This is a genomic window from Shumkonia mesophila, from assembly GCF_026163695.1.
GTDB classification, from domain to species: Bacteria; Pseudomonadota; Alphaproteobacteria; order Rhodospirillales; family Shumkoniaceae; genus Shumkonia; species Shumkonia mesophila.
This window is the reverse complement of sequence record NZ_JAOTID010000002.1, coordinates 423,116-538,458: the sequence shown is the minus strand read 5'-3', so window position 1 is coordinate 538,458 and position 115,343 is coordinate 423,116. Positions and strand designations below refer to the sequence as shown.

The window sequence follows — 115,343 nt, the reverse complement described above, 5'->3', positions numbered from 1 at the left end:
CTCTATACCCACTACGTCTACCTATTCCAGGCGGCCGGCCTGATCCTCCTGGTGGCGATGATCGGCGCCATCGTGCTGACCCACCGCAGCCGCGGGGGGGTGCGCCGCCAGAAGGTTTCCGACCAGATCCGGCGGCGCGCCGAGGAAACGGTCGAGCTTCGCAAGGTTCCGACGGGGAAGGGCATCTAATGTTGCAAATCGGTCTTTCCCACTATCTGACGGTGGCCGCGATCCTGTTCGCGCTGGGCATCTGCGGCGTCTTCCTCAATCGCAAGAGCGTCATCGTCATCCTGATGTCGGTGGAGCTGATGCTGCTGGCCGTCAACCTCAACCTGGTCGCCTTTTCGGCCGCCCTCAACGATCTGGTGGGCCAGGTGTTTGCCATGTTCATCTTGACCGTGGCGGCGGCCGAGGTGGCCATCGGACTGGCCATCGTCGTCGTCTATTTCCGCAACCGCGGCAGCATCGCGGTCGATGACATCAACCTGATGAAGGGATAAGGGGCGCCCCATGCAAATCGCAGCAGTCTTCCTGCCGCTTCTGGGCGCCGCGATCGCGGGCATTCTGGCCTTCGTCACGCCCGCGGCCAAGGAAAGCCGCCGGCGCATCGACCGCCTGGCCCAGACAGCCTCGTGCGCCTCCCTTCTTCTGGCCGCCGTCGCCGCCGCCTTCGTCTTCGTCGATGTGGTCGTCAACAAGAACGCCGGTACCGTCCACCTGCTGACCTGGATCACGTCGGGCACCTTCGAGGTGTCGTGGGCGCTCAAGTGGGACACGCTTTCCGCCGTCATGGTGCTGATGGTCACCTTCGTGTCGGCGATGATCCACGTCTATTCGGTGGGCTACATGGCTCACGACGGCGGCGTGCCGCGCTTCATGGCCTATATCAGCCTGTTCACCTTCTTCATGCTGATGCTGGTCACCTCGGACAACCTGGTGCAGCTGTTCTTCGGCTGGGAAGGGGTGGGGCTCACCTCCTACCTGCTGATCGGCTTCTGGTACACGCGCCCCTCGGCCAACGCCGCCGCCATCAAGGCCTTCCTGGTCAATCGGGTCGGCGACTTCGGTTTTATCCTTGGCATCTTCGCCACCTACGTACTGTTCGATTCGGTCCAGTTGGACACCATCTTCGCCGCCGCCGCCGGCCAGGCCGGCACCACCATGGCGGCCTTCGGCGGCGATTTCCACGCGCTGACCGTCATCTGCCTGCTGCTGTTCATGGGCGCCATGGGCAAGTCGGCACAGATCGGGCTGCACACCTGGCTGCCGGACGCCATGGAAGGCCCGACCCCGGTGTCGGCCCTGATCCACGCCGCGACCATGGTGACGGCCGGCGTATTCATGGTGGCCCGCCTGTCGCCGCTGTTCGAATATTCTGAGGTGGCGCTCACCGCCGTCACCCTGGTCGGCGCCACCACCGCCATCTTCGCCGCCACCATCGCCTGCGTGCAGACCGACATCAAGCGGGTGATCGCCTATTCGACCTGCTCGCAGTTGGGCTACATGTTCTTCGCCTGCGGGGTTTCGGCCTTCTCGGCCGGCATCTTCCACCTGGTCACCCACGCCTTCTTCAAGTCCCTGCTGTTCCTGGGGGCCGGCTCGGTGATCCACGCCATGTCCGACGAACAGGACATGCGCAACATGGGCGGCCTGTGGAAGATGATCCCGGTCACCTACGCCGTCATGTGGGTGGGATCGCTGGCGCTGGCCGGCATCTGGCCGTTCGCCGGCTTCTATTCGAAGGACATCATCCTCGAGGCCGCCTACGCGGCGCACACCGGTGTCGGTGCCTACGCCTTCTGGATGGGCATCGCGGCCGCCTTCCTGACCGCGTTCTATTCCTGGCGGCTTCTGATCCTCACCTTCCACGGCGCCCCCAGGGGCGACGAGCGGGTCGTCGCCCACGTCCACGAATCACCCAAGGTGATGCTCCTCCCGCTGATCGTGCTGGCGGCCGGCGCCCTCTTTACCGGCTATCTCGGCGCACCCTGGTTCGTCGGCGAGGGGGCTCCCGGCTTCTGGGAGAACGCCATCCTGGTGCTGCCGGCGCATCCGGCGCTCGAGAACGCCCACCACGTGCCGCTGTGGGTCAAGTACCTGCCGCTCGGCGTCGGTGCGGCCGGCATCGGGCTGGCCTACATCATGTACCTGCTGGCCCCCGGGCTGCCCGGCATGGTGATGGCGCGATTCCGCGGTATCCACAACTTCCTGGTCCACAAGTGGTATTTCGACGAGCTTTACGACGCCCTCTTCGTGCGCCCGGCCTTCTACCTGGGCCGGCAGTTCTGGAAGGTCGGCGACGGCGCCCTCATCGACGGCCTGGGACCGGACGGCTTGGCCGCCGCCACCGTCGATATCGCCAGACGCGGCGGGCGGCTGCAAAGCGGCCTCGTCTATCACTACGCCTTCGCCATGCTGATCGGCGTCGTGCTTCTTATTTCGTGGTATCTCCTGGTACAGGCGGGCTGAGGCGGCGATGACCGATTTCCCCATTCTTTCGCTCATCACCTTCCTGCCGCTGGTCGGCGCCGCGCAGGTGCTGGCAGTGCGCGGCGACGCGGCGCTGGTTGCCCGCAATGCCCGCGCCGTCGCCCTGTGGACGTCGCTCATCACCTTCGGGATGTCGATTTTCCTGTGGGTCGGCTTCGATACCACCACCGCCGACTTCCAGTTCCAGGACCGCATGGAATGGATGCCGGCGTTCGGGATTTCGTATCACTTGGGCGTCGACGGCATTTCCATGCTGTTCGTCCTGCTTTCCACCCTGTTGACGCCGATCTGCATCCTGGCCAGCTGGGAATCGATCAAGGTCCGCGTCAAGGAATACATGGTCGCCTTCCTGGTCATGGAAACCATGATGGTCGGCATGTTCTCGGCCCTCGACGTCATCCTGTTCTACGTGTTCTTCGAGGGCGTGCTGATCCCGATGTTCCTGATCATCGGGGTGTGGGGCGGGCCGCGGCGGGTCTATGCCGCCTTCAAGTTCTTCCTGTTCACCCTGGTCGGCTCGGTGCTGATGCTGCTGGCCATCCTCGCCATGTATTTCGTGGCGGGCACCGCCAGCATTCCCGAACTCCTGCGCTTCGGCTTCCCGACCGGCATGCAGAACTGGCTGTGGCTGGCCTTCCTGGCCTCGTTTGCCGTGAAGTTGCCGATGTGGCCGGTCCACACCTGGCTGCCCGACGCCCACGTCGAGGCGCCGACCGCCGGATCGGTCATCCTGGCCGGTGTTTTGCTGAAGTTCGGCGCCTACGGTTTCCTGCGCTTCTCGCTGCCGATGTTCCCGGACGCCAGCGTCACCTTCACGCCGCTGATCTACGCGCTCAGCATCATCGCGGTCATCTATACCTCGCTGGTCGCCCTGGCCCAGGAGGACATGAAAAAGCTGATCGCCTATTCCTCGGTCGCCCACATGGGGTTCGTCACCGTCGGCACCTTCACGCTGACGGTGCAGGGCATCGAGGGAGCAATCTTCCAGTCGCTCAGCCACGGCATCGTCTCGGGCGCGCTGTTCCTGGTCGTCGGCGTGGTGTACGACCGCGTGCATTCGCGCGAGATCGCCACCTACGAAGGCCTGGTCCACCGCATGCCGGCGTATGGCGCGGTGTTCATGCTGTTCATGCTGGCCGCCGTCGGCCTGCCCGGCACCAGCGGCTTCATCGGCGAGGTCCTGGTCCTGGTCGGCGCCTTCCAGGCCAACACCTGGGTGGCGGCCTTGACCGCCACCGGCCTCATCCTCGGCGCCATCTACATGCTCTATCTGTATCGCCGGGTGATCTTCGGCAAGCTGACCAAGGAAGACTTGAAGAAGCTGCTCGATCTGAGCCCGCGCGAGATGGCGGTCTTTGCGCCCCTGATCGTGCTGGTCTTCGTGATGGGGATCTATCCGGGCCCCTTCCTCGACGTCATGCATGTGTCGGTGGACAACCTGATCAATTCCCTCGAGGCGGCGCGCGCCGGGTCGGGAAACGTCGCCCTGATGGGCCGGTAGTGGAACGAGAGGAGAGTGCGGCGAATGCCGAGCGCTAGTTTGCCCAATCTGATCCCCGCCCTGCCGGAGCTGTTCCTGGCCGGGGTCGCCATGGCCCTGCTGTTGCTGGGCGTCTTCCAGAAGACCGGCGGCAAGGGCGACGATGAAAGGTCCTCGCGGCTGATCTCGGTGCTCGGCGTCATCACGCTCGTCCTCACGCTGCTGCTGGTGTTGACGGTGGCCCGCGGCGGCCCGGTTTCCACCTTCGGCGGCATGTTCGTGACCGACGCCTTCGCCGTCTATCTCAAGGTCTTCGTGCTGATCGCCTCGGCCCTCTCGCTGGTCATCGCCGAGGACTATCTGGAACGCCAGCACGCGGCCCACTTCGAATACGCCATCCTCATCCTGCTGGCGACGCTGGGCATGATGCTGATGGTGTCGGCCAGCAACCTCATCTCGCTCTATGTCGGTCTCGAACTGCAGAGCCTGGCGCTCTACGTGGTCGCCGCCTTCCAGCGCCATGACCTGCGCTCGACCGAGGCCGGCCTGAAATACTTCGTGCTGGGGTCGCTCGCCTCGGGAATGCTGCTTTACGGGGCGTCGCTGGTCTACGGCTTCGCCGGCACCACCGATTTTGCCACGTTGGCCACGCTGTTCGCGGGAAGCAAGGCCGGCGCCCCGGCGCTCGGCCTGGTGGTCGGCATCGTTTTCATCCTGGTCGGGCTGGCCTTCAAGGTGTCGGCGGTGCCGTTCCACATGTGGACGCCCGACGTCTACGAAGGGGCGCCGACGCCGGTGACCGCCTTCTTCTCGGTCGCCCCCAAGCTGGCGGCGGTCGGCCTGCTGGTCCGCGTCATGATCGGCCCGTTCGGCGAACTGGTCGGCCAGTGGCAACAGATCGTCGTCTTCATCTCCATCGCCTCGATGGCGCTGGGCGGCTTCGTCGCCATCAACCAGCGCAACATCAAGCGGATGATGGCCTACAGCTCGATCGGCCACGTCGGCTACGCCCTGATCGGGCTGGCCGTCGGCAACCAGGTGGGGGTGCGCGGCATCCTCATCTACATGGCCATCTACATCTTCATGAACCTCGGCGTCTTCACCTGCATCCTGTGCATGCGCCGGGGCGGCGGCATGGTCGAGAACATCGACGATCTGGCCGGCCTCTCGAAGACGCATCCGATGCTGGCCCTGGCGCTTGCCATCTTCATGTTCTCGATGGCGGGCATCCCGCCGCTGGCCGGCTTTTTCAGCAAGCTGTACATCTTCCTGGCCGCCATCGAGGCCGGGCTTTACACCCTTGCCGTGATCGGCGTGCTGACCAGCGTGGTGGCCGCCTATTACTACCTGCGGATCATCAAGGTCATGTATTTCGACGATGTCGCCGACGCCCTCGACAGGCCGGTACGGCGCGAGATCGGCCTTGTCATCTTCGGGACCAGCGCCGTCATCCTGCTGTTCTTCCTGCTGCCGGGGCCGCTGCTTGACGGGGCCGGAGCCGCAGCAGCGGCGCTCTTTACCGGCTGATGGACGCCGCTGGACTCCTGCACGGCTTTCGCCTGATCGCGCTCGATACCGTCGGCAGTACCAACGACGAGGCCGGGCGCTTGGCCGGCGAGGGGGCGTCGGAAGGCACGTTGGTGCGGGCGCGCCGCCAGACGGCGGGACGGGGACGCCTGGGGCGGACCTGGATTTCCGAGGCCGGCAATCTATACTTCTCGATGGTCCTCAGGCCCGGCTGCCGGCTGGGCCAGGCCGGGCAGATCGGCTTCGTGGCGGCCAACGCCGTCGCCGACGCGGTGGCGGAGGCTCTGCCCGGTACCGTGGCGGTCGGTTGCAAGTGGCCGAACGACGTGCTGGCGGCGGGGCGCAAGGTGTCCGGGATGCTGCTGGAATCGGAGGTTGACGGGGCCGGCGATCTGCAATGGCTGATCCTCGGCATCGGCATCAATGTCGAGAACCACCCGGAAAACGCGCGCTTTCCCGCCACCTCGCTTCGGGCCTGCGGGGCCGGGTGCGACATCTCGGCGGATACCGTCCTGGAGACCTTCTGCCGGCGCTTCAGGGCCGGCTACGCCGAATGGTTGCGGGACGGTTTCGAGCCGGTTCGCAAAGCCTGGCTGGCCCGCGCGGTGGGCCGGGGGAAAGACATCCGGGCGCGCCTGGCAAGCGCGACCGTCGAAGGCGTTTTCGAGGATGTGGATGCCGGTGGCGCCCTCGTCGTGCGGGGTGCCGACGGCACCCTGACGACGGTGAACGCCGGCGACGTCTTCTTCCCGGAAACGCCGCCATCAGCAGGAGAATGACATGCTGCTCGCCATCGATTCAGGCAACACCAACATCGTCTTTGCCGTCTTCGACGACAAGGGCGAGATGCGCGGCGAGTGGCGCTCCGCCACCAACGTCAACCGCACCGCCGACGAGCTGTGGGTCTGGCTGACCCACCTGCTGCAACTGGCGGAGATCAAGCGGACCGACATCGACGCGGCGATCATCGCCACCGTCGTGCCGGCCACGCTTTTCAACCTGAAATCCCTGTGCCGCAAGTACTTCCACGTCGATCCCCTGGTCGTCGGCGAGCCCGACGTCGATCTCGGCATCGGCGTCCTCATGGACAATCCCGACGAGGTCGGCGCCGACCGCCTGGTCAACGCCGTGGCCGCCAACGAACGCTATGGCGGGCCCGTCATCGTCATCGACTTCGGCACCGCCACCACCTTCGACGTGATCGACGGCAAGGGCAACTATTGCGGTGGCATCATCGCGCCGGGCATCAACCTGTCGCTGGAGGCGCTGCACCAGGCCGCCGCCAAGCTGCCCCGGGTGGCCATAACCAAGCCCAAGAGGGTGATCGGCAAGTCGACCGTACCGGCCATGCAGGCGGGCATTTTCTGGGGCTACGTCGGCCTCATCGAGGGCCTCGTCGTGCGCATCCGCAAGGAATACGCCGAGGATCATGGCGGCGAGGGGGCCGATATGCATGTCATCGCCACCGGCGGGTTGGCACCTTTGTTCGTCGATTCGTCATCCTACATCAATGTCTCCGACGTCGAGCTGACCCTGAACGGCCTTCGTTCCATCTATCGCCGCAACCGGCCGCAGTAATGGGCGCGACCGACAAGGACCTGCTGTTCGTGCCGCTGGGCGGGGCCGGCGAGATCGGCATGAATCTCAACCTCTACGGCTACGGCGCGGGTGACGACCGCCAGTGGCTGATGGTCGACCTCGGCATCACTTTCGGCGACGACCGCACGCCCGGCATCGACGTCCTGATGCCGGACACCGCCTTCATCGAGGAGCGGCGCGACCGCCTGGCCGGCATTGTGCTGACCCACGCCCACGAGGACCACATCGGCGCCGTGCCCTATCTGTGGGACCGCCTGCAATGCCCGGTCTACGGCACGCCGTTCACGCTTTCGGTGCTGCGCCGCAAGCTGGCCGAGGAGGGGATGGACGACCTCATCCCGCTTCACCAGGTGCCGTTGAGCGGCCATTTCCAGGTCGGGCCCTTCGACCTTGAGATGGTCACGCTCACCCATTCGATCCCCGAACCCAACGCCATCGTCATTCGCACCGACGCCGGCCTGGTGTTCCACACCGGCGACTGGAAGCTCGATCCGCGCCCGGTCATCGGGCCCCACGCCGAGGAGGACACCCTGCGCGCCCTGGGCGAGGAGGGGGTCCACGCCATCGTCTGCGATTCCACCAACGTCTTCGAGGAAGGCTCGTCGGGGTCCGAATCCGACCTGCTGGCCGGGTTGACCGAGGCCATCGCCAGCTGCAGGAAGCGGGTGGCGGTGGGCTGTTTCGCCAGCAATATCGGCCGGCTGGAGACCATCGCGGCGGCGGCCGCCGCCAACGACCGCAGCGTCGTGCTGGCCGGCCGTTCGCTGTGGCGGATGTACGACGCGGCGCTGGAAAACGGCTATCTGACCGAGGTTCCCGCCTTCCTCGACGAAAGCACGGCCGAGGATATCCCCGACGAGAACCTGCTGGTCATCTGCACCGGCAGCCAGGGCGAGCCGCGCGCCGCGCTGGCGCGCATCGCCGAGGGCGAGCATCCGCGCATCCGGCTCGATCCGGGCGACGCCGTGATCTTCTCGTCCCGGGTCATCCCGGGCAACGAACTGGCCATCGCGCGCATTCATAACCTGCTGGTCCGGCGTGGCGTGCGCATCATCACCCAGGACGATTCCTTCGTCCACGTGTCGGGCCACCCGGCGCGCGACGAAATGGCCACCATGTACCGGCTGGTCCGGCCGCGCATCTGCGTGCCGGTGCACGGCGAGTCCCGCCATCTGGCCGAGCACGCCCGTCTGGCCAAGTCTTGCGGAGTGACGCAGACGGTCCTGGTCGAGAACGGCTCGGTGGTCCGCCTGGGCCCGGGGGACGCGGAAATCGTCGGCACGGCGCCGGTTGGCCGCCTGGCGGTCGAGGGCAACCGCCTGGTTCCGCTGGGCGGCACGGTCTCGCAAAGCCGCGGCAAGGCCCTTTTCGGCGGATCGGCCATGGTGACCGTGGTCATCGACGCCGCCGGTCGCCTGCTGGCCGAGCCGCAGGTGTCGGTGGTCGGCCTGCTGGAGGAGCACGAGGAGGAGCCGCTGGCCGTCGTGCGGGCCGAGGTGCGCGCCGCGCTTGCCGCCCTGAGGGCGGACACCGCCGCCGACGACGAGGCGGTCCGCGAGCTGGTCCGGGTTGCCGTGCGCCGCGGTTTTCGCAAGAGTATCGGCAAGAAGCCGGTGACCCAGATCCATCTGGTTCGCCTGTAGGCAAAGGAGGGGGGCCGATGATCGGCCGTCTCAATCACGTCGCCATCGCAGTGGCCGACCTCGCCGCCGCCGCCGAGCTTTACCGTGGCACGCTGGGTGCCCGGGTCTCCGAGCCCAAGGCGCTGCCCGAGCACGGCGTCACCACCGTCTTCGTCGATCTGCCCAACACCCGCATCGAACTGCTGGAACCGCTGGGCGAGCGGTCCCCCATCGCCGGCTTCCTGGCCCGCAACCCGGACGGCGGCATCCATCATCTGTGCTACGAAGTCCCCGACATCGAGGCCGCCTGCCGTCAATTGGCGGCGGCCGGCGCCAGGATTCTGGGCGACGGGCGGCCGAAGACCGGGGCCCACGGCAAGCCGGTGGTCTTCCTGCATCCGAAGGACTTCGCCGGCACCCTGGTCGAACTCGAACAGGCGTGAGAGGCCCCGCCATGGGATGGATCAGCGGCATCGCGGTTTATCTGGTCATCTGGTGGCTGGTGATCTTCATGGTTCTGCCGTGGGGTAACCAGCCGCTCGACGCCGTGGACGTCGCCCGCGGCCACGCGCCGAGCGCGCCCCGCAAACCGCACTTGGCCATCAAGGTGGCAGCGACGACGGCCATTGCCGGCATCCTGTGGGCCATCGTCTACGTCATCATGGATCAGGGTTGGATTTCGTTGAGGAGCTGACGGACATGTCCGGGTATTGCGACGCGGCGCCGGGCCATCCCCTGCACGGGCCCTATCACGACGAGGAATACGGCTTTCCGCTTACCGACGAGAGTGCGCTTTTCGAACGACTGTCGCTGGAAATCTTCCAGGCCGGTCTGTCGTGGTTGCTGGTGCTGCGCAAGCGCGAGGGCATGCGGGCGGCCTTCGACGGCTTCGACGTCGACACGGTGGCCGTCTATGGCGAGGCCGATGTCGCCCGCCTGCTGGCCGATCCGGGGATCGTGCGCAACCGCCTGAAGGTCGCCGCCATCATCGAAAACGCCCGCCGCATCCGCGCGCTCCGCGATACCGACGGCGGGTTCGCCGCCTGGATCGCGGAGCGCCATCCGCTGACCCTGGAAGAATGGGTCAAGGTCTTCCGCAAGACCTTCAAGTTCACGGGCGGCGAGGTGGTGAATGAGTTCCTGATGAGCATCGGTTATCTGCCGGGGGCCCATCGCGAGGACTGCCCGGCCTTCACGCGCATCGCCGCGCTCGATCCGCCGTGGCGGAGAGGCCGATAGAAGCCGCCCCGGAAAAAGGAAATCGGCAAGACCAAGAAGGGTCTTGCCGATCCAATGTCGTCTCCGGCCACCGACGGCGAGGCCTGGAAGCCTCTTTGAACCTCCCAAAACCCGGTAGTCAGCCATTCCGGGCAATCCTCGGCCGATCAGGATCGACCAATAATAGATAAACCCTGTCTGTTTATCAACCGCGTTGCGGAGAGGAGATTCCCGCAACGACCTTGCGTTTTGCGCAAGTACGCCCGGTGACAGCCGGCCCAAGGCGCTCTATATGAAGAAACATGTGTCGGCGCCCGGAGCCGGCTACCCGAAGGAAAACAGAAACCATGTCCCGCTATTCGGCCCCACTGTCGATGGGCTTTTCCTGCGTCGCCCACAGCTATTCGCACCTGTTCGCGCCGATCTTCTATATCGCGGTGCTGGCGCTGGAGCCGGAACTGGGCCTCAGCCACGGCGAGGCCGTGTCCCTCATCCTGGTCAGCAACATCTTGTTCGGCGTGATGGCGCCGCTCGCCGGCTGGCTGGGCGACCGCTGGAGCGCGGTCGGCATGATGACGTTGTTCTTCCTCGGCACCGGGGGCGGGATGGTGCTGACGGGACTGGCCGACACGCCGTTCGCCATCGCCTTCTGGCTGGCGACGACGGGGCTGTTCGGCTCCATCTATCATCCGGTCGGCATGGCCTGGCTGGTGCGCAACGCGTTCAACCGCGGCATGGCGCTGGGCGTCAACGGGATGTTCGGCGGCTTCGGCCCGGCCGCCGCCGCCCTGATGTCTGGCGCCCTGATCGACCTCTTCGGCTGGCGGGCCGCCTTCATCCTGCCGGGTGCCCTGATCATCGTCACGGGCGTCGTCTTTTGCGCCCTGGTGCTTAGGGGCGACATCGTGGAAAGCAAGACGGACCGCCGCGTCGAGCCGCCGGTCTCGCGCCAGGACACCATCCGCGTCATCCTGGTGCTTCTCGTCACCATGATCTGCAACGGCATGATCTATCAGGCGACGCAGGCGGGGCTGCCCAAGGTGTTCTCGCTGCGCGTCGCCGACTTCGCGGCGGGCGGCGCCTTCGGCATCTCGGTCATGGTGGCCATCGTCTATGGCACCGCCGGCGTGCTGCAGATCATTTCGGGGCGGCTGGCCGACCGCTATTCGCTGAAGACCGTCTACCAGTTGGCCTTCCTCTGCCAGGTGCCGCTTCTCGTGCTGGCCTCCCAGATCGGCGGCCCGCTGCTGGTGGTGATCGCCGTCCTCATGGTGACGGCCAATGTCGGCTCGCTGCCGGCCGAGAACTGCCTGGTGGCCCGCTACGCACCCAGCCACCGGAGGGGCCTGTTCTACGGCCTCAAGTTCGTATTCGCCATCGGCGTCGCCAGCGGCCTGGGCGTCAAGCTGGAGGGGGCGCTGTTCGACGCCAGCGGCGACTTCTTCTGGCTGTTCGTCATCCTGGCCAGTTTGGCCGCCGCCGCCTCGGCCATCGGCTTCCTGCTGCCCGGCGAACCCTCCCGGCAGCCGGCGCGGCCGCTGCAGGTGGGCGCGGCGGAGTAGGCGGGGCGGGCGACTGAGGCGCGGTATTATAATACCGTTCTCGTAACCCCCGAATTTTCAACGCTTTTTCCGTTGACTTCCGGTTTTCCTATGGCATACTCCGCGCCCCACGAGCCGGCGAGACCGGCTCGGACTTTGTGTTTTCCAGCTCTGCAAGGGAACGATGAAAACCTATTCGGCGAAACCGTCGGACGTAGAGCGCAAATGGTTCGTGATCGATGCGGAAGGCCTCGTCCTCGGACGGCTGGCCAGCATCATCGCCATGCGCCTGCGCGGCAAGCATAAAACCATGTTCACGCCGCACATCGATTGCGGCGACAACATCATCGTCATCAACGCCGAGAAGGTGCACCTGACCGGCCGGAAGATGTTCAAGAAGGAATACTTCTGGCATACCGGGCACCCGGGCGGCATCAAGTCGCGCACCGCCGACGAGGCGCTGGCCGGCAAGCGGCCCGAGTTCGTCATCAAGAAGGCGGTCGAGCGCATGCTTTCGCGCAACCCGATGGGCCGCCAGCAGATGAAGAAGCTGTTCGTTTACGGGGGTCCCGAGCATCCCCATGCCGCCCAGCAGCCGGAAGCCCTGGACATCGCGGCGATGAATCCGAAGAACAAGAGGAGTGCGTAAGGCATGGCCGAGGATGTGAAGACCCTCGAGGACCTGAAAGAGGCCATCGAAGGCCGGACGGCCGCCGTTGCGCCGAGGAAGGCCGAGCCGCAGCCGCAAGCCGCACTGCCCGAACCCAAGATCGACGCCCAGGGGCGCGCCTATGCCACGGGCCGGCGCAAGAACGCCATCGCCCGCGTGTGGATCAAGCCGGGTGCGGGCCGCATCACGGTCAACGGGCGCGACGTCCAGGTGTACTTCGCCCGGCCGGTACTGCGCATGATCATCAACCAGCCGTTCGACACCGCCCAGCGGAGCAGCCAGTACGACGTGTTCTGCACGGTGACGGGAGGCGGGCTGTCCGGACAGGCCGGCGCCGTCCGCCTCGGCATCAGCCGGGCGCTCACCTATTTCGAGCCCAACCTGCGCGGCGTGCTGAAGAAGGGCGGTTTCCTGACCCGCGATTCGCGCGCCGTCGAGCGCAAGAAGTACGGCCGCGCCAAGGCCCGCCGCAGCTTCCAGTTCTCGAAGCGCTAGACCGCCAGCGGTCATCGCACGAAAAAGGGGCCCGCCGATCGGCGGGCCCTTTGCTTTTCGGCGGGCGTCCTGCCGGGTTACTATGACCGGTGCGGCGTCTTCCCGAACAGGATGTGCGAGAGGCCTATGGCAAAGATTTCCCTCGTTCCCGTCATGGCCCTGCGGGGTTTCGTCCTCTCCCTGGCCACGGCCTCGATGGCCGCGGCCGCCGAGCCCGCCATCTGGCAACCGACCCCCGGGGAAACGGCGCGCGTGGCCCAACGCCTCGACGCCAACTGGGCGCGGCTGTTTCCCGACGGCAACCTGCGGCCGCGGGCCATTTGGCTGGGATCTGCTCAATGTCATCCTCGACGGCCTCGCCGTCGGCACCGCGCCCGAGCGCATCGAACGGGCCGTGGCGGCGCTGGCCGACCTTCAGGATACCGATTCCGCCAGCAAGTCCTATGGCAACGTCCGCTGGTATCATGGCGATGCGACGGTGGTCGACTACAACGGCGTGGAGTTCACCACCCGTATGGCCATGGTCGCCTGGATTCTTTTCCGCGAGCGCATGGCCGAGCAGCCGCGCCAACGTCTCGAAAGCCTGCTCCGCTTGGCCCGCACGGGGATCGTCAACCACAAGGTCTCGGTCGCCTACACCAACATCTACCTGATGAAGGCCTGGAACCTGATTGCGCTGGGCGAACAGTTCGACGATCCCAAGCTGGCCGAGGAAGGCCGTTCGCACCTGCGCCAGTGGCTGGCCTTCACCGCCCGCGTCGGCATTACCGAGTACCTGAGCCCCGACTACTACTACGTCGATCTCGAAAACCTGGCCCTCATCGCCAACCTGGCCCGGAGCGAGGAGGCGCGAGCGCTGGCCCGCCGCGGCCTCGACATCGTGTGGACGGACGTCGCCCTCAACTGGTACCGGCCGGCGGAGCGCCTGGGCGGCCCGCACAGCCGCAGCTACAACCGGCTATTCAACAGCGGCCGTCTCGATGATTTCGCCGCGCGCGCCGGCTGGACCGCCGGCGGCCAGAGACGCCGTTTCGGGCCGTTCGCCGACGCCGCCTGGGTTCCGCCCTCGGCCATGGCGCGGCATTGGTGGGACGCGCCGCGCCCGCGCTTCGTCACCGCCCGCTTCGGCGAGGCGCCTCACCGGCGCTATTCGCATTATCTCGGCAACGGCTTTTCCATCGCCTCGGCGGAATCGCATTCCACGCATCACGACAACGCGCTCCTGATGATCAATCTCGGCGGCGGACGCGACGTGCCGGTCATCAACGCCTTCATGGACGGCCGCCGCGACCACTACGGTCTCAACCGCACGCTCGAGGCGGGCTCGGGCCATATGAAGGCAATGCACCTGGCACCTTTCATCGCCAGCGTCCAGAACGGACCGGAGGTGCTGTTCGTCGCCGCCGTCCAGGATGGCCGCGGCGAGCTGACCGCCCAGGAAACGGTCATCACCCTGCCGGCCGACGCCGACTACTGGCTCGACGGCCGTCCGCTCGACGTGTTCCGGAAGATGAGTGCCTGGCGCCCCGAGCCCGCTCCGGACGGCGGCCGCACCACCATCGCCATCGGGCGGCGCGACGGGCGGATCGAAGTGGCCGTCGGCGACGGCGACGAGACCGCGGGCGTCGGCCTGGCCCACTACGCCGCCGCCGAACCGGGGGCCACCTACCGCCTGCGCGCCACGCTGCAAGGGGGCCCCTTTTCGCTTTACCTCAACTTCCTCGACGCCGACCGCCGCCTGATCGGCCGCGAGACCATCAAGGCGGTGCCGGGCGGGCCGGGATTCTCGGTTTATGACCATAGCGCCGTAGCGCCGGTCGGAACCGCCTGGTGCAAGGCGTGGCTCTATTCGCCCATCACCGCACGGACGGAGGCGAGGGTGAGCGACCTCCAGTTCGAGCGGTTGGCAAAGGATGCCGGCAAGACGCCCGAGACCCTTGCCCGCTTCGATTTCCAGCCCTACGTCGCCCAGGAGATCCCGATTCCCGGGGGCTCGACGCTGGTGATTCGCCGCCAGGACGCGGCGGCGGCGTTGCGGCCACTGGGGGCCTGGGACATTGAGCGCCGGCTGGTGCCCTTCGTCCTCGTCAACGACGGGCTGGCGCATCGCGCGCTCCGGCTCACCGCCACCCATTCCCCTGTGCGCACCGAGGGAAGAGGCGTCGCGACGCTGTGGGCCCACGCCGCCGAGGGGTTGGCCGACGAGGCCGCCTTCACCGCGTTCATGGGCACGGTCCAGGCCATCCGCAGCCGGGTGGCGCGCGACGGCGATAAGATCGACGTCAGCGTGGACGGCGTTTCCGGCCCCTTAAGGGTCGTCGCCGACATCGCCGGCGAGCGCCGGCTCGTCCGCCAGGGGATGCCCGCCGTCGACCCCGATGCGGCGCTCGTCGTGGACGGAAAGCGAATCGAGCGTCTTCCTACCCCCTGAAACTCAAGGTTCACGTGCAAGAAGCGGATGGACCGGCCCACCGCCGGAAGGCAGACTGCCCGACCGACCGACTGGAGAAGCCGCCCGATGCCGTTGAACGCCTGGATCATGCTGGTGACGCTCTCGATCGTCTGGGGCGGTTCGTTTTTCTTCAACGCCGTCCTGCTGGCCGAGCTCAGCCCCTTCGGCGTCGTCTTCGGGCGGGTGCTGATCGGCTGCCTGGTCCTCTACGCGGTCCTCAGGATGCAGGGGCTTACGCTGGCCCTGGCGCGCCACTGGCGGGCCTTCCTGGCGATGGGCTTCCTCAACAACTTCATTCCCTTCACGCTGATCGCTTCCGGCCAGACCTTCATCGACAGCGGGCTGGCCTCGATCTTCAACGCGACGACGCCGCTGTTCGGCGCCATCCTGGCCTTCTTCCTGGTCCGCGACGAGAACGTGACGGGCAAAAAGCTGGTCGGTGTGGTCCTGGGCGTCGCCGGAGTCGCCGTCCTGTTCGGCATCGGCTCCGCCAATCCGGCCGGTCCGGACACGCTGACCGGCGGCGCGATGGTGATGCTGGCCTCGCTGTCCTACGCCATCGCCGGCCTTTTCTGGCGGCGCTTCCCGACCATCCCGCCGCCGGTGGCCGCCTGCGGCATGCAACTGGCGTCTTCGCTGATGTGCCTGCCGCTCGCCGCCTATCACGACGGAGCGCGGTTTCTTCATCTGTCGGCCGGCGGAGTGGCGAGCCTGCTCGGCATCGGCGTGCTTTGCAGCGCTTTCGGTTTCATCCTCTATTTCCAGGTCCTGCGGACGGCCGGCGCGGTGAACGTGCTGCTCGTCACCCTGCTCATCCCGGTCAGCGCCTCGCTCCTCGGCGCCCTGTTCCTGGGAGAGGCCATCACCGCAGTGGAGATCGCCGGCATGGCCGTCATCGGCCTCGGGCTGCTGGTGGTCGACGGCCGCCTGCCGGCCTTGTTGCACCGCCGTCTGACGGGGGGCGGCAATTGAACGGTTGATTTTTGGCTGGTTTTCGTGGATGTCCTTGCGCATCTCTTTGGTCCCCGAAAGGGGCAGTGACGGAACGGAGGCGACGAACCATGACGCCCAAGGTGTTCATCGACGGAGAGGTCGGCACCACCGGCCTGCAGATCCGTGCCCGGCTGGCGGGGCGGAAAGACGTCGCCCTTGTCAGCCTGCCCGAGGCCGAGCGCAAGGACACGGCCCGGCGCCGCGACGCCATGAACGCCGCCGATCTCGTCATCCTCTGCCTGCCCGATGACGCCTCGCGCGAGGCGGTGACCCTGATCGATAATCCGGCCACCCGGGTGGTCGACGCCAGCAGCGCCCATCGGGTCGCCGACGGCTGGGTCTATGGCATGCCCGAATACGACGCGGGCCAACGCGCCGCCATCGCGCAAGCCAAGCGGGTGACCAATCCGGGGTGCTACGCCATCACTGCCGTCTCGATGCTGCATCCCCTGGTGGCGGCCGGTCTTGTGCCCGCCGACTTCCCGGTCACCATCAACGCCATCTCGGGTTATTCGGGAGGCGGCAAGAAGATGATCGCCAGCTTCGAGAACAAGGCGGCGCCGGATTACACCGAGGTGCCATTCCGCGTCTACGCGCTGGGGCTTGAGCACAAGCACACCGAGGAGATCCGCAAGTGGGGCGGCCTCGATCACCGGCCGCTGTTCGTGCCCAGCGTCGGGCGCTTCCGCCAGGGCATGATTGTGCAGGTTCCGTTGCAGCTGTGGGCGCTGCCGGGCGCGGTCACCTCCGAGGCGGTGCACGCGGCGCTGGCCGCCCATTACGCCGGGCAGCGCTTCGTCAGGGTGGCGGCGCTCGAAGAGACGGCGGCGATGAGCGGACTGGAGCCGGAAGCCGTGAACGGCACCAACGAGCTTCGTCTTCACGTCTTCGGCAACGCCAGGCGCGAACAGGCCGTGGTCGTGGGACTGATCGACAACCTGGGCAAGGGCGCCTCGGGTCAGGCGGTGCAGAACGTCAACCTGATGCTCGGCCTCACGGAAGAGGCGGGCTTGGACGGCGTCGTCAACCCGGCCTATTGAGCCTCAGCAGCCGGGCCCGAAGCAGTCGTCGTTGCTGCTGCTCAGTGGATCGCGCGTCGGGATCAGTTCCCACATGGCGCTGGCGATCATGTGGCGGAAGCGGGGATCGTTGGGCGAGGACACCGCCGGGATGCTGATGTCGACGTCGGAATAAAGGTCCGACTCCACGCAGAAGGCGACCTCGGCGCGCAGCTTGCCGGCCTCCGCGGCGGCGGTCGGGATGGCGGTGGGATTTCCGCACAGAGACCTTGGGTGCATGGCCGTCGGCGTATTGAAGGCGACGACGACGCGCTGGTTGTGGTCGGCTTTCGGCCCCGGATTGGTCGAGAATTGCGTCATCGGCCCATTGTGATTGCCCAGCATGGCGTCCGTCACCACGCGATCCAACACGTCCTTGGAAACGGGGAAGGGGTTGCCGACGACGACGGCCAGCATCTCGCCGCGACCGGCGCTATAGCGAAAAAAGCTGTCGGAATTGGGGCGATGCAGCTCGCTCGTCATGATCTCGCCGGTACAGGCGGTAGCAACGACCGCCACCGCGGCAAGGGCCGCCATGGGACGAAGCGCCATCATCTCACGTCTCCTGAATGCCCGAACTCAGCTCGGTCCGATCCACGCTCAGATAGGCGGCGGCGCCCCGAAACGGAAGTGCGGCCGACGATCATGACGCAAATTTAATGCTCACACATCGAGGTTGTCGACGAACTGGGCGTGCTCCTGGATGTAGGCGAAGCGCAATTCCGGCTTGCGGCCCATCAGGCACTCCACCAACTCCGCCGTCGCCTCGACGGCGGCGGCGTCATCGCCGGCCTTGAGGTCGGGCACCGTGACCCTGAGAAGAATGCGCCTGTCGGGGTTCATGGTGGTCTCACGCAACTGCGCCGCCGGCATCTCGCCCAAGCCCTTGAAGCGGCTGATCTCGACCTTGGCGTTGTCGCGGAACGTCCGCATGATCTCGTCCTTGTGCGCGTCGTCGCGCGCATACACGGTCTTGCCGCCTTGGGTAATCCGGTACAGGGGAGGCATCGCCACGAAAAGATGACCGTTTTCAATAAGTTTTGGAAGTTTCCTAAAGAAAAACGTCATTAAAAGAGTGGCGATGTGGGCGCCGTCCACGTCAGCATCGGTCATGATGATGACGCGCTCGTAGCGCAACGCCTCCTCGCGGTAGGCATCGCCGACGCCGCAGCCCAGGGCCTCGACAAGGTCGCTCAGTTCCTGGTTCTCGCGGATCTTGTCGACCGAGGCGGAAGCCACGTTAAGGATCTTGCCGCGCAACGGCAGCACGGCCTGGGTTTGGCGGTTGCGGCCCTGCTTGGCCGAGCCGCCGGCCGAATCGCCCTCCACCAGGAAGATCTCGGTGCCGGCCGCCGAATTGTGGGTGCAGTCGGCCAGCTTGCCGGGAAGACGCAGCCGCCGGGTCGCCGACTGGCGCTTGAGCTGCTTGTCCTGGCGCTTTTTCAGGCGGACGTCGGCCCGCTCGATGATGCTGGCCAGCAGCGCCTCCGCCATCGCCGGGGCAGCCGACAGCCAATGGTCGAAGTGGTCGCGCACCGACGCCTCGACCAGACGCGAAGCCTCGGGCGAGGACAGCCGCTCCTTGGTCTGGCCCTGGAACTGGGGATCGCGGATGAACACCGACAGCATGACGCAGGCGGTGCCCATAACGTCCTCGGGCGTCACCTTGGCCGCCTGCTTGTTGTTGACCAGATCGGCATAGGCCTTGAGGCCCTTGATCAGGGCCGAGCGCAGCCCCTGCTCGTGGGTACCGCCCTGCGGCGTCGGCACCGTGTTGCAGTAGGAATTGGCGAAGCCGTCCTCGTCGTCGGCCGGCCAGGCGATGGCCCATTCGACGCGCCCGGATTCGCCGTTGAGCTTGGCCTGCCCGGCGAAGGGAGTTTCCGTCACCGTGCGGCGGCCTTCCAGGGCGCCGGCCAAGTAGTCGCCCAGCCCGCCGGGGAAATGGAAGGTTTCCTGCGCCGGAATCGGATCGTTGGCCTTGAGCAGGGCGGGATCGCAGGACCAGCGGATTTCGACGCCACGGAAGAGAAAGGCCTTGGAGCGGGCCAGGCGGTAGAGCTGGGCCGGCCGGAAATGCACGGCATCCCCGAAGATCTGGGGATCGGGATGGAAGGTGATGGTGGTGCCGCGCCGGTTCTGGACCGCGCCCAGGTCCTTGAGCTGCGTCTTCGGCTGGCCGCGCTGGTAGAGCTGCTGCCACAGCCGACGGTCGCGGGCGACCTCGACGGTAAGCTCGTCGGACAGCGCGTTGACCACCGACAGGCCGACGCCATGCAATCCGCCCGACGTCTCGTAGGCCTTGCCGCCGAACTTGCCGCCCGAATGGAGCGTGGTGAGGATGACCTCGAGCGCCGACTTGTTCTTGTACTTGGGATGGGGATCGACCGGGATGCCGCGGCCGTTGTCGCGCACCGTCACCACGTCGCCGGCCTGCATTTCAATGTCGATGCGGTTGGCGAACCCGGCCACCGCCTCGTCCATGGAATTATCCAGGATCTCCGCCACCAAGTGGTGCAGCGCCGTCTCGTCGGTACCGCCGATGTACATGCCGGGGCGCCGGCGGACCGGCTCCAGCCCCTCCAGGACCTCGATGTCCTTGGCCGAATAGTTGGCGTCCTGCGGCGTCGCGAATTGAAAAAGATCGTTCATTCACCGTTTCCCGGAAAGTCCATGGCAGTCGCCTCGCCAGATTGGGGCTTGGCGGCTTTCGCAAGCGTGATACAGTACCGGCTTGACGGCAAACTCACAAGATATTGTGGCGAAGGAGCCCGTTTCCGCCATGCGCGACGACCCCTCGACCCCCCACGGCGAACTGACCACCCGCACGGTGGCGATGCCGCGCGACACCAATCCCAGCGGCGACATTTTCGGCGGCTGGCTGATGTCGCAGATGGACATCGCCGGCGGCGCCTGCGCGACCAGCCGGGCCCGCGGCCGGGTCGCCACCGTCGCGGTGGAGGGCATGGTTTTTCACGCGCCGGTCCATGTCGGAAACGTGCTGTGCTGCTATGCCGAAATCAAGAAGGTGGGCACCACCTCGATCACCATCCGCCTCGAAGCCTGGGCCCTGCGCCAGGATACCGGCAAGCGCGTCAAGGTCACCGAGGGGATCTTCACCTACGTGGCGCTGGACGCCGCCGGCAAAAAGCGCCCGGTCCCGCCGGAAGCGTGAGGCCGGGGCGGGCAGGGGAATGGCTCAGCCCACCAGCAGCCATACGTAGGCGGCCGCAAAGCAGAGCGTCAGCGACGAGAATTCCGAAACCCTAAGCCGCAAGGCCATCGCACCGTCCTCCTGGGTGGCTGGAAAGAGAACAAAGCATATAATAAACAAGAACAAAATAGCAACATATTTCTTGCATGGCCGAAAACCGCCGGCTCTCACGCCAACGTGTGTGGCCGGACATGCGAAAGGTTCCCATACCGGAAAGGGATAAACCGGGAGGACGTGCCAGATGAAAATCCTGCCGACCGCCACCCTTGGCGGAACCCTGTTAGCCACCGCGACCTGGGCCGGACAGGCCGACGTGGTGGAAGCCATGGCGTATCGGGAAGGGGGTGGAACCTATCGGTTCGAGGTCGCCGTCCGCCATGACGACACGGGCTGGCAGCATTATGCCGATCGCTGGGACATCCTGACCGCCGATGGCACCATCCTGGCCAGCCGGGAACTGCTGCATCCCCACGAGGACGAGCAGCCTTTCACCCGATCCCTCGGCGGCGTGCGGGTCCCCGCCGCCGTTCGCCAGGTGCAGATCCGCGCCCACGACAAGGTGCACGGCAACGGCGGCAAAACGCTGACCATCGACCTTCCGTGAAGCCGGACGTTCGTCGACGGGGCGGGCGAAGCTTTTCCGCGAGGCGTCGGGGTGCTAGGTTGGCCCGACCTTCCGCTCCCACCGATGCGAGGCTCCATGGCCGATCCCGAGCCCTCGTCGGCTGTCCACGATCAGCCTTCCCCGAGGGCCCTCTTCGAGCGCTTCCCCAGGATGGCAGCCGGTCCCCTGTTCATGCTGGCGGCGGCACTGGGATCGGGATGCCTGGCCGGTGTCGTGCGCCATCTTTCGGCCGACCTCCATCCCTTCGAGATTGTCTTTTTCCGCAACCTGTTCGCCTTCGTCGTGCTGGCCCCCTGGCTGCTGCGCGTCGGCTGGGAGCCCTTGAGGACCCACCAGATCGGCGGACACGCGCTGCGCGCCTTCCTCAACCTCGTCGCCATGCTCACCCATTTCTACGCGCTGGCAATCACGCCGCTCGCCAAGGTGGCCTCGCTCGGCTTCGTATCGCCGCTGTTCGCCACGCTTTTCGCCGTGCTGTTCCTGCACGAGAGACTACGGACACGGCGGCTGGCCGCCCTGCTCGCCGGCCTCTTCGGGGCGCTGATCATCATCCGGCCGGGCACCGAGGCGATGAGCCTTGGCGCCCTGTTGGTGCTCGTCTCTGCTGCCGTCTGGGGCCTGGCTCTGATCGTCATCAAGCGGCTGTCGCGCACCGATTCGTCCTTCACCATCGCCGCCTATGCCGGGCTGCTGATCACGCCGTTCTCGCTCATTCCGGCGCTGTTCGTCTGGCAATGGCCGGAGCCGGCCACCTGGGGATGGCTGATCGGCGTCGGCGCCATCGGCGCTGCGATGCACATGGCGGGTGCCCAGGCCTTTCGGCTGGCCGACGCCACTGCCGTCCTGCCGGTCGATTTCACCAAGTTGGGGTGGGCAGCCATCATCGGCTACGTCTTCTTCGGCGAGGTGCCGGAACTTTGGGTCTGGATCGGCGGCGCGGTCATCTTTGCCAGCACCGTCTACATCGCCTATCGCGAAAGCCACAGCGCCGCGCCAGAGGGCCCCGCCGGCCCTTCGATACCCACCTGACCGGCGGCCGTTACAGCCGAGGGTGTGAAGGGCGCACACCGAGGGCGGCCAGACGATCGCCGAGACGGGCCAACTGGGACAGCTTCTCGCGCGCTTCCGCCTGCGCCCTGGCGACCAGGGTTTCGTCGCCGGCCTTTTCCGCCACAGCCATCATGAAATCGTAGGATGCCTCGACCCGGCGGGCCTCGTCTTGCACCAGGCCGCGCAGATCCCCATGCGGCGTGGCGACGGCGGCTTCCTCCGCCGGCGCGCCCCCTGGCAGGCGCGCCGCCTCTTCACCGATCAGCGTGAGGAACAGTTCGGCCGTAACGGCGTCGCCTGCCGCTTCCGCCGCCCGCGCCGCGTTCCGCCACCGGCCCACGGTGTCCAAGGCCGCGTCGCGGCAGCGGCGCTCGAAGGCGCCGAGGCTGGCCGGAATCTCCTCGACCGGACTTTCGGCCGCCGGTTCGGGGTGCTCCCGGCGCCACGCCCGCCGGCGTTCCAGGCGCAACAGGGCGACATGATCCAGTTCCTCGCGGGCCATCGCCTCGGCATAGGTTCGTACATCCGGATCCGACGTCTTGGCGGCGATGTTGGCGTAGAAGGCAAACGCGCGTTCCTCGTTGCCGGCCGCCACGACCAGAATCCGCCACGGCGTCGCCAAAAAATCGCCGCCGGCTTCGGCGAACTGCTGTTCCGTCAGGGTTTCCGGCATGTCCCAGCTGAAATGGAAAGGCGCCGACGGCACGATGCCACGGCGGCCGGCCCACGCGCCGAGGCCATCCTCGTGTCCGCTTTCCTCCTTTTCGAGCCTTCGGAAAAGGGTGGCGAGGGAACCGTTGCCCTGGCGCTCCATGCGGCCGGCGAGGTCGGCGTAGCGGGTGGCCGCCTCGTGCTCCATCGCGGTGGCGATGGCGAAGAGATCCTCGATCGTCTTGACCTCGGGAACCGTCGAAAACGTTACCGTCCGCTGGCCGGCCATCGGTCCTCCATCGACTTCACCCCGTCCGACCATAGCTACCCCCGGTTGACGGTGTCGTTGACCTTGATCAAGGCGGTGAACCTTGTACCATGGCAAATATTATCCTACTTGTTCGCTCTACAATAGGGACGGGGCAATGCGCGGCCGGCCAAAACTACCGAAAGCCCTGTTCGTCATATGGTTGACGATTTTAGTCGGTATTTCAGCGGGAAGCGCCGACGCCGCCGAGATCGGGCGCTTCCTCGAAAAGGCCGCGCCGGCCGAACTGGTTCCCGGCGCCGACCGGCTCGGGCCGGCCAAGGCCGATCCGCCGGTCATCCCGGCCTATCGGGGCGACGAGCTGGTGGGTTACGTCTTCCTCAATTCCGACATCGCCAATTCGGTCGGCTATTCCGGCCGGCCCATCCAGATCCTGGTCGGATTGACGGTCGAGGGAAAAATTTCCGGCGCCAAGCTGGTCGCCCACCACGAGCCCATCGTCCTCGTCGGCATCCCCGAAGCCAAGATCGTCGCCTTTCTTGCCGGCCTGGTCGGGTATGACGCCGTTTCGATGACGGTGCCCGCCGGAAGCCGCGGACCCGACATCATCAGCGGCGCCACCGTGACGGTCCTGGTCATCCAGGACAGCGTCACCCGCGCCGCCGCGCAGGTGGCGCGCAAGCTCGGCCTCGGTGGCCAGTCGATGGCGCAGAAAGAGGCGGGACCGCAGCGGTCCATCGATACCGGCAAAAGCGGGACCGAAGACTGGCAGACCCTGCTGGGCGACGGCAGCGTCAGGCGCCTGCACCTGACGGTGGGCGACGTCAACGCGGCGTTCGAGAAATCCGGCGATGCCGAGGCGACCCGCCGTCCCGCCGCCGGCGCCGCCGAGGACCCCTTCGTCGATCTGTACGTCGCCCAGGTCAGCGTGCCGACCATCGGCCGTTCGCTGTTGGGCGAGGCCGAGTACGCCAACCTGAAGCAACGCCTTAAGGAAGGACAGCAAGCGATTCTGGTGGCTGGCGTCGGGGCCTATTCCTTCAAGGGATCGGGCTATGTGCGGGGCGGCATTTTCGACCGCATCCAGATCAACCAGGACACCATCACCGTCCGCTTCCGCGACCGCGACCATCACCGTCTGCGGGCGCTGGGCGCGGCCGGAGCGCCCGCATTTCCCGAGATCGGCGTCTTCACGGTGCCGACCGATGCCGGGTTCCAGGCGGCGCTGCCGTGGCGGCTGGGGCTTCTGGTGCAGCGGGCGACCGGGGCGCTGTCGAAAGTCTTCGTCACCTTCGAAGTCAGCTATGCGGTGCCGGAACCCTACCTGACGCCGCTGCCCCCGCCGCAGCCGGCGCCCAGCAGCCCGAAGACGGCAGCCGCGCCCCAGGACGGCGGGCGCACGGCGCTGTGGAAAAGCATCTGGGAGAACAACCTGCCCAGCATCGCCGCCGGCCTTTTCGGCATTCTGACGCTGACGGCGATCTTCTTCTTCCAGTCCCAGTTGGTGAAGCGGCCCAAGCTGCTCGACATCGTGCGCCTGAGCTTCCTCACCTACACCCTCGTCTGGCTCGGCTGGTGGATGAACGCCCAGCTTTCGGTCGTCAACGTGCTGGCCTTCAGCAACGCGCTGGCCACGGATTTCAGCTGGGAATACTTCCTGATGGATCCGCTGGTGTTCATCCTGTGGTTCGCCACGGCCGCCGCCCTGCTGTTCTGGGGGCGCGGCCCGTTCTGCGGCTGGCTGTGTCCGTTCGGCGCCCTGCAGGAACTAACCAACCGCATCGCCCGCACGCTGGGCGTCAAGCAGTGGCGGGTACCGTGGGGCCTTCACGAGCGGCTGTGGCCGATCAAGTACATGATCTTCCTGGGGCTGTTCGGGTTGTCGCTCTACGACCTGGCGCTGGCCGAGCGGCTGTCGGAGGTCGAGCCCTTCAAGACGGCGATCGTGCTCAAGTTCGTGCGCGACTGGCCTTACGTTATTTACGCCGGGTTGCTGCTGGCGATCGGGCTGTTCGTCGAGCGCTTCTTCTGTCGCTACCTGTGCCCGCTCGGCGCCGCGCTGGCCATCCCCGGGCGCGTGCGCATGTTCGAATGGCTGAAGCGCTGGCCCGAATGCGGCAGCCAGTGCCATCGCTGCGCGCACGAATGTCCGGTCCAGTCGATCCATCCCGAAGGGCACATCAACCCCAACGAATGCATCTACTGCCTGCATTGCCAGGAACTCTACTTCGACGATCACCGTTGTCCGCACAACATCACGGTGCGTCTGAAGCGGGAGCGCCGCACGGCCCTCTCGCGCCGTCCCGGCGACGGCGAAACGCCTGCCGACGGTCTTGCGGCGAAACCGCTCGCCGCCCGGCAAGACTAGGGATTACCGCCATGAAACGGAGGACGAAATGACGATATCCAACAATAAGAATTCCGGCGTCTCGCGCCGGGCCTTGCTGGGCACCACCGCCAAGACCGCAACCCTGGCCGGGCTGGCGGGCGCCGCCGGCATCGGCGGACTGGGCGCGCTGACGGCAGGCAGCCGTCCGGCCCTGGCGCAGGAACGCCCTTCCATCGAGGTCAAGCCCGGCCAGCTCGACGAATATTACGGCTTCTGGTCGAGCGGCCAGTCTGGAGAGGTACGGATTTTCGGCGTCCCCTCGATGCGCGAACTGATGCGCATCCCGGTGTTCAACATCGACAGCGCCACCGGCTGGGGCACCACCAACGAAAGCCGCAAGATCCTGACCGAGGGGCTGCTGCCGGAAACCCGCCAGTTCCTGGCCGACAAGGGCGGCATCTGGAAGAACGGCGACGCCCATCATCCGCATATGTCGTTCACCGAGGGCCGCTACGACGGCCGTTACATCTTCATCAACGACAAGGCCAACACCCGTGTCGCCCGCATCCGTTGCGACGTCATGAAGACCGACAAGATCATCGAGATCCCGAACGCCTCGGACATCCATGGCTTGCGGCCGCAAAAGTTCCCACGCACCGGGTATATCTTCGCCAACGGCGAACACCGCGTGCCGATCCCCAACGACGGCCGCGACCTCAACGATCCGACCAAGTACCACGCCATCTTCACGGCGGTGGACGGCGACGCCATGAAGGTTGCCTGGCAGGTCATGGTCGACGGCAACCTCGATAACGTCGATGCCGACTACCAGGGCAAATACGCCTTCTCGACCTGCTACAACTCGGAAGAGGCGGTCGATATCGCCGGCATGACCGCCAACGAGCAGGACTGGGTGGTCGTCTTCAACATCAAGCGCATCGAAGAGGGCCTCAAGAAGGGCGACTTCAAGGAGATGGGCGGGGTGCCGGTGTTCGACGGCCGCCACGGATCGCCCTATACCGCCTACATCCCGATCTCGACCAGCCCGCACGGTATCAATACGGCGCCGGACCAGATCCATGTCTGTATCAACGGCAAGCTGTCGCCCACCGTCTCGGTGATGGACGTGCGCAAGCTGGACGACCTGTTCGACGGCAAGATCCAGCCACGCGACGTCATCGTCGCCGAACCCGAACTCGGCCTCGGCCCGCTTCACACCGCCTTCGACAACCGCGGCAACGCATACACCACGCTGTTCCTCGACAGCCAGATCGCGAGGTGGAACATCGACAAGGCGAGGCGCGCCTTCGCCGGTGAAAAAGTCGACCCGATCATGCAGAAGCTCGACGTCCACTACCAGCCGGGCCACAACCACTCCTCGATGGGCGAGACCCTGGACACCGACGGCAAATGGCTGGTTTCGCTCAACAAGTTCTCGAAGGATCGCTTCCTCAACGTCGGCCCCCTGAAGCCCGAGAACGACCAGTTGATCGACATCAGCGACGACAAGGAAATGCGCCTTGTCCACGACGGCCCCACCTTCGCCGAGCCGCACGACTGCATCATCGTCAAGGCCGATCTCCTCAACCCCAAGTCGGTGTGGGACCGCGACGACCCCATGTTCGCCGATACGGTGGCGATGATGAAGGCCGACGGCGTCGATCCGGAGGCGGCCGAACACGTCTTCCGCGACGGTAACAAGGTCAGGGTCTACATGCACTCGACCGCGCCGCAATTCAGCCTCAGCGAATTCACGGTGCAGGAAGGCGACGAGGTGACGCTGGTGGTCACCAACATCGACGAGGTCGATGACCTGACCCACGGGCTGACCATCGCCAACTACGGCATCGCCTTCGAAATCGCCCCCATGCAGACGGCATCGGTCACCTTCAAGGCCGACCGGCCGGGAGTGCACTGGTACTACTGCATGTGGTTCTGCCATGCGCTGCACATGGAAATGCGCGGTCGCATGCTGGTGGAACCGAAGAAGCGGGCATGACCCGTAAGCCTCCCCTCGCGCTGATGCTGGTGGCCCTCGCGGCCGCCGGCATCGGCCTTGCTCCGGCCCGGGCGCAAACGGTGGTGCCGCTAGCCGACCGCGCGGACTTGGCGGCCGCCGTCGCGGCGGCGGCCGCCGGCTCGACGCTGCGTCTGGCCGCCGGCGTCTACCGGGGACCGGTAATGGTCGATCGGCCCCTGACGCTGGAAGGCGAACCGGGGGCCATTGTCGAGGGGGTGGGACGGGACAGCGTCATCGTCGTCAAGGCGCCCGGCACCGTCATCCGCGGCCTGACCATCCGCGGGTCCGGCACCAGCCTGGCCGGCGAGGATGCCGGCATCTTCGTAGAAAAGACGGCGACGGGGACGCTGATCGAAGGCAATGTCATCGAAGGCAACCTGTTCGGCGTCTTCCTCAAGGGATCGGCGGCCACCGTCGTGCGGAACAACCGCATCGCCGGCCGCCAGGACCTGCGGATGAGCGAACGGGGCAACGGCGTGCACCTGTGGAACGCCCCGGGCGCCAAGGTCATCGCCAACGACATCCAATGGGGCCGCGACGGCATTTTCGTCACCACGTCGGAGCGCAACGAGTTCGCAGAAAACCGCTTCTCCGACCTGCGTTTCGCCATCCACTACATGTACACCAACCGATCGACCGTGCGCGACAACGTGTCCATCGGCAACCACGTCGGCTACGCCCTGATGTTCTCCAAGGACATCGAGGTCCTGCGCAACCTCTCGCAGGGGGACCGCGACCACGGGCTTCTGTTCAATTACGCCAACGACAGCACCGTGGCGGGCAATGCCGTCATCGACGGCGGCGAGAAGTGCGTCTTCATCTACAACGCCAACAAAAACGTCTTCCGTGGCAACCACTTCCAGGGCTGCGGCATCGGCATCCACTTCACCGCCGGCTCCGAGCGCAACACGGTCAGCGGCAACGCTTTCATCGGCAACCGCTTCCAGGTGAAATACGTCGGCAGCCGCGACCTGGTGTGGACGGAGGGCGGTGCCGGCAATTATTGGAGCGACCAGCCGTCCTTCGATCTCAACGGCGACGGCATCGCCGACCAGCCTTACCGCCCCAACGGCCTGATCGACCACATCCTGTGGCGGGTGCCGCGCGCCAAGCTGCTGCTGACCAGCCCGGCGCTGCAGGTCCTCAAACAGGCGCAGGCGGCCTTTCCGGCCATCCTGCCCGGCGGCGTCGTCGACACCGCGCCGCTGATGCGACCGCCTTCCGTCGCCGCCGTGCCATCCAAGCCGAGGGACCCGTCATGACCTCCGTCATCCGCACCCTAGACCTCGCCAAGCGCTACGGCGCGGCGACGGCATTGGACGGCCTGACCCTCGATGTGCCGGAAGGGGAACTGCTGGCGTTGCTGGGCCACAACGGCGCCGGCAAGACCACGGCGATGAAGCTGTTGCTCGGCCTGACCCGGCCAAGCGCCGGCGAGGCCTGGGTGCTGGGCGCCCGGGCAGGCACGCCGGCGGCGGTGGCGCTTCGCCGCGCCATCGGCTTTTTGCCCGAGAACGTCACCTTCGGCGACGCCATGACCGGCATCGAGGCGCTCACCTTCTACGCCCGGCTGAAGGGCGAGAGCCGCACCGCCGCCCTCGACCTGCTCGAACGGGTCGGCCTGGCCGAGGCGGGCGGCAATCGCATCCGCACCTATTCCAAGGGCATGCGCCAGCGCTTAGGCCTCGCCCAGGCCCTGCTCGGGCGGCCGCGCCTGCTGCTGCTCGACGAGCCGACGACCGGGCTCGACCCCGTCCTCAGGCGCACCTTCTTCGGCTTCATCGAGGACCTGAAGAAGGCCGGCACCACCGTCATCCTGTCCTCGCACGTGCTGACCGAACTGGAGATGCGTACCGACCGCATCGCCATCCTCAGACACGGGCGCCTCGTCGCCTGCGACACCTTGGACGGCCTGCGCCGGCAGGCCGGGCTGCCGGTGCGCATCCGCGTCAAGGCGCCACCCGAGTACGCCGATTCCCTGGCCCGCGCCGCCGGGCCAGGCAGCCGGATCACCTTCGTCAACGGCCGCACCGTCGAACTGGCGGTAGAGGCGGGGGACAAGATGGCGGCGGTGCGCAGCCTGGCGGACGGCATCCATGGCGTCGAGGATATCGATATCCTGCCGCCCAGCCTGGAGGAGATCTACGCCGTGTTCGGCAGCCGGGAGGCCCAGTCATGAGGATCGCGCTCATCATCGCCGACAAGGAAATCCGCGAGGGGCTGCGCAACCGCTGGGTCGCCGCCGCCACGCTGCTGCTGGCGGCCCTGGCCCTGGCGCTGGCCTTCGTCGGCAGTACCCCCACCGGCGAGGTGGCGGCCGGGCGCCTGACGGTGACGGTGGTGTCGCTGTCCTCGCTCTCCATCTATCTGCTGCCGTTGATCGCGCTCCTGCTGGCCTTCGACACCATCGTCGGCGAAGCCGAACGGGGCACCCTGCTGCTGACGCTTGCCTATCCGGTGTCGCGCGGGCGGGTCATTGTCGGCAAGTTCCTCGGCCATGCCGCCATCGTGACGTTCGCCACCGTCTTCGGGTTCGGCGCCGCAGCGGTGGCGATTGCCGCAGTGGCGGCGCCGTCGGCCGCTGAATGGCGGGCCTTCGCGGGCCTCGTCGGGTCCTCGGTGCTGCTGGGATGGGTGTTCCTGGCCATCGCCTATGTCATCAGTGCGGCGGTCCGCGAGCGCTCGACGGCGGCCGGCATCGCCATCGTGGTGTGGCTGTTCATGGTGCTGCTCTACGACATGGGGTTGCTGGGCCTTCTGGTGGCGACCGGCGGGCAGGGAGTGGTAGGCGACATCACGCCTTTCCTGTTGCTGGCCAACCCGTGCGACGCCTACCGCCTGCTGACGCTGGCCGGGTTCGACACCGCCGGCAGCCTGACCGGGTTGGCGGTGGCGACCGAGGGAATGTCCCCGGCCTCGCCGTTGGCCGCGCTCGTCGTTTGGACGCTGGCGCCCCTGGCGGCGGCCTGGGGCCTGTTCAAGAGGAAGGAACTATGAAGCGGCTCGCCTTCGCCCTGACCGCCCTGCTGTTGCTGGCCGGGTGCGATGATGGCAACCAAACGGCGGCCAAGCCGCCGCCGGTCGTCCCCGACCGCGAGGCGGTCACCCACTTCGGCCAGATGATCCTCCTCGACCACCAGGGACCGAAGGTGCAGATCTTGTTGAAAAGCGCCGCCGAAAAAGGCGGCGGGCCGCTATGGTTCCCGTCGGTGCGCGACGCCGTGGCCTTCACCAAGCTGCCCGACGAGCCCAAGGACATCGTCGCCATCTACGTCACCGACATGGCGCGCGCCGAAAGCTGGGACGATCCCAAGGTGTGGATGGACCCGGCGGAGGCCTTCTTCGCCATCGGCAGCGACGTGCGCGGCGGCATGGGAGCGCCGGAGGCCGTGCCCTTCTCGGTCCGCGACGCCGCCGAGGATTTCGTCCGCCGTCGGGGCGGACATATCGTCCGCTGGAAGGATATTCCCGAGGATTACGTGCTGTCGGACGCCGCCGAAACGATGGGAGCGGGCGGGGGGATGCCTTCCCATGGTCATGGCGCGGCCCACGCCGATCTTTCGGATCTGACCCAGCCCGGCGCCCTGTGCACCACCGGAGGGAGCCCCGCGAAATGACCACCCTGTCGCGCCGTCGCTTCATCCGCATCGCCGTCGGCGGCGCCGCCGTCGCCGCCCTGGCGGGACTGCCGGCGGCCCGGGCCTCCGTCCCCTTAAGCCGCTGGAAGGGCGTGGTGCTGGGTGCCGAAGCCGAGATGGTGCTGCCGGCCGCCGAGGCCGGCCGCCTGATCGCCCTGACCCTGGCCGAGGTCGGCCGCCTGGAAAGGATCTTCAGCCTCTATCGCGGCGATTCGGCGCTGATCCGCCTGAACCGCCAGGGGGTCCTGGAATCGCCGCCCATCGAGCTGGTCGAACTGCTGGCCCGCGCGCAGGCCGTTTCCGCGGCCAGCGGCGGCGCCTTCGATGTGACGGTCCAGCCCCTGTGGGAAGCCTACGCCGCCCACTTCTCGCGCGCGGCCGCCGATCCGGCGGGGCCGCCGCGCGCCGTCATCGAGGCGGCGCTGGCCCGGGTCAACTGGCGGGCCGTCGAGGTCGATCCGGCGCGCATCCGTTTCGCCAAGCCGGGCATGGCCGTCACGCTGAACGGCATCGCCCAAGGCTACATCACCGACCGGGTGGCCGAGCGCTTCCGGGCGGAGGGCTTCGACAACATCCTGCTCGGCCTCGGCGAAACCCGCGCCCTCGGCGCCCATCCCGACGGCCGCCCGTGGCAGGTCGCGGCTGGCGACGGGGAGGGGGCCATCCCGCTGGTCGAAGGCGCAATCGCCGTCTCCGCCGCCGACGGCACGCCCTTCGCGCCCGACGCCGCCGCCAACCACCTTTTCGACCCGCGCAGCGGCAACCCCGCCGGCACCTATGCCTGGATCGGTGTCGAGGCGCCGACGGCGACCGAGGCGGACGCCTGGTCGACGGCCTTCTCGCTGATGCCGCTGGACAGCATCCGCGCCGCACTGCCGGGAACCGCCATCCGCCGGGTGCGGCTGCGCGCGCAGGGCAGAGCCGCGACCATCACATTTTAGCCATCATCGCCTTATAGATGGAAACCCTCCGCCGACCGCATCGGCGACTTCACCTTGACATGGCGGGAACACTCCCCGACCATTGCAACCACGCATCAGGACCCGTGGACGAACCGATCGGGTGCCGGACCTTCAAGCCCATTTTGCAGGAGCGTCACCGTGATCGAAGCCCTCGTCCGCACATCGACCCGCCGTGTCAGCATCGCCATCCGGCGGCGCGTCAAACCCTGGTTGTTCGCACACGAGCTTTTCCGCGGGCCGGCATCGGTGGGAGCCGTCTGCCCGAGTTCCGCCCGTCTGGCGCAACGCATGGCTTCCCACGTTTCACCAGACGGAGAAGGGCTGGTCGTCGAACTGGGAGCCGGTACCGGGGTGGTGACGCAAGCCCTGCTCGACCGGGGAATTGCCCCCGAACGGCTGGCGGTGATCGAACGCTCGCCGGCCTTCGTGCGCCATTTGCGGGCCCGCTTTCCCGACCTTGCGGTGATCCTCGGCAGCGCCACCGAACTGGCCGATCTGCTGGAGCACGCCGGCCCGATCGACGCCATCGTTTCCAGCCTGCCGCTACGCAGCCTGCCGGCCGACGACGTGACGGCCATCGTCGGCCAGTGGCGCCACCTGCTGGCAACGGACGGCGTGGCGGTCCAATACACCTATGATCTGCGCGACTGCGGCCGGCTGGCCACCCACGGCTTCGCGGTGCGCGCCAACGAGATCGTCTGGGGCAACCTGCCGCCCGCGCGGGTGTTTGCCTTTGAACGCCGCCCGAGAACCGACGGCGCGGCCGGTCAGCGCACGGCGCGGCGGAAACGGACGGTCGATACCGCCATCGCCACCGCCGCCTGCACCGGATCGACCACTGGAATCCCCAGCGCCTCTTCCAGGGGCCGGCGGTGACGGGACAGACCCGCGCAGCCGAGAAGCAGAACGTCGGCACCGTCCCGGTCACGCAAAGCGGTTCCCACCTCGACCAGACGCCCGAAAGTATGTTCTCCCTCGGCGCTCTCGGCGACCGACAGGTCGAGCGGCCGCTCGCCGGCCAACCGTTCAACCAGACCCAACTGGCACAAATAGCGGAGATGCCGTTTGATGGACGCCGTCTTCAGCGCCAAAACGCCGTAGCGCTCCCCCAGGCTCAGGGCCAGCGAGATACCGCAGGACTGGATGCCGAAGACGGGTTTCGGTGTCGCCTCGCGGCAGACGTAAAGCCCGGGATCGGAATAGCAGGCGATGACGAAGGCGTCGGCGTCGTCTCGCTCGAGGATCAGCTTGCGCAACGGCGGGGCGACCATCGCGACATGGAGTTCCGACTCGATCCCGAGCGGCCCCTCGGCAAGGGTTTCGCACACGATTTCCGGACCGTCGGCAAAGCGCAGGGGCTCCAGCTCGGCCGAGAACAGCTCGGTCACCGCCTTGTTGGAATTGGGGTTGATAACGACAACCCGGCCCCGTTCGCTCTTCATGATCGTTCCTCCTCAGGTCTTTGTTCGCTGCCGCTCATACCGAGCGGATCATGCCGCCGTCGCAGCGGATCAGGCTGCCCGTCACATAGCTCGCCGGTCCGCTGACCAGGAAGGCGGCGACGGCGGCGAACTCCTCGACCGTTCCGTATCGGCCGAGCGGGATCGTCGCGTGCGAGGCGGCGGCGATTTCGGCCACCGGCTTGCCCTGGCGCTTGGACGCCGCCGCGTCGATCTCGTCGACCCGTTCGGTGTGGATGCGGCCCGGCAACAGGACGTTGACGGTCACGCCGTCGCGGCCGACCTCGCTCGAAAGGGTTTTGCTCCAGCCGACGAGAGCGGAACGCAGTGTGTTGGATAGACCGAGGTTCGGAATCGGCTGCACCACGCCCGAGGAGGCGACGGTCAAAATCCGCCCCCATCCGGCCTGGCGCATGGCCGGCAGGGCGAGGCAACTTAGCTCGACGACCCGCATGACCATGGCATCGAACTGGTCGCGCAGAACGGTCAGGGGTGTCTCGGCCATGGCCGCCAGCGGCGGCCCGCCCGTGTTGTTGACCACGATGTCGATGCCACCCAGGGCCGTCGTGGCGGCGGCATGGATCGTCCGGGCCGCATCCGCTTGCGCAAGGTCGGCGACGACAAAATGCGCCCGGCCGTTTCCGCGTGCGGTAATTTCCGCCGCCGCCTTCGCCAGGCGATCTCCGGACCGTCCAGTGAGGAGGACGTCCGCCCCCTCGCGGGCCAGTGCCCCGGCGATGCCCAGGCCAAGCCCACGGCTCGATGCCGTCACTACCGCGCGTTTACCACTCAGTTCCAGATCCATCGTCGATCTCTTTCGTCGGTTCTCGGCCCGGCCGCCTCGGGTACGCCGGATTGTCAGTGCAAAACTTCGCGGAAACGCCCGCCTAGCCGAGCAGAAGGTTCGGCAGCCAGAGGGAAATCTGAGGGAACGCGATCAGCACGATCAACACGCAAACTTCCACCAGGATAAACGGGAAACAGCCCCGGTAAATATCTTCCACCGAGATCTTCATCTCCGGCGGTATGACCCCCTTCATGGCAAACACGTTCAATCCCACCGGCGGGGTGATGGAACCGATCTCGGTCATCTTCAGCGCCAGGACGCCGAACCAGACAGGGTCATAGCCGAGGCTGACCAGCAGCGGGAAGACGATCGGCAGCGTCAATGCATAGATGCCGACCGGCACCATGATCATGCCCAGGAAGAACATGATGGCCAGCACGCCCAGCAGAATGACGATGGGCGGGACATCCAGAGTCTGCAGCATCATCGTCAGTTCCGTGGGCAGCCGCGTGACCGCCAGAACCCGGCTGTAGAAGAGGGCGCCGATGTTGATCAGGAACAGCATGGCGGTGACGCTGGCCGATTCGCGCATGGAGCCGGTGACTTGGCCCAGGCTGGTGAAGTTCCGGGATAGCCAGCCGTATCCCAGGGTGCAGACGGCGCCGACGGCCGCCGCCTCGGTCGGCGTGAACCAGCCGGAATACATGCCCCCCAGCACCAGGGTGGCGATGACGGCCACCGGCCACAGCCGCAGAGCTTCCCGCGTGCGGCTGATCGCAATGGCCCCCTCTTCCTCGGCCTTGCGGTTGGGTGCCAAATGGGGCCTGCGCTTGACCATGACGATGATGAGGATGGCGTAGGCGCCGGCGGTCAAGATTCCGGGAACGACGCCGGCGGCGAACAGCTTGCCGATCGACTGCTGAGTGAACAGCGCATAGATGATCATCATCATGCTGGGCGGAATCATCGAGGCGAAGGTGCCGGCCGAGGCGATGCAGCCCGCAGAGAGCCGCTTGTCGTAGCCGAGCCGGTTCATTTCGGGCAGCGCCATCTTCCCGAAGATGGCGGTGGTGGCAATGGACGAGCCGGAAACGGCGCCGAACACGCCGCAACTGAGGCTGGTGGCAATCAGCAGCGAGCCGGGCAGGCGCCGGCTCAGCGCATAGACCCCGTCATAGGCGCACCGGGCGAGGCCGCCGTTGGAGGCGAAAGCGCCCATCAGGATGAAGAGCGGAATGGAAGCCCAGGTCGGCGAGGCGATCGAGTGATAGGACGCTTGGCCCAACAGCGTGATCGAACTGTCAAAGCCCAGAAGAATGACACTGACGATGATGCCGCCCAAAAGGAAGGTCAGGCCGATCTGCACCCCGATCGCCATCAGGATCAACAGCAGGCCGATACACAGAACGCCACCCGTCAAAAAATCCATCTTTTAGTATCTCAGCAAGAAATCTCGTTAAGGAAAATCGCGGGCATGCCCTTACATGAAGTCGGCGCCATGGGCCTGCGGCGAGGCATCGTTTTGCCTGAAACGACGGATCGCATTGCCCATATTGACGATTCCCTGGAGCACGAAGAAAACCATGCCGATGACCATGATGAACTTGGTCGGCCACAGCGGGATTTCGAAAGTGCCTTCGATTGCGGTCCCGGTCAGGAACGATGACCACGCATCGGTGACGACGGCATAGAACAACAGACCGATCGTGATGACCGCGATCAGTTGGCTTGCCGCCATCATCAAGAGTCGCGCCCGGAGCGGCATCGCGTTGAGGGCAAATTCCAGGGACACATGCTCCCCTTTCTCTTCGCAGCGCGCGAAGCCGAGGTAGACGACGATCATCATCACGAAGACCGACATCTCCGCCATGCCCTGAAGAGGCTTGCCTACGCCGCGCGAAACGACGTCGGCGATCAGCAACAGCATCATCACCACCATCAGCCAGCCGGTGAAGCCGGCCAAGTGGCGGTTGGCCCAATGAACAAATTTCGTCATGCCTGCAATCCGATGCCATTCCCCTGCCGCGGATGAACCGCCCCGCGGCAGGGGATGGCTGTTTCCATGGTTGCGTCTAGCGGTTCATCGCCTGCTGATGCAAGGCGCGGACTTTCTCCATCGCCTGGGCAGCGTTCTTCATGCCGGCCTTTTCCGACTCGGCAACCCAGTCGGCCTGGAGCTTCGCCAGCTTTTCGGCGTTCTCCCAACGGACGACGTCGTCCGTCGACATTTCGGTCACCTTGTAGCCGGCAGCCAACTCCTTCGCCTTGATAGCGTCGAAGGCGGCATCATAGACGGCGGCGAACTTCTGCTCGGCAACCTCGGAGGCCTTCAGGATGGTCTGCTGCACATCCTTGGGAAGACTTTCGAACTTTTTGATGTTCATCAGGTGGACGAACGGCGTGGCGTACCACAGTTGCTTGGAGATCATGACGTTTTTGCCCACCTCGTCGAACTTCATGAGGTTCAGGCCGTCATAGTTGGTGAAGCAGCCGACGATGGTGCCGGTCTGCAACGCCATGTACACGTCGTCCCACGGCACGGAGACCGGGACGGCCCCGGCGTTCTCGAGGAAGCGCAACTGCCACTTGCCGCCGGCGCGCCACTTGTCGCCCTTGATGTCGGCCAGGGTCTTGAGCGGCTTGGTGGCGACGAAGGCGCCCGGCAGGCCGGCCGTGATCATCATCGGCATGACGCCGACCTTGGTCAGTTCCGCCTTGATTTCCGGAACTTCCTCGTAGGCCTTGCGATAGAGCCAGATCATGTCGGCGAACTTGTTCGGACCGCGCGGGAACAGGTTGAAGATGGAATGCCCCGGCAGTTCCCCCGGATAGTGCCCGGGGAAAATGAAGCCCATGTCGGAGACGCCACCACCGACGCCTTTCATGGCCTCCTTCGAACTCATCAGGGCGCCGCCCCAGAAGTCCTGGATCTTCACCTTGCCGCCGCTCTGTTTCTCGATTTCGGCCAGCCACACGTTCTTGACGAAATTGGTCCGCATGCCGCCGAGCGGATCGTGGTCGGAATACTTGAGCGTGATGTCCGCGGCACTGGCGCCGCCCACGTTCCAGGCGAACAGGGCCGCAGCGCCCGTTGCCAGGACCATGGTCCGGCGTGAAAGTTTCATGCAGGTCTTGAAGCTAGGCATGGGTCTTACCTCCGCTTGGTTGTTCCTTCCCCGAAATCGACGTACCGCCGCCCAAAGTGTCGCCTCGTGGCGAACCGGTCAGGTCGGCGGATGAGAGGCCTGCGTGCCGTCGCCACCGGACGGCAAGGACCGCCGCAGCAAGGGCGGGATCGCGCAAAGCATGGATGGCATGAACGGTGGGGCGACGGTGGTCGGGATCGCTGGCGCGATCGCCCGACGAAACCAGCCGGTCCATCGTCGCGATTGGACTGCCAGCGGGTGTTGTCGCCTCCATGCGGACGCTCCGGATTCTTGTGACGCACACCCCTCCGATCCCCCGAAATCCGGTCCTCCCCCCGGATCGCTTGGGATGCGTGCGCATCATGCGGCGTTGCTGGAGCCATCATAAAAGGTCCGGCCGAACGATGTCTTATAAAATGGGGGGTGGAGGACTATAATCAAAACATATAGAGTGCGGGGCATGAATCTACGTCAGCTCGAAATCTTCCGCGCCGTCATGCAGACCGGCACGACCAGCGGTGCCGCCCACATCCTCGGCATCTCCCAGCCCGCCGTCAGCAACATGATCCGGCACATGGAGGCGCAGTCGGGCATCAAGCTGTTCAACCGCTATAAGGGGCGTTTGTGGCCGACGGAGGAGGCGGGCATCCTCAACCACGACGTCGAGTCGATCTTCGTCATGTTCCGCTCCGTCACCCAGAAGGTCCAGGATCTCCGCGAATCCCGGGTCGGTTCGATCAAGATCGTGTCGGTGCCGAGTCTCGCCCAATCGGTCCTTCTCAGCGCCATGCGGTCGTTTCTGGCGGATCGCCCCAATGTCAGCGTTTCGCTGGACCTGGAGCGGATGGAAGGGGTGATCAACCGGGTCGATCACAACCTCGCCGACTTCGGCATGACGCTCGCCTTTTCCGGTTACCCGTCGGTCGAAGCCAAGCCGATGCATCTGGGATGCATGGTCTGCATCATGCCGGCCGATCATCCGCTGACCGCTTGCGAAACCGTGCGCGCCGCGGACATCCGCCGGCATTCCTTCATCACCATGGAACGCGGCACGCCGCTCGGCAACATCATCGCCAATGCCTTCACCTCGGCCGGTGAGGACTTCTCCTGGGTGGTCGAGACCCGCTACAGCAACATGGCCTATTCGCTGGTCGAAACCGGGCTCGGCGTCGCCCTGATCGACGAATACTACGCGCGTTCGCACGCCAGCGAGCGCGTCGTCATCCGGCCTTTCGTGCCCACCATCCCGCTGACCGTCTACGTGCTGTTTTCCCGCCTGCGGCCGCTGCCCAGCCTGGCCAAGGCGATGATCCACGAAATCGAGAACGCCTTTCTCGACCTGTCCACCCTGGCTCCCGACAAGCCCCGACCGACAAAGGAAGCGGCTATCGTCCTGGGGTAATAACCTTAGATTATTTATAGCCGGCGAATTTATATAGGAATGTGCGGTAACGACCGGCTAACATTCCGCAGGTCCGATGCCGCTATCGCCCCCGGAATCACACGGTCCGGAACGGCATCGCGGCGCATCTCGGTTGGCAATCGCAAGGAAAGGCGAGGGGTGGAAGATGGCCGGTTTCGATTTGGTCGTTAAGGGAAAGCTTGTTCTTCCGGATCGCGTGATCGACGATGGCTATCTGGCCGTCAGCAATGGGCGCATCGCCAAGATCGGGACCGGCACGCCGCCCAATGCGAAGGAAACCGTCGACGCGTCGGGCAAGTTCGTGCTGCCGGGCGCCATCGACGGGCAGGTCCACGCCGGCAGCCAGAAGCCGCCGGAAGGCATCCTACGCTCGACCCGGGCCGCCGCCGCCGGCGGCGTCACCACCATCATCGACATGCCCTATGACGGGGCCGGACCGGTGGTCGATGCCGAGAGTTTTCGCGCCAAGGTCGCGGTCGTCGAAAAGGAGGCGATGGTCGACGTCGGCCTGTTCGGCACCATCCGCAAGGAGAACGGCGTGAAGGACATCCCGGGCATGATCGAGGCCGGGGCCTGCGCCTTCAAGTTCTCGACCTACGAATCCGATCCGAACCGCTTTCCACGCATCAAGCCGATCGACATGCTGGCCGCCTTCCAGGCGCTGGCGCCGACCGGCATCGGCGGCGGCGTGCACAACGAGAACCAGGAAATGGTCGATTTCCTGATCCAGAAGTTGCAGGCCGAGGGCAAAACCGGCCCCGAGGCGCACGGCATGAGCCGTCCGCCCATCGCCGAGGCGCTTGCCATGGCCGAGATCTACGAACTCGGCGCCGAGGCGGGCTCGCGCGTCCATGTGGTGCACTGCTCGATCCCGCGCGGCATCGAGATCACAGAGTCCTACAAGAAGCGCGGTGTCAAAGCGACCGTCGAGGTCTGCGTCCACTACCTGATGCTGGACGAGGATGACGTGAAGCGGGTCGGGGCCTTCGGCAAGATCAATCCGCCGATCCGCTCGCGCGAGATGGTCGAGGCTATGTGGGGCCACGTCGCGGCCGGTCACATCGACTTCGTGTCGACCGACCATTCGCCGTGGCCGGTCGAGGTCAAGAGCAACCCCAACATCTTCAAGAACGCCTCCGGCGCTCCCGGGCTGGAAACCCTGATCCCGGCCCTCTTCACCGGCTGCGAGCAGCACGGCCTGCCGGTCACAACGGTGGCCAAGTTGATCGCCGAGGGGCCAGCCAAGTACTTCCTGCTCTATCCGAAGAAGGGTGTGCTGCGCGAGGGATCGGACGCCGACTTCGCCATCGTCGAGCCCGGACGCTTCAAGTTCGACGCCAGGAACACGGTGACCATCGTCGACTGGAGCCCGTTCGACGGCAAGGAGTTCACCTGCCGCGTCGCCGCCACCTATCTGCGCGGCCGCAAGGTGTGGGACGGCAAGGCCGTGCTGTCGGAGCCGGGTTACGGCAAGTTCCTCCGGCCGCTACGGGGAGCCGATGCCGCCTAGGATCAACGCCGAGCGCCTCTGGCAACGGCTGGAGGCGCTGGCCGGCATCACCGATCCGGCCATTCCGTTCACCCGCCGCTCGTTCTCGGCGCTGCATGCCGACGGCCGGGCCCAGTTGCGAAACTGGTTCGAGGAGGCCGGTCTGGCGGTCGGCCTCGATACCGCGGCCAACCTGATCGGCCGACGGGCGGGACGGGAGGCCGGCTTGCGCCCGCTGATGATGGGATCGCATTCCGACACCGTGCCCAATGGCGGACGTTTCGACGGCATCGCCGGCGTTCTGACGGCGCTGGAAGCCGCCCACTGCCTGACCGATGCCGGCCACGCCCTGCGCCACCCCCTGGAAGTCGTCGACTTCCTTGCCGAGGAGCCCAGCACATACGGCATGTCGTGCGTCGGCAGCCGCATCCTGGGCGGCCGCCTGGGCCGTGACGGACTGACCCTGACCAACTCCGAGGGCGAGACCTTGGCCGACGGCATTCGCCGGATGGGTGGCGATCCCGACCGGCTGGAGGACGCGGTGCGCGCGGCCGGCAGCGTCGCCGCCTACGTGGAACTGCACATCGAGCAGGGACCGGTTCTGGAAAACGGCGGTATCGCCGTCGGTGTCGTCACCGGCATCGTCGGCATCACCCGCTATGCCGTCACCGTCGAGGGGCGCGCCGATCACGCCGGCAACACGCCGATGGACATGCGTCAGGACGCGCTCACCGCCGCCGCCCGGCTGGTTCTCAAGGCGGAGGAGGAGGCGTGGGCCCTGAACCACTCGACGGGTTTCTTCGTCGGCACTGTCGGCCAACTGGCGGTGGAACCCAACGCCGCCAACGTGGTGCCGGGGCGGGTGCGCCTGACCGTCGAATTCCGCAGCGGCTCCGACGCCGCCCGCCAATCCTTCGTCGCCTCCCTGAAACGCTTTGCCGATGAGGTGGCCGCCAAGACCGGCGTGCGGATCGCCTTCGAGCGCCTCAGCGACGCCGCCCCGGCCGTCTGTTCGGATATCGTGCGCGACGCCATCCGCGACGCCTGCGCGACAACCGGGGTTGCCTGCATCGACATGGCCAGCGGCGCCGGGCACGACGCCATGCACGTGGCCAACGCCGGGCCGATGGGCATGATCTTCATCCCCTGCCGCGGCGGCCGCAGCCATTGCCCGGAGGAGTGGGTGGAACCCAAGGACCTGGCGGCCGGGGCCGCCGTTCTGCTGGAAACCGTTCTAGCCCTCGATTCCCGTCTCGACTGAACGCCGCCGTCCCTGGCGCCCTCAGGCGCTGCGGGCGATCGGCGAGCAGCGGTTGCCGAGGCCGGGCTGGGCGGCGATGTAGCAGTCGGCGCAGGCGATGTTGGGGTCGGCCAGCGGCGGTTCGCCCTTTTCGCGGATGGCCGAGACCAGCCGCCAGGCGGCGTCGACCGCCGCGTCGGCGCCATCCACCACCAGCATGATGGCGCCTGCCCCCGAGCCGATGCCCCCCGTCGCCACCGGCGTCGCCTCGGCGCCGGTCAACTGGCGGATGGCCTCGACCTCGGTGATCACGGTTCCCGGCATCGGCATCATGCCGCAGCGCAGGCCGTGACAGCGCTGGGGATCGATCTTCGACATGCCGAGCGCGTCGATCATGCGCTCCAGCGGCACCGCCACCGTCTTGTTCAGCGTCATCGGTACCAGGAAGCGGATGCCCTTGACCAGGATCGGCGGCAGATAGGCGCCGATCTCGCCGCCGGTGGGGCTGGCGACCAGGCAGCCGACCCGGCCCTCGGGGTCGATGACGTTGCCGCTCTTGACGATGATGTCGTCCTTGTCCATGCGCTCGATGAACTGGGCGACGTTGCCCTGCTCGTAGGTAAGCCAACGCTCCTCGCCGTGATCGAGGACCAGCAGCTTTTCCTGGAAGCGGCCCTGGAGCGCGCAGGCGCCGCGCGCCGTGAAGAAACCGCTGCAATAGGCGCCGCGATCGGCCAGCGGCCGGCCGATCAGCTCCTCGGCGACGAAGGCGTTGGTGGTGCAGCGGGCCAGGCCGATGATGCCATGCTCGAGCGCGTGGCGAACCTCCGGCATGGCGGCCATGGCCTTGGCGATCAGGCGCTTCGATTCCTCGGGCGACAGGGTGACGACGGCTTTCATGGGTCCTCCGGTTTTCGCGCGAGCGCCTCAGCCGCGCCAGGTCGAGGCGGGCATCGAGAGCATGTGCACCAGCACGGAGAGCGCCTGGTCGAAGTCGGCCATGTCCATGGCCTCGTCCGGATTGTGGCTGCCGTTCTGGTTGCGGATGAAGATCATCGCCGTGGGAATGCCTTCGAGCGCGAAGGTGGCGGCGTCGTGGCCGGCGCCGCTCGCCATGACCTTGAATGGAACGCCGGCCTGGTTGGCCGCCGCCGCCATCATGTCCTGAAGCGGCCGTGACATCACGGCCGGCGTGCTGCCGGTCAGTTCGCCCCACTCGAAGCGGACTTGGCGGCGCGCTGTGATATCGTCGGCAATGGCGTGCAGCCTTCCGCGCACGGTTTCGAGCGTTTGTTTGTCCTGGCTGCGCACGTCGAGGCAGATGTGGGTCTCGCCGGCCACCTTGGAAAAACCATGCTGCAGCGGGTTGGTCATGACCTCACCGAAGGTGACCGTGAGATCACGACCCGCCGTCAGCAGATCGGCCCACAACTCGTCCATGCGCAGGATCAGCTCGCCGGTCGCCGCCGCCGCGTCCTTGCGGTACTCGCGGGGCATGGCGCCGGAATGGGCATAGGCGCCGATGCACTTGGCGGTGCGATAGCGGAAGCTGCCGCGGATACCGGTGACGATGCCGACCGGCAGCTTCTCGATCTCCAGCACCGGCGCCTGCTCGATGTGCGGCTCGATGTAAGCGACGGCCCGCTTGCGCTCGATTAGCGATTCGCCGCGGCGCACCGCCTCGGGATCGAAGCCGCCCTCGTGCATGTGGTCGGCCAGCGTCCGGCCGGTATCGCTGCGCTTGAGCACGTCGAGCAGTTTGCCGTCGAAGATGCCCAGCGCCGTCTTGCTGCCGATATAGCTGTGCGGGAACCAGCAGCTTTCCTCGGCCCGCAGTGCCAACACGGTGATGTCGAAAGGCGGCTTGACGCCGGCCGCCTGGAAAATGGCCTGGGCGGCAAGGCCGGCGATGACGCCGGCCGCCCCGTCGTAGTTGCCGCCGTGCGGCACGGTATCGACGTGCGAGCCGATGTAGATGGTCCCCGACCGATCCTGGCCGGGTTGGGTGAGGAACAGGTTGCCGGCGGCGTCGTGCGCCGCCTCGAAACCCAGCGCCGCAGCCTCCTTGACCAGCTGCTCGTGGGCAAAGCGCTCGCCCTCGCCGAAGCCGACCCGGGTGACGCCCGGCGGATCGGCGGTCTCGCGGGCCAGGGTGTCGAACAGCCGGCGGGCCAGCGCCTCGCCGGGGACCAACTCTTCCTTGCGCCACGCCCGCATGGCCTAGAACTCCCTGAGCAGGCGGCCGAAACCTTCCAGGCGGTCATTCAGGCCGGCGGTACGCAGCGCGTGCCAGAAGGTCGCTTGGTTGCTGGTGATCACCGGCTTGCCGAGGGCGGCTTCCAGCTCATCGATCATCTCGATGGTGGCCAAGTTGGTGCAGCTCAGGAAGATGACCTCGGCATCCGGGCGGTCGATGTGATGGGCCAGCCGGAACAGGGATTCGGGGGGCACGCGGCCGATGCCGCGGCGCTCCTCCTGCGTCTCGCCGAGGCGCAGGCCGTACCATGCCGACACCTTGAACCCGGACTCCTCCAGCAATCGCACTTCCTCTTCGTTGACGAAGTCGACGTAGGGCGTGCCCAGCGAAATCCGCTTGGCCCCGAATGCCTTGAGCGCGGCCAGGACCGAGCCGAAGGTGGTGACGGCGGGAACGCCGGCCGCCTTGACGATGCTGGCCTCCAGCTTTTGGCGCGGGATGATCACCGAGCCCGAGGTGCAGCCCCAGGCAATGACGTCGACCTCGGCGGTGCCCAGCTCGCTGGCCGCGCGCTCGGTCTCGGCGCCCATCGCCAGGTAGGATTCGGTGGTCGCCTTGCCAAGCAGCTTGATGCGCGCCGTGTGGATCGACACCCCGCGCGGCGCCATGTAGTAGAATTCCGGCTCGTTCACCGTGTTGGTGGAAGGCACGATCAAGCCGATCTTGGCACGATAGCCGTAGGGGCTGTACATCTGCACCGCCTTCATGGTGGTGCCGGCGACCTGTTCGGGCGAAATGCCCAGCGGTTGCGACTTGGCGGTCTTCTTCCTTGGGGCCATCAGGCGCGCCCTCCGATCTTCATCAGTTGCGGCACGATGCCGGTGGCGGCATTGAACACCATGGCGGCATCGTTGGAGTAGGGCAGCCACGTGCAGCCCCGGGCCACCAGCTTTTCCGCCATCTCGGCGTTATGACAGCTCATGCCGTAGGCGACGCCGTTGGCCTTGCAGGTGGCGAAGATGCGATCTACCGCCTCGGCCACCTTGGGATGGGTCAATTGGCCTGGCACGCCCAGGTCCTGCGACAGGTCGTCGGGGCCGACCATGACGGCGTCGACGCCCTCAACCTTGCAGATGGCATCCAGGTTGTCGATGCCGATCTGGCTTTCGATCATGACGACGGAGAGCGTCTGGGAATTGAGGTGGGCGATGATGGCCTCGGGCTTGGCGACCGTGTAGTCGGTATGCGGGCCGCGCAGGTTCATCGGCCGGTTGCCGAGCGGGTAGTACTTGGTCGCCTGGATGATGGCGTCGATCTGCTCGGGGGTGTCGATGGCGGGCAGCAGCAGGCCCTGGGCGCCGGCGTCCAGTGGACGGGTCAGGTCGTGCGGCTTGATGGTCCCCGGCGTGCGCACGATCGGCACCAGCCCGGCCTCGCGGGCCAGCATGACGAGCGAGGCCACCGTCTGCATGTTGAAGTCGGTATGCTCCATCTCGATGATCACGAAATCGAAGCCGGCGGCCGCGAAGATCTTGACCACCCGGGGATGCGGGCACAGCGTGATCCAGGTGCCGAACGCCGGCTTGCCGGCTTTCAGCAGGGCTTTGACGGGGTTGCTTTTGATCATCGATTTCTCCCGGAGTTTTTCATGTCAAGCGACGTCCGGCCGGACCGCGGCCCGGCGGGCGGATTTCCAATAGACGAAGACGGTCAATACGCAAAAGGCGCCGATCCCGATCCAACTGCTCAGCACGCCCGGCATGGCAAGGGACAAGATCATGACGCCGAGGAACAGCACCCGCTCGATCCGGCCGACGGGTCCGAAGAAATATCCCTCGGTGCCCACGATATAGGCGGCGATCCCGACGATCGAAAACAGCAGCGTGCGAACCAGGGTCCAGAGCGACCAGTCGACGAACAGAAGGTCGGGATAGTGAACCAGTACGAAGGCAATGAGAAAGGCGGGCAGGGCCATGCGCATGGCATTCCACGCGATGGACCCCGGGCTGGCCCCGGCGATGCCGGCCGCCGTGAAGCAGGCAATGGCCACCGGTGGCGTAATATTGGACAGCACCCCGAACCAGAAGACGAAGAAGTGGGCGGCCAGGGGCGCGGCGCCCATCTGGATAAGGGCTGGCGCGACGGTAACGGCGACGACGATATAGACGGCGGTGGCGGGAAGGGCGCAGCTCAGCAGCATGGCGGCGATGGCGGTAAGGAAGAGCGCGACGACCAGGCTGCCATTCGACCACTGCTCGATGTAGCTGGTGAAGACCTCGGCGACGCCGGTGATCGAAATGACGCCAACGATGATGCCGGCCACCAGGCAGGCGACGCTGACCGAAACCGTCGCCGCACCGCCCTGCATCAGGGCCAACAGGAATCGACGGGGGGTCAGTCGGGACGATTTCCGCAGATAGCTGAGGGCAACCGTCGCCGCGATGCTATACATCGCGGCGAAGGTTGGCGTGTATCCGTCCATCAACAGATAGACAAGAAGCACGATCGGGATCAGAAGATGGCCGTTGGCGCGCAGAACGCCCGCGAACGGCGGAATCTCCTCGCGCGCCAGTCCCCGGATTCCGCGCTTGACCGCGCGGCAATGGATGACGGCCATCAGCGACCCGTAATAGAGGAGGGCCGGAATGATGGCGCCGATCATGACCTCGGCGTACGGAATGCCGACGAATTCCGCGATCAGGAATGCGGCGGCGCCCATGATCGGCGGCATGATCAGCCCGCCGGTCGATGCAATGGCTTCCACCGCGCCCGCAAATTCCGGCCGGAAGCCCGCCTTCTTCATCATCGGAATGGTAAGGGTTCCCGTGGTCGCCACGTTGGCCGCCGCGGTGCCCGAGATCATGCCGGTCAAGCCGCTGGCGACGACGGCGACCTTGGCCGGGCCCCCGGCGAAACGGCCGGAAACCGAAAGGCCGACCTGGGTCAGGATTTCCGTCGTTCCGGTGGCGACCAGAAAGGCGCCGAACAACACGAACAGCCCGATATAGGTCTGGGCGATCTGGAAGATGCTGCCGAACATGCCTTCGCTGACCAGATACATCCGCATGACCAGCCGTTCCGGCCGCACGCCGAAGTGGCCGAGCGGCGCCGGAAGCCATTGGCCATAGATGGCGTAAAGCAGGAACAGCAGGGCCAGCGCCGGCAGCCAGATGCCCAGGCACCGCCGACCGCCTTCGAGGACGAGGAACAGGGCCGTAACACCGAACGCCACATCGGCCGTCGTCATCTGAAGATTGCGGGCGACGAAGGCGTCGTACGTCACGAAAATATAGAGCCCGCACGCCATGCTGGCCACCGCCAACAGGTAATCGAGGGCGTTCGGCTGCTTGGTTTTCCCTCCTTTGCCATAAGGAAAAAGCAGAAAGGTGAGCGCCAGAACCAGGCCCATGAAGACGGCACTGCGCCGCATCAGGTCCATCAGAAGGAAACTGTTGATCAGAAGGATGAAAACCGCCGTCGCAACAGCAAGACCGCCGGCGATCCACGCGTGATGGCCCCGCACGCCGCGGCCGCATCCCTCGAAGCGCAGGAGACCCGCCTCTTCGGCCTTGGGGGTCTTTGATGACGAGTCCATGATTGTTCTCTTCCGGATTCCGACGCCACGGGGGTCGGCGGGGAGAGGCAGCGCGGATGCCCGCGGCCGCCCCCCCGTCGCGTTACGACCGTCACATGGTCTCGTAGAAGCGCTTCGCTCCCGGATGAACGGGCAGCTTCAGCGCGTTCACCTGTTCGGATGCGGTCGACAGGTCGAACGTCGAGAACCCGCCATGGGATTTGCGAAGTTCGGCGGTCTTGGCATGCAGGAGCTTCAGGATGTCATAGGCGAGCTGCTCGGGCAGGTCGCTCGGTACTATGATCAACGCGAGATGCGACACCGTCAGGACCGGGTTCGGCTGGTCGCGATAGGTGTTGGCGGGAATCGTGACCGGCGCTTTCCAGCCGCTGTTCTCGACGGTCTCCTTCTGCTCCTCGGGGGTCATCGAATAGAGGGCGAGACGGCCGCCGGAAGACATGCGGGCCTGATCGAATTGGCTGTAGGGAACGCCCGAAATGACGTCGGCGCCGTCGATGATGCCGTTCTGCAAGGCGGCGAGCGCCTCGGTCTGGCCGATATACTCCGCCTGGACGTCCTTGATGGTCAGATTGGCCCCCGACAGGACCGCCTCGTTCGATAGGATCGTGCCGCTCCCCGGTGCGCCAACGGCCCATCTCTTGCCCTTGATGTCCTTGAGCGCCTTGATGTCGGAACCGACGCGGATGACGATGTGGTCGGTATTGGTGAACAGCGGGCACAGCACGGCCATGTCCTTGTAGGCCTTGCCCTCGAAGGTTCCCTTTCCATCCATCGCATCGCGGACCACGTTGTTCTGGATGATCGCCATGTTCGCTTCCCGGTTTTGCAGAAGCGAGACGTTCTCGACCGACCCGGCCGAAGATTGGGCCGAGGCGCGGATTTTCAGGTTGTCGTTGATCAGCTTCGAGATGGCGAGACCGGCCGGATAATACGATCCGGACGTGCTTGCCGTCGCGATATTGATGAACTTCACTTCGGCGGCATTTGCCGAGGAGGCGAGGGAAAGCGCTAGAACGGCGGCGGCGACTGAAAGGCGGCTCGTTTTCATCGTTTCTGTCCTCTCTTCCTGAAATGGCCGGCGGATCACCGCCGGCGGCTCTCCCAAACCGCGGGATTGACCAAATGGGCGGGGCGTTTGTCTTGCAGAACCTCGATGACCTGGGCGGCCGTCTGCACGGCGGTGCGCTCCAGGCATTCGCGGGTGGCACCGGCGATGTGCGGCGACAACAGGATGCGTTCGACCTTGAAGAAGGGATGGTCGGCCGGCGGCGGTTCCTTGTCGAAGACGTCCATGGCGGCGCCCGCCAGCCGTTCGCTGGTGACGGCCTCGACCAGCGCATCGGCGTCGACTAGGCCGCCGCGGCTGGTGTTGACCAGCATGGCGCCCCGCTTCATTTGGGCCAGCCGCTGGCGATTCATCAGGCCCCGGGTTTCCGGCGTCAGTTGCAAGTGCAGCGAGACGACGTCGGCTTCGCCGAGCAGGGCATCCAAATCGGAGGCACGTTCGACACCTTCCTCGGCAAGAACGACATCCTCGACGTAGGGATCGTAGGCGATCACCCGCATCGAGAACCCGTGCTTGGCGATCCTCGCGGTATAGCGGCCGGTGCGGCCGAAGCCGATGAGCGCCAGCGTCTTGCCGGACAGCTCGTGGAACTCGCCGGTATAGCGCATGTCGTAGTGGCCGGCCCGCACGGCGGCGTCGGCCTCACGCACACGCTTGGAAATCGCCAGCATCTGCAGAATGGTGTGCTCGGCCACCGACTGCACGTTGGCGTAGGGCGTGAAAATGATCGGCAGGCCGATCTCGGTGGCATAGCCGACGTCGACCGGATCGACCCCAATACCGTGATTGCCCAACACCTTCAGCCTGGCCGCCGCCTTCATGGCCGCGGCGTTGAGCCCGGCGTTGCGGCAGATGGCGGCATCGGCGTCCACGATCTCGGCGGCCACCGTGTCCATGTCGAAGGCGGAGGCCCGGCGGACCTCAAGGCCCGCTTGGCGCAGGAGCGCGACGCCCGCCTCGTGGATGGGTTGGATCAAAAGGCAAATGGCCATGTCTGGGCCTCCTTGCGGGAGAACGGGCATCAGAATAAGAGAACGATTGTTTGTGTTCAATTATATAGAAATGTTATACTAGATGGACGCACTGCATGATTTTTAAGCGCCCCGGGGACGAGAAATCATGGCCAAACCCATCAATATGCGACAAATTGAGGCATTCCGCGCGGTTATCCTGACCGGCAGCATGACCGGCGCCGGCGAGATGCTGAACATTTCGCAACCCGCCGTCAGCCGGCTGATTCGCGACCTCGAACGCGACCTCGACCTCACCCTGTTCAAGCGTGCCGGCGCCCGCATCACGCCGAACGAGGAGGCGCTTCTGCTCAACATCGAGGTGGAGCGCATGTTCATCGGCAACGAGAAGATCCGCGAAACCGCCGCCGCCATCCGCGGCGTCAGTACGGGAATGCTTCGGGTGGCCGCCATGCCCAACCTGGCCGTCGGCTACCTGTCGCCCCTGGTCAGCCGTTTCCTCGACGAACACCCCAACGCCTCGGTGACCCTTCACGAGGACAGTTCGGTCAACATCATCGATCTGGTGTCCCGCCACCAATACGACATCGGTCTCGCCTACGCGCCGATGCCGCATCCTGGGGTGGAGGTGCGGCCGCTGCCGCCGACCGAAGCCGTCTGCGTGGTGCCGAAAGGCCATCCGCTGGCCCGCCAGGACGAGGTTCACGTCCGCGATCTGGAAGGCAACGACTTCATCCGTCTGGGATCGAGCAGCCTGTTGCGCCACCAAATCCACAAGGTCATGGAAGCCGCCAACGTCCACTGCAACGACCGCATCGAGGTGCGCTACGCGGCGACCGCCTGCATCTTCGTGTCGCGCGGCCTCGGCATTTCGGTGGTCGATCCTTTCGCGGTGCGCGAGGCAGGGGAGGCGGGGTTGGTGGTGCGTCCGTTCCGGCCCCGCATCCCCTATGAATTCTCCGTCGTCCTCGCCGCCTGGCGGCCGCGCTCGCGGCTGGTCGACGACTTCGTGACCATCGTCCGCGATCATCTGATCCGCGACTTCGGCTAGGCCGCCGCGCCCCGCCAAATGGCTCGCGTCACCCCTCTGACCTGACCCATTGCATATCTTACCTTCTTGCTTTCATGTCTGACAAACACTAGGCTGCGATCAGACCTGAAAAGAATCAAGGCAATGGCTTCCGGGACGCTTCCCACCTCAAACGTGCCACACGATCTTGGCTACAAGGTCGCCACGCGACTGGCCAGCGACCTGTTTTCCGGGGCCTACCGGCCCGGCGATCTGCTTCCCAAGGAAGTCGATCTGGTCGAAGCCTTTCGCGTCAGCCGCGCCTCGGTGCGCAGCGGCCTTCAGACCCTGGTCTCGTTGGGCATCGTGCGCCGGCAGAGCGGGCAGGGCACCGTCGTCACCGAATACCGCGACTGGAACGTGCTCGACCCCATGGTCACCGGGTGGATGAGCCAGTACGCCAACCCGCATCCCGAATTCCTGCGCGAGATCTATCAGTTCCGGCGATCGACCGAGCCGTTCATCGCCGCCCTGGCAGCGCGGCGCGCCACCGCCCGCGACCTGGCCGGCATCGAAGAGGCGTTCCTGGCGATGGAACAGGCGCTGGAGGGGACGGACGGCGCCAAAAGCGCGCTGGACCTGCCGGAGTTCAGCATTTCCGATGTCGAGTTTCACGCCGCCATCTATCGCGCCACGCACAACCTGGTGTGGGCGCAGCTGGCCCACATCCTGCGGCCGTCGATCCTGCTGGTCATCCGCAAGAGCAACGACACCGCCGAAGAACTGCGCGACAGTCTGGAGCGCCACCGCAAACTGATGGAATGCATTCGTCTCCGCCAGCCGGAAGCCGCCTTCGACGCCGCGGTCAGTGTCATGGAGCGCACCGGCCTCGACCTTGGCCTTCGGAGCGGCGACGACACCGACCTTCTTCCACGATCACTGGAGAAGACCTGAGCCCGGCGCCCCCAGGGTAACAACGCCGGCTTCGGTACACCAAAAACCCCGCAACAGGAGGAATTCTATGACCGGTTCCCGTCTTCTTCGTTCTATCGGCGCGGCAGCCGCCGTTTTCGGCCTGATGGCCGGCAGCGCGGCGGCCGCCGAATTCGAGTGGTCGTTCCAGACCTCGGAAACCGCTGGCGAGCCGCAGTTCAAGATCAAGCAGGGCTGGGCCGCCGAAGTGGGCAAGATGTCGAACGGCCGCATCAAGATCGACATTCTGCCGACCGGCGCCGTCGTTCCCCACAACCAGACCCTCGATGCGGTCAGTTCGGGCATCCTGCAGGGCCACCTGACCGATCCCAGCTACTTCTCGGGCCGCAACCCGGCCTTTTCGATGCTGGGCAACCTGGTCGGCGCCTGGGGCGACCCGCTGGAGTTCCTGGAATTCATGAAGTACGGCGGCGGCGAGGCGCTTTACAACCAGTTGGTCGAACCCTATGGCGTGCACCTGATCGGCGCCGCGGCCACCGGACTTGAGGCCTTCGTCACCAAGAAGCCGATCCGCACCGTGGCCGACCTCAAGGGCCTGAAGGTTCGCGCCCCCGAGGGCATGGTCTACGACATCTTCCGGAAGGCCGGCGCCGCGCCGGTGAATCTGCCCGGCTCCGAGGTCTACACCGGCCTCGAGAAAGGCGTGATCGACGCCGCCGATTACACGGTGTTCGCCACCAACCACGCCCAGGGCTTCCACAAGTTCGCCCGCTATCCCAGCTATCCGGGCTTCCACAGCCTGCCGATGGTCGACGTCTCCATCAACAAGGCGATCTGGGACAAACTGCCCGAGGACCTGAAGACCATCCTCAAGGTTTCGGTCGACAAGCTGGCCTATGATCTGGTGTTCAACCTCAAGAAGCTCGACCTGGAAGCGATCCAGGCCGCCAAGAAGGACGCCAGCATCGAGCTCGTCAACATGGCACCCGAGGAACGCGCCAAGTTCCGCCAGATCGCCCAGCAGGAATGGAAGGTCTGGGCAGCCAAGAACGACATGACCAAGAAGGTCTATGACGCGGCCGTCAAGTTCCTTACGGAACGCAACCTGATGTAGACCGGTTGGCGCAGGCGATTTCCATCGCCTGCGCCCTTTCCCGCCAGGCGCCGGCTCCCGACGCAAGGAACGTCTCATGCCCACCGATACCCCCCCGCCTTCCGCCCCACCGCCGATCGTACCGTCTGCCATTGCGCAGCCGGCAGCCCGCGGTGAACCAGGCCACATCCGCACCCGCCTCGATGCCGTCGTCGACCGCTACTCCAGGGTCGTCGCCTGGCTGGTGCTGATCGCCATGGTCATCAGCGTGATCGAGGTGATCTCGCGCTATGTCTTCGATTCGCCGACGTCCTGGGTGCACGAGATGGTGATCTTCATGATCGCCGTCCTGTTCGCGCTGGGCGGCGCCGGCGCGATGGCCAGGGACCGGCATATCCGCGTGCGCATTATCTACGACGCGGTGTCGCCCAAATGGCGGCGCTGGCTCGACGTCCTCAACGGTATTCTCACGGTGGGCTTCACCCTGGGCATGAGCTATGCCGCCTATACGATGTTCTACCGCTCGGTCGCCGATCCGCTCGGCGGCTGGACGCTGGAACGGTCCGGCACCAGCTGGAACCCGCCGTTCCCCTCCATGACCAAGGGAATCATCCTGGTCGCGCTGGCCATCATGGCGCTGCAATCGGTGCTGCATCTCGTCCAGGCGCTGCGCGGCCCCCAGGCCGGCAAGGGCAAGCCCGAAACCATGCGGGGGAGCAACTGACATGGGAATGGGACTCAATGCCCTCGGCATCGAGGCGGGCACCTATGTCCTGGTCGGCAGCATCTTCGCGCTGCTGCTCACCGGCCTGCCGCTGGCCTTCGTCACCGGCCTGGTCGCCCTCGTCTTCACCTTCGGCTGGTTCGGACCGAACGCCCTGCCGCTGGTCACCAGCCGCATCTATGGCTTCATCACCGAATACTCGCTGGTCGCCGTGCCGATGTTCGTGTTCATGGCCAGCCTGCTCGACCGTTCGGGCATCGCCAAGGATCTGTTCTCCGGCATGAGGGTGCTGGCCGGACGGTTGGCCGGCGGTGTCGCCCTGCAAACCCTGGCGGTCGCGGTTTTCCTGGCCGCCATGTCCGGCATCATCGGCGGCGAGATCGTCCTGCTTGGCATCCTGGCACTGCCGCAAATGCTGCGCCTCGGCTATGACCGCAAGATCGCCATCGGCGTGGTGTGCGCCGGCGGCTCGCTCGGCACCATGATCCCGCCGTCCATCGTGCTCATCATCTATGGCCTGATCGCCAGCGTCTCGATCGCCGACCTGTTCGTCGCCGCCGTTACGCCGGGACTGATGCTGGCGTCGTTTTACGCCATCTACGTGCTGGTCCGCTGCCTGATCGATCCCAAGCTGGCGCCGCCGCTGCCGCCGATCGCACCGGAAGAAAAACACGCCCGCAAGGTCGAGGCGCTCAAATCCATCGGACTGCCGGCCGGCATCGCCTTCATGGTGCTGGGCACCATCTACGCCGGCATCGCCAGCGTGACCGAAGCCGCCGCCATGGGGGTGTTCGGCGTGCTGGCCGCCATCGCCATCCGCCGCGAGTTCAGCATCAGGCTGATTCAAGAGGCGGTGGTCCAGACCATGGACACCTGCGGCATGATCATCTGGATCGGCATCGGCGCCGCCATCCTGGTCGGCGTCTATAACCTGATGGGCGGCAACCGCTTCGTGTCGGCGACGATTCTCGGCATCGACGCGGCGCCGATCGTCATCATCCTCATCATGATGTTCATCCTGATCGTGCTGGGCCTGTTCCTCGACTGGATCGGCATCGCCATGCTGACCCTGCCGATTTTCCTGCCGATCGTCACCCAGCTCGGCTTCGATCCCATCTGGTTCGGCATCCTGTTCGCGGTCAACATGCAGGTGTCCTTCCTGAGCCCGCCGTTCGGCCCCGCCGCCTTTTACCTGAAGGGCGTGGCGCCGCCGGAAATCTCGCTCAAGGACATCTTCACCTCGCTGGTGCCGTTTATTGTCATGCAGCTTACGGTGCTGGCGGTGATGCTGGCGTACCCGCAAACCGCCCTGTGGATGCTGGACTGAGGAAGCGTTAATGAAAATCACCCGTCTCAAAACCTGGCAGGTTCCGCCCCGCTGGCTTTTCCTGAAAATCGAAACCGACGAGGGCGTGGCCGGGTGGGGAGAGCCGGTCATCGAAGGCCGCGCCGCCACCGTCGAGGCCGCCGTCGGCGAACTGGCCGACTACCTGGTAGGCCACGACCCGCGCCGCATCGAAGACATCTGGCAGATGCTCTACCGCGGAGGTTTCTATCGGGGCGGCCCAATCCTGATGTCGGCCATCTCGGGCATCGATCAGGCGCTGTGGGACATCAAGGGCAAGGTCCTGAATGCCCCTGTTTATGACCTACTGGGCGGCCTCGTGCGCGAGCGCATGCGCATGTACTGCTGGATCGGCGGCGACCGGCCGGCCGATGTCGGCCGCCAGGCCAAGGAAGTCGTCGCCAAGGGATTCACCGCCTTCAAGATGAACGGCACGCCGGAACTCGCCATCGTCGACAGCCATGGCAAGATCGACGACGCCGTCGCCCGTGTCGCCGAAGCCCGCGCCGCCGTCGGCCCCGACGTCGGCATCGCCATCGATTTCCACGGCCGCGTGCACCGGCCGATGGCCAAGGCGCTGCTGCGCGAGTTGGAGCCCTTCCACCCGATGTTCGTCGAGGAGCCGGTGCTGCCGGAAAACCTCCACGTCCTGCCGCACATCGCCCAGGGATTGGGCTATCCCATCGCTACCGGCGAGAGGCTGTTCCACCGCAGCCAGTTCCGCCCCATTCTGGAATCGGGTGCCGTCGACATCGTGCAGCCCGACATCAGCCATTGCGGCGGCATCACCGAGATCCGCAAGATCGCCACCCTGGCCGAAACCTACGACGTCGCCCTGGCCCCGCATTGTCCGCTGGGTCCGCTGACCCTGGCGGCCTCGCTGCACGTCGATTTCGTGTCGCATAACGCCTTCATCCAGGAACAGTCCATGGGCATCCACTACAACGTCGGCAACGACGTCCTGGACTATTTGGTGAACCCCGAGCCCCTGAAGATCGTCGACGGCCATATCGCCGCGCCGACCGGCCCCGGCCTGGGGGTGGAAATCAACGAGGAATTTGTCATCGAACGTGCCGCCCAGGGCCATCGCTGGCGCAATCCGATATGGCGGCACGCCGACGGGAGCATAGCCGAATGGTAGAACGTCCGAACTTTCCCTTCGTCATCGACGAAGCCTACAATCCCTATCGCGAATGCATTCAGGGCTTGGCCAACGAGCCGATCACCGTGCTCAAGCTGCTGGCCGACGCCGGCGAACGGCTGTCGGCCGACAGCCCGCTCGCCCGGCTCGACGACGTGACCATGGGCGAGGTGGTGGCGCGCCTGCGCGACAACCGGCCGCGCATCGCCATCATCGCCGGCAGCCTCGATCATCCGGCCCATCTGCTGGACCGCGACCACATCCTGATGGCGGCGGCCCGCGTCTGGCAGAACGGCGGCGTGCCCTTCACCTTCTCGTTCCCGGTCATCTGCGACGGCACCGCCCAGAACAACATCGGGCAGAGCTATTCGCTGGCCTCGCGCAACCAGACCGCGGCCATCGTCAACGTCAACTTCGAAGGCCACAGCTACCACGCCGCCTATGTGCTGGCCGGCTGCGACAAGTCGCCGTCGGCGGTCCTGGCCGGGTTGGCCGCCGCCGACATGGCGCGCGCCCATCGCGGCAACCAGGCGCCGGCATGGGCGCTGTTCGCCCCCGCCCACGTGCTGAAGGGCGGCACCATCCCGGCCGCCACCGCCAAGGCCCTGCGCGACGTGGGCAAGGCGGCCCGCGCCGCCGGCCACGCCGATCTCGCCGAGGATATCGAAGAGAACATGCACTACATCCTGCAGTGCTCCTCGGACGAGGCCTTCGCCGGGCAGCTGGAGCGGGCGCTCAACCTGGGCCTCGTCGACGCCGCCACCAAACGGCGCCTGCTCGACGAACTGGCCGGCGCCACCTGCCACACGAAGGGCGGCGTCTGCGCCTTCAACGGTACCGGCAATTCGTCGCGCACCCTGCTGGCCGCCTTCGGCCTGGTGCCGCCGGAACTGGAGCTGCTGACCGACCTGCCGAGCGACGAGGCGGTGATGAGCGGCGTCGACTCGCTGTTCGGCCTGCTCAACAAGCCGCAATTCCGGGTGAGCGAAATCCTCCGGCGCAATTTCGGCAACTTGGTGCGCATCCACAACGCCACCGGCTCGTCCTCCAATATCCTGCTGCACCTGCCGATGATCATGCGTCACGCCGGCTTCGACGTGACCATCGAGGACTATCGCCGCGTCCGCCAGGACACCCCGGTGCAAGAGGTTTTCGCCCATTCCCTGACCGAGGGGCGGGACACCTTCGTGCTGGCCCAGCAGTTTGCGGCCGGCCAGCATCGGGGCATGGAAAGCCTCTATCGCGTGCTCACCGACCTCGGCGTGGCCATGGACCTCGACGCCCCCACCGTCACCGGCGGCACGTGGCGGGACCGCACCAAGGACCTCGCCGTGCCGGTCGATCCGACGCTGGGCGAGAAGGCCGTCATCCGCACCCGGCCGCTGCGTCCGCGGGCCGGCGTCGAGGTGTTGACCGGCAGCTTCTTCGACAACGCGGTGGTCAAGGTGTCGGGGATGTCGGATGCCCTTTACGACCACTTCGACGATCACGTCTTCGTGGTGCGCTATTACGAGAACGAGGCGGCCTGCAACGCCGATTTCGCGCGCTCCGACCTGGTCGAGCACCTGGGACGGACCGAAGGGCTGGACGCCGCCCTCATCCGCGCCGTGGTGACGCGCAACGGCGGCAATCCGGACGCCGATCACAAGACCATGCTGGAAAAGGGCTGGCTGTCGTTCGCCTTCATCATCGCCGGCCAGGGCCCGCGCGCCTATGGCATGCCCGAGATGTTCGCGCCCAGCCAGAACCTGCGCCACCACCGCATCCTGGAAAGTTCCTCCATCCTGATGACCGACGGCCGCTATTCCGGCGTCACCAAGGGCGCCTGCATCGGTCACACCGTGCCCGAGGCCTTCGACGGCGGTGGCATCGGATATCTGCACGACGGCGACGTTCTGCGCCTGAACCTAAGCTCGGCGCGCATCGATCTTCTGGAACGCGCCGCTTTCCTGGCCGGCGAGGAAAGGCCACTCGATCCCGCCGCCGACGCCGGCCGCGCGCCGCTGTTCGTCGAACGTCAGGCCCGTATGGCCAACCGGCTGCTCGATATCGCCGCCTGCAACCTCATGGACGGCGTCACCGACGCCGCCCGCGGCGTGGTGCCGCTGGCCGTCGACCGCCGCGCCACCCGCCGACTGGCCGACGCCTAAAACGCCATCGAAAGAAAAAGGGCCCCGTTCGCAAGAGCGGGGCCCTTTTCAGATGTCCGGGGCAAGGCCGGTCTGGGCCGCTCCGCTCAGTTGAACATCAGGTTCGGGAACCACAGGACGATTTCCGGCCAGAAGATGATCGCCGCCACGAAGACGATCCGTACGGCCAGGAACGGCAGGGTGCCGATGACGACGTCGCGGATCGGCCCGCCGCCGCGCACGCCCTGTACGACATACAGGTTCATGCCCATCGGTGGCGTCACCAGGGCCATTTCCATCATGATGACCAGGTAGATGCCGAACCACACCGGATCGAGGCCAAGGGCGACGACGATCGGCACGACGACCGGAACCGTGGCGATCATCATGGAGAGGGTCTCCAGGAAGCAGCCCAGGATCAGATAGAAGATCGTCAACAGAAGCATCGTCATCAGCGGCGTCGCCCCCGTCTCGGCGACGAAGTTGGCCATGGTCTGCGGAATGCCCAGAATGCTGATGACGAAATTGAGGAAGAAGGCGGCGAGGATGATCAGCAGGATCATCGCCGTGGTGCGGATCGTCGCCTCAAAAGCGCTGTGCAGCATGGCGAAGGTAAGCTTGCCGTTGCCGGCCGCCAGGACAAGTGCTCCCACCACCCCCAGGGCGGCGGCCTCGGTTGGCGTCGCCCACCCCAGGTAAATGCTGCCCATGACGACGACGAAGATGAAGAAGGGCGGCATCAGGGCCCCGAGGCGGCGCAGTCGGTCGGCCAGGGGCGCCCGTTCTTCTCTCAGTCCCGCCCATTCCGGCCGCCATATGCACAACGCGGCGATGGTCACCATGAACAACCCGGCCAAGCCGAACCCGGGCAGAATACCGGCAGCGAACAGACGTCCGATCGAGGTATTGGTGATGGCGCCGTAGATGATGAGGTTGATGCTCGGCGGAATGAGGATTCCCAAAGTGGCGCCCGAGGCGATGGAACCGAGCACCAGGCGCTCGTTGTAGCGCCGCGACCGGAAGGCGGGCAGGGCGACGGTGCCGATGGTCGCGGCGGTGGCGACCGACGACCCCGACACGGCCGCGAACAGCGCCGAGGCGCCGATGTTGGTGTGCAGCAATCCGCCCGGGAAGCGGCTCAACCAGTCGGACAACGAGTTGTACATGCGTTCCGTGATGCCGGCGCGCAGCAGGATCTCGCCCAACAGGATGAACAGCGGAATCGCCGTCATGATGAAATCGTTGAGCACGCCCCAGGCATTTTCGCCGAAGCTCATCAGGGTGGGTACGCCGAGATAGACGACGCACCCCAGCGCGCTGACGATGAACAACGCGGTCGCCACGTGCAGCCCGATGAACATCAGGCCGAGCATCAAGACAAAGCCGATACCGGCTCCGGCAACGTCGATCATCGCGGCTCTCCCGCTTGGCTGCCGCGCGATGCTTCGAGGACCGCGACTTCGTCCTTCACTTCCTCGCGCACGGTCCGGGGACCGTAAAGGACCATGACGCGATCGGGATCGCGAACCGCCAGGAAGACGGCATGCACCGCCAGAACCGTGGCCAGCCCGGCAAAGAAGATCAGTCCCACGTCCCACACCAGTTGGGGAATCCACAGCGGCGTCTGCAATGGCGTGCTGGCGACGCTTCCGTACTGGATGCTGTCGATCAGCGTGGTCGTTGCCCGCCACGCCATGAACAGGCCGAAAGCGGCGAGGGATACCATGGCAAAAGCGTGGAAAGAGGGACGCAGTCGCGCCGGAAGCCGGTCGATGAACATATCGATGCGGGTATGGGAGCGTTGGAGCAGCGTATGGGAAATCCCCATCGCCACCGCTCCCGCCATCACATAGCCGCCGATCTCGTCGACGCCCTGCAGGGAAAAGGCGAAAAACTTCCGGGCGATTACCTCGAAAGCGACAAGCAGGGAAAGCACGAGAAATCCGTACCCGCCCAGGATAGCCAGAATCCTGACCGCCCTCGTGCCCGCTTCGGACACATTGTGCGACGTCATTTTGGGAAGCCTTGTTCTTGAGGGCGACGCGCGCCGGCGGCCGAAACGGCCGCCGGCGCCTCCGTATCGCGATTTCTACTTGACCTGGATGCCCACAGCGGCACCGGCGGTCTTATTCCAGACGGCCGAGCAGTTGGGATCGACCTTGTTGCAGAGCGCCGCCCACTGCGGGACGGTGACGTTGATGGCGGTTTCCTTGACGCGCGCCAGCATCGCAGGCGACGTCTCGACAAGCTTCATGCTGAACTTCGCGTGTTCCTTGCACGAGGCCGCGCCGGTATTGCAGGCGACCGCATCGTCGTTGACGGTGCTGGCCAACCCCCACATGTCGTCTTCCATTCGCTTGAAAGCGGCCATCATCTTCTTCTGGCCATCAGGCCCCAGCTTCTTCCAGGTATCGAGGTTCATGAAGTGGCCCTGGACCGATCCGGAAAGGGCGAGCGGCAGAAGGTTGGCGCTGACTTCCGGCCAGTTGGCGCTGTTGCCCGCCGTCGGCGCCGTCACGGCGCAGTCGGCGACACCCTTTTGCAGCGATGGATAAACCTCCGGGAACTGCAGCGTGATCGACGTGCCGCCCAGGGATTCGACCACTTGCGCCATCGAGGCGGTGAAGGTGCGGACCTTCTTGCCCTTCAGGTCGTCGAGCGACTTGACCGAGGCATTGCAGTAAAGAACCTGCGGGCCGAATGGCCACAGGGTCAGGACCTTGGCGTTGAATTTCTTTTGGAGCCGCTGGTCGAACTCGTCGCGATAGGCGTCGACGACCTTGCGCAACGACTTCATGTCTGGGGCAACGCCGGCAATGTCCAGGCCCTCGAAGAAAGGATCGTCGCGCGACGCCATGCCGGTTTGCACCGACATCACGTCGAACGCACCCGCCTTGAGCAGGCGCAGAGCGTCCGGCGCCTTGATGCCGAGCATGTCCATCGGATTGTAGTTGACCTTGAGATCGAGCCCCGTTTCCTTCGCCAGGCCATCGAAGAAAGGCCGCTCGACGCCGTCGACATGCTTCTTGTTGCCGGAAAAGTTGCCGGCCACCCGCAACTCGGCCGCCAGGGCCGCACTCGCCAAACCGGCCACCAGAACGGCGGCAACCGCACCGGCGCCCAGCCGAATAGTCATCGTCCGTGATGTCATCGTTTATTTCTCCTTCCTTGCCTCACCTTGATTTCGACACCCCACGTCGGCCTTCCCACGACCGGGGAGGGGAAAAACGCCCGCCGACTGTCGGAAGCCGACGGACGAATGCCTAGAACCCGAGGTAGCGTGGCAGCCACGTCACCAAGTCGGGGAACACCATGCACAGACCCAGCACCACGTATTGCAGCGCGATAAACGGCCAACTGCTGCGGATCAGTTCGCTCATCGAGATGCGGGTGATGCCGCACATGACGAACAGCAGCACGCCGACGGGCGGTGTCATCATGCCGGCCACCAGGTTGAGCACGAACAGGAACCCGAAGAGCAGGGGGTCGATGTTGTAAGCCACCGCAATCGGTGCGAAGAGGGGAACCAGCATGATGTAGGCGGCGTTCGATTCGATGAACATGCCGACCACGATCAGCATCACCATGACCAGCAGCATGAACACCAACGGGTTGCTGGTGAAGCCCTGGATCATCTCCGAGAGCTTGAGCGGCACCATGTCGATGGTGAAGACGAAGGTCACCGTCGCCGCGAAAGCGATCAGGGCGCCAACCATGGCCGACGTCACGGCGGCGCGGAAGAGGGCCCCCGGCAGGTCGGACAGCTTGAGCGCGCGGGTAATGAAAAAGCCGACGGCCACGGCATAGACCACTGCGATGGCGGCCCCTTCGGTCGCCGTGAACACGCCACCGACGATGCCGCCCACCACGATCACCGGCATCATGAAGATGATGAATGCCTTGCGCGACTGGCGCAGGACATTCATCAGATTGAACTTTTCCCCCGTCAGGGAATAGCCCCGCCGCCACGAGATGAAACTCGCCAGCCCCATGAAGCCGGTGGTCAGGATGAGCCCCGGCACGACGCCGGCCATGAACAGACCGCCGACCGAAACGCTGGAACCGGCCATCAGCGCATAGACGATCATGGCGTTGCTGGGCGGGATGATCGGCCCGAGGTTGGCCGCCGAGCAGATCACCGCGCTGGAGTAGCCGTCCTCGTAATGCTTGCGCAACGCCGGGACCATGGTGGCACCCAAGGCGCTGGCGCAGGCGACGGCGGCGCCGCTGACGGCGGCGAGAATCATACCGGCGACGATGGTGACATGGGCCAACCCGCCATGAACGCGGCCGACGATGCTGTTCGCGAAGTCGATCAGGCGCTGCATGATGCCGGCCTTGACCATCAGTTCGCCTGCCAGCATGAACAGCGGAATGGCCATCAGCGGGAAGTTGTCGACGGCATGCATCATGCGCTGCGGCAGCACAAGGAACTCGATGTCGGCGGCGTAAAGGGCACCCAGCGAGGCAAACCCGAGGGTGAACGCCAGCGGCATGCCGAGCAGGGCGAAGACCGCGAAGGTGGCAACGACGATGAGGGTCATTGCGCGATAGCCTCCCCCCAGATCTTGGACCCGCCCCACGCGAAAATGGCGAGGTGCAGGAAGGAATGCCCGGCCGACAGCAGGACCGGGATGTAATAAACGGCCGCCGTGACATCGAGGGTCGGCATCAGTTCCTGCCATTTATCGGCCACGACGAAGGTCGTCATGTAGAAAACCAGAATCATGAGCACGCCGCTGGCCACGCACATCAGGCGAAACAGCGTCTCCTGAACGGTCGGATTCAATTTCTTGATCAGGACGTCGATGCTGACGTGGATGCCCAACTTGATGCCGTGCGGGATGGCCATGAACATCGCCCAGATGAAGAACAGGCGCGACAATTCGTCGGCCGAATCGATCGAGGACGACATCACGTAGCGAACGAACACCTGGACGGCGACCAGCCCGGTCATACCGGTCATCGCGGCGATGATGACGCCGTAGACGATGCGGTCGTAGGCCGCGAGTCCCCGCCTAAGCAGGAAGAGGGGGCCGGCCGAAGCCGGCCCCTGGCAGGTGGAAGTCATTTCCGGGCCTCGGCCATGACCGCGTCGATGATGTCGGAGCCGATCTTCTTGCGCAGGCCGCCGACGACGTCCGACGTCGCCTTGGTGAGTTCGGCCCGCACGTCGGCGGAAATGGAGTCGAACTGCATGCCCCGCTTGATCAGCGTGTCACGCGCCGCGATGTCCTCGTCGGCCGCCTTCTTGCGCTGCCAGGCGATCGACTTCGCCATGGCGGCGCGAACGGCATCCTTGACCTCGGGCTTGAAGCCTTCGAACTTCCGCTTGTTGGCGGCGATGATGATGAAATCGAAGAAGTGGCCGGAGTCCGAGAGGTACTTCTGAACCTCGTCGAAGCGCCGCGTTTCGATGATGCTGTAGGGGTTCTCCTGGCCATCGAGAACGCCCTGCTGGAGGGCCGAATAGACCTCCTTGATGTCCATGGAAACCGGATTGGCGCCGATGGCCCGGAAGGTCGCGATGTGGGTTTCGTTGGGCTGCAGGCGGACTTTCAGATTTTTGAAGTCTGCGAGCGTCTTGAGCGGGCGGACGCTGTTGGTCACGTTGCGCGAGCCCAGTTCCATGTAGCCCAGCGAGGTATAGCCCTTGTCGGCCAGCTTCTTGTCCAGGAGTTCGCCGACCTTGCCGTCCATGACGCGGAAGGCCTGGTCGCGGTTGGCGAAGACGAAGGGCAGGCTGACGGCTTCAAGTTCGGGTACCGTGCGCGACAGGAAGGCGATGCTGATCCAGGTGGCGAACACGGTGCCCGAGCGTACCTGGTCGATGTTCTCCTGGGCGCCGCCCAGCTGCATGTCGGGGAAAAGGTCGACCGTCAGCTCGCCCTTGGTGGCCTTCTCCACCTCTTCCTTGAAGATCTTCATGGCCTGGCTGCTGGAATGGTCGCTCGGGAAGTTGCCGGCGATCCGAACCTTCTCGGCGTGGGCCGCCGTGACCATGCCCAGCATGGCGACCGCGGCGACCGTCGCTCCCAATCCGTTGAGATATTTCCGCATCTTCGTGACTCCCTTTTCCATGGTTTCCTACACGTCCATTCGCCCCTTCGGGCGTGCCGGTACCGGCGATTCGCATTTCAGGAACTGGCCGCGCCCGGCGGCGCCGACGAAGCCGCCGCCCTCAACGACGATCTCGCCGCGCGACACGACGGTTTCCGGCCAACCCCGCACTTTTCTACCCTCGTAGGGGGTGTAGTCGACGTTGTGGTGCAGCATGGCGTTGGTGATGGTGACCTCGCGTTCCGGATCCCAGATGGCGAGATCGGCATCGGCACCGATGGCGATCGTCCCCTTGCGCGGATAGAGGCCATAGAGGCGGGCGGGATTGGCCGACGTCAGTTCGACGAACCGGGTGAGCGTGATGCGCCCCTTGCCGACACCTTCCGAAAACAGCAGGGCAAGCCGCGTCTCGACCCCCGGAATGCCGTTCGGCACGTGGCGGAATGGGGCCTCGGCGCCGCGCAGCATCTTGCCCTTCGGGTCCGTGAAGCGGAACGGCGCATGGTCCGACGAGAAGAGCTGGAAGACGCCGTTCTCAAGGCCATCCCATACGGCGTCCTGGTTGGCGGCATCGCGGGGCGGCGGGCTGCAGATGCATTTGGCGCCCTCGAAGCCGTCGAGGTGCAGGTCCTCGGCGGTGAGAAACAGGTACTGCGGGCAGGTTTCCGCGTAAATCCGAAGGCCGCGGCCCTGGGCCCAGCGGATCTGTTCGATGGCCTCGCGGCCGGAGACGTGGACGATAAGGATCGGCACGTCGACCAACTCGGCCAGCGAGATGACCCGGTGCGTCGCCTCGCGCTCGGCCACTTGCGGGCGCGACAGGGCGTGGAAATAGGGGGCCGTCTGGCCGGCCAGTTCCAGCTTGTCGGTCAGCCAGGCGATGCAGTCCGAATTTTCGGCGTGGATCATCGCCATGGCGCCGTCGCGGCGGGCCAGCGCCAGGACATCGAGAATCTGGCGGTCGTCCAGCTTCAGGTCGTCGTAGGTCATGTAGATCTTGAACGAGGTGTAGCCGTCCCGGATGAGGGCAGGGAGTTCTTGGCCCAGCACCTGTTCGCTGGGATCGCTGACGATCAGGTGGAAAGCGTAATCGACGACCGCCTTGCCTTCGGCCCGCCGATGATAGTCCGCGACCGCCGCGCGCAGGGACGCCCCCTTGGCCTGCAGGGCGAAGGGGATAACCGTGGTGGTGCCGCCGCAGGCCGCCGATACGGTGCCGCTCAGGAAGTCGTCGGCCATCTGCGAGCCATCGCCGGTCGGCTGGTCGAAGTGGCAGTGGGCGTCGATGCCGCCCGGCAGCACCAGCTTGCCAGCGGCGTCGATTTCCTCGCGGCCGGCCCCAGGGCCGATCCCCTCGGCCATCGCCACGATGCGGCCGTCGACAATGCCCAGGTCGCAGGAAAACACGTCGGCGGCGGTCGCCACCTTTCCATTGCGGATCACCAGATCGAAATCGGACATGTGTCGCCCCCCTTTGTGCGGACGCCTCGGTCAGCCGACCTCGGTGAACAGGCGTCCCCATCCCTTGATGCGCTTGGGGTCGGCGCCGGCCATCCTCATCGACTTCCACACCGACGTGGACACCGTGTCATAGATCGAAATGCCGAGTTCCTTTTCCATCCGCTCGGCCACCAAGGCGCCGCGCATGTTGGTGCAGAAGACCGAAATCGCCTGCGGCTTCGACTTCGCCACCATACGGATCAGTTCGGCGATGCGTTCTTCGCTGTATTCCGAGAACGAGAAATTGCCGCGGTCCTTGAGATGCTGCTCGCCGACGCACTCGAAGCCGGATTTGGCGTAATTGACGATGATTTTTTCCTGGATCTCGTCGAGATAGGGCGTCACCAGGCCGAAGCGCTTGACGCCGGTGATCTCGAAAATCTCGTTCAAGGCCAGCACCGAGGTATTGGCCGGAATGCCGGTGTGGGCCTTGATCTCCTCGCACAGCTTGACGTCGGCCTCGAATCCCAGCCAGCCCGACGAGGTGCCGTTCCATGAAATGACGTTCACCTTGGCGTCGGCCAGCAGATTGGCGGCGGCCAGGATGGGCCCGTTCTCGAACTGCCCGAGCGCGCACGAATTCATCGAAATTTCGGTCACGCGGAAGCGGCCGAAGTGGGCCGTCACGTCGGGGACGCCCGCCAGGATGGCGCTGGTCACCGGCTCCAGGACCGTGTTGGAGGAGGGGGTGAGCATGCCAAGGAGAACGCGTTTGGTCATCTTTTCTTGAACCTTCCGATTGCGGTTTTGCGGCTTCGACTGATGGGCCCGCCGGCCCCGTCTGCCCGGCCGCAACCAGTATACCGAATCCCTAACCACACACCAATAATTTTTAATTAAAAATCCATATAGGAGTCAACATATTGTTTTAAATAGATTTTTTCTCATACAGTAGCCTATTTTATGAGCGAAGCGTGCCGCTTTGATGGGCATCTTCTTGATTCGGTCACGCGGAAGGTATAAGTGGACGGCAGGAACAGCGCCGAACTCCGGCGTTTTCGCTCCGGTCCCCGGAAAGACGCGAGAGGCTAAAATTATGCCACCGACTGAAGCGCCCACCCTCAACGGCCCCCTGTCGCGTCGCGGCCGGCGCTCGATCGAACGCCGCTCGCTGCATCGCGACGTCGCCGACCAGATCCGCGACATGATCGTCGAAGGGGAACTGCCGCCGGGCGAGCGCATCAACGAGGGCGCGCTGAGTGAACAGTTCGGCATTTCGCGCACGCCGTTGCGGGAAGCTTTAAAGGTTCTGGCTTCGGAAGGGCTGGTCGAGTTGCGCCCCAATCGCGGGACGCGGGTTTCCGCCATCACGCCCGAGGAGGTGGGGGAGCTTTTCGAGGCGGTCAGCGGCATCGAACGTCTGGCCGGCGAGTTGGCCGCGCTGCGCATGACGGAGCGCGACATCGAGCGACTGAAGGCGCTGCACGAGCGGATGGAGCGGCATTACGACGCCGGCGAGCGGCACGAATACTTCCGCCTGAACCAGCAGATCCACAACACCATCGTGTCGCTGGCCGGCAACTCGGTCCTCGAAGCCACCCACGCCAGCCTGATGGTGCGGGTGCGCCGGGCCCGCTACATGGCCATCCAGTCGCCGGAGCGCTGGCACGAATCGGTCCAGGAGCACCGGGCCATCATGCGGGCGCTGGAGGCCCGCGATTCGGTCGCCGCCGGGGATCTGATCCTCAACCACGTGCGGCGAACGGGCGCGGTGGTCAAGCAGTTCTTCGTCGCCTCGGGCCCCGCCCGTACCGACCACTAGACGCCCTGGGGCCTGCGGATCGGCGTTACGCCGCCTCGGCGAAACTCCGCCGAGCCGCGCGCGCGTTGCCTTCGGAATCGTCATTTCCGGCGGCGACCGCCTTGCGGACAAAATCCCCGTACTTGCGGAAATGGCCGAGATAGAAGGCAAGCGCCGGCCCGAAGTTCGGCCCGAAAACGCCGTCGACGAACAGGCGCGTCACATACTCTTCCTGTGCGACCAGCGTCTGGGCCAGAAGAACGAGTTCCTTTTCCTCGCGGACCTTCTGCTTGGACAGCCCGAGGAAGGTCTGAGCCGACAACGGCTGGTAGAAGTGGAAGTACATCAGGTCGAGGCAATGGACGGTGATCTCCTCCGCCAGTTGCCTGACGGCCGGGTTCTCGGACCCGATCAACCGCTCGGGATGACGCAGCACGTCGGGACCGTTCTCGCGCGGGAACAAATACTCCAGGGAGGCCTGGCAGGCGGCCAGTCGCGACAGGACGTCGCGGAAATCGCGCGATCGCAAGCGCCGCGTCGCCCGGCGGTCGAAATAGCCCTCGAGCACGGCGGCCACCGTGTCCGAGGCGGTCTTCGCAACCAGGCTGGTCGTCGCCGCCAGCACCACAGCCACGTCGCCGACGTCGAAGAATTGCAGCAAAAGGAGCAGGCCATAGTTGTAGGCCATGGCGACGGGAACGGCACAGACACTCCGGCCCAGATTCGCATAGGCGGCCGCCGACGGCAGGCCGCGATAGAGGTTGTGGCTCATCAGGTAAGCGCCGTTGACCGTGGCGAGGGTCAGGAAGACGGCAAGCGAACTGTTCGCTGCCGTCAGGCCCAACCCCCGCTGGAGGAGAAGGTAGCGGACGCCGATTTCCAGCAGCGGCACCGAAAAGCCCGTGTAGAACAGGGACTCGGACAGCCTGCCCCAGCTGACATAGTCCTTCCAGGTCAGGGCCGAATAGCGACGCAATCCGCCGCCGGCGATGACCGCCTGCAGGATGTTCCGGCTGCCGGTCACCGCGAACCACAGCGGCGCTCCCCAGTACGCCAGAAAGCCCTGCTGCGTGTACTGGAAGGCCAGAAAGGCGGAAACGAACCCGGCCAGGATCAGGGCGCTGTTGACCAGGACGGTGTTGACGTACCGCCACCGCAAATCGATACGACGGCCGGGCGTGTTGCCGTTCAGCCCCAGGTCGTTGCCGGCGAACACCCCGAATCCGCCCAGCGGGACGACGTTGCCCCGGGCAGTGACGGCGAGGCTTTCCAGCGGCGCCACCCACCCCCGCTTGGCCGGACGGAACACGTCCGTCAGCCGGAGCCACCAATACGCAATCCACGCCAGCGGCGCCACCCGGGCGAGTTGCGCGCTGCGCTCCACGGCATGGCCGGCTTCCCGCCTCACCCTTTCGACCAGACCGTAGCGAAGCGGCAGCAATCTCCGCTGCCCCCCTCGGAAGCAGGCCCGTTGTTCGCGGACCGGCAGCGTTTCGATGATGGCGAATCCCATGCCGTGCTGGCCGCCCCAATCGGAACGGCCGGATGAATTGCTGCTGATGAAGGTGCTGAGCGGCCGCCCGCGGTAATGAGCGAGGAAGGCCGGCATCGAACGCAACAGGTCGCGCAGGCAGGCCGCATCCTCCTCCGCTTCGGACGGCGTGCTTTCGAGGAAACCCGAAACCAGACGCTTGAGCCGCGACGGGCTGCCGGAATTGACCGCCTCGCGCAGATCGTTCATCGCCGAGAGCTGCGGCAGGTGCTCGGGGCGGTAGGTTTGCAGGCTGAACAGTTCCAGGTGGGTGAGGCGGCCTTTGCAGAGATGGAGCAATTGCAAAACCCGCGCCGGTTCGATGTCGCGGGTGTCGAGCGAAGCCCGGTAGTCGGTGGCGATGCCGGCAAGCCGCTCCAGGAGGGATGGCGGGTCCTCGTCGGCAAAGGGATCGCCCGCCGCGGCTTTTCCCAATTCGGTCGCGGCCAGCGCCTGGTTCAACCACTCATCGAGAACGGTCGCCGGCGAGAAGCGTTCCATCGCCTCGCAACATTCCGCCGTTTGCCCCCGTTCCTCGTCGCTTTCCGTCGCGGCGGAGGTTTCGGCGTTGTCCAGGCGCGCGCGCATGCCGGCGACGGTCCGGCGATGGATGCAATCCGCCAGATGCGCCCACGACGGTTGCGCCTCGCCGACCAGGGTCTCGAACTCGGCGGGGTCCAGCGCCGGGACGTCGAGGCGGAAGCGGCGGTTCACGGTGATGCGATAGTCGCGGTTGTAAAGATCGACCAACCGGGCAAACCGCGCCCGCTCGCAGGCCTCGACCGCCTTTCCGGCCGAAATCAGGGCCCGCATTTCCGGCTTTTCGAGAAATTCCCGGAATCCCTTGGGACCGGAAAACCCGCGTGGCGTCCATACCAGCGTCACCCGGCGGCCCCGGAAAGGGCGGTGGAACCGGATGCCGATGCGAACCGTCACCTCCATGATGTCGGCCGCGTCCATGAGTTCCTGGGCGGCCACGGGCGGCGCATAGTTCTCGTAGATGACCTTGAGCGTGCGGATGCCCTTCAGCCAGGCATCCATGATCAGATGGGTCGGCGACTTGCGGCCCGAGCTGTGGGAATCCCGGACATGATAGTCGAAGGTCCGCTGGTTCCAGGCTTCGGGCATCTCGAGAAGGTTGAGCCGCCGGAGGAGGGCGCGCACGATCCGCGGCCGCCCGCTGGCCGCCTTGTGAAAATCGTGGGCAAGCCCAAGCTGGACGGCCCCGTGGCCGCGCGCCCGCAACAGTTCCTTCATGAGCTGGATGAGAACGCGGGCGGTGTTCAACCTGAGGGGCGAACTTGCCGAACTGCACGCTTCCTTGCGGAGGACCCGCAGCGCTTCGAGCCGTTCCTCCGGCGTCGACGCGGGCCGGGTGTCCAGGAGGCCCATGACCGCCTGCGCCACCCGGAACGCCTTGCGCGACGTCAGTTCGCGCAAGCCGTTCGGATGGAAGTTCAGAATCCGGACGCGGCGGTCTCGCTGCTCGCCCGCCGGGTCGCGGTCGGCATAGGCGTTGACCATCCGGACCAGCTCGAAATCGCGCTGGTCGAACAAGATGCCGTTCATTGTACCCCTCGAAAAGGAAACGGACCGGCCCGTTTTTTTTGGGGCCGGTCCGTATCTGCCAGTTTGGAGGAAACGTAATCCCGCGCCCAGCTTCACCAGAGCTGACTGTTGAAGCCCATGATGGGCATCGCGTACTGCGTCCACAGGATCAGCACGATCCAGATCAGGACCAGCTGGATCATACCGAACTTGAAGGATTCGCCGCTCGAATAGTGATCGAGCAGGTAGCTGATGTTGGCGGGCTTCGAGTTGAAATAGAGGACGTAGACCTGGTTGATCATGAACGCCATCGGCAGGCAGAAGCCGACCACGTCCCAGCCGAACTTCTTGGCCACCGTGATCATGATGGGGAACATGATGATGGTGCGCGCCGTCTTGCTTTCGCTGATCAGGGTGGTCACCCCGAACAGTCCGGCCAGGATGGCAAACACCATCAGCTTCATGCCGGGCGCGTTGCCGTCGATCTGCCAGGAGTCGAGCATGCCGTGGATCCACATATCGACGATCTTCGACTTCTCGACGACCCCGCCCAGAACATAGGCGCCCCAGCTGAACATCAGCATGTGCCACGGAATGTCGGCATCGTTCCATTTGATGACGCCGATGCGCGGCGAATTCATGATCGAGGGCAGGAAGACGAAGCACGCCCCGCCCAGCGCGATGACCTCGGCCTTGATGCCGTGCAGACCGCCGGTCGCCCACAGGAGAAGGACGGTGACGAAGACGACGGAGGCCTTGATCTCGTCGATCGTGATGCGCCCGAGTTTCCGGTATTCCTCCTGGAGAAGGTGGAATCCGCCCTCGAACTGCGGCTTGGCATCTTCCTTGGAGATCGGGAAGATGTACTTGGTGCCGGTCCACCAGGAGATGGCGCACTGAATAATCGCCAGCGGCAGCAACGCCATCAGCCATTGGCCATAGGTAACGCCGGCCCCGGCCTTTTCCATCAGGGCCACCGCAACGAGGTTGGCCGCCGAGCCGGTCATGAAGGCGCTGGCCGAGACGTTGTTGGCCAGCAGGTTCTGGAGCACCATGTTGCGCCCGACGTTGTTCCGCTTCTCGCCGCCGGTCGCCCCGAAGATGGCCGAGATGACCATGAACAGCGGCAACAGCAGCGCCGTCTTGGCCGACGTCGCGCTGATGAAGGCGCCGAAGAAGAGGTTCAGCAGGATGAAGCTCCAGAACAGCATCATCACGTTGCCGTTCATCTTCAGCACCAGGTAGAGCGAAACCCGCTTCGCCAGCCCCGTCGCCACCAGGGCGCTGGCCAGGATGAAGCTGGCGATGTTCAGGATCATCACCGGCTCGCCCAGCATGGCGAAGGCTTCCCGCATCTTCATCGTGCCGGTCACGATGGCGACGACGATGACGATCAGGGAGGTCAGGAAGTTCGGAATGGTCTCGGTCAGCCACAGGACGAGAGAGGCGATGAAGATGCCGAGCGCGCTGTAGCAGAGTTGCGGAACCTTCTGCGCCTCGAAAACGTCGATCTCGCCACTCCATTTGAAGTGAAAGAAGAAGAAGGCGATGATGGCGATCGGAACCCCGTAGAGCTTGAGGGATTCCATGATCCTGCCGGGCTTGATCTCCTTGAATCTCTCCAGCGAGTAGTTCCGGAGATCCAGCGGATCGAAGGTCTCCGCGGCAGCGCTCGCGACGATCTTGCTTGGTGACATAATTAGGACTCCTCCCATTGAGCGCGGGCTTGGTCGCGCAAGCGGAGCCGGCCCCTAAAGGCCGACGATCCGCTTGGCCGCCCGCAGGTAGTTGGTATTGGGCATTCCCCCGATACCGAGGGCCGCGATGGCTTTGCTCATGCCCTCGTGGTCTTCGCTTTCACAGCACGCGGATTCGACGAGCGCGCCGTTGAACCAGACTTCGGCGTATTCGCAGATGATGCCGTTGACGCTGAAGCCGTAGCGCATCTTCTCGACCGTCACCGGGACGAGGTCCGGGTGAGCCCTGGCCAGGTCGAGGAACTGGTCGAACGTGTAGGATTCCCGATCGAGATCCATCGACACCTTCAGGTGACGGATGATCTCGCGAAGCTCGTCCGCCTTGACGGGAAACTGGAATTTTCCGCGTGGCTGGAAGATCTCGTAGCCTTGCGGGGTGGTGCCGACCTTGGTCTTGATGTCCAGCAGCCCGTCCCGGACCTTGACGTTGGCCTCGTCCGTGTGGCGTGACAGGAAATAGGTTTCAGCCGGCATCTTGCGCGCCTTGAACAGGACGGCCGAGGCCTCCCACATGTTCTTGCGCACGATATCGATCACGCCGTGACCGAATACCCGGAATTCGGCGCGCGGAGCGATCTTGGCGGCTTCGGCCGCCGACGTTGGGGCATTCTTGGCAAGTACATCAGCCATGACGGTTTCCTCGGCGACTCTTCACTTCCAGGTGGAGTAGGGATGGGCGATGAGGTTCGAGTTGAAATAGCGGGGGTCGCCCGTCACTTCCCTGCCGGCCCATGACGGCTTTTCGAAAACCTGCTCCTCGCTGCCGAGTTCCACCTCGGCGACGATGAGGCCGGCGTTCTCGCCGAAGAACTCGTCGACTTCCCAGGTCAGGCCGCCGAAGGCGATGGCGTAGCGCTTCTTCTCGATGATCGGCTTCTCGGCCAAGTCGTCGAGCATCGCGTTGCACTCGCCGAGCGGAATTTCGTACTCGTACTCGACGCGGGTGGCGCCGACGGTGATTCCCTTGATGGTCAGAAAGCCTTTCTGACCCACGGTCCGCACCCGCACGGTCCGTTCCTTGACGCTGTTCAAATAACCCTGGCGATAGAGCTTTCCCTCGGCCAGCGCGCGCCAGCCCTCTCCCTCAACCAGAAACTTGCGTTCGATTTCCTTGGCCATTCCCGTCCTTCCCGCCGGGCGGAAGCCGTCATGCGGCCCGCCCCTCGACCCCACAGATCGTGGGCATTTGTGTTGAACCGCCGTCACGATAGGAGCGCGCATCCCCCATAACAAATTATCTTTTTTTATCTTCTCCATAAGCTAATACTTATGGCTTCGATGGGAGGAGAATGCCGCCATGAACATGACGCTGCTCACCACCTTTCTGGCCGTCGTCGAAACCGGAAGCTTCACCCAGGCGGCGCGCGACACCTTCGTCACCCAGCCCGCCGTCAGCCAGCACATCCGCGCGCTGGAGGAAAAGCTCGGCGTCAAGCTGTTCGTCCGCCACGGACAGCGCATCCACCTGACGGCCGAAGGCGAGGAGTTGTGGCGGCACACCAAGGCGATCCTGAAGACGGTGGAGGAGGCGGAGTTCGCGCTGAAGGAACTGAGCGCGCTCAAGCGCGGGCGCCTCAGGATCGGCGCCACGACGTACATGGCCTACCTGCTGCCGCCGGTGGTCATGGAGTTCAAGAGGCGCCATCCCCTGGTGCAGATCTCGGTTTGCTTTCAAAACAGCGCGGAAGTCCTTCGCCTGGTCGAAAGCGGCGCGGTCGAGCTTGGCTTCGCCGGCGGCATCACCAATCGGCCGGCCAGCCTCGGGGCGGTGCCGATCCACGTCGAGCGTCTGGCTCTCATCGCGCCCCCCGATCACCCGCTGGTCGGCTGCGGCGAGGTGCGGCCCGAAGACCTGCGCGATCACATTCTGGCGGTCCGCGAGGAGGGCACCTACACGCGGCGCTGCGTCGCCGAGTGGTTCGGAAGCGTCCCCTTGCCGGACAGCCTGATCGAGGTCGGCCGGATCGAGGCCGCCATCCAGCTTGCCATGAACGGCTGCCTGACGTTCGTGCCCGAGGGCACGATCAAGGTGGCGCCGCAGTCGCGACGGCTGGTCCGGCTGCCCGCGCTCGGCTTGACCTCGGACATGGAATACAGCCTGTACCTATACGGGGGAACGATTCCCAGCCTTGCCGCCCGCGTTTTTCTGGAACTGCTGTCCGAGTTCAAGGACTTTTCAAAGGCGAAGAGCCTGAAACAAGGCCCCAGTCATCCATTTTCCGCCCCATAGCTTTTGTTTTGGCCCGGAGTGCCAAAAGAACGATGAATCGATTTACGCCGTTTGCGCCTCTCGTGTGAATCGACGGGGAAAGTCATATGATGTCTTATAAGAAGATGACTGCCCGAAAACGAATATCGCGTCGTCGCCGACGCGTTGCCGGCCGTCGGCCTCAAAATGAAAATCTGACGGCCCCCCGGTCGATGAAACTACCGGCTGCCCACGAACCGATAGCCGACGCCGGGCTCGGTAACGATGTAGAGGGGATTGTCCGGACTGTCGCCCAGCTTTTGGCGCAGATGGCCGACATAGACGCGCAGGTAGTGGTTCTCTTCGGCCTGCGCCGGTCCCCATACCTCGCGCAACAGGTACTGGTGGGTGAGGACCCGCCCCGCGTTGACGGCCAGCAGGCGCAGGATCTCGAATTCCTTTTTGGAGAGTTTCACCGGCTGGCCTTCCAGCATGACCGACCGGGTCGGCAGATCGATGACGAGCGGGCCGGCGTCGATGCGCGAGGGAACGGTCTCTTCGGCCGCCTGGGCCCTGAGGCCGACCCGGATGCGGGCGATGAGTTCGGCGATGCTGAACGGCTTGGTCACATAGTCGTAGGCGCCGTTGTTCAGCGCGCGCACCTTCTCGCCTTCGTCCGTGCGCACCGAAAGCACGAGGATCGGGACCCTCGACCATTCCCGGATGCGGGCGATCACCTGCTGCCCATCGAGGTCGGGAAGTCCCAGGTCGAGGATGACCAGATCCGGCTGTTCGGTCGCGCACTGGGTGATGCCGTCCTCGCCACGCGCCGCTTCGACCACGACATAGCCGTGGGCGTTCAGGCTGATGCGCAGGAACTTGCGGATTTGCGGTTCGTCGTCGACGACCAGGATCTTCGCGGTGGGATCAACCATGAATCAGGCCTCCACATCCTGGGCATCGAGGATCGGTGGCACCTCACGAAGGGGCAGGGTGAAGGTCATTTCCGTTCCTATTCCATCGGGGCCGGCGCGGGCCGCGATCTCCCCTCCGTGGGCCTCCACCAGCCCCTTGCAAATGGCCAAGCCCAAGCCGGTGCCGCGAGCATCGCTGTCGCGCACGGCGACGCGATAGAACATGTCGAAGACGGCCCCGCGGTCGCCGGGCGGAATGCCGGGGCCGCTATCGGTGACGCTGATTGCGATGTCTTCGCCGCGGCGGGCGGCGCTGACGGTAACGACGCTGTTCAGCGGCGCGTGCTTGGCGGCGTTGTCGAGAAGGTTCATGACCACCTGGCCGATCAGGACGGGATCGACATACATGAGCGGCAGGTCGGCGGCGAATCGAAGTTCGACCTTGAGATCTTCGAGCGAGCGGCGCATGTCGCGGACGGCGCCCCCGATGACATCGCGCAGGTCGATCCAGTCGCGTTTCGGCTCCAGCGCGCCATAGCCCAGGCGGGTCATGTCGAGGAGATTCTGCACGAAGCGGTTCAACCGCTCGCTCTCCTCGAGGATGGTTTGGGCCAGTTCGCTGCGGTCCTGGGGCGGAATGGCATCCCCCAGGTTGGCCAAGCTGGTGGCCGATCCCAGGATGGAGACCAGCGGCGTGCGCAGGTCGTGGGAGACGGAGGACAGCAGGGCGGATCGCAGCTGTTCGGTTTCACTTAAGATGCGAGCCTCCTCGATGTCCACCGTCAGCTTGGTGCGCTCGACGGCGACGGCGGCCTGATCGACGACGGCATCGAGCAGCCGCCGATGCTCCGGCGACAGTTGCGTGCGCTGGTCTTCGAAGGAGACGCCCAAAAGCCCGATGAGGCCCGAGGCGGTGCGCATCGGAATGAACAGCCAGGCGCCGGCCTCGCTGTCGGGCTCGGCCCATCCCGCGGCGCGCCCCTGTGTCCAGGCGCGCTGGGCGGCGGTCCGGTCCTCGGCATCGAGATGATCCTCGGGCGGAAAGCCGGAGACGATATCGAGCGTGTCGTCGGCGTCGGGCATCAGGACCAGAGCACGGCAGCGCAACGCCCCGGCAACGTGGGTGACCACCGCCCACAGCGTATCGTCGAGGGACACCGAGCCGGCGACCCGCCGGCTGAAGTCGTAGAGGTTTTCGATGCGTTTGGCCGAGTGGCGGATCTCCTCGACCTGAAGGCGGACCCGGGCGGCCAGGTTGCCGGTCAGCGTCGCCATCACCAGGAAGAAGAAAATGGTGATGATGTCTTCCTCATGGGTGACCGAGAGCGAGTAGTTGGGTTCGGTGAAAAAGAAGTTGTAGACCATGAAGCTGAGCAGGCTGGCGTAGATCGACGGCCACAGCCCGACACGGATCGCCACCAGCACGACGCCGGCCAGGAAGATCAGCAACACGTTGTGCAGTGGCATGAAGACGGACAGAACCTGGGCCACCGCCAGGGCTCCGGCCACCGCCGCCGTCGCCAGCAGCCCGGCGCGAAAAATCCCGCGCGGCCTTTCCCGCAAGGGCAGCCTCCATCGCGGCGCCTCGTCGCCCTCCTCGGGAATGACGACGGTGACCTCGATGTTCTTGGCCTTGCGCAGCAGCTTGCTGTCGACGGTATGCCCGAAAAACCGGGACAGATGGCGCGATCGCGAGCGGCCGACCAGAATGCGGGTCGCCTTGCGGCGCTCGGCGAATTCGAGGATCTCGTCGGCGACATCGCCCTGCGCGGTCAGGGTGACGATCTCGGCCCCCCAGCGTTCGCCCAGGCGCATGGCATGGGCCAGGCGGTCGCGGGCCGCCTCGTCCAGTTGCTGGTAGCGGGGCGTCTGCGCATAGACGATGGTCCACCGCACATGCTGGGTGTCGGCCAGCCGGCGGGCCGTCCTCAGCACCCGCCGCCAGACCGGCGAGTCGTTGATGCAGACCAGCAGGTGGTCATGCGTCGTCGACGGCGCATCGTCGTCGCCGGAGACCAGGGCATCCATGCGGTCGGCGGCGACCCGCCTTGCCATGTCGCTGAGCGCGGTAAGGTTGCGGCGGCTGAAGAAGCGCCGCATCGAGCGGCTGAGGACGTCGTCGACGTGAATCAGGCCATCGCGGAGGCGTCGGATCAGCACTTCGGGAGGCTGATCGATGACCTCGAACTCATCGGCCATGGCGACGACGTCGTCGGGGACGGTGTCGCGAAGGCGGACGCCCGACAGACGCGCCATGCTCTCGTTGATGCTTTCGAGGTTTTGGACGTCGAGCGTGGCGTCGACGTCGATTCCCGCTTCCAGAAGCGGCGCGACCAGGGCATGGCGGCGGACCGTCTTGCCGTCGAAGATAACGCGGGTCGCGAGATCGTCGACCAGGACCGCCTGCGGACGGCGCGCCAGAACGTCGGCCAGATCGACGCCAGGCACGGCGCGTTCGCCCCCCGCTTGGTCGTGCGAAAGAGTCTCGAACTGGGCGACCATCCGCTCGGTTTCGGGGCGCCCGTGCGTTTCGACGAAAAGAATCGCCACGTCGATGCCCTCGCGACGCTTGCGGATCGCCGATTGCAGCATCGCATGGGTCTTGCCGACGCCGGGGGCAGACCCCAGGAAAACCTTCATGCGGCCGCGCCGCGGCGGCGGCAGGCCGGCCCCGCCGGATTCGGCAGGGTGCGGGGCGCGGTCGGCGGGATAAATTCTGTCGGTCATGCGTTTTCGCCTGCACAGGGCGTCGGGCGGAGTCTAGCCGGTCGGCCGATTACGCGCCTGTAAAAAAAACGTAATGATTTTTCACAGAATTGATCCCGAAAGCGGCCAATCGGCACGGCTTTTTTATGCCCCGTCGTGATGTTCTAGCCGGCCTTGAGCCGTGTGGGATCTCCGCGCTGCGGAGGTGCGGCTGCACCTGAGAGGGAAACGTGTCATTCGCCTAGACACACCGGTGATTGCCGCCGCGATCGTTTCGGTCGTCGGCGTTTTTGTTCTGGGGGTCTTGGACCGACCGCAAGGGGACGGAACGGGGACGTTGTACCCGAAGGTGGTTGGCCGCCTCGACGCGCCGGCCCCGGCGGTCGCCGTCATCGACGGCGACACCCTGGAAATCAACGGCGGAATCGTCCGCCTGGCCTACATCGACGCCCCGGAACTGGGCCAATCCTGCGAGGCGGGCGGACACCTGACGGCGTGCGGGAGCGATGCGGCGTTCGTGCTCCGCAAACTGATCGGCATCGCCGACGCCAAGCCCGATTGCGCTCCCGTCGCCGGGACGGACGCTTTCGTATGCCGGGTCGGTTCCGCCGATCCCGCCGAGGTCCTGCTGGCCAGCGGCCTGGCGACGGCGATGGCCGATGCGCCCGCCTATTACCGGGCGGTCGAGCGCCGCGCGCGCGACGTCCCGCTGGGCATCTGGAAGGGCCCCTTCGTGGCGCCGGAGGAATGGCGGACCGGCAAGCGGCTGCCGGGCGAAATCGATGCCGTCCGGGCGGCAAGCGCTCCCACGGATTGGCCTCGGCGGGTCGCCGGCCTGGCCTTCCTGCCCGAGCCGATCTCCCATCGCGATCCCTGCGTGATCAAGGGCGTCGTGTCGTCCGCTGCCGATCGCTGGTATTTCGGCCCGCTCGATCCCGGCTACGCGACGATCGACGTCAAGGCCGGGAAGGGACGGACGTTCTGCAGCATCGACGAGGCTCGCAGCGCAGGCTGGCATCACGGTCATCTCGCCCTCGGGGGACGGGCTCCGTTCCACAACTGAACCCCGCTGTCGCCGGCGGAGGGAGCGCTCCGGTCGCCATACGAGGACGTTGGATGAGCCTGCAGGACTCCTCTTTCAGAATACGGAGCGTCAACCGGCTCGTGGACGGCCCCGCCTCGACGGCCGGCGCGCCGGCCGTCCGTCAGCGGCCGGAACTGGCCGCACCCTGTCCCCAGCCTTTCGAGTGCGCGGTTCTGTTCATTTTCGGCGCCCTGGCGGTGATCCTGGGTTTGCTGATGGTGGTCCCGGCGGTTGTCGAGATCGCGGCCGACGGAAAAGATCTCCACGCCTTCCTGTGGTCGGCGGCGCTCTGCATCTTCGTCGGCATGGCCCTGGTGCTGACCAACCGCCAGGAAAGCATCGTCCTCAATATCCGCCAGACCTTCCTGCTGACCGCTCTCGCGTGGTTTGGCCTGTCCTTCCTGGCGGCCATTCCGTTCATGTTCGGCCACCTCGAGTTGTCCCTGGCCGACGCCTATTTCGAAACCGTGTCGGGCTTGACGACGACCGGATCGACGGTGCTGGCCGGCCTCGATACCATGCCCCCCGGCATTCTGCTGTGGCGGGGTTTGCTGCAATGGATCGGCGGCCTCGGTATCATCGTGATGGGCGTGGCGGTGCTGCCGTTCCTTCGCGTCGGCGGCATGCAGTTGTTTCGCACCGAGTCCTCCGACCGCTCGGAAAAACTGTTCGGCCGCGTCGACCAGATCGCCGCGGCGATGCTCTATGTCTATGGCGGCCTGTCAGTGCTTTGTGCGACGCTCTACTGGGTCGGCGGCATGACGGTTTTCGAGGCTGCCATCCACGCCATGACGACGCTGTCGACCGGCGGCTACTCGACGTCGGACCAATCGCTGGCCCATTTCCCAAGCCCGGTCGTGCACTGGACGGCCGTCGTCTTCATGCTGGCGGGCGGCCTGCCCGTCGTGCCTCTCGCCCATGCCCTGGCCGGCGGTTTCAGGGCCCTGATCGGCAACAGCCAAGTCAGGGCGATCCTGGGCTTCCTGGCCGTGGTCATCGCGACGATGGCCCTGTGGCTGTGGGTGCGCAACGACATCCCCCTTGCCGACGCGCTGCGTTTCGCCGCCTTCAACGTCGTTTCCGTCGTCACCACCACCGGCTATGCCAACGCCGATTACGGACAGTGGGGGCCATTGGCCGTAGGATTATTCTTCGTGCTGATCTTCGTAGGCGGCTGTACCGGCTCGACCGGTGGCGGCATCAAGATCTTCCGCTTCCAGGTCATCGGTCGGATCATCGGCGGACACTTCCGGACCCTGGTCACGCCGCACGCAGTGTCGGTGACCCTGTACGAAGGGCGCCTGCTCGACGACGGCGTCATCCGTTCGGTGATGATCTTCACCGCCACCTTCATCGCCACGGTCACGGCCCTGGGGTTGATCCTGGTCGCCCTGGGGCTCGATTTCATGACCGGCTTCAGCGGGGCGGCGACGGCGGTGGCCAATGTCGGCCCCGGCCTTGGTGAGATCATCGGCCCCGCCGGGAACTTCGCGAGCCTTCCGGATTCCGCCAAGTGGGCCCTGGCCGTGGGGATGCTGCTGGGGCGGCTCGAGTTCTTCACCGTTCTGGTGGTCCTCACCCCGCGTTTCTGGCGCGGCTGACCGGGGAACGCGCGCTTTGGAGGCCCCTCGCGGCCGCCACGCCGCTGACGCTCAGCGATCGAACTGATCCGCCTGACCGAAAAGAAACGGGGCGGCGCCCTGTGCGCCGCCCCGCCATCAACGTCCGTTGGGCAGCCTAGGGGGTCTTGCCGTGTTCCATGTTGGTCGGCACGGACGGCAGGAAGGAGAGGGCCGATTCCTTACATTGACAACGGCGAAAAACCATAATATGAAACATTCATATTATGAATAAACAAAGCCTTCCCCAGTGATACCAGGCTGGGAGCCGTTTGAACGGCAAAAGGCGAGGAGCTTCAGATGGCAGTCGCGCGTTTGGCGAATCCGGTAAGGCGATCCCCCCTCCACGAGCAGGTCGCACGGACCCTCAGCCTTCGGATCATTCGCCGGGAGATCGAGCCGGGAACGGTTCTTCCCAACGAAGATGCGCTTTGCCAGCAGTTCGATGTCAGCCGCACCGTCATCCGCGAAGCCATCCGCGTCATCGCCACCAAGGGCCTTGTACAGGTGCGGCCGCGGATCGGTACCCGCGTTTGCAGTCCTGCGCAATGGGAGTTGTCCGATTCGGTTCTTCTGAAATGGCGCATGGAATCCGAGCCGGACATCAAGCTTGTTCAAGACCTGGTGGAACTGCGCAACATGATCGAGCCGATGGCTGCCGGGCTGGCAGCCGAGCGGGCGTCAGAAGCCGAGGTTGCCGTCATGACCGAGGCCTATTCGGACATGGAAGCGGCAACCACCATCGACGAACACGTCGTCGCAGACATCCGGTTCCATCTTTCCGTCATCGAGGCCTCGGGCAACGATCTGGTCGTCAGTACCCTTCGGCCGGTGATCGAGAACATGCTGGGATCCAGCTTCCGGCGGTTCATCCGATCATTGGAGAAGACGAAGAAATCGTTGCCCGTCCACAAGGCCGTGTTACGGGCCATTGCGGAAGGGAATTCCCACGGCGCCGTCCTGGCTATGCACAAGGTCATCGGCCGGGGTGCCGAGGATATCGAAAAGGAATGGCCCGCTTTTCGAGAGATGTTTTCCGCCACCCGGCAATGACTCGATTGATCCCGCAGACTCCTGTCCTGCGCCGCCTGAGCGGAAATTCCGGGTGTGCGATCGCCGGGTGAAATCCTGAGCGTGGATCGTGGGATTACAGCAAGCGTTTAGACCTCTATTAAAGACAAGAAGGAGGAATGGAGATGAAAAAGGTATTATTGGCCTGCTTGGCCAAACGGACCTTGATGATCGTGGCGGCAGGCGGCTTTGCCATGTCCGCACATGCCGCGGACGTCAACAAGGGAAAGTTCTCGACCGACGTCCAGCCGGGGCATCCCAAAGTTGTTTCCTTCGAGAAGTTCGGCAAGCTGGTCAAGGAACGCACGAAGGGCGGCGTCGACATCGCCGTCTTCCCCAGCAGCCAGCTGGGCGGTGAAATGGAAACGGCCGACGGCATGCGGCTCGGCTCCATCGAAATGGGTTCGATCACGACGTCCGTGCTGGCGTCCTGGGTTCCCGAAGTGCAGATCCTCGACCTTCCGTTCCTGTTGCGCGACGATGCCCACGCAGCCAAGGCCACGGCATGGCTGGCCGACCAATTGGCTCCGAAGTTCGAGGCCCAGGGCTTCCGTCTGCTGGCCTTCACCATCAACGGCGCCCGTCAACCGATGAGCACCTTCCCGATCCGCAAGGTCGAAGACGTGGCCGGAAAGAAGATGCGGGTCATCCAAAGCCCGCTGCACATCGCCTTGTGGAAGGCAATGGGTACAAATCCGGTGCCGATTCCAGCGCCCGAGATCTACACCTCGCTGCAGACCAGGGTGGTCGACTTCTTCGACAACACGCCGACCAACTATCTGACCTTCAAGTTCTTCGAGGTCGCGCCCTACTACACGAACCTCAGCCATGTCTATGCCGTCGCGGCCTGGGTGGCTGGCGAACGGTGGTTCAAGAAGTTGCCGGCGGCTGACCAAAAAATCGTCGCCGAAACCGCCCGCGAGATCGTGCCGGAGATCCACAAGCTGCTGGCCGAGCAGGACGCGGCTTCGCTGGCCAAAACGAAGGAGATGGGGGCAACGCTGATCTCCATCGATGACAAGGGCCCCTGGCAGGCCAAGATGGCCCCGATCTGGGATGAGTACGGCAAGAAGATTCCCGGCGGCGTCGAAATGATCAAAGCCATCGGCGCCATGTAAGGTCCTGTCCGCCCAGCCGATGAAAGAGCCCTCCCGCCTTTCGCGATCGCCGCGAAAGGCGGGAGCCCCTTGCGAAAGAGAGGCACCATGAAACCCGACGCCAACACCGCCGGTATCGTGATCGCCGCAAACAAGTTCGTTGTCCTCACCGAACGGCTGTGCCGGTTCCTCTCTTTCGGACTTCTGGTGGTGATCACGGCTGCTGTCCTGGCCGGCGTCACCTCTCGCTATGTCTTCAATGCGGCATTCAGCTGGACCGAGGAGCTTGCCGTCTGGGCGCTCTTCTGGCTGATCTGCATGGCGATCATCAACGGTCATAGCGGCGGGCGCCATATCGCCATCAACCTCATTGCTCCCGTACTGCCGCCCATCGGGCGAACCATCCAGGATACTTTCATCGTCGCCTTTGTCAGCCTGACGACTCTCCTGCTGGCGTCGGCCGGATGGGATGTCTCACGGCTGATCGGGGGCGTGAGTGTCACCCTCGAACTGCCGAACGCCGTCCGGGTGGCACCGCTGCCGATTGTCTGCGCCGTCAGTTTCCTCTTCATCCTGGGCAAGGATGTCGCCAATCGACGCGACTTCCTGATCCGGGTCTGCGGCGTTGTTGCCGGGTTGGCGATATGGTTGCTGCTGGGCCGTGGCGAGGAGATGCCGCAATTGGGCATTCAGCCAAGCCTTCTGATGGCGATCATTTTCGTGGGAGGCGTCTTGCTTGGCGTGCCGATCGCCTTCGCCATGCTCCTTTCCGCCTTTACCGCGACATCCAGCGCCGATTTGCTGCCACCGCCCGCCGTCGTACAGACCATGGTGGCGGGGGGCGGCAAGTTCATCCTTCTGGCCATTCCCTTTTTTCTTACCGCCGGCTATCTGATGAATATCGGGGGACTGTCCAGCCGGATGATGGATTTCGCGGCGACGCTGGTCAGCCACTACCGAGGCGGCCTGGCCAAGGTCAACATTGTCAACAGCCTGCTCATGGGGGGAATTTCCGGATCGTCCGGTGCCGACGCCGCCAGCACGACCAAGATCATGGTTCCCGAAATGATCAAGCGTGGCTACTCTCCCGCGTTTTCGTGCGCGGTAACGGCCGGCTCGGCCATTCTTCCCAATATCGTGCCGCCGGCCATTACCATGCTGGTATTCGCCTCGGTGGCCGACGCCTCCATCGCCCGCCTGTTCGTCGGCGGGGTGGGGCCGGGCATCCTGATCGCCGTACTGATGATCATTGCGACCCACATTGTCTCCTGGCGACGCAACTACGAACCGGCGGCTCCGAAATCGACGTGGAAACAACGGCTGGCCGCTTTCGTCCGGGCGTTTCCGGCGCTGCTGCTGATCATCTGGATCATTGGCGGCATCCGCTTCGGTATCGTCACGGCAACCGAGGCCGGCGTGCTCGGCATGTTGTGGGCAATCGTCGTGGGCGCCGGGTTTTATCGCGCCTTTGGTTGGCGAGACCTGTACGCCACGCTGGTGGAAAGCGCCATCGATACCGGCCTGATCGGGCTGCTGATCGCCGTCGCGTCGCCTTTCGCCTGGGTGATGATCGCCGACCAGGTGCCGCAGCAGATCGTCGCATGGGCCAGCACTCTCGACATCGGACCATCGGTATTTCTGCTGGTCGTCGTCGCCTGCATCATGGTGCTGGGCACGTTCCTGGACGTGTCGGTGACCATTCTGATCGCCGTTCCGCTGTTTCTTCCCCTGGCCAAGGCTTTCGCGGTCGATCCCACCCTGTTTGGCATCGTCGTCATTCTGGGCGCCGTCATGGGCAACATCACCCCGCCGGTCGGAATCCTGATCTACATTTCAGCCTCCATCGCCCGGATTCAACCGGGAAAGGTCTTCATCGAGGCGTTGCCATTCCTATTGGCGAGCATGATCGGCGTGGTCTTGGTCATCTATAACCAATGGATCAGCACGGGGCTGTGGTCCCTCATGAACTGACGGTGCGCCGCCAGTGCGGTTTCTGGAAGCGAAAGGCGTAAGATCGATGAAAATCACCGCCCTCGAAACCCTGCGGACGGAGGAATTCTCCAACGTCCTGTGGGTCCGTGTGCATACAGACCAAGGAATCATCGGGCTTGGCGAAACCTTCTACGGCGCCGAAGCCGTCGCTGCCCACATCCATGCCACGTTGGCCGGCCGCCTGCTCGGCAAGGACCCGCTGCGCATCGAGGCGCTGAACCGCGACATGGTCAACCTGCCCATGGCCCAGTCCTCGACCGGCGTCGAGTACCGCGCGGCCTCGGCCATCGACATCGCTCTTTGGGACCTGTTCGGCAAGGTATGCAACCAGCCGGTCCATCAGCTGCTGGGCGGTCTATGCCGCGACAAAGTCCGCATCTACAACACCTGCGCCGGATACCAGTACGTGAGTTCGCCCAATATCCGGCCCGTCGACACCTGGAACTTCGGCGGAGTGGGCCCTTACGAAGACCTTAAGGCATTCCTGGAACGGCCCGCGGAACTCGCGGAAAGCCTTCTCGCCCAGGGCATCACGGGCATGAAGATCTGGCCGTTCGATCCCGCCGCCCAGGAAAGCGGAGGCCGCTATATTTCGGCGGCGGACTTGAAGAAGGCTCTCTGGCCGTTCGAGCAGATCCGCAAGGCCGTCGGCGACAAGATGGATATCATGGTCGAGCTCCACTGCCTGTGGGACCTGCCGACCGCCAAACAGATCGCCCGCGCGCTGGCGCCCTTCGAGCCGTACTGGCTGGAAGACCCGATCCGCATGAACTCGCCGCAGGCGCTTGCCGAGTACGCCCGCGCGACGCCGTTCCGCGTCTGCGCCAGCGAGACCCTGGGTTCCGCCTTCCCGTACAAGGAAATGTTGAACCACGATGCCATGGACATTGTCATGGTCGACATCTGCTGGACCGGCGGCTTGACCGAGGCCCGCAAGATCGCCTCCTTGGCTGATGTCCACCACAAGCCCTTCGCGCCACACGACTGCACTGGGCCAGTTGGGCTGGTGGCGGCGGTTCACGCCTCGCTGAGCCAACCCAACACCCTCATCCAGGAGACGGTCCGCGCCTTCTATACCGGCTGGTACAAGAAACTCGTCACCGAATTGCCGACCATCAAGGATGGCTACGCCCTACCCATGGAGGGACCGGGTCTCGGGACCGACCTGCAACCCGCTTTCTTCGAACGCCAGGATCTGATCGTCCGTCGCACCGAACTGTGAGGAATATCCATGTCAATGACCAGCAGACTTTTCGACCTGACCGGCAAGACGGCCCTGGTCACCGGTTCGGCGCGCGGACTGGGCAACGGGTACGCGCGCGGCCTCGCCGACGCCGGCGCCAAGGTGGTGCTCAACGACCTGAACGAGGAGGCGTTGACCCATGCCGTTGAAACCTTGCGGGCCGGTGGCTTTGAAGCCGAGGGAATCCGCTTCGACGTCAGCAAGGAAGAGAGTGTCGTCTCCGCCTTCGAAAAGATGGACGCCAGCGGCATTGCCATCGACATCCTGATCAACAACGCCGGCATCCAGCACCGCCAGCCGATTATCGAGTTGTCGGCCGCCGACTGGCAGCGGGTCATCGACACCAACCTCACCGCCGCCTTCCTGGTCGGCCGCGAGGCCGCCAAACGCATGATCAAACGCGGAGCCGGGGGCAAGATCATCAATATCGGTTCGCTGACCAGCGAACTCGCCCGTGCCACCACGGCGCCCTACACCACGGCGAAAGGCGGCATCAAGATGCTGACCAAGGCGATGACCGCCGAATGGGCCGAGCATGGCATTCAGGTCAACGCGATCGGCCCGGGGTACATGCTGACCGAAATGACCCAACCGCTGGCCGACGATCCGAAGTTCGATGGATGGGTGAAGGGGCGCACCCCGGCTCGGCGTTGGGGACTTCCCGAGGACCTCATCGGCACGGCCGTGTTTCTCGCCTCGTCGGCCTCTGACTACGTCAACGGCCAGATCATCTATGTCGACGGCGGGATGATCTCGGTCCTGTAAGGAGAGGGGCCGGGGAAAAGATCGGCCAATACCTCAGAGTAAGCCAAGGCCCGGAGGGACATCCCTCCGGGCCTGATGCGCATCGAAGATTTGCTTTGTTTCAAACAGTAGCTTGTTACGACGAGTAGTACATCTGGAACTAAATCACCATAATAAAATCAATGAGTTAGTCACACAAAAAGTCTGACGCGTCAGACTGAGCTACTCCCCGGGAATCGGACAGTGACGTAGGCTAGGGTTCTGTTGTCTGCTGGCCTTCGACGAGAGGGGATCAGCGATCAAGAAGCTCAGGCGGTACAATCCCGAGTTCAAGGCGAGAAAGGCATTGGGGGCGGCCAAGGGCAAGCCGAGGTTGCCGAACTGGCAAGCCGGTTCGGCGCCCATCCAACGATGATCCATCAATGGAAGAAGGCGGTGCTGGAAGCCGCATCGGACATTTTCCAGCGTGGCCAGGCCGATCCGGAGGAGGATGCCGCTCAGATCAAGGAGTTGCACGCCAAGATCGGCGAACTGACGGTGGAACGGGATTTTTTGGCACAAGGGCTGCGTCTGCTCCCCGGCAAGTGCGCAAGGTGATGATCTTGTCCGAACGGACGGAGCCACCTCAACTCCAACCTCCATGACAAGGCTGGCGCTTCGGTATAATTTAATCGTCTGCTGCATGGGGGCGGCAATGCGACACGCTCGCAGGATGGCTGTTATGCCTGTCTTTTGGGGCTAATGAGGGTTGGAAATGGAACATGGGCGGGAATGCGAAAACGCAAAGCAAGCATGATTTCCTGCCTTTGAGCGCTCCTCAGATCGGAATCTGGCTCGACATCATCGCCGGGCGTTCCATGGCCGATTACAATCTGTGCGAGGTCGTTCGCTTCGATGGCCCGCTGCACGTCGAAGCCTTGACCCGAGCCTTGGCACAGAGCCATGCCGAAGCCGATGCCCTTCGCATGCGGATAGTGGTGCGGGACGGCGTGCCCGGGCAAATTCCGGGCCCCGCACGGATCGATTTCGCACTATTGGACATGTCGGGCGGAGACGGCGACGCGGCCACGCGGAAAACCATGGCCCTTGAAGAGATCGACGCCATGTGCCGTCGTCCGCTGGATCTAGAAGCCGGCCGTACGTCCCGCGAGCGGCTTATCCGTCTGGCGCCCGACCGCCATTGGTGGGTGCGGGTTTATCACCATCTGGTGATCGACGGCTTAGGGACCAAGGTCCAGGTCGACCGGATCGCCCAAATCTACAATGCCCGGCTACGCGGCGTGGAGCCGCCAGCGGCCGATCTGGGCACGTACGGCGATTTCATTGCCGCCGACGCCACCTACCCGGGGTCGACCGAGCATGAGGCGGATGTCGACTATTGGCGGAAGCGTCTCGATGACGGAGGGACGCCGACAGGCTTTTCCGCCGTCTCCGGCCATCGCCGCGGTCGTACGCAGGCACTCGATGTTCCCTTGGCACCGGATCTTGTCGCGGCCCTCCGGCAAATGGCGGCGGCCAACGGTGTCTCGCTTCCCGCCATCATGCTGGCTGCGTACCTTTTGTTGCTGGGACGCTGTGCCGGGACTGCCACACCGGCCTGCGGCGTGCCCCTGCTCAATCGCCTGGGGCGGACCGAACGGGCTACCGTCGGCCTGTTCACCACCGTGGTGCCATTCGGCCTCCCCCTTGAGGCAACGGAGCCCTTCGCCGCATTGGCCCGGCGGGTGGCGCGTCAACAGCGGGGCGATTTTCGCCACATGCGGCTAGCCGTTCCGCACATGCGGGTGGCGGGGCTCATGCCCTGGCCCGCTGGCGGCCTGCGAGGGGCGACGTTCAACGCGATCAATTTCCCGAACACGCCGCTATTCGATGGCATGAAGACGGTCGTCGAGAGCTTGGTCGCCGGCCCCGTCGACGACGTGAGCCTGCGTTTCTACGATTATGAACACCGTCAATCCCGGGACGGAACCCGGCTGGTTTGGATGTTCAATTCCGCCGTCCACGACACGGCAGGGATCGAACGGCTGGCCGGGCGGTTCGACGCCCTCCTGAAGGCGGTGGCCGCGAATTGCCAGTGCCCCCTCGCCGAGTTGCCGATGATGGGAGAGACGGAGGCCGCGCTGATCGCCGGCTGGGAAAACGGCCCGTCCCTCGCCGACACCGTAAAGAGTGATTGCGTGCATACCCGTTTCCTGGCCCAGGCGGCGCGCACCCCGAATGCGCCGGCGGTGACCGCTGGCGGTCGCAAGGCAACCTACGACGAGATCGCCAGGATGGCGGCCCAGGTTGCGGCGCGGCTTGCCGCCGAAGGGACCGAGCCGGAGGAACCGGTCGGACTGTGCCTGACGCCATCGCCGGAGTTGGTCGCCGCTTTCATCGGCATCCTGATGGCGGGCGGTGCGTCCCTGCAGCTCGATCCGCTTCAGCCACCCGGACGCCTGCAAACCATGATCCAAGGCGTCGGCTGCCGGTTGGTGTTGACCGACGCGGGCGCCTGCAACCGATTGCCCACCCTGTCGGCCGATCAGCAGGTGATCGCCATCGATGACCTCGCATCGCAGGCTGTTGGCAACGCCGCCGGGGCATCCGCCACGCCATCGATCACCCCCGACCAACTGGCTTGCATCTTCCATACGTCGGGATCGACCGGGCGACCCAAGCCGGTGGGCCTGACCCACGGCGCGCTGGCCGCCAAGATGGCCAGCATCGCCGATGTTTTCGGCTTCGGCGACGAGGGAAACGAATGCGTCTGCGCCGCCGCATCCGTCGGTTTCGATCCCTGGCTGCAACAGGTGCTCCTACCGTTGTGTACGGGCGGCCGGCTGTGGATACCGGATCGCACCCTGATGGTGGACCTCGCCGGCTTTTGGAGAGCCGTGTCGGAACAGGGGACGACCCATCTCAATCTCGTGCCATCGATGCTCGACAGCCTGCTGCCGGGAGCTCCCGCGGCCGGCCTTCGCGGCGTTCGCCGGCTGGTCTTGGGCGGCGAGCGGCTGACGCCCGACCTTGTCCAGCGTACCGTCATGGCGCTCAGAATCGACAAGGTGTGGAACATGTACGGGCCCACCGAGGCGACTGTCGATGCAACCGGATGGCGGCTCGATCCCGCGGCCCTCGGCGAAGAAATCTCCATCGGCCGGCCGTTGCCTGGATCTACGATCCGCATCCTCGATGACCGTCTGAACCGGGTGCCGGTCGGCCACGTCGGTGAGCTCTGTATCGGCGGCGTCGGACTGGCGCGGGGATACCTGGGCATGCCCGAGGAAACGGCGGCGAAGTTCATCGACGATCCATTCGGCCCGCCCGGAACGCGCCTCTACCGTTCGGGCGACCGGGCGGCATGGCACAGCGACGGAAGCGTCCTTTACCGGGGCCGGGTCGACGAACAGGTGAAGGTCCGCGGCCAGCGCCTGGAACTGGGTGACGTGGAGGCTGCCCTCCTGCGTCAGCCGGGTGTCGAAAACGCCGTGGCGATCTTCGAACCGACCTTGGACGGCGGGCGGCTGACGGCTCATGTCGTCGGCCGCGCCACGCCCGATGCGTTGCGCCGGGCGTTGGCCCTCGAACTGCCGGCCGCGGCGGTTCCTCTTGGGTATATCTTTCACCGGACTCTGCCGTCGTTGCCGTCGGGCAAGGTGGATCGGCAGGCCCTTGTCCGGGAACAACCCACGAAACGGGCCGGCCCGGCGATGCCGGCCAGGACCGGATTGGCCGCGGCATCCGGCCGACGCCTTGCCCTGCAACGGGCAATCGCCGCCGTCTGGGCCGAATTGTTGGACGGCGAAGCACCAGCGTTGGAAGCCAACCTGTTCGAGGCTGGCGTTCACTCCCTCCTGGTGCCCAGAGCCCAACTGCGCCTTTCCGCGCTGGCCGGGCGAGAGGTATCGGCCGTCGAGATCTTCCGCTATCCGACAATCGCGATGTTGGCCGCCCATCTTGCAGGATCGGATGATGCCCAGCCGGACATCGTCCCGTCACCCGCGCGAGTAAAGGCGGGAGAGGATGTGGACGACGAGCAGGCGGCCAGCATCGCGATCGTCGGCATGGCGTTGCGGGTTCCCGGCGCCGATGATCCGGAGACCTTCTGGCGCAACCTGTGTGACGGGGTGGAGAGCATCGGCGCCGTGGATGGCGCCGCACTACGGGCGGCAGGCCAAGACGAGGGATTGCTCGCCGACCCGTCGTTCGTGCGGGCCCATGGACGGCTGGCCGGAATTGACGCGTTCGATCCGGTGGCATTCGGTTACACCTCAGGCGAGGCGGCCGCCATCGACCCCCAGCAGCGGCTGCTGCTGGAAGTGGCCCTGCACGCCCTGGAAAACGCAGCCTGCGAACCAAGCCGGCAAAGGCCGGTCGGGGCTTTTGTCGGCGTCGGCTTTCCAAGCTATATCTTCGACAATCTGGACCAACAGCTGCGGGATGGAGGAGCCGAGCGTTATGCGGTGGTGCTCGGCAATGACAAGGACCACGCCGCCACCCGCCTTGCCTACAAGCTCGGCCTGACCGGACCGGTAATGGCGGTGGCAACCGCGTGTTCGACCGGGCTGGTGGCGGTGGCGCAGGCAGTTCAGGCGCTACGCGCCGGACAGTGCCGGGCCGCTCTGGCCGGCGGGGCTTCCCTGGGCCTGACCTCGGCGGGCGGCTATTTGTTTAGCGACGGGGGCATCGGCTCGCGCAGCGGGCGCTGCCGGCCGTTCGATGCCGAGGCTGACGGTACGGTCGGCGGCAGCGGCGGTGCCGTCGTCGTGCTGAAGCGCCTGCGGGATGCCCAGTCGGACGGCGACACCATTCACGCCGTTATCCGGGGCATCGGACTCAGCAACGACGGCGGCGCCAAGGCGTCCTTTACCGCACCGACGGTGGACGGCCAAGCCGCGGCTCTTGCAGCAGCATTGGCCGATGCCGCCGTTGATCCGGGCTCCATCGGCTTTATCGAAGGTCACGGCACCGGTACCGCGCTCGGCGATCCCATCGAGGTGGCAGCCCTCAACCTGGCTTATGGTCCGGGCACACCGGGGTCCATTTTGCTAGGGTCGATCAAGGGCAACGTCGGCCATCTGGACTCGGCGGCCGGTATTGCCGGTTTGATCAAAGCGGCGATGGCGGTGCGCAAAGGGACGGTGCCCCCGACTTGTCATTTCGTCCGCCCCAATCCCCAAATTCCCTTCGCCGCCGGCCCATTTCGCGTCAACAGTTGTAGCGAGCCCTGGCCAGCGCATGACGGCCCCCGGCGGGCCGGCGTAAGCAGCTTCGGTATCGGTGGGACGAACGCCCATGTGATCGTCGAGCAGGCCCCCATCCAAACCTCGTCGATGGAAAGGAGCGGGGACCCGGCTCAGGCCGACGTTCTGGTTCTGTCGGCGGCCGACGGCAACGCCCTGGATCAGCTATCCGAAGCCATGGCCAAGCGTCTTGACACCGATGATGCCCCGGCGCTTGAAGACGTGGCATACAGTCTCCAGACTGGCCGGCGGCGCCTGCGGCGGCGACGCGCGGTAATCGCCCACGACCGGAAGGAGGCCGCCCGAAACCTGCTGGGCGCGGCCCGCATCGACGGAGAAAGCCTGGACAGCGCAGGTTCCCTTGCCTTCCTGTTCCCCGGGCAGGGAGTCCAATCCCCGGGCATGGGTCGGGCCCTTTACGACCAGGAACCGGTTTTTCGCGCCATCGTCGACGAAGCCGCAACGCTGCTGGCGGATACGCCGGCAGCCGACGTTTGCCACCTTCTGCTCGGTGATCCCGGCGACGAGGTCGCCGCCAAGCGATTGGCCGGCACCGCCTTGACACAGCCTGCGCTATTCGTGACCGAATACGGGATCGCCCGGGTCCTCCAGGCTTGGGGCATCATGCCCGACGCCTTGGCCGGCCATAGCGTCGGCGAATACGTGGCGGCCTGCCTGTCCGGCGTGATGCCCTTCGATAGCGCGCTTTCGCTCGTGGCGGAACGGGGTCGACTGATGGCCTCGGCGCCCGCAGGGGCCATGCTTGCCCTTTCCGTTCCCGAAGCCGAAGCTCGCGCCTTGATCGAGGAACTCGGTGCGGGCGACGGAACGGTATTGTCGCTCGCCGCGGTAAACGGCCCTCGCCAATGTGTGGCCGCCGGGAGCGAGGCCGCGATCGCGGCCCTCCTGCGGCTGGCCGAAGCGCAAGAGCGTCCGGCCCGACGGCTCAATGTTTCCCATGCCTTCCATTGCGCCCTCATGGACCCGATCCTCGATTCCTTTGGCCAAACCGTCGCCAACGTCGCGCTGGCCGAACCGGCGATTCCCTTTCTTTCCAACCTGACCGGCGGCTGGATTACGGTAACGGAGGCAACCGATCCGATGTATTGGGTACGCCATTTGCGCGGCACCGTCCGGTTCGCCGACAACGTTGCCGCACTGGGGGCCGAACCGGGGCGCATTGTGATCGAGGTTGGACCGGGCTCAACCCTGTCGCGACTGGCTCGTGCGAATGGTACGGCGGAAGCCGACACGGTGGCCACCCAACCGACAATCGGCGGAGGACGCCCGGCTCTGCTGGAGGCCATCGCCCGGTTGTGGGTGCGTGGCGTCGAGCCGGACTGGCATGCCATGGCGGGCGGACGGCCGCGGTGTCGGGTGCCGCTGCCCGGCTATCCGTTCCAGAGAGTCCGCGCCTGGGTCGATCCGCAATCCGTGGCTGGCGATGCCTCGGCGCCGGCAACGCCAGTCCGGGTGGCCAGCCCAGAATCCGGCAATCGGACGGCAGCGACGGATGCGGTTGTGGCGGTCTGGCGCGAAGTCTTTGGCGCCCCCGAGATCGGCCACGATGCGGATTTCTTCGCGCTGGGCGGTGATTCCATGATCGCGCTGCGTATCGTATCGCGCCTGCAAGAGCGGTTGGGATGGACCATACCGGTGGCCGCCATTCTCGCGGGGCGGAGCCCGGCCGGCCTGGTGCACGCGCGGGACGACCTGCAGTCCCCATCGCCGAACAATCGCATGGAGACCGGAATCCTTTGACCGCCGCCGAAACCAGGATGCCCTCGGGCCAGGAAGTCGAGACCCTGCTGGCGGAGTTGCGGGCACTCGGTATCCGCTTGTGGGTGGAGAACGGCAATCTGGGCTTCGAGGCCCCAGCCGGGAGGTTTTCCGATGCCCTCAAGGATCGCGTGCGCCGGGCGAAGCCACGGCTGCTCGCCCATCTATCTCCATCGTCGGAGCCCCTGGCGGAGGAAGAGTCCTTCCCAGCCTTCCCGTCGCAAGAGACGATATGGCTCGCCCGACGCGACCGCCCGGCCGACAATTCCTATACCGTCATGGCCATCTTGCGGTTGGAAACCGGAATCGACAGCGCTGCGGTCGGACGGGCCGTGGCTATTGTCGCGTCCCGCCACGTTTCCTTGCGCAGCGTCTTTTTCGAACGCGACGGGCAGTTGCTCCAGAAACCGCTGGCCGAAGCAGGTCCGGAATTCACGGTCCACGACTTCTCGGCCGCTACGGATCCCGAGGCCGCAATCCGGACCCTAGGCTGGCAAGAGTTCGCTCGGCCGTTCGATCTGACGAGTGGGCCGCTCGCCCGCTTCCACTTCTGCCGCCTGGCGGCGAGCGGGGCCGCTCTTTTCATGGCCATCGACCACTTGGTCATGGACGGACAATCACTGGTGATTCTGCAGCGCGACCTGATGGCGGTACTGGCAGCCATCACGGCGGGCCGGGAACCGGATCTGCCGCCGTTACCGGCGAGCCTTGCAACCTTGGCAACAAGGCGCCGCGAATCCCTTGAAGGCCCCCGCGGAACCATGCTCCGCGAATTCTGGCGGCAAAGAATTGATCGTCCGGAGCGAGAACCGCTACCCACCGACGCCCCGGAATCGGTGATGGCGCCCGGCGACGGCTACCGTCTGGTCCGGCCGCTCGGCCGCGAAACCACTGCCGCCCTGACCCGACTCTCGGTAGCCGGCCGGGCGACACCGACCGTGGTGTGGGTAGCCGCCGTTGCCGCGTTGCTCGCCCGTTACAAGACGGCTGGCGGAACGGTCACGATTGGCGCTCCATTCTCTGGCCGCATCGACCACGACGCCCAGGATCAAATTGGCTGTTTTGTTAACGTGTTACCGGTTAGTTCTAAAGTTAAACACCAGGATACGTTCGGCGAGCTGACGACAACGATATCGCGGGAAATGCTGGCGGTGATGGCGCACCAGGATTTGCCGATCGATCACTTGCGCCGGCGCGGCTTCGCGGCCGGCCGAAATGCCTCCGAGGCGTTCGACGCCGTCGCCGTTCTGGAAAACGGCGACGATGCCCTCTTCACGTTCATCGAACCGCAGACGATGCCGGCGGCCCTCAAGTTTCCTCTCGTATTCACGCTCTCTCGGTTTGACAACGACCGGATGGTTCTTGTCATCGAGCACGATGCCCGACGGTTTCTGCCGGCGCGGGTCGAACGCATGGCCGAGCATCTGGAGCGGCTGATCTGCCACGCCGCCAGCCAGTCGGACGTGGTGGTTGGCCGCCTACACCTGCTGTCGGATAAGGAGTTCGCACAGGTCGCCGACATCTTCAATGGCACCCATCGCCCCTATCCACGCGACGCCTCGCTGGCGGCCCTTTTCCGGGCTGTTACGGCGCGGTACGCCGATCGCGCGGCCCTGCTGGCGGACGGCATTGCCGTGACCTATGCGGAACTCGACCAGCGCTCGGATGCCGTGGCCGCCGGACTTGCCGCCCGGGGGGTCGCCGCCGGCAATGTCGTCGGCTTGGCCCTCGATCGTGGCCCGGCGGCAATAGTCGCAACGCTTGGCGTCCTCAAGGCGGGGGCGGTCTACCTGCCGCTCGATCCGGGATTGCCGCCCCGGCTTCTTGCACAGCTTCTCGCAACGACCGGAACTCGACGCATCGTCGTCGACGCCAACGGCCAGGATCGTTTGGCCGATTTGGACGTGCACCTTCTCGACGTGGACTCACTCGCCAGCGAGACCGCGGCGACGCCCATAGAATCGCGAACCGGGGCGGATGCCGCCTATATCATGTTCACCTCCGGCTCGACCGGCGACCCCAAGGGCGTGGTGGTCCCGCATCGGGCCGTTGTCCGCCTCGTGGTCAACGCCGATTTCCTGACCCTTGGCCCAAAGGACGTCATGGCGCAGGCGGCACCGATGGGCTTCGACGCGGCAACGCTGGAGATCTGGGCGCCGTTGCTGAGCGGGGCAGGGCTGATTTTCCTCGACGATGAGGCTCTCTTCGATCCGGCGAAGCTCGCTCACAGCCTGGCGGAGCATGACGTCTCGGCAATGTGGCTGACGGCAAGTCTGTTCAACCGAGTGGCCGAGGAGCGCCCGGATGCCTTCCTCCCATTGCGCCAGTTGATGACCGGCGGCGAAACACTCAGCCCGCCGCATGTGCGCCGTGTCATGGATGCCTGTCCCGATTTGCGCCTCGTCAACGGGTACGGCCCGACCGAAAACACGACGTTCACCACGACCCATGTGATCGCGCGAGACGAGGCCGACGCCCTTTCCCTGCCGATCGGGCGACCGATCGCCAACACCCGCGTCTACGTGCTCGACGGGGCAGGGGAGCCGGCACCTATCGGCGTGTGGGGTGAACTGTGCGCCGCCGGCGATGGGCTCGCGCTCGGCTATGCCGGTCGCGACGACCTGACCGGACAGGCTTTCGCCACGCTGCCGTGGCGGGAAGAAGAGCGGATCTATCGCACCGGCGACATCGCCCGCTGGCGGGACGATGGCGTTCTCGAGTTCGCCGGCCGCCGCGACACCCAGGTGAAGATACGCGGCCATCGCGTCGAAATAGAGGCGGTGGAAGCGGCGCTTTGCAGGCTGCCCGGCGTACGCGACGCGGCCGTGCTGGCCTTAGGTGAAGGTGAAGCGAGGGCCCTTATCGCCTGTATCGCCGGCGACGCGACGGTCGAGGAGGAATGGCGTGCGGCGCTGAACCACCTCCTGCCCGATTTCATGGTGCCGGCCCGCTTCGTCGTGGTCCCCGCCATCCCCGTTTCGGCAAACGGCAAGAAGGACCGGCGGGCGTTGGCAACCATGGTGACGGGAGCGCTGCGTGAAACCGGAGGCCGAGCGCCGGAAACCGACGCCGAACGTCTCGTCGCCCGTCTATTCGCGGCCTTGTTCGAAGATGTCCGGATCGATGCGGAGGCCGATTTCTTCCGGCTCGGCGGTCACAGTCTGCTCGCCATGCGCCTGTCCGGGCTGATCGAAAAGGAAACTGGCGTCCGGCCGGTCATCCGCGATCTTATCATTGCCCGCACGGTTGCCGGCATTGCCCGTTTGATCGAAGAAAGCGGTGAACGTATCGCCGTCTTGCCAAAGGCGGCGGGACCGGACTTCGCCTTGTCCAGCGGCCAAGAGAGACTGTGGATCCTGCAGCGCCTGCACCCCGAGAGCGCCGCCTACAACGTGGCGGGAGCTTTCGATCTGAAGGGAACGTTGGACGTGGCGGCACTCGAACGGGCCCTAACCGCCCTGGAAGAGCGCCAACACGCCCTGCGTCTTCGCCTGATTCCCGCCCCCGGCGATCCCGGGGGGGCGCGCCAGCGCTTGGCCGAACCCGGCGAACTGAAGCTGGAAATGACCGACGTTTCGGATGCCGTCGATCCCATCGCCGATGCCGATACGCTGATGGCCGACGAGACGAGCCGCCCCTTCCGCCTGGAAGATGAAGCCCCGGTGCGGATGCGGCTGATCGGCCTTGGGACAAGCCGTTGGCGCCTAGTGATCGTGCTGCACCATTCGATATGTGACGGATGGTCGATGCCGATCCTGCTGCGCGACTTGGCGGCCCTTTATGCCCGCGAAATTGGGATTGCGGGCCCCTCCTTGCCCAAACTTTCCCGCGGGTATGAGGATTTCGCGGAATGGCAACGCGCTTTCCTTGCCGGCACCGACGGCCGCACCGTGGTGGAGCATTGGCGCGCCAAGCTCGATCCGCTCCCCGAACCGCTCGCCCTACCCACCGACCGCCGGCGTCCGTCAGCAAAGCGTTTCCGGGGCGCCTTCGCCTCTTTCGTCCTGGATACAAATACAAACGAACATCTAGAGGCGGTTGCCCAAGCCGGAGAGGCTACGCCCTTCATGGTTCTGCTGGCGCTCGTCCAAGCGCTGTTTCATCGCCTCTCGGGACAGACCGAGATTACTCTCGGCACCTTGGCGGCCGGCCGGGAACGCACGGAGTTGGCCGATCTTGTGGGCTTCTTCGTGAATACGCTGGTTCTGCGTCAGCACGTCGATCCGCGAGCCTCGTTCACCGACCTTCTTAAGACTGCCCGCGCCAATTGCCTGGAAGCCTTGGCCAATCAGGATTGCCCGTTCGAGGCCCTGGTCGATGTCGTCGGGGGCGAGCGCGACACCAGCCGCAACCCCTTGTTCGACGTTCTGGTGACCTGGCAGGACGCGGCGCCCGAGCCGCTGGCCCTGCCAGGCGTAAAGGCACGTTTCGTCGAGCCACCGTTCCCCTATGCCAAATTCGACTTGGCCTTCCATTTCCATCGCGATAAGGGCCGAATCCGCACCCTGGTCGAATACGATACCGACCTGTTTGATCCTGAAAGCATCGAAGCCCTCTGGGCCCGCTTTCACCGGCTGGCCGCCGATGCGCTCTCCAATCCGGCCGGTGCGGTCGGCGACCTAGCCGTCATGGAACCCGAAGAACGTGCCCTGGTGGTCGATGGATTTAACGCCACGGCGACGATCCTGGCCACGCGGAGGACGATCCCCGAACCTTTCCTCGATCAGGTCGCGCACGCCGGCAGGGCAAAAGCCGTGCTAACGGACACGGAAACCTTGAGCTACACCGTATTCGCACGACGCGCCGCCACGGTCGCCGCGCGCCTGCGGAAGGCAGGGACCAAGCCGGGCGTCATTGTTGCACTGTGCGCCCGGCGCTCCGCCGACATGTTGGCCGGCATTCACGGTATCCTGATGGCGGGCGCGGCCTATGCACCGCTTGACCCCGATCTTCCCGGCAAGCGACGCGCCGACATGCTGGACGACCTGGGCGATCCGATCGTTCTGGCCGCTCCCGAGCATCGCGACCTCTTCCCCGGCCGGCGGGTGGTCGACCTCGACAGCGAGACGCCGCGACGGGGAAAAGTTATCAGTGCCGCCGACGATCCCGATGCCCTTGCCTATGTAATTTTCACCTCAGGCTCCACCGGCCGGCCCAAGGGGGTCGGTATCGAGCATCATGCCGTGCTGAATCGGATCCTGTGGATGCAGCAGGCCTTCCCGATTGGCCCCGGCGACGTCATCCTCCAGAAAACACCCATCACCTTCGACGTGTCGGTGTGGGAACTGTTTTGGTGGTCGTGGACGGGTGCCGCGGTTGCGCTGCCACCGCCGGGCGCGGAGAAAAATCCGCTCGCCCTGGTCGATGCGGTGGACCGATTCGGCGTCACGGTCATGCATTTCGTGCCGTCCATGCTCGACGTGTTCCTGACCTTCCTGGAGGCCGGACAGGTAGATCTGTCACGGTTGCGCGGTCTACGCTATGTCTTCGCCAGCGGCGAGGCGCTCGATGTCCGCGTCATCGAGCGGTTCAATCGCCTGTTGCACGCGCCCTTCGGCGTCCAGCTTCACAATCTTTACGGCCCCACGGAAGCAACCGTCGACGTCACCTGGCAACCGTGCTCGCCCTGGGATGGCGGAGACGTGGTCCCAATCGGCCGACCGATCGCTAACACGCGGATCTACATTCTCGACGGCCAAGGCCAGCCGGTGCCGATCGGTGTGGCGGGAGAGATCCATATCGGCGGCCCTCAAGTCGCACGCGGCTACGTCAACCGGCCGGACCTCACGGCCGAGCATTTCATCGCCGACCGCTTCGTGTCGGGCGGGCGGCTGTATCGCACCGGCGATCTCGGCCGCTGGCGGCGGGATGGAACGGTCGAGTATCTGGGGCGCATCGACCATCAGGTGAAGGTGCGTGGCTTCCGCATCGAATGCGGCGAGGTCGAGCAGGCCCTGGAAAGCCACGCGGCGGTCGAGCGGGCCGTGGTAGTGCCGGCGCAGACCAGCGGCTTCACCGAACTCCACGCCTATATCCTGGGCGATGACGGCCTGAAATCCGCCGCCCTGCGCGGCCATCTGCGCGACCGCCTGCCCGAATACATGCTGCCAGCCCGCTTCTTCCGGCTCGAGTCCCTCCCGCTCACCGACAGTGGCAAGCTTGATCGCAAGGCGCTCGCCGGCCAGCCCTTGGATAACCGCGCCGGCCCCGTTGCCACAAATCCGCTCGAAAGCCGCTTGATGGAAATCTGGCGGGAGCTTTTGCCGGCTGCAGCGTTCGGTCCCGACGACGGGTTTTTCGACGCCGGCGGCAACTCGCTTCTGGTCATCCGCCTGCATGAGCGGTTGGAACGGCTGTGGCCCGGCGTATTTACGATCGCCGACTTGTTCGCCCATGCCACCGTAACCGCGCAGGCCCGTCGCGTCGCCGAAGCCACCGGATCGATGCCGGTGCGATCAACCGTAGAGGAGCCCGTGAAGGGCGGCCGTGTGGCAATCGTCGGCATGGCCGTCCGGCTGGCAGGATTCGAGGACCTCGGCTCGTTCTGGCACGACCTTGAAAACGGCGTCGACCGGGTTCGACCTTTGCCCGAAAACCGCAGGGACGATGCCGACGCCCTGCTATCCCTTCTCGGACACCCAACATCCAATCCCTTCCGCGAGGCAGCCTATCTCGACGATATCTTCGGCTTTGATCCCAGGCGTTTCCGCATGGCGCCGATGGATGCCGCACTGATCGATCCCGAACAGCGGTTGTTCCTGGAAACGGCGGCGGCAGCGCTGGAAAACGCGGGTTACGGCGGCGCGGCGTTGGATCGCCGACGGGTTGGCGTGTTCGTTGGCGGCAATCCCTCTTCGATATACCGCGAGGCAATGGGACGGCTGTTCCCGGACCGCGTCGAACAGGTTTTCGCGCAGAACGTCCCGTCCAACATTGCCACACGGCTCTCTTTCCTCAAGGACTGGCGTGGCCCCGCCGCGACTGTGGATACAGCCTGCTCGTCGGCGCTTGTGGCCATTCATCTTGCCTGCCGCGCCCTGGCAAATGGCGAATGCGAGGCGGCCGTGGTTGGCGCCGCCAAGGCGTTGCCGATCCCACCCGGCGACGCCACCCGCCTCACCATCGACTCCTCCACCGCCCGTACGCGGGCCTTCGCCGAAGGCGCCGATGGCACCGGCATGGGCGAGGGGGCTATTGCTTTCCTGCTCAAACCCTTGGAACGAGCGCTGGCCGACGGCGACGCTATTCACGCCGTCATTGTCGGTAGTGCCGTGAACCAGGACGGCGCGTCCAGCGGCTTCGCCGCGCCCAATCCCGTCGCCCAGGCCGAAGCCATACGCGCCGCCGCGGCCGCGGCGAGTATCAGTCTCGACTCGCTTTCGTATGTCGAGGCACACGGAACCGGAACCGCGCTCGGCGACCCGATCGAGGTCGATGGCCTGACACGCGCCTTCGCTCCGGATACCGTCGAAACCGGTTTCGCACGGCTTGGCTCGGTGAAGGGCAACTATGGCCACCTCGACGGAGCCGCCGGGGCGCTCGGCCTCGCCAAAGCGGTCCTCTGCCTTCAGTACGACATTGCTCCGCCACAGCCCTTCTTCGAGGCCCCCAACCCGAAAATCGACTTCGCTCACGCACCGGTGGTGGTGGCGAAGACCGCGATGCCGCTTGGCGACCGCGGCGGGCCGCGTCGCGCCGGCGTCAGTTCGTTCGGTCTCAGCGGCATCAATTGCCACGTCATTCTTGAAGCACCGTCGGCGGCCTCGCCATCTTTCGACGCCCAAAACGGCTGGTTTGTCGTCGGTCTTTCCGCCGCCGACAACGAAGCCGTCCAGCGCTATGCGGATGCCCTGAGGCAAGCACTCGACCGTGCTCCACCATTCGCGCTCGCCGATGTCGCCCACACACTAGCCGAGGGGCGGCAACACCTTCGCCATCGGCTTGCCATCTGTGCCCAGAGCGTCCCCGGCCTCATCGCCATGCTGGCCGATTTCGTGACGACGGGTCGCGGGGCCGTCGGCGAAGTGGCTTCGCGCCACGGTGGGCCGATGGCGCCCTCTCCGGCCCTGGCCGCCGGCGAAAAAGAGGCGTGGACCGCCGCCCAGGCTTACCTCGCCGGGGCCGATCTGGCTTGGCCGGAATCGGCACCACCCGCCCGGCGGATTCATCTGCCAGCCACCCCCTTCAGCCGCATCCGCTGCTGTCCCGATTTTGTCGAACTGGCGCCTCGGAAGGCACCTGTCGGCTTGCTCGGCCCGGCGGTGGCGATCCGTGACGGCTTCGCCATCGCCTGTGACGTCCACGCCTCGGATTTCTGGCCGGCCGCCGAACATCGCTTGAATGGCCGACCGATCCTGGTGGGGATGGCGTTGCCCGGTATGCTAGCCGGGGCGGCCCACGCCATAGGCCTTGTTGGCGCCGTCGACGTGCGCGACCTGCGCTGGCTAAGGCCACTTTGCCCGGACGAGCTAATTCCCGGCAGCGTGAGTCTGGAGTTGCGAAAAGCGGCGCCGAGCGGATGGCATGCCGTATTGGCTGGCCGCTCGATCAGCGGAAACGGCGACCCGTGGACGGTCTTTGCCGAGGCAGATCTGAACCCGTCGGACACGGTGCTCCCTCGATGCAACCTGACGGACCTGCGAGCACGTTGTGTTCAAGCCATTTCCTTGCCGCCGTTCGTCCCCGAAGAAGGCCCGGTAACGGTGACGGCACGCTGGGATTGCCGCGTCAACCTATGGTCGGCGCCCGGCGGGGCCGAGAAAATGGCCCTGCTTCGGGTACCGGTTGCCTATGCCGACGACCTGACCCGCTTCCCGCTGCACCCAGCCCTGTTGGACGTAGCGGCCAGCTTGATTCTCGACGAGCGTGGACGGGTGCCGGTGGGTTGCGCGTCGCTGACGATCACCGGAAACCCACTCCCGACGGAGGTGCTGGTTCATGCCGTTCGCCGCACCGATGGCGGCGATATGTTGGAAGCCGATATCTTTCTGGTCGATCCGGCCGACGGGCGGCTTTGCCTGGCATTCCGGGGATTACAGTTCGTAACTGCCGGAATAGGGCGCCAACCTTCATTGTCGATCCCAACCTGGATATCGACGCCGCTTGCCGCGGCAGCCCCCGCACGCCCACTGGTATTGGCCGGTACTGGACCGTTGGCGGAACAACTGGACACCGACTTGAAAGCATGTGGCCTGTTGGCCGCCCGGGCGGCTTCGGCGGCCGACATCCTCGCCCTGGTGACAGGGGACGACGACGGTGTCGTGCTGGTCCCGGACACGGAATCCGATCCTTTCGGCTGGACGGCTGACATCCTGCGCGGATTGATGGCGGGCGCGAGAAGCCGGTTGCGTGTCCTGGTCGTCGGGCAGGGCGCCTATGTCCGCGGTGGCGATGGACCGGCCAGCCCCGATGCCGCCCTGGCGGTCGGCCTGACCCTTGCGGCCTGCCATGAAGAACCTTTGCTGGCCCTTCGCTATCTCGACGTCGACGCCGCGGTGCCCACCGAAGCGGTAGCCGCCGAGTTTGCCGCCTTCGACCAGCCCGGCAACGACTTGCCGATCGCCATGCGGCGGGGAACGCTGCGTTTGGAACGGAGCATCGGTGCGGCGCCAGAATCTGGCGACGCGCGCTGGCCCTCCACCGGGTGCTGCGTCGTCACGGGCGGCCTTGGCGGCTTGGCCCTGTCTCTGGCCACAGAGATGGCGGCCGACGGAACCGTTTCGCTTGCCCTTCTCGGCAGAAGCGGAACGGTGACGGGCGAGGACGACGAAGCCCGGCGGCGGCGCGAGAAACTGGCGGCCCTGGAAGGCTCCGGCATCCGCATCCGCGCCTTTGCCTGCGACATCACCGACCGCGCCGCGCTGGCCGCATGTCTGGACGAGGTGCGCGCGGCGATGGGGCCGATCACAGCCGTTGTGCACGCGGCCGGCGTTGCCGATGGTGGCTTCCTGGTCAACCGCTCGGCGTCGGAGTTGGCCGCCGTTCTTGCCCCGAAGGTCGAGGGGGCGCGTAATCTCGACATCCTGACGCGCGGCGACCCCGTCGAATCGTTCGTCGTGTTCGGCTCGCTTACCGGATTGGCAGGCGCCCCCGGGCAGTCCGCTTACGCCGCCGCCAATGCATGGCTCGACGCCTTCGCGGCGTGGCGACTGGCGGAAGGGCGACCCGCGCTCGCCATCGACTGGTGCGCGCTGTCCGGCGTCGGGATGGCCGTCCGCCACAACAGTGGGGCCGCGCCGGGCACCACCGTTACCCCCACCCAGGCCATCGCCGTATGGCGGCAAGCCCTGGCAACAGACGTGCCGCAGATCGTCGTCATCGACCCACGACTCCTGACATCCCTGCCGCGCGAAGAAAACCGTTCGCCCGAGGCCACGCGGCCGGCGGATACGGGTTCGACCGACACCCTGGAACTGGCACTCGCCGGCATCTGGGGCAAGGTGCTCGGTTACGAAGTCGTTAGGCCAGACGACGATTTCTACGCGCTCGGCGGCGATTCCATCACCGGCATGCAGATCATCGATCACATCGTCCGCAACCTCGGGCACGCAGTGACACTGTCCGACCTGTTCGCCGCCGGTAGCGTGGCCGGGCTCGCCGCGACCCTGCGCGGCAAGGCCGTCCCCGTCGCAGCTGGAATTGTGGCCGCCCCGCAACGGTCGGGCTATCCGGTCGGCTGGGAGCAATTGAGTGTCCTGCATTCCGAAACCGCCGCCGAGATGGGGACCGCCTTCAACCTGCCCACCCTATTCGAGCTTCCCGCCGACATCGACGTCGCCCGACTGGAATCGGCGCTGACTGCCCTGATCGCCCGCCACGAAATTCTGCGCACTCGCTTCGTTCGCGATGACGACGAGTGGACGATGGAAGTGCTGGCGCCAACCCCGGTGCACCTGCCGGTCGTCGACCTGTCGGCGACTGAAGATCCGGTGGCGGCATGTCGAAATCGGGTCACCCGATTCAATCTGGCCGACAGGCCACCCGTCCGGCTGGAACTCCTTGTTGTCGGAGGTGGCCGGCGAGCCCTATTCCTCGACATTCATCATGGGCTCGCCGACGGCTTCACCCTGGAGCTCCTGGCGGGCGATCTCGCCACCCTCTATGCCGGCAAGACCAAGGAGCCGCCCGCCCTCCAACTCAAGGACTACACCTGGTGGAGCCGGGAGGGGGCGGGACGTGCAGCGCGGGAGTCGGCCAGGGATTACTGGCAGGCCCGCTTCCAGGGATCGTTGCCGATGCTCGATCTGCCCGCCGATCACCGACGCCCCACGGTGAACACATGGCGCGGCGACACGGTGTCATTCGTCCTGGAACCCCGGACAGTCCAGGTCCTGCGTGCATTCGCCCAAGGCCACGGGGCAACACCGTTCTCGGTGGTGCTGGCAGCATGGATCGCGCTGTTCCATCGTCTCGCCGGGACCTCGGATGTGGTCGTCGCGATTCCGGCGGACAACCGCGACGCCCCCCAACTCCGCAACATGGCCGGAATGATGGTGGGCTTGCTGCCGTTGCGTGCCGAGGTGCGCGGTGACGAGCCATTCGGCCGCTTGCTGGAGCGGGTCCACGCCAACCATGCCGAGGCCATGCGTCACCGCGCCTATGGTCTTGGACAATTGCTGGAGGACTTGGCGCCGCCCGCCGCCCCCGATCGCACACTGCTATCGGAAGTGTCGCTTTCCTATATGAATTTTGCGGAAGCGGAAGTCGGAAACCTCGGCTTTCCGATGTACAGCCTTCCCCGCGCCTCCTGCAAGAACGACCTTTCGATCTTCATGCGCGACCTGCCCAACCGGATTCTGGTGTCGCTGGAGTACTATGCCGATCTGTTCGATCGCTCGCGCATCGAGCGCCTGGGTCGGAGCTTCGCTGCGCTGCTCGCCGGGCTAGCAACAGCTTCGCCGAAAACGACGATCGCCGATCTGCCGATCCTTGATGCCGAGGAAGCCGCCCGGATCAGGGGCTTCGAGCGTGGTGCCGAACCACCGTTGCCGGCGGGGCAGTGACTTCACGCGCTCTTCCTGAAACAGGCCTGCCTGCACCCCACCGCAGTCGCTGTGGAAGACCGCCAGGGGGTGTCGACCTACGAGGAAGTGGCCCGCAGGGCGAATGGTGTTGCCCTTGCGTTGATCGGGGCCGGCGTGAAACCGGGTGATCGGGTCGCCCTGCACATGGCGCGCGACCGCGATGCCGTCGTGGCGATCCTGGGCATCTTTGTCGCCGGCGCTGCCTACGTGCCGTTGGACCCGGCCTACCCGGCGGAGCGCAATGCCTTCATCCTTGCCGACGCCGGATGCCGTGTCGTCATCGCCGACGCCACCGGTCGTCTCGCGCTTGGCACCACTTTCGACGGTCCGATCATCGATGCCGCTACGCTCGTGGAGCGGAAAGCCGATACCCCCCCAAGCCTGGAGGACGAAAGGAATCCCGACGATCGCGCCGCCTATCTGATGTACACCTCGGGCTCGACCGGCCAGCCCAAGGGTGTTCTGGTGCCGCAGCGCGCGGTGATCCGGCTGGTCATCGGCGACGACTACGTCCACCTGAGCCCCGATGACCGTATTCTCCAGACCGCTCCACTGGCGTTCGATGCTTCCACGTTGGAGATCTGGGGACCTCTGCTCAACGGTGGGCGGATTTGCATCGCCTACCGCAACGACCTGCTCGACCCTGCCACCTTGGCCGAAACCATCCGCCGCCTCGGAATCACTGTCCTTTGGTTGACGGCCAGCCTTTTCAACCGACAGGTTGAACACGACCCCGCCAGCTTCCAAGGATTGCGGGCCGTGCTGACCGGCGGCGAAGTGATGAGCATGGTCCACGCGCGACGCGCTTTCGACGCCTGTCCCCGTGTCATATTCATCAACGGGTATGGCCCGACTGAAAACACCACCTTCACCACCGTTCATCGGGTAAGGCCCGAGGATCTGGATTTTGCCTCGATGCCGATCGGCCGGCCGATCCCCCATACCCGGGTGGCGGTTCTCGACGCCGCCGGACACCGCGTCCCGATCGGCGTGTGGGGGGAAATCCATGCTGGCGGCCTCGGCTTGGCCGACGGCTACTGGAACGCCGCCGACCTGACCGCGCGGGCCTTCATCGACGATCCCGAACATGCCGATCAACGGCTCTATCGCACGGGCGACCTTGGCCGTTGGCGGGATGACGGCACCCTCGAATACGGCGGTCGAAGTGACACGCGGCGGGAACGCGCCCCCCGATGGTCTGCTTCCATCCCGTTGGCGGCAACGTGCTCTGCTATCGGTCCCTGGCGGAGGCGCTGGGCCCGGACCAACCCCTGTATATGATGCAATCCTATGGCTTGGAGGAAAGCCATCCCCTGCTGCCGAGCGTCGAGGAAATGGCCGCGGCCTACCTGGAGGCCCTGCGCGGTATCCTGCCCAAGGGACCGTTGGTCCTCGCCGGATGGAGCTTCGGTGGACTCCTCGCCTACGAGGCGGCAAGCCAACTGCAACGGACGGGTAGGAAGGTTTCGGCGGTTCTGCTGTTCGACGCCGTGGCCTCGCCCGGCCCTATTCGCACCCTGCTGCGCGAGGACGAAGCCGAGTACTTGGCCATCCTGTTCGAGGAACTTCACATCGTCGATGCTGCCGAGATGCGGGCATGCAGTCCCGAGGCCCGACTGGACCTGTTGGTCGAGCGTGGGCGCGGCTCGGACCTGCTGCCTGACAGCATCGACCGTGCCGGCATGCGCCGCCTGTTGGGAGTGTTCCAGAACAATGCGCTGGCGGCGATACGCTACCGGCCACGACACACGGACGGGCGGCTCCTGTTGGTGCGTCCACGCGTTTTGACCCGACAGGCGCCGGGCATCCCCGGTGATGACCTGAATGGCTGGGGGGCGTTGGCGGCCGGCGGAGTGGAATTGCGCTGGATGGACGGAACGCACGGGCAAATGATGCAGAAGCCATTCATCAATCAGCTCGCCGCCTTCGTTCAAGACCATCTGAACGCCATGGCCGATCGGTAAGCCGGCGGCGGTCACAGAGGGAAGCCACCCCGAAAAAACCTGGCCTCTGAACGGCGAGGACAGGCGAATTTGCACAGAGACGACGCCCTCCCGCACAAACTCCGCCAATACGGAGATGTCGCCAGTGAACATCCCCAAAAGACATCAGGCCCGGGGGGCTGAAACCAGCCCCGCCGAGCCTGACGCACGTTAGGAATTTACCGTTTTAACTCAGATGGTTAGCCTTTAGGACGAATAATACATCTGGAACTCGACCGGATGGGGCGTGTGCTCGAAGTTGTAGACCTCTTCCCACTTGAGCGCGATGTAGCCGTCGATCAGGTCGTCGCTGAAGACGTCGCCCTTCTTGAGGAAGTCGCGGTCGGCGTCGAGCGCGCCAAGGGCCTGGCGCAGGCTGCCGCACACCGTCGGCACTTCCTTCAGTTCTTCCGGCGGCAGGTCGTAGAGGTTCTTGTCCATGGCGTCGCCGGGATGGATCTTGTTCATGATGCCGTCCAGGCCGGCCATCATCATCGCCGCGAAGGCCAGGTAGCCATTGCAGGTCGGGTCGGGGAACCGCACCTCGACGCGCTTGCCCTTGGGGCTCGCGGCGTAGGGAATGCGGCAGGACGCCGAACGGTTGCGCGCCGAGTAGGCCAGCAGCACGGGTGCCTCGAAGCCCGGGATCAGCCGCTTGTAGCTGTTGGTGCCGGGGTTGGTGATGGCGTTGAGCGCGCGGGCATGCTTGATGATGCCGCCGATGTAATAGAGCGCCGTCTCGGAGAGGTCGGCGTACCCGGAACCGGCGAACACCGGCTTGCCATTCTTGAAGATCGACTGGTGGGTGTGCATACCCGAGCCATTGTCGCCGATGATCGGCTTCGGCATGAAGGTCGCCGTCTTGCCATAAGAGTGGGCGACCATCTGCACGACGTACTTGTAGATCTGCAGGTTGTCGGCGGCCTTGACGAGGGTGTCATACTTGATGGCCAGTTCGTGCTGGCTGGGCGCCACCTCGTGGTGATGCTTTTCCATGGGCAGGCCCATTTCCTTCATCACCGTGACCATCTCGGCGCGCAGGTCGGAGGCCGAATCCACCGGCGGCACCGGGAAATAGCCACCCTTGATCGGCGGGCGGTGACCGGCATTGCCCTCGGGCATGATCTTGCCGGAAACGTACGGGCCCTCGTCGGAATCGAGCTCGTAGGAGCAGGTGTTCATGGCGACCTTGTAGCGGACATCGTCGAACACGAAGAACTCGGCCTCGGGGCCGAAGTAGGCGGTGTCGCCGATGCCGGTCGAGGCCAGATAGGCCTGGGCCCGCTTGGCCAGCGAACGCGGATCGCGGTTATAGGGCTGGCCGGTCGACGGCTCGACGATGTCGCAGAAAAGGATGAGCGAGGGCTGCGCCGAGAAGGGGTCCATCACCGCCGTTTCGGGGTCCGGAACCAGGAGCATGTCCGATTCATTGATGGCCTTCCAACCGGCGATCGACGATCCGTCGAACATGATGCCGTCGGCGAAGGCTTCGTCGTCGAGAGTCTCCGGCGTCTGCGCCGTGTGCTGCCACTTGCCGCGCGGGTCGGTGAAGCGCAGATCGACGAACGGAATGTCCTGCTCCTTGATGACCTTCATGACATCGGCCGGGGTTTTGCAATTCAAAGGCATGTCAGGTTCCTCTTCCCATCCACTGACGTATTGAAATTGGTCAAATCTTCTGGCCCGGCTTTGCCGGGTTAAATGGCGTCCGTACCGCGTTCGCCGGTCCGGATGCGAACGGCTTCCTCGACGTTGGTGACGAAGATCTTGCCGTCGCCGATGCGATCGGTCCGGGCCGCCCGCTGGATCGCCTCGATGGCGGGTTCCACCTGGCTGTCCTCGAGAACCACCTCGATCTTCACCTTGGGCAGGAAGTCGACGACGTATTCCGCCCCACGGTAAAGCTCGGTATGCCCTTTTTGGCGCCCAAAACCCTTGGCCTCGATCACCGTAATACCTTGGAGGCCGACCTCCTGAAGGGCTTCCTTCACCTCATCCAACTTGAAGGGTTTGATGATGGCTTCGATTTTTTTCATGAAATCTGGCCTCTCCGGCTAAAGAACCGGCCCGCGGAGGGAACCGGTCCGAGTTACCCTTTGGATGACCGTCCCTTCGGCACCGTCCGATGCGCCCGGCAGGGTCGCCACTCCATACGCACAACACGTGCCAGCTTCCAGGGGATCGAAAAACCCTTGAAAGCCCGGGGCCTTGGGCCGGAGACCGGCGGATGCGGCCGAGGGAACGGGAAGGCTGGTGCTTTAATTTTAGGCAAACGGCGCGAATTTAAACAGAAGCGCGGCCCGTTTGGATGCATCCGACGAAACCATTTGAACCGGTCGTGCGAAGCGGGTAAGGGCTGAAGCCAGCTTCCGCCCGCCGCGGCGGTTCCCCCTGTCCCGGCAGTCGTCCCGATGATCTCCGACCCCCTGTTTTACGCCGTCGCCGTTCCCGCCGTGCTGCTGGCCGCCATTTCGAAGGGCGGCTTCGGGGGCGGCCTGGCGATGCTGGGTGTTCCCCTGCTGTCCCTGGTCATCCCGGCGCCCCAGGCCGCCGCCATCATGCTGCCCATCCTCTGCCTGATGGACGTGATGGGCGTCTGGGCGTACCGGAAGACGTGGCACCGGCGCAATTTCTGGATCATGGCGTCCGGCGCGCTTATCGGCATCGCCATCGGCACGTTCACCTTCCACTGGTTCAGCGACGGCTCGATCCGGCTGCTCGTCGGATGCATCGCCGTGGTTTTCTCGCTGGACTACTGGTTTCGCAAGAAGCCGGCCAAGGCCAACGCCAATCCCGATGTCGGCAGGGGGATGTTCTGGGGGGCGCTCTCCGGTTTCACCAGCTTCCTGGCCCATGCCGGCGGCCCGCCGGCCAATACCTATCTGCTGCCCCAGCGGATGGACAAGACGCTCTTCGTCGGCACCATGGTCATGCTGTTCACCGCCGTCAATTACGCCAAGCTGTTGCCCTATTGGTGGCTGGGCCTGCTGCCGGCCGGCAATCTGGCGATGTCGCTGATCCTGGCCCCCTTGGCCCCGGTCGGCGTGGTGCTGGGGATCTGGCTGCACCGGCGCATTTCGCCGACATGGTTCTATCGGCTATGTTATCTGTTCCTGTTCGTCACAGGCCTCAAGCTTTTTTACGATGGCGTGCTGGCCACGCTCGGGTAAGAATGCCGGCCTGCGCCAACGACGACCCGCCCCCCACGGATCGCGCCAAGGAGACACTGGCCGATGAAGTATACCGACCCCGGATGTGCCTATTGCCCCCCAGAAATTCGCGTCTGCCGGCAGGGCGACGACCAGCACGGCCCGGGATGGTGCCCCAGCAAGGTGGATGATCCCGGCATCGCCAAGGGATTCGCCAAGTATCAGGATCCCTTTCTGGCCAAGGTCGCGCTCGAGTCCGCCCGCGTCGAGGCCGAGGGCTATTGCGAATGGACGCGCGTCGAGGAAGTCTGCGCGTTCGCCAAGCGCATGGGATTCCAGAAGATCGGCATCGCCTTCTGCGTCGGCGTGTTCGACCTGGCGGCCATCCTAACCCGGGTCCTGGAAAGCCATGGCTTCACGGTCGCCTCGGCCTGCTGCAAGGCCGGCGGCATCGCCAAGGAGGAAATCGGCATCCAGGACCACGAGAAGGTCCACCCCGGCAAATTCGAGGCGATGTGCAACCCGATCGTGCAAGCCGAACTGCTCAATCGCGCGGGAACCGATTTCAATGTCGTCGTCGGCTTGTGCGTCGGGCACGACAGTCTGTTTTTCAAGCACGCCGAAGCCCTGACGACGACCCTGGTGGCGAAGGATCGGGCTCTCGGCCACAACCCGGCCGCCGCCCTGCTGCTGGCCGACGGGTATTTCCGCCGAATCTGGGGGCCGCTCAAGCCCGAGGTGCCCTCGAAAAAGCCGGCGGCCCCCGTCGAAACCGCCGGCCCGCAGAAGGCCGCTCAAAGCTTGACGGGGCATCGGGTTGAGGCTACACAGGGGCCCGCCGATGGCGGGAGTAGCTCAGGTGGTTAGAGCGCCAGATTGTGGATCTGGATGTCGTGGGTTCAAGTCCCATCTCTCGCCCCAGATTTGAAAGGCTTGGCCGCTTCCGGCCAAGCCTTTCTTTCACTTTGCCGGCGGCTTTTTGGCGACCCGGGGTCGTCAATCGCCCTTTGCATAGGGATTGTGGATCGACCGGACGATGGCCTCGAAAACCTCCCGTACCTGGCCTTCCTCACACCCCATCAGGACCGCATCCTCGAGCGCATCCTGGCAACATTGGCGAATTTCCTCCAGGTTCTCGGTGAGAACCTTCAGTTTCTCCCGACATGCCACGGGGCTGCCGTTGGGCTGCCGCCAGACGATCGCCGACAGGTCCAGGGATTTGGGTGACGTCGCGTCCATGTTCCTCAACATGGGAATGCCCGAAGGCGCCGACCACCCCCAAAACGACCCTTTCCGCGGGGCGGCGCTTCTTGCGCGTGCGCCCATGCACTCTATTGAATCGACGGGATGGTGCCTTTTATATGGAAGGGGCTTCTTACCATCCCGGGCAATTGACGGATTTCGTGGCATTTCCGGCCGTCTCGGCGGATGAGAGGGGCGGGACATGCCGGCAAGAAGACCATTTCGGCCGATTGCGGAGGTAATTCGATGACGTCCATGCAGACCCTGAAAGCGTCCGACGCGGCACACGCGCCCCACAAGGATATGGCCAACGCCATCCGCTTCCTGGCGGCGGATGCCGTGCAGAAGGCCAAGTCCGGCCATCCTGGCATGCCGATGGGCATGGCCGACGTCGCGACCGTGCTGTTCACGCGCTTCCTCAAGTTCGATCCGACGGCGCCGCGCTGGGCGGACCGCGACCGCTTCGTGCTGTCGGCGGGCCATGGCTCGATGCTGCTGTACGCGCTGCTCTATCTGACCGGCTACAAGGACGTCACCATCGACGAGATCAAGAACTTCCGGCAGTTGGACTCCAAGACGCCGGGCCACCCCGAATACGGCCACACCGAGGGCGTCGAAGCGACCACCGGCCCGCTGGGGCAGGGGTTGGCCATGGCGGTCGGCATGGCGCTGGCCGAGCGCATGCGCAACACCCGCTACGGCGACGACCTGGTCGACCACTACACCTACGTGATCGCCGGCGACGGCTGCCTGATGGAAGGCATCAGCCACGAAGCCATCGGCTTTGCCGGCCACCTCAAGCTCTCGAAGCTGATCGTGCTGTGGGATGACAACAGCATCTCCATCGATGGCTCCACCGACCTCGCCCGGACCGAGGACCAGCTGGTGCGCTTCGCGGCCGCCGGCTGGGCGACCCAGGCGGTCGACGGCTTCGATCCCGAGGCAGTCGCCGCCGCCATCGAGAAGGCGCACAAGTCGGACAAGCCGACCATCATCGGCTGCAAGACGGTGATCGGCCGCGGCGCGCCCACCAAGCAGGGCACCGCCGCCAGCCACGGCGCGCCGTTGGGAGACGACGAGATTTCCGGCGCCCGTGCCACCCTGGGATGGTCGTATCCGCCGTTCGTCGTTCCCGAAAACGTGCTGGCCGCCTGGCGGGCCGCCGGCGCCCGCGGCGCCACCGCCCGCAAGCAGTGGGAAGGCCGGCTGGCCGCCACCGCTGCCGAACTGCGCAGCGAATTCGAACGGAGCGAGGCGGGCCGTCTTCCCGAGGGCTGGCAACAGGCATCGGCCCAGCATCGCAAGGCCCTCGTCGCCGAAAAGCCCGCCCTGGCCACCCGCCAGGCCTCGGGTGCCGCGCTGGAAGTCCTCACCGCCGCCATTCCCGAGCTCATCGGCGGTTCGGCCGACCTCACCGGATCGGTCAACACCAAGACCAAGAGCACGCAAAGCATCGACACCGGTGATTTCTCGGGCCGCTACATCCATTACGGCGTGCGCGAACACGCCATGGGCGCCATCATGAACGGGCTCGCCCTGCACGGCGGGTTCATCCCCTATGCGGGAACCTTCCTGGTGTTCTCGGATTATATGCGGCCGGCGATCCGCATGGCCGCCATGATGGGGGTGCGCGTCATCCATGTCCTGACCCACGATTCGATCGGCCTCGGCGAAGACGGGCCGACCCACCAGCCGGTCGAAACCCTGGCCTCGCTGCGGGCCATTCCCGGACTCGCCGTCTATCGCCCGGCCGATGCCGTCGAGACGTCGGAATGCTGGGATCTGGCGCTGACGTCGACCGCCGGGCCGGCGGCGATTTCGCTAAGCCGGCAGGCCGTTCCCACGGTGCGCGCCGAGATCGGGGAAAACCTCTGCGCCCGCGGCGGCTACGTGCTCGCCGAGGCCGAGGGCGGCGCCCGCAGGGTCACCCTGATCGCCACCGGAACCGAGGTCGCCATCGCGCTCGCCGCCCGCGACATCCTGCAGAAGGAGGGTGTTCCGACGGCGGTCGTGTCGCTGCCGTGCTGGGAACTCTTCGACGCCCAGCCGGAGGGCTACCGCCGCCAGGTGCTCGCGCCCGACACGGTCCGCGTGGCGGTGGAGGCGGCCATCGACCAGGGCTGGCACCGCTACATCGGCGAGAACGGCGTCTTCATCGGCATGCACGGCTTCGGAAAGTCGGGACCGTACAAGAAACTGTTCGAACACTTCGGCATCACGCCGGAAAAGGTGGCAGCCGCCGCCAAGGCCAAACTCTGAGGGAGGCTCTGGCCTCCCATACCCCCAACAGAGGGAGAACGACATCATGGCACTCGTATCGATGAGGCAACTTCTCGACCACGCGGCGGAGCACGATTACGGCGTTCCGGCGTTCAACATCAACAATATGGAACAGATGCTGGCGATCATGGCGGCGGCCAAGAAAACCGACTCGCCGGTCATCATGCAGGCCAGCCGCGGGGCGCGAAAGTACGCCAACGACACGGTGCTGAGCTATCTGATCAAGGCGGCGATCGAGATGTACCCGGACATTCCGGTGTGCATGCACCAGGACCACGGCAACAATCCGGCGACCTGCCTGTCGGCCATCTCGTTTGGCTTCTCCTCGGTGATGATGGACGGCTCGCTCTCCGAAGACGGCAAGACGCCGGCGTCCTACGACTACAACGTCGGGGTCACCGGCAAGGTTACCGACATGGCCCACATGGTCGGGGTCTCGGTGGAGGGCGAACTGGGCTGCCTGGGGTCTCTGGAAACCGGCAAGGGCGACAAGGAAGACGGCCACGGCTTCGAGGGCAAGCTCGACAAGAACATGCTGGTGACCGATCCCGACGAGGCGGCCGATTTTGTCGGCAAGACCGGCGTCGACGCGCTGGCGGTGGCCATCGGCACCTCGCACGGCGCCTATAAGTTCACCCGCAAGCCGACCGGCGAAATCCTGGCCATGGACATCATCAAGAAAATCCACGCCAAGCTGCCCGACACCCATCTGGTGATGCACGGCTCCTCGTCGGTGCCGCAGGAACTGCAGGACATCGTCAACACCTACGGCGGCGAGATGCCCCAGACCTTCGGGGTGCCGATCGAGGAAATCGTCACCGGCATCAAGCACGGCGTGCGCAAGGTCAACATCGATACCGACAACCGCCTGGCGATGACCGGCCAGATCCGCCGCGTGCTGACCGAAAAGAAGGCGGAGTTCGACCCCCGCACGTACCTGAAGCCGGCGATCGAAGCGATGCAGAAGCTGTGCGAGCAGCGCTACGAGCAGTTCGGCACCGCGGGTCAGGCCTCGAAGATCAAGGCCATTCCGTTGGCCAAGATGGCCGAACGCTATCGGTCCGGCGAGCTCGCGCCGAAAATCAGGTAGGGAAGGGGCGGGAACCATGGCCCACGCCGTGAAGATCGCTCCCTCCATTCTCTCGGCCGACTTCGCCCGGCTGGGAGAGGAAGTCCGCGCCATCGACGAGGCGGGCTGCGACTATATTCATGTCGACG

The 115,343-nt window shown here is 65.3% G+C and carries 89 protein-coding genes and 1 tRNA gene (2 of these 90 running past the window's edge); 58 read left to right on the top strand and 32 right to left on the bottom strand.

The window, feature by feature from the left end; all coding sequences use genetic code 11:
• The 17 genes from ODR01_RS05795 to argC form a co-directional block, all read left to right on the top strand.
• Positions 1-189: the final stretch of an NADH-quinone oxidoreductase subunit J gene (locus tag ODR01_RS05795; RefSeq protein WP_316976663.1), read on the top strand. It extends 426 nt beyond the left edge of the window; only the last 189 of its 615 coding nucleotides appear in the window; its start codon lies beyond the left edge, outside the window; it ends in the stop codon at positions 187-189.
• 2 nt (positions 190-191) lie between these two features.
• Complete coding sequence (nuoK, locus tag ODR01_RS05790; RefSeq protein ID WP_394356811.1) at positions 192-500, top strand: NADH-quinone oxidoreductase subunit NuoK; 309 nt, start codon at positions 192-194, stop codon at positions 498-500.
• Positions 501-510: 10 nt separating this feature from the next.
• Complete coding sequence (gene nuoL, locus ODR01_RS05785) at positions 511-2,469, top strand: NADH-quinone oxidoreductase subunit L (RefSeq protein WP_316976661.1); 1,959 nt, start codon at positions 511-513, stop codon at positions 2,467-2,469.
• A 7-nt stretch (positions 2,470-2,476) separates the two neighbouring features.
• Entirely contained in the window at positions 2,477-3,991 is a 1,515-nt protein-coding gene (locus ODR01_RS05780) for an NADH-quinone oxidoreductase subunit M (protein ID WP_316976660.1), read from the top strand.
• Positions 3,992-4,015: 24 nt separating this feature from the next.
• Positions 4,016-5,497 carry an NADH-quinone oxidoreductase subunit NuoN gene (gene nuoN, locus ODR01_RS05775; protein ID WP_316976659.1) on the top strand — a complete coding sequence of 494 codons (1,482 nt, stop codon included), beginning with the start codon at positions 4,016-4,018 and terminating at the stop codon, positions 5,495-5,497.
• On the top strand, positions 5,497-6,276 hold the full coding sequence (locus ODR01_RS05770) for a biotin--[acetyl-CoA-carboxylase] ligase (RefSeq protein WP_316976658.1): 780 nt from the start codon (positions 5,497-5,499) through the stop codon (positions 6,274-6,276). Before nuoN ends, ODR01_RS05770 begins: the two co-directional genes overlap by 1 nt.
• A 1-nt stretch (position 6,277) precedes the next feature.
• On the top strand, positions 6,278-7,075 hold the full coding sequence (locus tag ODR01_RS05765) for a type III pantothenate kinase (RefSeq protein WP_316976657.1): 798 nt from the start codon (positions 6,278-6,280) through the stop codon (positions 7,073-7,075).
• Positions 7,075-8,739 carry a ribonuclease J gene (locus ODR01_RS05760; protein WP_316976656.1) on the top strand — a complete coding sequence of 555 codons (1,665 nt, stop codon included), beginning with the start codon at positions 7,075-7,077 and terminating at the stop codon, positions 8,737-8,739. Before ODR01_RS05765 ends, ODR01_RS05760 begins: the two co-directional genes overlap by 1 nt.
• A 17-nt stretch (positions 8,740-8,756) precedes the next feature.
• Positions 8,757-9,161, top strand: a complete 405-nt coding sequence (gene mce, locus ODR01_RS05755; RefSeq protein ID WP_316976655.1) for a methylmalonyl-CoA epimerase — start codon at positions 8,757-8,759, stop codon at positions 9,159-9,161.
• 11 nt (positions 9,162-9,172) lie between these two features.
• Complete coding sequence (locus ODR01_RS05750) at positions 9,173-9,412, top strand: DUF1467 family protein (RefSeq protein ID WP_316976654.1); 240 nt, start codon at positions 9,173-9,175, stop codon at positions 9,410-9,412.
• A 5-nt stretch (positions 9,413-9,417) separates the two neighbouring features.
• On the top strand, positions 9,418-9,957 hold the full coding sequence (locus ODR01_RS05745) for a DNA-3-methyladenine glycosylase I (protein WP_316976653.1): 540 nt from the start codon (positions 9,418-9,420) through the stop codon (positions 9,955-9,957).
• A gap of 326 nt (positions 9,958-10,283) precedes the next feature.
• A complete protein-coding gene (locus ODR01_RS05740; protein WP_316976652.1) occupies positions 10,284-11,498 on the top strand; it encodes an MFS transporter in 1,215 nt (404 codons plus the stop codon).
• A 163-nt stretch (positions 11,499-11,661) separates the two neighbouring features.
• Positions 11,662-12,126 (top strand): 50S ribosomal protein L13, encoded by a 465-nt coding sequence (gene rplM, locus ODR01_RS05735; protein WP_316976651.1) that lies wholly within the window; start codon positions 11,662-11,664, stop codon positions 12,124-12,126.
• 3 nt (positions 12,127-12,129) lie between these two features.
• Positions 12,130-12,642 carry a 30S ribosomal protein S9 gene (gene rpsI / locus ODR01_RS05730; protein ID WP_316976650.1) on the top strand — a complete coding sequence of 171 codons (513 nt, stop codon included), beginning with the start codon at positions 12,130-12,132 and terminating at the stop codon, positions 12,640-12,642.
• A 394-nt stretch (positions 12,643-13,036) separates the two neighbouring features.
• Positions 13,037-15,073: a hypothetical protein gene (locus tag ODR01_RS05725; protein ID WP_316976649.1), complete on the top strand. Its 2,037-nt coding sequence runs from the start codon at positions 13,037-13,039 to the stop codon at positions 15,071-15,073.
• 87 nt (positions 15,074-15,160) lie between these two features.
• Entirely contained in the window at positions 15,161-16,066 is a 906-nt protein-coding gene (locus tag ODR01_RS05720; RefSeq protein WP_316976648.1) for a DMT family transporter, read from the top strand.
• 89 nt (positions 16,067-16,155) lie between these two features.
• A complete protein-coding gene (gene argC / locus ODR01_RS05715) occupies positions 16,156-17,127 on the top strand; it encodes an N-acetyl-gamma-glutamyl-phosphate reductase (protein WP_316976647.1) in 972 nt (323 codons plus the stop codon).
• Between the two features lie 3 nt (positions 17,128-17,130).
• Here argC and ODR01_RS05710 read toward each other — a convergent pair whose 3' ends face one another.
• Positions 17,131-17,700: a hypothetical protein gene (locus ODR01_RS05710; protein ID WP_316976646.1), complete on the bottom strand. Its 570-nt coding sequence runs from the start codon at positions 17,698-17,700 to the stop codon at positions 17,131-17,133.
• 108 nt (positions 17,701-17,808) lie between these two features.
• Entirely contained in the window at positions 17,809-19,797 is a 1,989-nt protein-coding gene (parE, locus tag ODR01_RS05705) for a DNA topoisomerase IV subunit B (protein WP_316976645.1), read from the bottom strand.
• Positions 19,798-19,927: 130 nt separating this feature from the next.
• Between parE and ODR01_RS05700 the strand changes: the two genes are divergently transcribed.
• The 3 genes from ODR01_RS05700 (at position 19,928) to ODR01_RS05690 (ending at position 22,013) form a co-directional block, all read left to right on the top strand.
• Positions 19,928-20,320 carry an acyl-CoA thioesterase gene (locus tag ODR01_RS05700; RefSeq protein ID WP_316976644.1) on the top strand — a complete coding sequence of 131 codons (393 nt, stop codon included), beginning with the start codon at positions 19,928-19,930 and terminating at the stop codon, positions 20,318-20,320.
• Between the two features lie 280 nt (positions 20,321-20,600).
• Complete coding sequence (locus ODR01_RS05695; protein WP_316976643.1) at positions 20,601-20,963, top strand: hypothetical protein; 363 nt, start codon at positions 20,601-20,603, stop codon at positions 20,961-20,963.
• 171 nt (positions 20,964-21,134) lie between these two features.
• The gene (locus tag ODR01_RS05690) at positions 21,135-22,013 is read left to right on the top strand and encodes a DMT family transporter (RefSeq protein ID WP_316976642.1); all 879 of its coding nucleotides are present in this window, start codon (positions 21,135-21,137) and stop codon (positions 22,011-22,013) included.
• Between the two features lie 10 nt (positions 22,014-22,023).
• On the opposite strand, the gene ODR01_RS05685 is transcribed toward ODR01_RS05690, so the two are convergent.
• Positions 22,024-22,974 carry a ferritin-like domain-containing protein gene (locus ODR01_RS05685; RefSeq protein ID WP_316976641.1) on the bottom strand — a complete coding sequence of 317 codons (951 nt, stop codon included), beginning with the start codon at positions 22,972-22,974 and terminating at the stop codon, positions 22,024-22,026.
• A gap of 181 nt (positions 22,975-23,155) precedes the next feature.
• On the opposite strand from ODR01_RS05685, the gene ODR01_RS05680 reads away from it, so the two are divergent.
• The 8 genes from ODR01_RS05680 (at position 23,156) to ODR01_RS05645 (ending at position 32,778) form a co-directional block, all read left to right on the top strand.
• Positions 23,156-25,321, top strand: coding sequence for a 4Fe-4S binding protein (locus ODR01_RS05680; protein ID WP_316976640.1), 2,166 nt, complete (start codon positions 23,156-23,158; stop codon positions 25,319-25,321).
• 28 nt (positions 25,322-25,349) lie between these two features.
• Positions 25,350-27,281, top strand: coding sequence for a TAT-dependent nitrous-oxide reductase (nosZ, locus tag ODR01_RS05675; protein WP_316976639.1), 1,932 nt, complete (start codon positions 25,350-25,352; stop codon positions 27,279-27,281).
• Positions 27,278-28,564 carry a nitrous oxide reductase family maturation protein NosD gene (locus ODR01_RS05670; RefSeq protein ID WP_316976638.1) on the top strand — a complete coding sequence of 429 codons (1,287 nt, stop codon included), beginning with the start codon at positions 27,278-27,280 and terminating at the stop codon, positions 28,562-28,564. Before nosZ ends, ODR01_RS05670 begins: the two co-directional genes overlap by 4 nt.
• Positions 28,561-29,481 (top strand): ABC transporter ATP-binding protein, encoded by a 921-nt coding sequence (locus ODR01_RS05665; protein WP_316976637.1) that lies wholly within the window; start codon positions 28,561-28,563, stop codon positions 29,479-29,481. Before ODR01_RS05670 ends, ODR01_RS05665 begins: the two co-directional genes overlap by 4 nt.
• A complete protein-coding gene (locus ODR01_RS05660; protein WP_316976636.1) occupies positions 29,478-30,299 on the top strand; it encodes an ABC transporter permease subunit in 822 nt (273 codons plus the stop codon). Before ODR01_RS05665 ends, ODR01_RS05660 begins: the two co-directional genes overlap by 4 nt.
• Positions 30,296-30,919 carry a nitrous oxide reductase accessory protein NosL gene (locus ODR01_RS05655; protein ID WP_316976635.1) on the top strand — a complete coding sequence of 208 codons (624 nt, stop codon included), beginning with the start codon at positions 30,296-30,298 and terminating at the stop codon, positions 30,917-30,919. Before ODR01_RS05660 ends, ODR01_RS05655 begins: the two co-directional genes overlap by 4 nt.
• Positions 30,916-31,881 carry an FAD:protein FMN transferase gene (locus ODR01_RS05650; protein ID WP_316976634.1) on the top strand — a complete coding sequence of 322 codons (966 nt, stop codon included), beginning with the start codon at positions 30,916-30,918 and terminating at the stop codon, positions 31,879-31,881. Before ODR01_RS05655 ends, ODR01_RS05650 begins: the two co-directional genes overlap by 4 nt.
• A gap of 159 nt (positions 31,882-32,040) precedes the next feature.
• The gene (locus tag ODR01_RS05645) at positions 32,041-32,778 is read left to right on the top strand and encodes a class I SAM-dependent methyltransferase (RefSeq protein ID WP_316976633.1); all 738 of its coding nucleotides are present in this window, start codon (positions 32,041-32,043) and stop codon (positions 32,776-32,778) included.
• Here the strand turns inward: ODR01_RS05645 and ODR01_RS05640 are convergent.
• The 5 genes from ODR01_RS05640 to dctP form a co-directional block, all read right to left on the bottom strand.
• On the bottom strand, positions 32,670-33,344 hold the full coding sequence (locus ODR01_RS05640) for an aspartate/glutamate racemase family protein (protein ID WP_316976632.1): 675 nt from the start codon (positions 33,342-33,344) through the stop codon (positions 32,670-32,672). The genes ODR01_RS05645 and ODR01_RS05640 overlap by 109 nt on opposite strands.
• Before the next feature lie 34 nt (positions 33,345-33,378).
• Entirely contained in the window at positions 33,379-34,167 is a 789-nt protein-coding gene (locus ODR01_RS05635; protein ID WP_316976631.1) for an SDR family oxidoreductase, read from the bottom strand.
• Positions 34,168-34,249: 82 nt separating this feature from the next.
• The gene (locus ODR01_RS05630) at positions 34,250-35,578 is read right to left on the bottom strand and encodes a TRAP transporter large permease (RefSeq protein ID WP_316976630.1); all 1,329 of its coding nucleotides are present in this window, start codon (positions 35,576-35,578) and stop codon (positions 34,250-34,252) included.
• Positions 35,579-35,629: 51 nt separating this feature from the next.
• The gene (locus tag ODR01_RS05625; RefSeq protein ID WP_316976629.1) at positions 35,630-36,112 is read right to left on the bottom strand and encodes a TRAP transporter small permease subunit; all 483 of its coding nucleotides are present in this window, start codon (positions 36,110-36,112) and stop codon (positions 35,630-35,632) included.
• A gap of 109 nt (positions 36,113-36,221) precedes the next feature.
• Positions 36,222-37,295, bottom strand: coding sequence for a TRAP transporter substrate-binding protein DctP (gene dctP / locus ODR01_RS05620; RefSeq protein ID WP_316976628.1), 1,074 nt, complete (start codon positions 37,293-37,295; stop codon positions 36,222-36,224).
• 460 nt (positions 37,296-37,755) lie between these two features.
• Here dctP and ODR01_RS05615 point away from each other — a divergent pair, with 460 nt between their 5' ends.
• The 3 genes from ODR01_RS05615 to ODR01_RS05605 all read left to right on the top strand — a co-directional run bounded on the left by ODR01_RS05615 (position 37,756) and on the right by ODR01_RS05605 (position 41,468).
• Complete coding sequence (locus ODR01_RS05615) at positions 37,756-38,697, top strand: LysR family transcriptional regulator (RefSeq protein WP_316976627.1); 942 nt, start codon at positions 37,756-37,758, stop codon at positions 38,695-38,697.
• 166 nt (positions 38,698-38,863) lie between these two features.
• Positions 38,864-40,228 (top strand): dihydroorotase, encoded by a 1,365-nt coding sequence (locus ODR01_RS05610; protein ID WP_316976626.1) that lies wholly within the window; start codon positions 38,864-38,866, stop codon positions 40,226-40,228.
• Entirely contained in the window at positions 40,218-41,468 is a 1,251-nt protein-coding gene (locus tag ODR01_RS05605; protein ID WP_316976625.1) for a Zn-dependent hydrolase, read from the top strand. The genes ODR01_RS05610 and ODR01_RS05605 overlap by 11 nt, the downstream gene beginning before the upstream one ends.
• A gap of 21 nt (positions 41,469-41,489) precedes the next feature.
• On the opposite strand, the gene ODR01_RS05600 is transcribed toward ODR01_RS05605, so the two are convergent.
• From ODR01_RS05600 to ODR01_RS05570, 7 genes are all read right to left on the bottom strand, one after another.
• Complete coding sequence (locus tag ODR01_RS05600) at positions 41,490-42,347, bottom strand: hypothetical protein (protein ID WP_316976624.1); 858 nt, start codon at positions 42,345-42,347, stop codon at positions 41,490-41,492.
• Between the two features lie 27 nt (positions 42,348-42,374).
• Positions 42,375-43,664, bottom strand: a complete 1,290-nt coding sequence (locus ODR01_RS05595) for a hydantoinase/carbamoylase family amidase (protein WP_316976623.1) — start codon at positions 43,662-43,664, stop codon at positions 42,375-42,377.
• 3 nt (positions 43,665-43,667) lie between these two features.
• The gene (locus ODR01_RS05590) at positions 43,668-44,483 is read right to left on the bottom strand and encodes a maleate cis-trans isomerase family protein (RefSeq protein WP_316976622.1); all 816 of its coding nucleotides are present in this window, start codon (positions 44,481-44,483) and stop codon (positions 43,668-43,670) included.
• Positions 44,483-45,271, bottom strand: a complete 789-nt coding sequence (locus ODR01_RS05585) for an HpcH/HpaI aldolase family protein (RefSeq protein WP_316976621.1) — start codon at positions 45,269-45,271, stop codon at positions 44,483-44,485. Before ODR01_RS05585 ends, ODR01_RS05590 begins: the two co-directional genes overlap by 1 nt.
• Before the next feature lie 24 nt (positions 45,272-45,295).
• Positions 45,296-47,239: a TRAP transporter permease gene (locus ODR01_RS05580; protein WP_316976620.1), complete on the bottom strand. Its 1,944-nt coding sequence runs from the start codon at positions 47,237-47,239 to the stop codon at positions 45,296-45,298.
• Positions 47,240-47,330: 91 nt separating this feature from the next.
• On the bottom strand, positions 47,331-48,287 hold the full coding sequence (locus ODR01_RS05575) for a TAXI family TRAP transporter solute-binding subunit (protein WP_316976619.1): 957 nt from the start codon (positions 48,285-48,287) through the stop codon (positions 47,331-47,333).
• Positions 48,288-48,322: 35 nt separating this feature from the next.
• Positions 48,323-49,297, bottom strand: a complete 975-nt coding sequence (locus ODR01_RS05570; RefSeq protein WP_316976618.1) for a hydroxyacid dehydrogenase — start codon at positions 49,295-49,297, stop codon at positions 48,323-48,325.
• A gap of 127 nt (positions 49,298-49,424) precedes the next feature.
• Between ODR01_RS05570 and ODR01_RS05565 the strand changes: the two genes are divergently transcribed.
• From ODR01_RS05565 to ODR01_RS05535, 7 genes are all read left to right on the top strand, one after another.
• Positions 49,425-50,327 (top strand): LysR family transcriptional regulator, encoded by a 903-nt coding sequence (locus ODR01_RS05565; protein ID WP_316976617.1) that lies wholly within the window; start codon positions 49,425-49,427, stop codon positions 50,325-50,327.
• Between the two features lie 123 nt (positions 50,328-50,450).
• On the top strand, positions 50,451-51,239 hold the full coding sequence (locus ODR01_RS05560) for a FadR/GntR family transcriptional regulator (protein WP_316976616.1): 789 nt from the start codon (positions 50,451-50,453) through the stop codon (positions 51,237-51,239).
• A gap of 67 nt (positions 51,240-51,306) precedes the next feature.
• Entirely contained in the window at positions 51,307-52,332 is a 1,026-nt protein-coding gene (locus ODR01_RS05555) for a TRAP transporter substrate-binding protein (protein WP_316976615.1), read from the top strand.
• Between the two features lie 76 nt (positions 52,333-52,408).
• Entirely contained in the window at positions 52,409-53,035 is a 627-nt protein-coding gene (locus tag ODR01_RS05550; RefSeq protein ID WP_316976614.1) for a TRAP transporter small permease subunit, read from the top strand.
• A gap of 1 nt (position 53,036) precedes the next feature.
• On the top strand, positions 53,037-54,362 hold the full coding sequence (locus ODR01_RS05545) for a TRAP transporter large permease (RefSeq protein ID WP_316976613.1): 1,326 nt from the start codon (positions 53,037-53,039) through the stop codon (positions 54,360-54,362).
• 10 nt (positions 54,363-54,372) lie between these two features.
• Positions 54,373-55,521, top strand: coding sequence for a galactonate dehydratase (gene dgoD, locus ODR01_RS05540; RefSeq protein ID WP_316976612.1), 1,149 nt, complete (start codon positions 54,373-54,375; stop codon positions 55,519-55,521).
• A complete protein-coding gene (locus tag ODR01_RS05535; RefSeq protein WP_316976611.1) occupies positions 55,515-57,671 on the top strand; it encodes a dihydroxy-acid dehydratase domain-containing protein in 2,157 nt (718 codons plus the stop codon). The genes dgoD and ODR01_RS05535 overlap by 7 nt, the downstream gene beginning before the upstream one ends.
• Before the next feature lie 86 nt (positions 57,672-57,757).
• Here ODR01_RS05535 and ODR01_RS05530 read toward each other — a convergent pair whose 3' ends face one another.
• The 8 genes from ODR01_RS05530 to ODR01_RS05495 all read right to left on the bottom strand — a co-directional run bounded on the left by ODR01_RS05530 (position 57,758) and on the right by ODR01_RS05495 (position 65,930).
• Positions 57,758-59,062, bottom strand: coding sequence for a TRAP transporter large permease (locus ODR01_RS05530; protein ID WP_316976610.1), 1,305 nt, complete (start codon positions 59,060-59,062; stop codon positions 57,758-57,760).
• The gene (locus tag ODR01_RS05525) at positions 59,059-59,586 is read right to left on the bottom strand and encodes a TRAP transporter small permease subunit (RefSeq protein WP_316976609.1); all 528 of its coding nucleotides are present in this window, start codon (positions 59,584-59,586) and stop codon (positions 59,059-59,061) included. The genes ODR01_RS05530 and ODR01_RS05525 overlap by 4 nt, the downstream gene beginning before the upstream one ends.
• Before the next feature lie 153 nt (positions 59,587-59,739).
• Entirely contained in the window at positions 59,740-60,801 is a 1,062-nt protein-coding gene (locus tag ODR01_RS05520) for a TRAP transporter substrate-binding protein (protein WP_316976608.1), read from the bottom strand.
• Positions 60,802-60,913: 112 nt separating this feature from the next.
• Complete coding sequence (locus tag ODR01_RS05515; RefSeq protein WP_316976607.1) at positions 60,914-62,194, bottom strand: TRAP transporter large permease; 1,281 nt, start codon at positions 62,192-62,194, stop codon at positions 60,914-60,916.
• Positions 62,191-62,721: a TRAP transporter small permease gene (locus ODR01_RS05510; protein WP_316976606.1), complete on the bottom strand. Its 531-nt coding sequence runs from the start codon at positions 62,719-62,721 to the stop codon at positions 62,191-62,193. The genes ODR01_RS05515 and ODR01_RS05510 overlap by 4 nt, the downstream gene beginning before the upstream one ends.
• Entirely contained in the window at positions 62,718-63,731 is a 1,014-nt protein-coding gene (locus tag ODR01_RS05505; RefSeq protein WP_316976605.1) for a TRAP transporter substrate-binding protein, read from the bottom strand. The genes ODR01_RS05510 and ODR01_RS05505 overlap by 4 nt, the downstream gene beginning before the upstream one ends.
• A 6-nt stretch (positions 63,732-63,737) precedes the next feature.
• Positions 63,738-65,171, bottom strand: a complete 1,434-nt coding sequence (gene hydA / locus ODR01_RS05500) for a dihydropyrimidinase (protein WP_316976604.1) — start codon at positions 65,169-65,171, stop codon at positions 63,738-63,740.
• A gap of 30 nt (positions 65,172-65,201) precedes the next feature.
• On the bottom strand, positions 65,202-65,930 hold the full coding sequence (locus ODR01_RS05495) for a maleate cis-trans isomerase family protein (protein WP_316976603.1): 729 nt from the start codon (positions 65,928-65,930) through the stop codon (positions 65,202-65,204).
• Between the two features lie 316 nt (positions 65,931-66,246).
• Here ODR01_RS05495 and ODR01_RS05490 point away from each other — a divergent pair, with 316 nt between their 5' ends.
• Positions 66,247-66,972 carry a GntR family transcriptional regulator gene (locus ODR01_RS05490; RefSeq protein WP_316976602.1) on the top strand — a complete coding sequence of 242 codons (726 nt, stop codon included), beginning with the start codon at positions 66,247-66,249 and terminating at the stop codon, positions 66,970-66,972.
• 25 nt (positions 66,973-66,997) lie between these two features.
• Here ODR01_RS05490 and ODR01_RS05485 read toward each other — a convergent pair whose 3' ends face one another.
• The 4 genes from ODR01_RS05485 to ODR01_RS05470 form a co-directional block, all read right to left on the bottom strand.
• A complete protein-coding gene (locus ODR01_RS05485; protein ID WP_316976601.1) occupies positions 66,998-70,051 on the bottom strand; it encodes a hypothetical protein in 3,054 nt (1,017 codons plus the stop codon).
• Positions 70,052-70,143: 92 nt separating this feature from the next.
• Positions 70,144-71,727: an SLC13 family permease gene (locus ODR01_RS05480; RefSeq protein WP_316976600.1), complete on the bottom strand. Its 1,584-nt coding sequence runs from the start codon at positions 71,725-71,727 to the stop codon at positions 70,144-70,146.
• A gap of 54 nt (positions 71,728-71,781) precedes the next feature.
• The gene (locus tag ODR01_RS05475; protein ID WP_316976599.1) at positions 71,782-72,417 is read right to left on the bottom strand and encodes a hypothetical protein; all 636 of its coding nucleotides are present in this window, start codon (positions 72,415-72,417) and stop codon (positions 71,782-71,784) included.
• A gap of 21 nt (positions 72,418-72,438) precedes the next feature.
• Positions 72,439-72,906, bottom strand: coding sequence for a CYTH domain-containing protein (locus ODR01_RS05470; RefSeq protein ID WP_316976598.1), 468 nt, complete (start codon positions 72,904-72,906; stop codon positions 72,439-72,441).
• A 178-nt stretch (positions 72,907-73,084) separates the two neighbouring features.
• On the opposite strand from ODR01_RS05470, the gene ODR01_RS05465 reads away from it, so the two are divergent.
• The gene (locus ODR01_RS05465) at positions 73,085-74,017 is read left to right on the top strand and encodes a LysR family transcriptional regulator (protein ID WP_316976597.1); all 933 of its coding nucleotides are present in this window, start codon (positions 73,085-73,087) and stop codon (positions 74,015-74,017) included.
• 197 nt (positions 74,018-74,214) lie between these two features.
• Here the strand turns inward: ODR01_RS05465 and ODR01_RS05460 are convergent, their stop codons facing one another.
• Both ODR01_RS05460 and ODR01_RS05455 read right to left on the bottom strand, forming a co-directional pair.
• Positions 74,215-74,910 carry a response regulator transcription factor gene (locus ODR01_RS05460; protein ID WP_316976596.1) on the bottom strand — a complete coding sequence of 232 codons (696 nt, stop codon included), beginning with the start codon at positions 74,908-74,910 and terminating at the stop codon, positions 74,215-74,217.
• A 3-nt stretch (positions 74,911-74,913) separates the two neighbouring features.
• A complete protein-coding gene (locus tag ODR01_RS05455; RefSeq protein WP_316976595.1) occupies positions 74,914-77,616 on the bottom strand; it encodes a sensor histidine kinase KdpD in 2,703 nt (900 codons plus the stop codon).
• A 316-nt stretch (positions 77,617-77,932) separates the two neighbouring features.
• Between ODR01_RS05455 and ODR01_RS05450 the strand changes: the two genes are divergently transcribed.
• The 12 genes from ODR01_RS05450 to ODR01_RS05395 all read left to right on the top strand — a co-directional run bounded on the left by ODR01_RS05450 (position 77,933) and on the right by ODR01_RS05395 (position 107,436).
• Positions 77,933-78,658 (top strand): thermonuclease family protein, encoded by a 726-nt coding sequence (locus ODR01_RS05450; protein ID WP_316976594.1) that lies wholly within the window; start codon positions 77,933-77,935, stop codon positions 78,656-78,658.
• A gap of 53 nt (positions 78,659-78,711) precedes the next feature.
• Positions 78,712-80,280 (top strand): TrkH family potassium uptake protein, encoded by a 1,569-nt coding sequence (locus tag ODR01_RS05445; protein WP_316976593.1) that lies wholly within the window; start codon positions 78,712-78,714, stop codon positions 80,278-80,280.
• 318 nt (positions 80,281-80,598) lie between these two features.
• Positions 80,599-81,351, top strand: a complete 753-nt coding sequence (locus ODR01_RS05440; protein ID WP_316976592.1) for a FadR/GntR family transcriptional regulator — start codon at positions 80,599-80,601, stop codon at positions 81,349-81,351.
• 143 nt (positions 81,352-81,494) lie between these two features.
• Positions 81,495-82,487: a TRAP transporter substrate-binding protein gene (locus tag ODR01_RS05435; protein ID WP_316976591.1), complete on the top strand. Its 993-nt coding sequence runs from the start codon at positions 81,495-81,497 to the stop codon at positions 82,485-82,487.
• An 87-nt stretch (positions 82,488-82,574) separates the two neighbouring features.
• Positions 82,575-84,437 carry a TRAP transporter large permease gene (locus ODR01_RS05430; RefSeq protein WP_316976590.1) on the top strand — a complete coding sequence of 621 codons (1,863 nt, stop codon included), beginning with the start codon at positions 82,575-82,577 and terminating at the stop codon, positions 84,435-84,437.
• A gap of 46 nt (positions 84,438-84,483) precedes the next feature.
• Complete coding sequence (locus tag ODR01_RS05425; RefSeq protein ID WP_316976589.1) at positions 84,484-85,680, top strand: mandelate racemase/muconate lactonizing enzyme family protein; 1,197 nt, start codon at positions 84,484-84,486, stop codon at positions 85,678-85,680.
• Between the two features lie 15 nt (positions 85,681-85,695).
• Entirely contained in the window at positions 85,696-86,466 is a 771-nt protein-coding gene (locus ODR01_RS05420) for an SDR family oxidoreductase (protein WP_316976588.1), read from the top strand.
• Positions 86,467-86,709: 243 nt separating this feature from the next.
• The gene (locus tag ODR01_RS05415) at positions 86,710-87,042 is read left to right on the top strand and encodes a hypothetical protein (RefSeq protein WP_316976587.1); all 333 of its coding nucleotides are present in this window, start codon (positions 86,710-86,712) and stop codon (positions 87,040-87,042) included.
• A gap of 164 nt (positions 87,043-87,206) precedes the next feature.
• Positions 87,207-93,431, top strand: coding sequence for a non-ribosomal peptide synthetase/type I polyketide synthase (locus ODR01_RS05410; protein WP_316976586.1), 6,225 nt, complete (start codon positions 87,207-87,209; stop codon positions 93,429-93,431).
• The gene (locus ODR01_RS05405; RefSeq protein WP_316976585.1) at positions 93,428-105,451 is read left to right on the top strand and encodes a non-ribosomal peptide synthetase; all 12,024 of its coding nucleotides are present in this window, start codon (positions 93,428-93,430) and stop codon (positions 105,449-105,451) included. Before ODR01_RS05410 ends, ODR01_RS05405 begins: the two co-directional genes overlap by 4 nt.
• 15 nt (positions 105,452-105,466) lie before the next feature.
• Positions 105,467-106,753, top strand: coding sequence for an amino acid adenylation domain-containing protein (locus ODR01_RS05400; protein WP_316976845.1), 1,287 nt, complete (start codon positions 105,467-105,469; stop codon positions 106,751-106,753).
• Entirely contained in the window at positions 106,666-107,436 is a 771-nt protein-coding gene (locus tag ODR01_RS05395) for a thioesterase domain-containing protein (protein ID WP_316976584.1), read from the top strand. The genes ODR01_RS05400 and ODR01_RS05395 overlap by 88 nt, the downstream gene beginning before the upstream one ends.
• A gap of 225 nt (positions 107,437-107,661) precedes the next feature.
• Here the strand turns inward: ODR01_RS05395 and glnA are convergent, their stop codons facing one another.
• Positions 107,662-109,083, bottom strand: a complete 1,422-nt coding sequence (gene glnA / locus ODR01_RS05390; protein ID WP_316976583.1) for a type I glutamate--ammonia ligase — start codon at positions 109,081-109,083, stop codon at positions 107,662-107,664.
• Between the two features lie 68 nt (positions 109,084-109,151).
• Positions 109,152-109,490, bottom strand: coding sequence for a P-II family nitrogen regulator (locus ODR01_RS05385; RefSeq protein WP_316976582.1), 339 nt, complete (start codon positions 109,488-109,490; stop codon positions 109,152-109,154).
• Positions 109,491-109,865: 375 nt separating this feature from the next.
• Between ODR01_RS05385 and ODR01_RS05380 the strand changes: the two genes are divergently transcribed.
• The 3 genes from ODR01_RS05380 (at position 109,866) to ODR01_RS05370 (ending at position 111,524) form a co-directional block, all read left to right on the top strand.
• Positions 109,866-110,624 carry a sulfite exporter TauE/SafE family protein gene (locus tag ODR01_RS05380; protein WP_316976581.1) on the top strand — a complete coding sequence of 253 codons (759 nt, stop codon included), beginning with the start codon at positions 109,866-109,868 and terminating at the stop codon, positions 110,622-110,624.
• A 63-nt stretch (positions 110,625-110,687) separates the two neighbouring features.
• Positions 110,688-111,470 carry a DUF1847 domain-containing protein gene (locus ODR01_RS05375; RefSeq protein WP_316976580.1) on the top strand — a complete coding sequence of 261 codons (783 nt, stop codon included), beginning with the start codon at positions 110,688-110,690 and terminating at the stop codon, positions 111,468-111,470.
• A tRNA-His gene (locus ODR01_RS05370) sits at positions 111,448-111,524 on the top strand. Before ODR01_RS05375 ends, ODR01_RS05370 begins: the two co-directional genes overlap by 23 nt.
• 75 nt (positions 111,525-111,599) lie before the next feature.
• Here the strand turns inward: ODR01_RS05370 and ODR01_RS05365 are convergent.
• Positions 111,600-111,854: a hypothetical protein gene (locus ODR01_RS05365; protein WP_316976579.1), complete on the bottom strand. Its 255-nt coding sequence runs from the start codon at positions 111,852-111,854 to the stop codon at positions 111,600-111,602.
• A gap of 237 nt (positions 111,855-112,091) precedes the next feature.
• Here ODR01_RS05365 and tkt point away from each other — a divergent pair, with 237 nt between their 5' ends.
• The 3 genes in view from tkt to rpe are tightly spaced (at most 46 nt apart) and all read left to right on the top strand, a layout consistent with a single transcriptional unit that may run on beyond the window.
• Positions 112,092-114,104 (top strand): transketolase, encoded by a 2,013-nt coding sequence (gene tkt / locus ODR01_RS05360; protein ID WP_316976578.1) that lies wholly within the window; start codon positions 112,092-112,094, stop codon positions 114,102-114,104.
• Positions 114,105-114,150: 46 nt separating this feature from the next.
• Entirely contained in the window at positions 114,151-115,215 is a 1,065-nt protein-coding gene (gene fba / locus ODR01_RS05355; RefSeq protein WP_316976577.1) for a class II fructose-bisphosphate aldolase, read from the top strand.
• A gap of 16 nt (positions 115,216-115,231) precedes the next feature.
• Positions 115,232-115,343, top strand: the 5' portion of a protein-coding gene (gene rpe / locus ODR01_RS05350; RefSeq protein ID WP_316976576.1) for a ribulose-phosphate 3-epimerase. Its footprint extends 548 nt past the window's final position; the window shows 112 of its 660 coding nt (coding positions 1-112); it begins with the start codon at positions 115,232-115,234; the stop codon falls past the right edge of the window.

Coding starts and splice junctions, on each gene's coding strand:
- nuoL (WP_316976661.1), top strand. CDS start 511: ATGCAAATCGCAGCAGTCTTCCTGCCGCTTCTGGGCGCCGCGATCGCG.
- ODR01_RS05780 (WP_316976660.1), top strand. CDS start 2,477: ATGACCGATTTCCCCATTCTTTCGCTCATCACCTTCCTGCCGCTGGTC.
- nuoN (WP_316976659.1), top strand. CDS start 4,016: ATGCCGAGCGCTAGTTTGCCCAATCTGATCCCCGCCCTGCCGGAGCTG.
- ODR01_RS05770 (WP_316976658.1), top strand. CDS start 5,497: ATGGACGCCGCTGGACTCCTGCACGGCTTTCGCCTGATCGCGCTCGAT.
- ODR01_RS05765 (WP_316976657.1), top strand. CDS start 6,278: ATGCTGCTCGCCATCGATTCAGGCAACACCAACATCGTCTTTGCCGTC.
- ODR01_RS05760 (WP_316976656.1), top strand. CDS start 7,075: ATGGGCGCGACCGACAAGGACCTGCTGTTCGTGCCGCTGGGCGGGGCC.
- mce (WP_316976655.1), top strand. CDS start 8,757: ATGATCGGCCGTCTCAATCACGTCGCCATCGCAGTGGCCGACCTCGCC.
- ODR01_RS05750 (WP_316976654.1), top strand. CDS start 9,173: ATGGGATGGATCAGCGGCATCGCGGTTTATCTGGTCATCTGGTGGCTG.
- ODR01_RS05745 (WP_316976653.1), top strand. CDS start 9,418: ATGTCCGGGTATTGCGACGCGGCGCCGGGCCATCCCCTGCACGGGCCC.
- ODR01_RS05740 (WP_316976652.1), top strand. CDS start 10,284: ATGTCCCGCTATTCGGCCCCACTGTCGATGGGCTTTTCCTGCGTCGCC.
- rplM (WP_316976651.1), top strand. CDS start 11,662: ATGAAAACCTATTCGGCGAAACCGTCGGACGTAGAGCGCAAATGGTTC.
- rpsI (WP_316976650.1), top strand. CDS start 12,130: ATGGCCGAGGATGTGAAGACCCTCGAGGACCTGAAAGAGGCCATCGAA.
- ODR01_RS05720 (WP_316976648.1), top strand. CDS start 15,161: ATGCCGTTGAACGCCTGGATCATGCTGGTGACGCTCTCGATCGTCTGG.
- argC (WP_316976647.1), top strand. CDS start 16,156: ATGACGCCCAAGGTGTTCATCGACGGAGAGGTCGGCACCACCGGCCTG.
- ODR01_RS05710 (WP_316976646.1), bottom strand. CDS start 17,700: ATGATGGCGCTTCGTCCCATGGCGGCCCTTGCCGCGGTGGCGGTCGTT.
- parE (WP_316976645.1), bottom strand. CDS start 19,797: ATGAACGATCTTTTTCAATTCGCGACGCCGCAGGACGCCAACTATTCG.
- ODR01_RS05700 (WP_316976644.1), top strand. CDS start 19,928: ATGCGCGACGACCCCTCGACCCCCCACGGCGAACTGACCACCCGCACG.
- ODR01_RS05695 (WP_316976643.1), top strand. CDS start 20,601: ATGAAAATCCTGCCGACCGCCACCCTTGGCGGAACCCTGTTAGCCACC.
- ODR01_RS05690 (WP_316976642.1), top strand. CDS start 21,135: ATGGCAGCCGGTCCCCTGTTCATGCTGGCGGCGGCACTGGGATCGGGA.
- ODR01_RS05685 (WP_316976641.1), bottom strand. CDS start 22,974: ATGGCCGGCCAGCGGACGGTAACGTTTTCGACGGTTCCCGAGGTCAAG.
- nosZ (WP_316976639.1), top strand. CDS start 25,350: ATGACGATATCCAACAATAAGAATTCCGGCGTCTCGCGCCGGGCCTTG.
- ODR01_RS05670 (WP_316976638.1), top strand. CDS start 27,278: ATGACCCGTAAGCCTCCCCTCGCGCTGATGCTGGTGGCCCTCGCGGCC.
- ODR01_RS05665 (WP_316976637.1), top strand. CDS start 28,561: ATGACCTCCGTCATCCGCACCCTAGACCTCGCCAAGCGCTACGGCGCG.
- ODR01_RS05660 (WP_316976636.1), top strand. CDS start 29,478: ATGAGGATCGCGCTCATCATCGCCGACAAGGAAATCCGCGAGGGGCTG.
- ODR01_RS05655 (WP_316976635.1), top strand. CDS start 30,296: ATGAAGCGGCTCGCCTTCGCCCTGACCGCCCTGCTGTTGCTGGCCGGG.
- ODR01_RS05650 (WP_316976634.1), top strand. CDS start 30,916: ATGACCACCCTGTCGCGCCGTCGCTTCATCCGCATCGCCGTCGGCGGC.
- ODR01_RS05640 (WP_316976632.1), bottom strand. CDS start 33,344: ATGAAGAGCGAACGGGGCCGGGTTGTCGTTATCAACCCCAATTCCAAC.
- ODR01_RS05635 (WP_316976631.1), bottom strand. CDS start 34,167: ATGGATCTGGAACTGAGTGGTAAACGCGCGGTAGTGACGGCATCGAGC.
- ODR01_RS05630 (WP_316976630.1), bottom strand. CDS start 35,578: ATGGATTTTTTGACGGGTGGCGTTCTGTGTATCGGCCTGCTGTTGATC.
- dctP (WP_316976628.1), bottom strand. CDS start 37,295: ATGCCTAGCTTCAAGACCTGCATGAAACTTTCACGCCGGACCATGGTC.
- ODR01_RS05615 (WP_316976627.1), top strand. CDS start 37,756: ATGAATCTACGTCAGCTCGAAATCTTCCGCGCCGTCATGCAGACCGGC.
- ODR01_RS05610 (WP_316976626.1), top strand. CDS start 38,864: ATGGCCGGTTTCGATTTGGTCGTTAAGGGAAAGCTTGTTCTTCCGGAT.
- ODR01_RS05605 (WP_316976625.1), top strand. CDS start 40,218: ATGCCGCCTAGGATCAACGCCGAGCGCCTCTGGCAACGGCTGGAGGCG.
- ODR01_RS05600 (WP_316976624.1), bottom strand. CDS start 42,347: ATGAAAGCCGTCGTCACCCTGTCGCCCGAGGAATCGAAGCGCCTGATC.
- ODR01_RS05595 (WP_316976623.1), bottom strand. CDS start 43,664: ATGCGGGCGTGGCGCAAGGAAGAGTTGGTCCCCGGCGAGGCGCTGGCC.
- ODR01_RS05590 (WP_316976622.1), bottom strand. CDS start 44,483: ATGGCCCCAAGGAAGAAGACCGCCAAGTCGCAACCGCTGGGCATTTCG.
- ODR01_RS05585 (WP_316976621.1), bottom strand. CDS start 45,271: ATGATCAAAAGCAACCCCGTCAAAGCCCTGCTGAAAGCCGGCAAGCCG.
- ODR01_RS05580 (WP_316976620.1), bottom strand. CDS start 47,239: ATGGACTCGTCATCAAAGACCCCCAAGGCCGAAGAGGCGGGTCTCCTG.
- ODR01_RS05575 (WP_316976619.1), bottom strand. CDS start 48,287: ATGAAAACGAGCCGCCTTTCAGTCGCCGCCGCCGTTCTAGCGCTTTCC.
- ODR01_RS05570 (WP_316976618.1), bottom strand. CDS start 49,297: ATGGCCATTTGCCTTTTGATCCAACCCATCCACGAGGCGGGCGTCGCG.
- ODR01_RS05565 (WP_316976617.1), top strand. CDS start 49,425: ATGGCCAAACCCATCAATATGCGACAAATTGAGGCATTCCGCGCGGTT.
- ODR01_RS05560 (WP_316976616.1), top strand. CDS start 50,451: ATGGCTTCCGGGACGCTTCCCACCTCAAACGTGCCACACGATCTTGGC.
- ODR01_RS05555 (WP_316976615.1), top strand. CDS start 51,307: ATGACCGGTTCCCGTCTTCTTCGTTCTATCGGCGCGGCAGCCGCCGTT.
- ODR01_RS05550 (WP_316976614.1), top strand. CDS start 52,409: ATGCCCACCGATACCCCCCCGCCTTCCGCCCCACCGCCGATCGTACCG.
- ODR01_RS05545 (WP_316976613.1), top strand. CDS start 53,037: ATGGGAATGGGACTCAATGCCCTCGGCATCGAGGCGGGCACCTATGTC.
- dgoD (WP_316976612.1), top strand. CDS start 54,373: ATGAAAATCACCCGTCTCAAAACCTGGCAGGTTCCGCCCCGCTGGCTT.
- ODR01_RS05535 (WP_316976611.1), top strand. CDS start 55,515: ATGGTAGAACGTCCGAACTTTCCCTTCGTCATCGACGAAGCCTACAAT.
- ODR01_RS05530 (WP_316976610.1), bottom strand. CDS start 59,062: ATGATCGACGTTGCCGGAGCCGGTATCGGCTTTGTCTTGATGCTCGGC.
- ODR01_RS05520 (WP_316976608.1), bottom strand. CDS start 60,801: ATGACATCACGGACGATGACTATTCGGCTGGGCGCCGGTGCGGTTGCC.
- ODR01_RS05515 (WP_316976607.1), bottom strand. CDS start 62,194: ATGACCCTCATCGTCGTTGCCACCTTCGCGGTCTTCGCCCTGCTCGGC.
- ODR01_RS05510 (WP_316976606.1), bottom strand. CDS start 62,721: ATGACTTCCACCTGCCAGGGGCCGGCTTCGGCCGGCCCCCTCTTCCTG.
- ODR01_RS05505 (WP_316976605.1), bottom strand. CDS start 63,731: ATGGAAAAGGGAGTCACGAAGATGCGGAAATATCTCAACGGATTGGGA.
- hydA (WP_316976604.1), bottom strand. CDS start 65,171: ATGTCCGATTTCGATCTGGTGATCCGCAATGGAAAGGTGGCGACCGCC.
- ODR01_RS05495 (WP_316976603.1), bottom strand. CDS start 65,930: ATGACCAAACGCGTTCTCCTTGGCATGCTCACCCCCTCCTCCAACACG.
- ODR01_RS05490 (WP_316976602.1), top strand. CDS start 66,247: ATGCCACCGACTGAAGCGCCCACCCTCAACGGCCCCCTGTCGCGTCGC.
- ODR01_RS05485 (WP_316976601.1), bottom strand. CDS start 70,051: ATGAACGGCATCTTGTTCGACCAGCGCGATTTCGAGCTGGTCCGGATG.
- ODR01_RS05480 (WP_316976600.1), bottom strand. CDS start 71,727: ATGTCACCAAGCAAGATCGTCGCGAGCGCTGCCGCGGAGACCTTCGAT.
- ODR01_RS05475 (WP_316976599.1), bottom strand. CDS start 72,417: ATGGCTGATGTACTTGCCAAGAATGCCCCAACGTCGGCGGCCGAAGCC.
- ODR01_RS05470 (WP_316976598.1), bottom strand. CDS start 72,906: ATGGCCAAGGAAATCGAACGCAAGTTTCTGGTTGAGGGAGAGGGCTGG.
- ODR01_RS05465 (WP_316976597.1), top strand. CDS start 73,085: ATGAACATGACGCTGCTCACCACCTTTCTGGCCGTCGTCGAAACCGGA.
- ODR01_RS05460 (WP_316976596.1), bottom strand. CDS start 74,910: ATGGTTGATCCCACCGCGAAGATCCTGGTCGTCGACGACGAACCGCAA.
- ODR01_RS05455 (WP_316976595.1), bottom strand. CDS start 77,616: ATGACCGACAGAATTTATCCCGCCGACCGCGCCCCGCACCCTGCCGAA.
- ODR01_RS05445 (WP_316976593.1), top strand. CDS start 78,712: ATGAGCCTGCAGGACTCCTCTTTCAGAATACGGAGCGTCAACCGGCTC.
- ODR01_RS05440 (WP_316976592.1), top strand. CDS start 80,599: ATGGCAGTCGCGCGTTTGGCGAATCCGGTAAGGCGATCCCCCCTCCAC.
- ODR01_RS05435 (WP_316976591.1), top strand. CDS start 81,495: ATGAAAAAGGTATTATTGGCCTGCTTGGCCAAACGGACCTTGATGATC.
- ODR01_RS05430 (WP_316976590.1), top strand. CDS start 82,575: ATGAAACCCGACGCCAACACCGCCGGTATCGTGATCGCCGCAAACAAG.
- ODR01_RS05425 (WP_316976589.1), top strand. CDS start 84,484: ATGAAAATCACCGCCCTCGAAACCCTGCGGACGGAGGAATTCTCCAAC.
- ODR01_RS05420 (WP_316976588.1), top strand. CDS start 85,696: ATGACCAGCAGACTTTTCGACCTGACCGGCAAGACGGCCCTGGTCACC.
- ODR01_RS05410 (WP_316976586.1), top strand. CDS start 87,207: ATGGGCGGGAATGCGAAAACGCAAAGCAAGCATGATTTCCTGCCTTTG.
- ODR01_RS05395 (WP_316976584.1), top strand. CDS start 106,666: ATGGTCTGCTTCCATCCCGTTGGCGGCAACGTGCTCTGCTATCGGTCC.
- glnA (WP_316976583.1), bottom strand. CDS start 109,083: ATGCCTTTGAATTGCAAAACCCCGGCCGATGTCATGAAGGTCATCAAG.
- ODR01_RS05385 (WP_316976582.1), bottom strand. CDS start 109,490: ATGAAAAAAATCGAAGCCATCATCAAACCCTTCAAGTTGGATGAGGTG.
- ODR01_RS05380 (WP_316976581.1), top strand. CDS start 109,866: ATGATCTCCGACCCCCTGTTTTACGCCGTCGCCGTTCCCGCCGTGCTG.
- ODR01_RS05375 (WP_316976580.1), top strand. CDS start 110,688: ATGAAGTATACCGACCCCGGATGTGCCTATTGCCCCCCAGAAATTCGC.
- ODR01_RS05365 (WP_316976579.1), bottom strand. CDS start 111,854: ATGTTGAGGAACATGGACGCGACGTCACCCAAATCCCTGGACCTGTCG.
- tkt (WP_316976578.1), top strand. CDS start 112,092: ATGACGTCCATGCAGACCCTGAAAGCGTCCGACGCGGCACACGCGCCC.
- fba (WP_316976577.1), top strand. CDS start 114,151: ATGGCACTCGTATCGATGAGGCAACTTCTCGACCACGCGGCGGAGCAC.